Origin of the sequence: Acidiferrimicrobium sp. IK, from assembly GCF_025499425.1 — a bacterium.
Lineage (GTDB): Bacteria > Actinomycetota > Acidimicrobiia > Acidimicrobiales > Palsa-688 > Acidiferrimicrobium.
Window position 1 is genome coordinate 1 of record NZ_JAIMCB010000016.1, and the last position, 94925, is coordinate 94925.

Consider the following 94925-nt stretch of genomic DNA (forward strand, 5'->3'; position numbering starts at 1 on the left):
CCGCTGCCGGGAGGAGCTCCGAGGAGCACCCACCATCAGACTCCCTCCTGCCGGCGCCTGACCCGAACGCACCATCCGGGCCCATCACGCAAGAGCAGCGCTGCGCTCCTTCATCACATCAAGCGCATGGGTCCCCGTCTCCCCGTCTCCCCCTCATCGGACTTTCGTTGAAAACAAAGGCAGATGAGACCACGACCGGCGAGCCGGCAAAAACGTGAGGAACGGCGGGTACAGTATGTGACTAAGCGCACAGTCACAATCGATGCCGCCAGCGGCGGTCGTGGCGGCGCGGCACCGGCTCGAGGAGGGGTTTGCAGATGGCGAAGCGATCCGTACGAACCCCGCTGGGCGGCGGGCGCGACGATCGCCAGCTAGACGATCACTCGTCCGACTTGTGGGACCCGAGGCTCGGCGAGGTGGCCCGCCGCCTCCTGACCTCGGCGGTCCGCTGCTTCGCAACCAACGGGTACCACGGGACGACGACACGGGACATCTCCTCGGGCGTGGGGCTGAGCCCAGCGGCCATGTACGTGCACTTCCCGTCCAAGGAGCTGGTGCTCTACGAGATCGTTCGCGCCGGCCACGAGCGGGCCCTCGCTCACGTCGAGGGACCCGGCACCCAGCCCGGCGACGATCCCACAGCTCGGCTCCACCGCATGATGGCCCGCTACACCGCCTGGCACGCCCGCCACCATGTCGCTGCCCGGGTCTGCCAGTACGAGTACACCGCGCTGACAGCGGCGCACTTCGGGGAGGTCGCCGCCCTGCGCCACCGGACCAACCAGGCGTTTCGCGCCGCTGTCGCCGACGGCGTCGCCGAAGGCTGCTTCGTCGCCCTGGACGTCAACCGGGTGGTCCGGGCGATGCTCTCCCTCAGCATCGACCTGGTCCGCTGGTACCGGCTCGATGGATCCGACTCTCCCGAGCGCCTCGGGCAGTTCTACGCGGACCTCGCGTTGACCATGGTGGCCCGCCCCGACGCCGCGGAGAGGCTGGCCGCCGGCGCTCCGTGACGTGGCGATCCACGGCCAGGTGCGCTGTGGTGGAGTTGTAGCTGAGTGCCGCGCCGAGGGGACCACGCGGGCCGGCGGGCCCTACCCCAGCTCCTACGTGGCGTTCTTCCAGCTGCGAGACGGCCAGGTCACGTCGTGGCGTGAATACTCGCGAATGGGTGCGATCGCCATGTCGCCGACCCGCAGATCGGAGACGGCGCTCCCGACCTCGGTCACCGTCCCGACGAACTCGTGGCCGGCTCGCTTGGGTTAGGCCGCCTTGCGCGGTCCGTCATGGCCGGCTGATCTGTCCGCCGTCGACGTTGATCGTCTGCCCGGTGATGAAGTCCGAGTCGCTCGAGGCGAGGAACACAGCCAGTGGGCCGATGTCACGGGCCGGATCCCCCATCCTCCGGAGCGGGATTTGGGCGACGAGCTTCTCCTCGATCCCGGGCCGGCTTTCGAAGAACGCGGTTGCGGCGTCGGTGGCCATGGTCGGGACGATGGTGTTGACGCAGATGTTGTACTTGCCCCACTCGCCCGCCGCGGTCCGGCTCAGGGTCCGGATGGCCTCCTTGGTGGAGTTGTACGCCGCCGATCCCTTGAGCGCGGCGATCCCGTTGCCGGACCCGAAGTTCAGGATTTTGCCACCGCGGCCCCGCATGTGGGGGAACGCTGCCTGCATGCCGTAGAGCGTGCCCTTGAGCCCGGTCTGGACGGTATGGTCCCACACGTCCTCCGGGAACGACTCGAGCGGGATGTAACCCGGCGAGCCTTCCGGCCGCTCTGCCGTGCCGAAGCCCTGTGCGTTGTTGACCAGGATGTGCAGGGCCCCGAACGCTGCGACAGTCTCCTCCACCATGGCGTCGACCCGTGAACGCTCGCCGACGTCCACCGTGACGCCAAGCGACACTCCGCCCCGCTCGGCGATCTCGCCTGCGACCTTCTCGACGGTGATGCGCGATCTCGATGCCACGACCACCGACGCGCCTTCCTCCCCGTACGCCAAGGCGATCGCCCTGCCGATGCCGCGTCCTGCGCCGGTGACAATGGCCACCTTGCCTGTCAGCTTGCCCACGACTGGGCCCTCCTTCGATGCGGCGCAGCCGGTCACGACGGGCGTCGCACCTCGGCCCAGAACCGGTCCCACGAGGGGTAGTCGGTGGGGATAGTGGCCTCGGCACCGGGCGTGGCCCACCGGGTCTTGTCCGGGCCGACAGGCCGATCGAGCATGTCGGCCGCGTACCAGTGCTTCACCTTTCGGCCGGTGAAGTACCAGGTCCCATCGCGGCGTTCATAGCGATCCCAGTACTGAATGGCCATGACGATCCACTGGGCGCCGACCTCGTGCTCAGCGCGGCAGTAGACCACGCCCTCGGCGTGGTCGGGATCGGTGAAGTCCACCGTCTGGTTGCCGACGAAGTGGATACTCGTCGTGAATTGCCTACAGAGTCCCTCCAGCAGTGCTCGCAGCGCCGACCTTCCGCGCTCTGTGCGGGTGACGCGAGCGTCCTCCACAAACAGGCTGGTGAGCGCGTCGAGGTCACGAGCGTCGATCAGAACGCCGTAGCGGCTCACGAGCTGCCGGATTGACTCGCGGGACTCCAGCCGGTCGATGCGAGCTAGCAAGTCGTCGGTCATCGGAGCGTCACCTGCGTCCCGTGCTAGCGACCATCACGGGCGGCGGTAGACAGCGACCGCAGTCGCTATGACTCGGTCGCCGTTGCCCTCGTCATGCAAAGTCAAGCGGGTCGGGATCCGCGCCGATCGGGCGGTGATGACCTCGGCCTCGGCCCGGAAAGGTCCTACTACTCCGGGGCGCACCATCATGACCGTCCACGACTCGATCTGGAGGGCATCGGTCCCGGCCTGCCGCGTCGTCTCGTCGTTTGCTGCCTTCTCGAGCAAGATGTTGATTGGCCCTAGGTGGAGCGCGGCATGCGGGGAGGACAGCTCGGGCGCCAGCACCGGCAGGCGCCACCTGCCGTCATCGCCGAGCGTGGCGCCGAAAGCACGCCACAGCGGTGGCATGTCGGGGGAGTCGACCACGGGAATTGGAGGATTCTCCACCTCGCGGTAGTCCTCAGGCACCGCGCCGAGGCTCACGCCCGTACCGGATGAGACGGCGATCACGCGCTCGTGGTGAGCGGAGTCGACGATCAGCGAACGGCTGAATCCCATCGTGCGGCCCAGGCGAATGACGTCGCGCAGTACGTCCACCTGCCGAACGTCGCGCGCCGAGTCAAGAATTTCGTAGGACATCACCACCGGGGCGGGGATGCACTCGTCGTCGCGCCAGTACGGCTCAGGTGCTGCGATACACAGCGGAGCGGCCATAATCCCGCCACTGCTATTGCGCATATCCCAGCGCAGCGGCATCGTCTCTTGCTCCACGCCGACGTCCAGCACCGGCGTCAGCTTGCCGAGGTACCGATAGCTCAACAGCGCAGTCCACGACTGCTCGAACTGCGTCCAGTGGTCCTCGGGTGAAACCTGCCGGATGTCCACCGCCATCCCCTCCTCGGCTGCGACGGGTACATTAAACCAAGTTGACGATATCGTCAATCACTTCACAGTAGCGAAGGTGACGCCGAACCGCGATCCGGAGAAGTGGCCGCCGTTCGCAAGGGACGTCGGAGTCGAGCGCGGGGCTGGCGGTCCGGTGGTGCCGACCCGACGGCTCCGCCTCCGCCGAGTCGCCGGATCCATCAAGAGACCAGCGCGATCACCTCCCGCGCGAGGAAGTCTCGTCGGGACGGTCCGCTCGGGTAGCCCCGGTAGGTCGGTCGTCCAAGGAGGTAGCCGTGCCGCTCGTCGCGGAGTTCATGCTGGAGCGTCTGAAGGATTGGGGGGTTCACCGGGTGTACGGCTATCCCGGCGACGGCGTCAACGGGTTCCTGGGGGCCTTCGAGCAGGTGTCGGAACCGGTGTTCACCCAGACCCGCCACGAGGAGATGGCCGCGTTCATGGCCTGCGCCCACGCCAAGTTCACCGGCGAGCTCGGCGCGTGCATGGCGACGTCGGGGCCCGGGGCGGTCCATTTGATCAACGGGCTCTACGACGCCAAGCTGGATCACCAGCCGGTGATCGCAGTGGTGGGCCAGCAAAAGCGGATGTCGGTCGGCGCCCACTACCAGCAGGAGGTGGACCTCCAGACGCTGTTCAAAGACGTGGGGGGCTTCGTGAGCACGGTGATGGACGAGCACTCGCCCAGGCACGTCCTAGACCGCGCCATCAAGTCAGCGCTGACGGAGCGCCGTCCGGCGGTGGTCATCGTCCCCGAGGACGTGCAGGAGTCGGAGTACGCCGACCCGCCCCGGATGCACGGAGCCACTTTCACCAGCGTCGGTTGGAGCCAGCCGCACATGGTGCCCGACGAGCCGCTCCTGCGGCACGCCGCCCAGATCCTCAACGAGGGGCAAAAAGTCGCCATCCTCATCGGGCAAGGCGCCAAGAAGGCCGCCTCGGAAGTGGTCGAGGTGGCCGAACTGCTCGGCGCCGGGGTGGCCAAGGCACTGCTCGGCAAGGACGTGCTCCCTGACACCCTGCCGTTCGTCACCGGTTCGATAGGACTGCTCGGGACCGAGCCGTCCAACAAGATGATGAACGGCTGCGACACCCTGTTAATGATCGGCACGTCGTTCCCCTACTCCGAGTGGCTGCCCCAGCCCGGACAAGCCCGCTGCGTGGAGATCGACATCGACGGTTCCCTGATCGGCGTTCGCTACCCCAACGACGTTTCGCTGGTCGGCGACTCGCGCGACACCCTCCAGGCGCTCCTGCCGATGCTCGAGCGCAAGGAGGACCGCGGTTGGAGGGAGCTCATCGAGGGGGAGGTCGCCACCTGGCGGCGGGTTCTCGACGACCGGGCTCACCAGCCGGGTGACCCGCTCAACCCGCAGTACGTGTTCTGGGAGCTCAACCAGCGCATCCCGGACCGCTGCATCTTCACGTCGGACTCGGGATCGGCAACCAACTGGTACGCCCGCTACATCGACCTCCGGGAAGGTATGCAAGGCTCCCTGTCGGGGACGCTAGCCACCATGGTGCCGGGCGTCCCCTACGCCATCGGAGCCAAGTTCGCCTTTCCCGAACGTCCGGTCATCGGGTTCACCGGCGACGGCGCTTTCTCCATGCTCGGCATGAACGAGCTGCTCACCGTCAAGCACTACCTCCCGGAGCTGACCGCCAAGAACCCGACGCTGGTGTTCGTGGTGCTGGTCAACGAGGACCTCAACCAGGTGTCCTACGAGCAGCGGGTCCTCTCCGCGGACCCGAAGAACCCTGCCACCCAGACGGTGCCCTACGTGCCCGCCGCCGAGCTGGCCAAGCTGCTCGGCTTCGAGGGCATCAAGGTCACCTCCCCCGACCAGGTCGGCCCGGCGTGGGACCGAGCGCTCAGCGCCAGCGGTCCGGTCCTCCTCGAGTTCGTCACCGACCCGCAGATCCCCCCGCTGCCGCCCCACGTGCGGCCGCAGATGCTGAAGAAGACCCTGACCGGGCTGGTCCACGGCGACGAGGACGCGGTCGGCATCGCCAAGAAAGGCTTCAAGGGCAAGTGGTCGGAGATGGCAGAGCACGCCAAGAACGTGCTGCCGGGTGACCACGAGTGAGCGCCGCAGCCGCCAGCCCCGCCGCCGCCAAGAAGCGACGGATTCCCGTCAAGCCAGCGCCGGAGATGGCGGTCGGGATGGTCGGGGTCGAGACCATCGACGTCGACGGGCTCCGACGGGCCCTCACCGAGACGGTGGAGGGAGAGGTCCGCTTCGATGCCGGGTCGATCGCCATGTACGCCAACGACGCCTCCAACTTCCGCCAGGTCCCCCTCGGCGTCGTGGTCCCGAAGACCCTCGACGACGTGGTCGCCGCCCACCGGGCCTGCGCCCGCTTCGGGGCGCCGGTGCTCAACCGAGGCGGCGGAACCAGCCTTTCAGGCGAGACGGTCAACTACGCCGTGGTCATCGACAACTCGAAGTACCTGACCCGGATCGGGGAGACCGACGTCCGCCGCCGCACCGTGACCGTCGAGCCCGGCGCCATCAACGAGCAGGTCAACGTGCACACCGGCCGGCAGGGCCTGGTCTTCGGGCCTGCCCCCTCCAGCCACTCGCGCTGCACCATCGGCGGCAACATCGGCAACAACTCCTGCGGCATCCACTCGGTCCAGGCTCAGCTGTACGGTCCCGGACCCCGCACCTCCGACAACGTGGCCGGGTTGGAGGTGTGCACCTACGACGGGGAGCGGTTCTGGGTCGGCGTCGACGAAGAGGCCGAGCTCGATCAGATCATCGCCGCGGGCGGCCGCAAGGGCGAGATCTACGCCAAGCTGCGCGACCTGCGGGACCGCTACGCCGACGCCATCCGGGCCGGCTACCCCGACGTGTCCCAGCTCCCCCGGCGGGTGTCGGGGTACAACCTCGACGAGCTGCTGCCCGAGAAGGGGTTCAACGTGGCCCGGGCGCTGGTCGGGACCGAAGGGACCTGCGCCACTGCGCTGCAGGCGACGCTCATGCTCACCCCGGCCATGCTGGAGCGCACGCTGGTCGTGGTCGGTTACCCCGACATCTGCGAGGCGGCCACCCACGTCGAGGAGATCATCGGGCGGTTCCGTCCGATCGGGCTCGAGGCGGTCGACGACATGCTCATCAACGACCAGCAGGAGCTGGGCATGAACGTCGAGGACCTCGAGGAGCTGCCCCAGCCGGCGAAGGCGTGGCTGCTCGTGCAGTTCGGAGCCGACGACGCCGAGGAGTCCCAGTCCAGCGCCCAGGCGTTCGTCGACTGGTTGCACAGCCACGGCTACAAGCCCGACCGCGTGACGGTCATGGCCAGCAAGCAGGAGGGCGGCCGCAGCGAGGACATCTGGACCATCCGCGAGAGCGGCCTCGGATCGACCGCGTTCCCGCCCGACGGCCGGGACCACTGGCCGGGCTGGGAGGACTCCGCGGTGCCCCCCTCCCGGGCCGGGGCCTACCTGCGCGACCTGAAAGCCCTTTACGACCGCCACGGCTTGCGAGGTGCCTTCTACGGCCACCTGGGCCAGGGCTGCATCCACTCCCGGATCAGCTTCGATCTGCGCAGCCCCGAAGGCGTCCGGGACTACCGGGCGTTCATGGAGGAGGCCGCCGACCTGGTGGTGTCCTACGGGGGGACCCTCTCCGGCGAGCACGGTGACGGCCAACAGCGCGCCGAGCTGCTCGAGAAGCAGTACGGCCCGGAGCTGATGGCCGCGATGCGGGAGTTCAAGTTGATCTGGGACCCCCGGTGGCGGATGAACCCGGGGAAGGTCGTCGACGCGTTCCGCCTCGACGAGGACCTCAAGCTGGGCACCGGCTACAACCCGCATCGGTCGCCGACCAAGTTCGCCTACAAGCAGGACGGAGGCGACTTCGCCCACGCCGCGCTGCGCTGTGTCGGGGTCGGCAAGTGCCGGGTGCCGCAGGCCAAGGAGACGATGTGCCCCAGCTACCAGGTGACCCGGGAGGAGAAGCACTCGACCCGAGGCCGGGCCCGTCTCCTCTTCGAGATGCTGCGCGGCGAGGTAATCACTGACGGCTGGCAGTCGGAAGAAGTGTTCGACGCCCTCGATCTGTGCCTGGCTTGCAAGGGCTGCACCAACGACTGCCCGGTCAACGTCGACATGCCGACCTACAAGGCTGAGTTCCTCTACCACCACTACCAGTCGTGGCGCCGGCGGCGACCCCGATACGCCTACGCGTTCGGCTTCATCGACCAGGCGTCGCGCCTGGCGTCGCGGGTGCCGGAGCTGGTCAACTTCGCCACTCAGACCCCGGTCCTGGCCGCCGCGGCGCGTCTGGCGGCGGGCATCGACCGCCGCCGCCCGCTGCCCACCTTCGCGCCGATGACCCTCCAGGAGTGGTTCGCCCGCCGCGGCGGGACCGCCAACCCTCACGGTCGGCCGGTGGTGGTTTTCCCCGACACGTTCAACAACCACCTCCACACCCAAGTGGGGGTGGCCTGCGTCGAGGCGATCGAGGCCGCCGGCTGGCAGGTGATCGTGCCCGAGGGCCACCTGTGCTGCGGTCGGCCGCTCTACGACTACGGCTTCCTCGATACCGCCGAGCGCTACCTCCACAACGTGCTCGACCGGCTGCGACCCTACGTGCGCGACGGCATACCGGTGGTGGGGATGGAGCCCAGCTGCCTGGCGGTGTTCCGCGACGAGCTGACCAAGATCCTCCCCCACGACAACGACGCCGCCCGCCTGGCGGAGCACGCGTTGCACTTCGGCGAGTTCTTCGAGCGCTACGAGCTCGACGTCCCCCACCTGGAAGGCAAGGCGCTGCTGTGGGGCCACTGCCACCACCGGGCGACCGGCGGCGTCGACCCGGAGCAGAAGACGCTGGAGCGGATGGGCCTCGAGGTGCAGTCGCTCTCCGGCGGCTGCTGCGGCCTGGCCGGGTCGTGGGGTTTCGAGGAGGGCAAGTACGACATGTCGCTCGAGTGCGGCGAGCAGGCCCTGCTGCCGGCGGTGCGCGACGCGAAGCACCAGACCGTCGTGGTTGCCAACGGCTTCTCGTGCAAGACCCAGATCGAGGACGCCGGGACCGGCAGGCGGGCGCTGCACCTGGCGGAGGTCATGCGCCTGGCTGCGTCGCCTGGCCCGGGCGGCGGAGCCCGGGCCGATGGGGACCGGGCGGTGGAAGACTCCCTCGACTCCACCCGGCCGGCGCCGGGCGTGGCTCGGCGCGCTGGGCGCACCGCCAGTGCCCTTGTAGGCGGCCTGGCGGCGGTCGCCTGGACATCCCTCCTCCTGCGCCGTCTCGTACGCGGACAGTGAGAGCGTCGCTCAGATCCGACAGTCCAGCGGTTCCTCCAGGCACGCGCTCTCCGCCACCCACAGATCCGAGGATCCAGGGTCGCTAGACGGGGGCGACCGGAATGCTCAGTGTCGAGGCCGCTAGCTGCGGTGGGCGCTCTTCGTGGCGAGGCCGCGATCACCGGATCTTCGCCACGGCGACGACCGCCTCCGGTCGCGACAGGTGGTCAGGCTTGTGCTGGGTTAGGCAGCGAGGCGGGCAGGTCGACGAAAGCCCGTCACCGAACAGCTCGGTGTCGGGCGTGTACCCCGGGAGGACGACGTTGGCGGTGACGCCATGCGGAGCCAGGTCGTTGCTCAAGGCCAATACCCACCCGTTGAGGGCGGACTTGGCGGCCACATAATGGGCCCCCTCCCCCGGACCGGGTGGCCATGGAGCTGACCAGCACCACCCGGCCGCCGGGACGGCGCAGCAGCGGGGCGAGGGCGGTGGTGAGGAGCACCGCGGTCATCACGTTCTCCTCGAAGGTCTGGCGCCACGCGGCCGCGACCCCGGACAGGTCCCCTCGGGGAGCGGTCGAGCCGCCGGCGTTGTTGATGACACCGTCGATGACCTCGTGCTCGTCGCCCAGGGCGTCGGCGAAGGCAGCAACCGCCTCGGGGTCAGTCCCGTCGAGGGCGTAGGGCCGGACGCGACCGGGCACGGTCGCGTCGTCGATCTCGCGTGCTGTGGCGTCTAGGACCGCAGCTCGGCGCCCCACGATCACGACCTGGTCACCCTGCACGGCAAGCGAGCGGGCGATGGCCCTCCCGATCCCGGTGCCCCCTCCCGACACAACGTAGATCCTCTGCAACGTGACTCCTTCCGCCAGCGGTGCGGCCGACCCTCGCAATTGGCTACCGTGCACGGCGGTGGACGGCCGGCCCGGCTACCAGGCGTCCAAGGGGGCGGTCAACGCCCTGACCCGTCAGGTGGCGGTGGACTACGGCCTCGAGGGCATCAGCTCCAACGCCATCATCGTCGGGTTCACGCCGACCGGCGGGGAGGTCATCACCAAGATGGTGCAGAACGAGGCATTCATCGCGGCCGTGCGCCGAGCCATCCCCTCGCCGCGCCTCGGCCGACCGCTCGACATCGCCAACGGCGTGGTGTTCCTGGCCTCCGACGAGGCCGAGTACATCCACGGTGTGCTGTTACCGACCGACGGAGGGCTGTCGTGCCGGCTAGGCATCCCCGACACATCCGCGCTCAGTGCGATCCTGCCCGGATGACCGTTGTTCTCCGTCATTGACGGCGCACCTCCCGCTCACCGAACCGAGAAGCCGGCGTCGACCGGCAACGAGACGCCTGTGATGTACTTCGCCTGATCGGAGACCAAGAAGGCGACGGCGTCGGATATGTCGCTCGGCTGGAGGATGTCCACCGGGAGGGCATTGCGCATGGCGGAGATGGTGTTGTCGCCGCCGGCGATCGCTTCGGCCTGAAGGGCGGCCATCGCGTCGTTCATGGTCATTCCCGAAGCCACGCCTGTCGGGTGGACGGCGTTCACTCGAATCGAATGCTCGGCCAACGCTTCGGCCATCTGCTTGCAGATCCCCACCAGCCCGAACTTCGACGCGGTGTAGGCCAGCGCTCCGGCCCTGAATCCACCGATCGGGCGCACGCCGGCGGTGGAGCCGGTCAGCACGACAACCCCGCCCCGCCCGCCTGCGATCATCCTGGGGACAACCGCTCGGACCACGTGAAACGCCCCGGTGAGGTTCGTCTCGATGATGTCCTGCCACAGGGCCACTTCCGTGTCTTCGTCAACCGCCCCCAACCGGACGATCCCTGCGTTGGACAAGGCGATGTCGAGCCGGCCGAAGACCTCGAAACCCTCATCACTCACTGCCTTCACCGCGGCGGCGTCTCGGACGTCGGCCTGACGGGCGATGATCCGGCGCCCAGCCGCCTCAACCAACTTTACCGTCTGGTCGAGATCCTCCGCCGAAGCGTTGGGGTAGTCCATGGTCGCTATGTCGTGGCATATGTCCAGGGCGATGATGTCCGCTCCCTCCTCTGCCAGACGCACGGCATGCGATCTACCCTGCCCCCGAGCGGCACCGGTGATCAGCGCAACCCTGCCCTCGAGTGATCCCATCATGTCCCCGATCTGCCGCCAGCCGGCCCGGCGCCACGAGGAGCCTAGCGGCCTGGGCCGGTATTGAAAACAACCTTTGCAATACTAGGTCGGCGTCCGCTTCGCCGATCCGACGCCGGCCAGGGCACTAGCCAGGTCCTTCGGTCGTCGTGCCCCTGCGACCCCGAAGTTCGCATTATCCGCGATTATATCCACGTATCCCGCGATGATATTCGGACTCCTGGCTGCACAGGCGAAGAAGCTCCAGGATGGCTCGGTGACCGACGTCATCGCACCCGACAAATCTCACCCGACGTTGCATGACCGCTGGACCGGAGAGAGCGTCGAGGTGCATCTCTCAGGGGTGCAGGCGGCGGTCCGTGTGATCGTCGATCAGCTCCGCGCCGACCGGATGGCCGGGCACCGGACCGCGGCGTTCGTTTCCGGTTACCAGGGTTCCCCGTTGGCCGGCTTTGACAAGGAGCTGGGCCACGCACTCCGCTCGATCCATGGCTTGGAGGTGGTCCACCGGCCGGCGGTCAACGAGGAGCTTGCGGTCACGGCGGTGATGGGCAGCCAGCTGTCGACTCTCCAGCGGCGGTCGCGCGTCGATGGGGTGCTGGGCGTCTGGTACGGGAAAGCCCCGGGCCTGGACCGCAGCATGGATGCCATGCGCCACGCCAACTATGCCGGCGCCTCGGCACTCGGCGGGGCGGTGGCACTGGTCGGGGACGACCCGTCTGCCAAATCCTCCACCCTGCCGAGCGCTTCGGAGGCGGCGCTGGCCGACCTAGCCGTACCGGTCCTCTTCCCCCGCACGCTGGCACAGGTCTTGGAGCTCGGACATCATGCCATCGCCCTCTCCCGGTGGTCCGGGTCCTGGACTGCGCTCAAGATGGTCACCAGCGTCGCCGACGGGGAGGGCAGCATCGCTCTCGCGCCGCCCCCTGCCCTTGTCCTCCCGGAGGGCTGGGACCGGCCGCCGGTGTCGGGGGACCTGCTCACCCCGGCGACCATCGAGCGGGAGGAAGTGGTCCGCACCAGCCGCATCGACGCTGCGGGTCGCTACGGCGACGCCAACGGGCTCAACCGGATCGTGGTCGCTCCCCGCAATCCCCGAGTCTGGCTGGTCGCAGCAGGGACCGTGTTCTCCGAGCTGCTCGAAGCGGTGCGGCTCTTGGGACTCGACCCCGGCAGCCTCGACGGCGTCGGGATCGGGCTGGCCGAGGTGCGGATGCCGTTCCCGCTCGGAGCCGGCTTCGCTCGTTCACTGGCCGCGTCGGAGGAAATTGTCGTGATCGAGGAGCGTCGCGAGCTGATCGAGCACCAACTGCTCGACCTCTTGGCCCGCAGCGGCACCTGGGCGCGTGTCATCGGGCGACGCGACCAGACCGGCCGCCCGCTCATTCCTCGCCACGGAAACCTCGACGCCCACCGCATCGCCCGCCTGCTGGCGCCCGGTCTCCGGGCTCGCTTCGGGCCGGCCGTACAGATGCCGGCGCCGCCCCGCATGCACATCCCGCTCGCCGCCGAGACCGAGCGGGTGCCTTGGTTCTGCTCGGGCTGCCCGCACTCGGTCAGCACCGTCGTCCCGGAAGGCACGCTGGTGGGCGAGGGGATCGGGTGCCATTCGATCGTCCATTTCATGCCGGACTCCCGTGTCGGGCAGAGCATCGGCATCACTCAGATGGGCGGCGAGGGCGCCCAGTGGATCGGCATGGCGCCGTTCGTGACCGACCGGCACGTCGTGCAGAACCTGGGGGACGGGACGTTCTTCCACTCCGGGCATCTCGCGGTGCGAGCCGCGGTAGCCGCCGGCGTGGCGATCACGTTCAAGGTGCTGTGGAACGGGGCGACCGCCATGACCGGCGGCCAGGACATCGCGGGGGGTGCCGCTTCTCCTGTCGCGCTAGGACGGCTGCTCCTTCTCGAAGGGGTGCGGCGGGTGACGATCACCACCGACGACATGTCCCGCTACCGGAGGATGCGCATGCCCGAGGGTGTGACGGTTCGCCCCCGCGAGGACGTGGTGGCGGTCCAGGAGGAGTTGGCCGGGCTCGACGGGGTGACCGCCATGATCCACGATCAGGCGTGCGCCACCGAGCTGCGCCGGGCCCGCAAACGGGGCCTTGTCCCCTCTCCCCGATTCCGGGTGGTGATCAATGAACGGGTCTGCGAGGGCTGCGGGGATTGCCAGGCCAAATCCAACTGCCTGTCGCTGCAGACCGTGGAGACAGCTTTCGGGCCGAAGACCCGGATCGACCCGGAGTCGTGCAACACCGACCTGTCCTGCCTGCAGGGTGACTGCCCAGCCTTCACCCTCGTCGAGGACGATGGGCGGGGGATATCCGCCGCCCCGTCCGGAGCCGAACTGGCAATCCCACCCGCTCCAGTCGCGGCTGGTCCCCTCACGGTCCGAATCGCAGGCGTCGGGGGCACCGGGGTCGTGACCGTCGCCCACCTCCTGGCGTGGGCGGCGATGCTCGAAGGCGTCGAGGTATGGGGCCTGGACCAGACCGGCTTGTCGCAGAAGGCCGGCCCGGTGATCTCCGACCTGCGGATGGGCCGGGGGGCGCTCGATCGCTCGAACGTCCTAGGCGAGGCCGAGGTCGACCTGCTCCTCGCCGCCGACCTGCCTGCCGCGGCCCGCTCCTCCGTGCTCGCCGGGCTAGACAGCGGGCGGACGGCGATCGTCGCCTCGACGACCTCCAACATCAACGGGCCTGCGCTGCTGCGCAGGGACGCCCGGCCGGCACCGACAACCGAGCTGTCCGAACGGCTCCGCGACGCGGCGCGCCCCGGTGCCAGCTGCTTCTTCGACGCCGCCGCCGTCGCCGCAGCCGCGGGGGTCCCGGCCACGACCGCCAACGTCGTGCTGCTCGGCGCGGCCTGCCAACTCGGTCTGCTGCCGGTCTCCGCCGGCGCTCTGCGCTCCGCCGTCGAGGCCAACGACGTGGCCGCTGAGGCCAACCTGTCAGGCTTCGAGGCCGGCCGCGCGTGGGCCCACGACCCGCACCGGCCCATCGGTGCGGACACCACGGCGGGGCCCGGCGGCGACGCAGCCATCACATCGAGATTCGATCTCCCCGAAAGCCACCGGCCCCGTATCGCCGCCCTCGCCCAGGACCTCGTCGAGTACCAGGACCCAGACCTGGCCGAGCGCCACCTCCGCCTGGTCGAGGAGACGTGGCGGGCGGAGCGGGCGGTCGGCGGTGAGGGCCACCTTGCTGCAGCCGCCGCCTCGGGCTACCACAAGCTCCTCGCCTACAAAGACGAGTACGAAGTCGCCCGGCTGCTCCTCGAGCACCCGGCCGCTGCCGGCCGCACCACCTGGCTGCTGCACCCGCCCGCCCTCCGCGGTGTGGGTCTTCGGCAGAAGATACACCTCCGGCCCCCCGCCAAACCGCTGCTGCAGGCGCTCCGAGCGCTGCGCTCGCTGCGAGGCCGAGCCCTGGATCCCTTCGGTCGCTCGCCCTTGCGCCGCACGGAGCGAGCACTCCCCGTCGAGTACGCCGCGAGCATTAGGACGCAGCTTGCCCGGCTCCGATCCGTCGACCTTGAACCGGTCACCGCCCTGGCGTCCCTGCCGATGAAGATCCGCGGCTACGAGGACGTCAAGCTCCGTGCCATCGAGGAATACCGCACCGAGATGACCCGCCTCGTGGACCTTCTTCAAGCCGGGCAGCAGCCGGTCGCCTGAGTCCCGTCCCCCAGCGGCGATCTACTGTCGACCCCGTGGGCCCTCCCCGTCTCTCGGCCACCGACCGGCTCCTCATTCGGCTTCTCCAGCAAGATGCCCGGCGCAGCAACAAGGAGCTGGCGCGCCTCGCCGGCATCGCCGAGTCGACCTGCCTCGAACGCGTCCGGAACCTCCGGGAGCGGGGGGTCATCACCGGGTGGCACGCCCACACCGACCTCGACGCGCTAGGCCGCCCAATTCGCGCCCTCATCAGCGTCCGGCTCCAACCGAAGACCACGGCCTCGGTCAACGACTTTGTCGAGTCCGTGCTCGCAGCAGCCGAGACCGTGGCGATCGACACGGTCTCAGGAGAGGACGACTTCCTCGTGCGCGTCGCCGTCCCCGGCGTCGAGTGGCTGCGCACTTTCGTCCTTGAGCACATCACCAGCCGCAGCGACGTCGCAGACACCCGCACATCCCTCGTCTACGACCACCAAGCCAAGGACGTCATCGAGGAGATGGAGACCCTGCCCCGGCCGCACCCACCTTTACAGGGCTAGCGGGCAGAGAGGCAGCAAGCCGCGGCGCGCCGTCCGGCCGACCTCTGGCACGCCCAGCACGCAGGGACAACGCCCGTCATGGGTCGTCACCTTTACATTGCTGCGCACAGCCGTGGGTTAGGCCGTCCGCTGGAAGTTGAAGACACGCCGAGCGTTGGTCTCGGCGATCTTGCGGGCATCCTCATCGGGCACGTCGGCAAGAGCCTCGACCAGCTTCTTGCGTGACGCCGGGAAGTTGCTGTCGCTGTGCGGATAATCACCCTCGAACATGATGTTGTCAATCCCGATCAAATCCCGCACCTCGATCCCCGCGTTGTCTGCGATGAAGCAGCCAAAGATATGGTCCCGAAACAGATCCGACGGGCGCACGTCTTGGTTGACACCGGTATAAAACCGATGTCGCTCCCACGTATAATCCAGCCGCTCCACAACGTAGGGCATCCACCCGATCCCGCCCTCCGACAGCGCGACCCGCAAGGCAGGGAACTTGTGGAACACACTGGAGAGAAGTAGATCCACGGTCGTGAACATCGAGTTCATCCCGAACAAAGCGATCGACACAGCGAAGTTCGCATCAGGCGCCACTTCCGGCGCGCCGCCGGATCCGAAATGCAAACAGAGCGGCATATCGGCCGACTGCGCCGCCGCGAGGAACGGATCCCAGTGGTCGCTGTGGTACGACGGCAGCCCGATCCGATGCGGCGCCTCAGAGAACGTGATCGCCTTCGCGCCCTTGGCTGCGGTCCGCTCCACCTCCGCTACCGATGCCGCCACATCCCACAGCGGCACCATAACCATCGGGATGAACCGGTCAGGCGCCGCCGCGCACCACTCGTCGAGGATGAAATCGTTCCATGCCGCCACACACGCCGTCGCCAAGTCCTTGTCCTTGGCAGCCAAGAACTTCGAACCGGCGAAACCAGGAAACGACGGGAAGCACATCTGCGCGTGCACCCCGTCAAGGTCCATGTCAGCCAAGCGAGCCTTGACGTCATAACAACCGGGCAGCATGTCTTCGTAGCGGACCGGCTCCAACCCGAAGTCCTTCGGTTCCTTCCCCGCCACCGCGTTCAAACCCACCGTAGGATGGATCTCTCCCTCGAACGACCACGCTTGCGCCCCGCCGTCCAACTCAACGATCCGTGGCCCCGCCTCCTGGTATTTTGCCGGCAACCGATCCGACCACACCGTCGGATGCTCGATCACATGGTCATCCACAGAGATCAGTTGTACGTCATCGGACAGCACGAGCGTCCCCCCTCGGGTTTTGAGCAAACGCCGCAGATCCGGCGGTACTTCGTCAGCCTCTGACAAATTATCACACCCTCCTGGCTAGGCCAAGGGCCTTCTCAGGGTTCGACCTCGCTGACGGACTCGCCCAGGCAGTTCATGATTGCCTTGGCCGCCATGAACAACTCTTGTTGGGACAAGCGGGAGCGGGTGAGGCTCTCAGCTACCGCCATCTCGCCGCCGGCCAGGACCCCAGCCAGCAGCCGAGGTCGAACGTCCGACTGTGGGTCCACGTCGAGGGCTCGGGTGAAATAGGCAGTCAGGGCCACGATCAACGCCTCTATGCGCTCCCCCCGCACCCTGGCCACGACCTCGGGGACGTCTCGCGCCGCTGTCCGCCACAATGTCATCTGGACCAGCGCGCTGCTGCGCTCGTCCGAGGCATCCAGTAGGCAGGCCCACGCGGCCTCGAACGGTCGGTCACCTGGCTGCAGGCAGGCGATCCTGCTGATCTTCACCTCCAGGCGGCGCCTGGGCAGCCCGAGCAGGACGTCCTCCTTCGTAGCGAAGTAACGAAACAGTGTCCTCCCGGACACGCCGATGGCGTCGGCGACCTCGTCCATCGTCACCTCCCGGAACCCCCGCTTTGCGAACAGCTCCAGGGCCACCTGCTCGTAGCGTCCGAGGAGCGCCTCACGGCGGCGGTCCCACCCGGACCTCGTCTCATCGGCACTCACGCCGCCATCATCTCACCGACAATCCCGCCTCAGTGGCTTGACATTAGCGTCAAGCCACTGGCAGGGCGTGGGTAGCATGGGGCGTGGATCTTCGTTACCCGCCGGAAGCCGAGGAGTTTCGTGTCGAGGTCCGGCGCTTCCTCAGCGACCATCTCCCTGTCGGTTTCTGCTTCGGCGACCTCGATCGGCACGAGGCGCTCGCATGGACCGATCGGTGGCGAGCAACGATGGCCGCCAATGGGATGGTCGGTGTTAGCTGGCCTGTCGAGTACGGCGGCCGGGGGCTGCCGAAGATCGCACAGGTCGTCTTGGCCGAGGAGTTCGCCAAATCCGGCGTTCCGTGGGGCCGCAACATCGATGCCACCACCCTGAAGATGATGGGGAACACGCTCCTGCGCTGGGGGTCGGAAGACCAGAAGCGAAGGTTCCTTCCCGGCATCTTGTCCGGGGACGAGAACTGGGTGCAGGGTTACTCGGAGCCCGACGCGGGGTCCGACTTGGCGGGCCTAACCCTCCAAGCTCGGCGCCAAGGCGACGAATGGGTGTTGAACGGGCAGAAGATCTGGACCTCGCGGGGTCAGTTGGGTGACTGGATCTTCGTGTTGGCCCGCACCGACCCCGCCGCGCCCAAGCACCGGGGCATCACCTTCTTTCTGGTCCCCATGCGCCAGCAGGGAGTAGAGGTGCGCCCGATCGTGACCAGCACCGGTGAGGCCGAGTTCTGCGAGGTGTTCTTCACCGATGCTCGTACCGACGCGGGCAATCTGCTCGGCGAGATAAACGGCGGGTGGGCCGTCGCCAACAGCCTGCTGGGGCTGGAGCGGGGCGAGGAAGCGGCGACCAACCCGATCCTCTTCCAAGGAGAGTTCGAGCGGCTCGTGGATCTCGCTCGGGTGAACGGGCGAGACCGCGACGCCGTGGTACGCCAACGCCTGTCCTGGTGCTACAGCAAGGTGCAGATCATGCGCTTCCTCGGATACCGCATCCTCACCACCTGGTTGAGAGACGGCGAGCTGGGACCTGAGTCCTCCATCGCGAAGCTGTACTGGAGTGAGTATCACCAGGTCGCAACGGACCTGGCTCTCGAGCTCATGGGCACCGGCGGCCTGGTGCGTGAGGGTCGCCGCCTCTCGCGCCAGATGCGCACCGACGAGGTACGAGCGCCTAACAGCAACAACTCCTGGATCGACATCTTCCTCCTGAACGCCCGCTCGGGGACTGTGTACGCCGGCACCTCCGAGATCCAGCGGAACATCCTCGGCGAACGCGTCCTCGGACTTCCGAAAGGACCGGGAGACAGTTGACCGCGGAGCCTCGAGCTGTGGACGCCGACGACCGGTACGGGACGATCCCTCGCATGGCGGTCGCCAGCGCAGCGCGCTTCGGTGACGCCGAGGCCATCGTCGACGGCGACGAACGGCTGACCTTCGCCGGTGTCGCCGACGGCATGCGAAAGGTCGCCGTCGCCCTGGTGGCCAGCGGGATCGGCGTCGGTGACCGGGTCGCGCTTTGGGCACCCAACAGCGCCAACTGGGTTCGCATCGCGCTCGGGGTGCAGGCGGCCGGTGCCGTGCTGGTGCCGCTCAACACCCGCCTCACCGCCGACGAGGCCGCCTACATCCTGACCAAGTCGGGTAGCCGCGCCCTCTTCGCGGTCGAGGAGTTCCTCGGCCGGCGGTTCCTCGACGCCCTCCGGCGCGAGCGGCCAGACCTTGCTGTCCTACGCCGAGCCGTGGAGACACCCGGACCGGGGAGGCCGGCGCCCCAGGGGTGGCTCGAGTTCCTGGACTCGGGCGGCCCAGGTGACGCCGCCGTGGTCGACCGGCGGATGTCGGCGGCCACTGCCGCGGACGCATCAGACATCATTTTCACCTCCGGGACCACCGGGTTCCCCAAGGGCGCCATCCTGCGCCACGGAGCCAGCCTCAAAGGCTACGAGCGGTACAACACCGGCCCGCAGATCGACGACCGGGACCGGCCCCTGATCGTGCTCCCGTTTTTCCACACCTTCGGCTACAAGGCCGGGTGGATGCTAAACCTCATGGTCGGCGCCACCACGGTGTCCCTGCCCACGTTCGATCCCGAGCAGGCGATGCAGACCATCGAGCGGGAGCAGGTCACGTACCTCCCCGGGTCGCCGACCATGTTCGTGGCCATGCTCGACCATCCGGCTCGAGCCGGCCGCGACCTACGGTCGCTGCGGGGCGCCGTCGTCTCTGCCAGCACCGTCCCCGTCGAGCTGGTCCGCCGCCTCACCGACGAGATGGGCCTCACCTGCATCACCGGGTACGGGCTCACCGAGTGCCACGGTCTGGTATCGGTCAGCCAACCCGGCGACGATCCCGACGTCATCGCCAGCACCGTCGGACGGCCGCTCCCCGGGCTCGAAGTGCGCGTCGTCGACGGGTCCGGCGCGGACGTCGCTCCCGGGCAGCCGGGGGAGCTGCTCGTGCACGGCTACACGGTCATGAGCGGGTACTTCGACGACCCAGACCTGACCGCTGACGCCGTTCGCGACGGGTGGCTCCACACGGGCGACGTCGTCGTCGCCGACACCGAGGGGTACCTGAGGATCACCGACCGGAAGAAAGACATCTACATCGTCGGAGGGTTCAACGTCGCGCCCGCCGAGGTAGAGCGGGCCCTTGCCGGGCTCGAACAGATCAGCCAGGTCGCCGTGATCGGCGTACCCGACCCGACCATGGGCGAGGTCGGAGTGGCGTTCGTCGTGCCCCGACCAGGCGCTGCGCTGTCCCCCGAGGAGGTCCTCCATTACGCCGTGCGCCACATGGCCAACTACAAGGTCCCCCGGCGGGTGGAGATCGTAAGAGAGCTACCGCTCAACGCCACCGGCAAGGTGCTGAAGACCCGACTCCGGGAGCTGGCCGAAAGTCGGCATCGCTCACAATCTTCCGGCCCGGGAACATGAACGAGCATCGGCGCAGGGTGATAGCCGGGAGCGGCGCTGACCAGGCCGCCCTGCGGCTCGTGCGCCGGACTTCGCTACGCTCCGACCGTTGGTCCGGGCCGTATTTGGGGGAGTCTCATGGCTGAACTGAGCGGGCGCAGCGCGCTGATCACCGGCGCAGGCCAGAACGTCGGAGCGGAGACGGCGCGCCGTCTCGCCACCTCCGGCGCCTACGTCGGCGTCAACGACATCGTCGCGGAACGAGCCGAGGCGGTGGTCGAAGAGATCCGCGGCGCGGGCGGGAAGGCCGATACCGTCGTCGCCGACGTCACCGACCTCGCCGCGGTCACCGAAGCGTTCGGCCGGTTCGGCCCGGTCGACATCTTGGTCAACAACGCCGGGATCCCGCTCAGCGGGTTCGGTATGAAGGTGTTCTGGCAGGAAGACCCCTCGGCGTGGAAGCCGTTCATCGACTTGAACGTGTACGGCCCGATGAACTGCACCTACGCCGTGCTCGGCGGGATGGTCGAGCGGGGCTGGGGTCGGGTCATCACGATCGGCTCGGAGTCGGCGCGAGGCGGTGACCGCAAGCTGGCCGCCTACGCCGCGTCGAAAGGCGCGGGGCCCGCCCTGATGCGCTCTCTGGCCAAGGAGGTCGGCAACAAGGGCGTCACCTGCAACACCCTCTCGCTGGCGACCCAGGCCAGGGACGGCATGGACAACGACGACGGGCTGCGCCTCAAAGCGCTGTCGTCGTACGTCGTGCCCCGATTCGGTCGGTCGGCGGACGTAGCGGCTGCGGTGGTCTGGCTGGCCAGCGACGACGCCGCCTGGGTGACCGGCCAGACCATCCCGATCAACGGCGGGTACATCACAACCTGAACCGGCCCTCGCTGGTCTACGGCACGGCTGACACCGGCTGCCGATCCCTGCGGACGCCGGCCTACTGTCGAAGCCATGCACGCCGGCACCCCCTCGCCGGACCCGCCGGGACTGCTCGAGACGCACGTTTCGACCGTCGTCCTCTTGGGCGACGCCGCCTACAAGATCAAGAAGGCCGTCACCACGCCCTACTTGGACTGGTCCGAGCTGGATCAGCGCAGGCGTGCCTGCCACCGGGAGGTCGAGCTCAACCAACGGTTCGCGCCCGACGTCTACCGGGGGGTGGCCGAGGTGGTCGGCCCGGACGGCCAGGTGTGCGAGTACATGGTCGTCATGCGGCGCCTCCCCGAACACGCCCGCCTGTCGCGGCTGGTCCGGGCCGGGAGCGACACCAGCGGCCCGCTGCGGGAGGTCGCTGGCTTGGTGGCTGGGGTGCACGCCGGGGCGCAGGAGGACCGTCGCGAGGACGGCCCCGGCGGCCTCGACGCGATCCGGTCCCGCTGGAGGGAGAATCTCGATGCCCTGGCCGCTCACGGCGCGTCGGGGACGGTGTCGGCGGGGACCCTGGAGCGGGTGAGGGCGCAAGCCGAGGCGTACCTCGACGGCTGCGCCGAGGCCTTCGCCGACCGACGTCGCCGGGGACGGGTGCGCGACGGCCACGGCGACCTCCTGGCCGACGACATCTTCGTGCTCGACGACGGGGTGCGGGTACTCGACTGCCTGGAGTTCGATGATTCCCTCCGTGTCGGCGATGTCCTCGGCGACGTGGCTTTTTTGGCCATGGACCTGGAACGCATCGGCGCCCCGGCCGCCGGGGCCCGGTTCCTGGCCGACTACCGAAAGATCACCGGCGACGACTGGCCGGCGGGACTGGCCCATCACTGGATCGCGTACCGGGCGTCGGTGCGCAGCAAGGTGGCGGCCTTGCGCCACGACCAGGGGGACCGCGACGCCGGCCGGCAGGCCGACGCCCTCCTGGCGTTGAGCCACGCCCACTTGGAGCTGGCCCGCCCTCGCCTGGTCCTCGTCGGCGGGCTCCCGGGCACCGGGAAGACCACCACCGCCGCTGGCCTGGCCCGGGCGCTCGGCTGGGAGCGGCTGAGCAGCGACGAGGTCCGCCACTCCCCTGCCTTCTCCGGCGGGTCCCAAAAGCGAGGCAGCGACTACCGCAGCGACCTCTACCGCCCGGAGGTGACCGACCGGGTCTACCAGGAACTCATCGCTCGGGCCGCCGCTCATCTCAGCCACGGTCGCAGCGTCGTGGTGGACGCGTCGTGGACCGCCGAGCCCCAGCGCGTGGCCGCAGCGGAAGCGGCGCGAGCAGCCCACGGCGAGCTGGTGCAGATCAACTGCTGGCTCGACCCCCGAGTGGCCGACGAACGGATCGAGGGCCGCCGCCGCTCCGGCGCCGGCGACTCCGACGCCACCCCTCAGATCGCCGCGGCCATGCGGGCCGACGCCGACGATTGGCCTGGGGCGCATGTCCTTGACACCGCCGGGCCCGTCGACGCCGTGGTCGACGCCGCCCGTTCTGTTGCGTACCCGCGTTGGAGCGAGGACCTCCTCGCTCGCCCCTGACCGCAGCGGCGAGCGCCGCCGCGCCGGGGCTTACACTCCTGCGATGCCGGTATCCCTCGACGAGTTCCAGGTGGCGCCGTTCACCGCCGCTGGTTTCACCCACGACGTCTACCGCAGCGGCGACGGTCCCGCGGTCGTCGTCATCGCCGAGATCCCCGGCATCACCCCGAAGGTGCTCGACTTCGCCGGCCGGGTCCGGGCCCTCGGCGCGTCGATCGTCATGCCCCACCTTTTCGGCGAGCCGGGCAAGCCCCCGTCGGCCGGGTACGCGCTCAAGAGCCTGGCGCAGGTGTGCGTGTCCCGGGAGTTCTCGTGCCTGGCGACGGGCTCCGTCGGGCCGGTCACCGGGTGGTTGCGGGCCCTCGGCGCGGCCGAGCACCGGCGCTGCGGCGGCCCGGGGATCGGCGTCGTTGGCATGTGCTTCACCGGCAACTACGCGCTGGCGATGGCCGTCGACGACATCGTCGTGGCCCCAGTGCTGAGCCAGCCTTCGCTGCCGTTCCCGTTGGGCAAGGCCCGTCAGGGCGCGGTCGCGGTCTCGGAGGGTGACGTCGCGACGCTCAAGGCCAGAGCCGAGCGCGACGGCACCACCGTCCTCGGGCTGCGCTTCACCGGTGACATGGCCTGCCGGGAGCCCCGCTTCGACACCCTGCGCCGGACCCTCGGCGACCGCTTCGTGGCCGTCGAGATCGACTCGTCGCCCGGCAACCGGTACGGCCACCCCCGAAACGCCCACTCGGTGCTGACCGAGCACCTGGTCGACGAGGACGGCTCCCCCACCAAGGCCGCCCTCCACCAGGTGCTCGCCCTGCTGGAGGAGCGCCTCGGGCTCAACGCCAGCAAACAGCCCTAGGCGGCGGCCCGGTCGGCTCACGCCAAGAGATCGACCGCATCCATCTCGATGGCGTGGCGCCCGTGGCGGTGGGCCATGGTCATGAACATGTCGTCGCCCCGCTCCGTGCGCTGCACCAGCATCGACGCGGCGATGGCCATGACCAGACCACCGAAGGAGTAGCGACGGTACTGGGCCCAAAGGTCCTCCCACCCCAGGTCGACGCCGGCCGCCCGCATGGCCTGGTGGTAGCTGCGGACCAGGTCGGCCTCGTGAGCCGCCCGCTCGCCTGGGAGCAGGCCGCTGCCGAGGAAGTAGCTGAGGTCGCTGACACCGGGGCCGTACACCGCGGTCTGCCAGTCGACGACCACCGGGCGCCCCCCTCCGGGCCGGTCGGTGGCATCGGTGAAAAGCAGATTGTCGAGCCGGTAGTCACCGTGGGTGACCGTCCACGGCCCGGGCCGGTTGCCGTCGTAGACGTGGAGCTGGTCGATGAGCCGCTCGGCGACGGCGAGGATCTCGGGGTCCATCCGCTCGGCGTAACGCTCGACGAACCCCGGCCACAGGCTGCGCACCAGCTCGGGGATGGTCCCCTTGGCCTCGACGGTGTTGCGGTGCAGCCAGTCCAGCTTGGCCAGGCGGTCGTCTCCCCAGCGGGGCGCGTGCAGACCGGGGAGCTCCGCCACCGCGGCGGCCGCCTCGTCGGGGGTGCAGCCGGCGAGCTGGTCGCCTTGCCGGGCCGGGGCCACGTCCTCGAGCAGCAGCGTGAAGTCGGAGGTCTCCACGTCGATCGCCGCGTGGTAACAGCGCGGCGCCCGCACCTGCAGGCCGGCGTGCAGCTCCCGGTAGAAATTGACTTCGATCTCATAGGCTCGCAGCGCCGCCGCGGTGGCCCGGCTTGTCGCATCGGTCGACGGCAGCTTGGCCACGAGCGTCGCCGGGCCGGCGCCGGGACGGTCGTAGTCGGGCGTCACCCGGACGCAGTCGCCCATCTGGCCGGCGCCGACCACCTCGGTGGTGACCGCTACCACCGAGGCCCCTCGCAGGTGGTCGCGCAGAGCAGCGGTGAGGTATTCGGGTGTCAGGTCAGCAGCGGTAGTGGTCATTCTTCCCCCCTGGAAGCAAGCAACCGACCGGCAGCGCCGGTCAGGACGGCAGGATCCCCTCGACGACCGTGTCGGGGAAGTAGCGGTGGTGGCGGGCGCCGGTGATCTCGTAGATGGCGCTGCCCTCCCGGCCGTCGTCGGCCCGGACCCGCATCTGCGACAGCCCACCCCGGTGGAACGGCTCGTAGGGCCGGTCGAAGCGTCCGGCCGCCTCGACGGTGATGGACTGCCCGCCCCGCAGGGTGAAGGTGCACGACCCGCCGAGGCCGGCCACCGCCTCCCCGCCGGTGCCGTACCCGACCGCTGCGCCGTCCGCGCCCCGCCAGGCCAGGTCGTGGCGGAAGTCGACCACCGGGATCGGCTCGGAGCGGTCCGCCGGCGCCCAGCACCCGTCGGTGTACACCCGGGCGCCGTCGGGCAGCTCCCAGTGCCACACCCCGAGGAACCCGTCGTCGAACTGGAGTTGCAGCCACATCCAGAGGGGGCAGCGCCCGTGGTCTCTGATCCCCCACGAGTGGTCCCGCTGGCCGACCCAGCCGTCGATGTCGTAGGTGACGCCCGCAGCGGTGTAGGTCCCGGTGTAGGTCCCGGATTGGAGGATGTGGCTCTGGTCCCAGACGATCTCGTCGCCGGCGCGCATCGTGCCCCGCCTGAGGGCGTAGGGCTCGGTGCGGGCCCGGAACGTCACGTCCAAGCCGATCGCCGCGACGGCCGGGTCGGCCCACAACCGCAGCTCCTCGAAGGGCGTGACGACCTCGACGCGCGCCGCGCCGACATCGGTGGTGTGAGCGTCCCCGCCGTAGGGGCGCTCGAGCAGCCCGAGGACCGACTCGCCAGCGACGCGGCCCATCTGCAGCGAGTCCATTTTCTGCGCGGCCGGGTAGCGGGCCAGGGTGAAGAACACCACGTCGCCCGCGGCGTCCGGCCGGTGCAGGTCGAAGAAGTAGCTCTCCCGCCAGTACGGGTGGTGCGGCTCGACCTGGCCCAGCAGCTGGGGGGTCTGGTGGACGAACAGCTCGTCGAGCGGTCCTGGGCGGGTCATCGGGCGAAGCGGTAGCGGACGGGGAGGTGCTTCACTCCGGACACGAAGTTGGAGGCCGCCCACTCGGCGGGGCCGTCGGGCTCGATGCTCTCCAGCTCCGCTGACAGCCGGGCGAGCATGGTGCGGATCTCCCGGCGGGCGAACTGGGCGCCCAGGCAGAAGTGCGAACCGCCACCGAAGCTGATCAGCCGGTCGGCGTTGGACCGGCGGATGTCGAAGCGGTCCGGGTCGTCGAAGACCGCCTCGTCGCGGTTGGCGCTCGGGTAGGAGAGCATGATCCGCTCCCCCTCCCCGACCGGGACGCCGGCGACCTCAGTCGGGCGGGTGGCGTAGCGCATGAAGTGGCGGACCGGGCTGGTCCAGCGGATGGCTTCCTCCGCGGCGTTGGCAGCGAGGGACGGGTCGGCGCGGATGGCCCACAGCTGGTCAGGGTCTCGCAGCAACGCCTCCATCCCCCCCGACAGCCCGAAGGAGGTGGTGTCGTGGCCGGCGGTAGCGACGATGATGTAGTACCAGAGCCGTTCGGCCTCGCCCATCGGGCACCCGCCGGGCTGCCCGTTGGCGATCACCGTCGCCAGGTCCTCGGTGGGGCATTGCTGGCGGTCGGCGGTGATGGCATTGAAGTATTCGATGAACTTCATGATGGAGTTGATGACCGCGGCTCCGGGGTCGGCGGCGTCTCCCAGGAACTCGGGGTCGCCGGCACCGAACAACCCCTGCGTCAGTTCGAGCATCATCGCTTCGTCGCTTTCGGGGACCCCGAAGATGTCCATGATCACCCGAAGGGTGAAGGGCTGGGCGATGTCTTTGGCGAAATCGCAGCGACCGCCGAGGTCGCGCATCCGGTTGATGAAGAGGTCGGCGATGGCGTCGATGCGCGGCTGGCGGTGGCGGACCGACGCCGGCTTGAACCAGTCGTTGGCCACCTGGCGGTGGTCGCGGTGGTCGACGCCGTCGAGGTGCACCAACGTGCGGGGCATGGGGAGGCCGGCGTCCACCATCCGGCGGATCTCCTCCTCGGGCTGGAGCACGGACCGCTCCGTGTTGTGCCACAGGTCGCTGTCGCGCTCGACCGCGTACACATCCGCGTAGCGCAACACGGCCAAAAACGGTGCGAACCCGTCGGCTTGGACCGCGACGACGGGGGTGTCCCGGCGGATCTCCCGCATCCGCTCGTGCCAGCGGTCCATGTCGGCCCACGGCTCGGGCGCGCTCAGCAGCTCGGCGGCTTCGGTGGAATGGTCGGTGATGGTCATGCGGTCGCTCCCCGTGCGCGTCGGACCTGCCCGAACTATAAGCGACCATCGTTCGCGTGTAGGGGCGAGGGCCGGGAGGTCAGGCCGTCGAGGAACGCGGCCAGCCCGAACGCGAAGACCTCGTCTTCCGACACGGCCGCCATCTCGTGGCGGCGGGCCCACAACGTCGGGTAGCCCTCGGCGACGGCGACGTCGATCAGCCCCGGGTTGTGCCGCCCGCCGGTCGGGCCCGGCCCGGTGTCGAAGTAGACGGTGCCGAACACGTAGTCGACCAGCGCCAGGTACGCCGACACCGTGCGCCGGCCGTCGAGTCCCATGGCCAAGAAACCCTCGAGGCCCCGGTCGGCGCCCCGCATGGCGTTGGGCCCTACCACCGGCGACGCGGTCACGGCGGGGAGCAGCGACGCGTGCGACAGCAGGACCGCCCTCAGCTCGTGGGCCAACCACTCGACCTGCCGTCGCCCGCTCAGCCCGTCGGGCGGCAGGCGGACCTCGCCGAGGAGCCGGTCCACCATCAACACGAGCAGCGCCTCGCGGCTCGCGACGTGACGGTAAAGCGACGCGGTGGCGGTGCCGAGGGCCTCCGCCAAGCGGCGCATGGTGAGCGACTCGAGGCCTTCGGTGTCCACCACGCGGAGGGCCGCGTCGAGGACCCGTTCGACGGTGAGCCCGTCGGGACGGGGTTTGCGCCGGGCCAGCCGGGCCTGATGATCGACCCACCACGGGGCGCTGCCGACCGCCGCCGCGCCGGCGGCCGCCTCAGGCATCGGCTTCGACCGCACGGCCCGGCTGGTACACGCCGGTCTCCTGGCTGCGGCCTCGGAGGACGACGTCGCTGACGTGGCGCCACCGGCCGCGCTCGTCGGGGTCGGCGTCGGCGACGGCCCGGCCGCTGGCCACCAGACCCCCGGTGGTCTTGGCCAGCTCGCTCAGCCGGGCCGCCTCGTTGACCGGGTCCCCGATGACGGTGTACTCGAAGCGTTCCTGGGCCCCGATGTTGCCGGCCACCGCGATCCCCGCGGACACCGCCGCGCCGACCGCCACGTCGGGGACCTCCCGCTGCAGGCGGGCGACGACGGCGCGGGCGGCGGCCAGCGCCGCGGACGCCGGGTCGGCGGCCGGCACGGGCGCCCCGAACACCGCCATCGCGGCGTCGCCGATGAACTTGTTGATGATCCCGCTGCGCGCCTCCACCTCGTCCACGATCACCGCGAAGAACCGGTTGAGGAGCCCGACCACTTCGCTCGGGGGGCGGGCGTCGGCCATCTGGGTGGAGCCGACGACGTCGATGAACAGCACGGCGACGTAGCGTTCCTCTCCGCCCAGCTCGGGCACGGTCTCGAGGGCGGCGGCTGCCACCGCGGCGCCGACGTGGCGGCCGAAGAGGTCCCTGACCCGGTTGCGTTCCCTAAGGCCGGCGGCCATCCGGTTGAACCCGGCTTGCAGCTCGCCCAGCTCCGTGCCGTCGTCGACGGTCACCGCCGCCGCGAAGTCCCCGGCCCCGATCGCCGCCATCCCCTCGCGAACGGCTCGGATCGGGGCGATGGTGGCTTCGCTGACAAGGAGCATGAGGAGGAAACCGAACACCAAGGTCACCGCGCCGAGGCATACGACCGTCACCGCCAGCCGGGTGACGGTGATGTCGCGGCGGGTCAGGGCGTAGAGGGCGACGGTGATCACGCCCACCACCGGGAGCCCGGAGCCGAGGGCCCAGTTGAGCAGCGTCCGGCCCCGCACCCCGGCCCGGCGGTCCGGGGCGCGCACCGCCAGCGCCTCTGCGGCCACCGGCCGCAGGGCCATCTCGGTCAGCAACAGGGCGTTGGCGCACACGATCAGGCCACCGAACGCGACCGGGAACGCCACCCGTGGCAGGTTGCGGCTGTCGATCGAGCCGTAGAGCCCGCTGAAGAGGGCGGCGGCACCGGCCCACAGCCCGGCTTGGACCAGCACCAGCCGGGCCGGGACCGCGAACATCGCGCTGGCTTCGGGGAAGGTCGGCGGTCGCCCCTCGCGGACCCACTCCAAGGACCGCACGGCGGCGCGGGTGCCGACGATCGCACCGCCGAGGAGAGCCAGGATCACGTAGAGGGGGAGGATCCCGAACGTGACCGGCGCCGCCGGCCCAGAGAACACCGTCGGCCCGGGGATCACGAAAAGCGCCAAGCCGGCGACGACCAGCGCTCCGACGGCGTTGGCCGCGAGCAGCGACCCCGTGAGCACCACCTGGACCCGCCGGCCCCGCGTCCCGTCGGTGACGTCGCCGAGCCGGCCTGCACGCTCGAGCACCCGGCCCAGGACGACCACCGCAGCAGTATTGCGCCTGGGAGCAGCAGGCGCCGCCAGGGGGCCCGACGCCGGACGCCTACGCCAGGTGGGCCTGGACCAGCTCGGCCAGCTTGCGGCCGTCGGCGCGTCCGGCGGCCTCGGCCTTGGCGTCGCGCATCGCCGCGCCCATGTCGGCCTTGCCGTGGTAGCCGCCGGCCTCGACGACCCTGGCGACGAGGGCGTCGAGCTGGTCGTCGCTCAGGGCCTGGGGGAGGTAGGAGGATATGATCTCGGCCTCCGCCCGCTCCGACGCGGCCCGCTCCGGACGCTGCCCCAGGTCGAACGCCTCCGCCGCCTCGGCCCGCTTCTTCAGCTCCGACTGCAGCAGGGCGGTCACCTCCTCGTCGGTGAGCGTGCGCTTTTGGGCGCCGGCGACCTGGGCGTTGATGATCGCGGCCCGCAGCGAGCGCAGGGTCGACATGCGCAGCTTGTCCTGCGCCTTCATCGCTGCGGTCAGGTCGTCGCGAAGTTGATGCTCGAGCATGTCCAGCTCCTTGGGCCGAGTGGGTGCCGGTGGATGGCGCGCCGGGCGCCGGGGCTCCCTGGTCCAGAGTACGGAGCAGCGCCCCGGCGGCCCGGGCGCTTTACACGCGCGTAAAGTCTGGCTGTGACCGCCACCACCCCCGCCGGGCTGCCGCCTGTGGAGCAGCGCACGTTCAGCGCGGCCTACGAGCGAGCCCTCTCCGAGCGTCCCGACGACGTCGCCCAGCTCGAGGAGGGCGGCGGGTCGTGGACCTGGGCGAGCAGCTTCGAGCGGGCCCGCCGGCTGGGAGGGGGGTTGCGGGGCCTGGGCGTCGACCGGGGCCAGCCGGCGGCGCTGATGCTCGACAACTCGCTGGACTTCGTGCACGCCTTCTCCGGGTTGAGCCTGGGCGGCATGGTCGAGGTGCCGGTCAACACCGCGTACAAGGGCCGGTTCTTGTCCCACATCCTCAACGACTCCGGCGTCGAGGTGCTCGTCGCCGACGACCGCTACTTGGACCGGCTGGCGGCGGTGGCCCCCGATCTCGAAGGGCTGCGCACGGTGGCGGTGAGGGGCGACGCCGGCGCCGCGGACCGGGCGCTCACCGGGCGGTTCCGGGTGGTGCCCTTCGCCGAGCTGGAGTCCGGCCCGGCGCTGGATCCCGTGGCGCTGGCCCCGTCGGACCTCATGGCCTACATGTACACATCGGGGACCACAGGGCCTTCGAAGGGGGTGCTCGTCCCCCACGCCCACGCCTACACCTACGCCTCGAGGGAGGACGAGTCCCGCCCTGTACCCGGCGACCGGATCCTGGTCACCCTGCCGATCTTCCACCTCGCCGGCCAGTGGTACGGCGTGTACCAGGCGCTCATCCACCGGGCCCGCTGCGTCGTGGAGCCGGCGTTCTCGGTGACCCGCTTCTGGGACGTCGTGCGCCGGCAGGGCATTACCGTCACCGTCATGCTGGGAGCGATGGCCGAGCTGTTGCAGCAGGCACCTCGCCGCCCCGACGACGCTGACAACCCGCTGCAGCTGGCAGTCATGGCCCCCCTGGCCAGCGACGTCGACGGCTTCCGGCGTCGCTTCGACGTCCAGCTGGCCGCGGTGTACGGGATGAGCGAGATCGGCGCGGTGCTGTCGGGTCCGCCAGACACCCTCGTCGGCGGCGAGGCCGGGTTTCCCCGCACCGGCTTCGAGCTGCGTCTCGTCGACCGCGACGGCACCGACGTGGCCCCGGGCGACATCGGCGAGCTGTGGGTGCGCCCCTCGGTGCCGCACACCGTCATGGCCGGCTATCACCGCCTGCCCGACACGACCGCGGCGACGATCGTCGACGGCTGGGTCCACACCGGCGACGCGTTCCGGACCGACGCCGCTGGCCGCTTCTACTTCACCGACCGGATGAAAGACGCTTTGCGCCGGCGGGGGGAGAACGTGTCGTCGTTCGAGGTCGAGCGGGTCATCAACGAGCACCCTGACGTGTACGAGAGCGCGGTGGTGGCGGTGCCCGCCGAGCTCGGGGAGGACGAGATCAAAGCCGTCGTGGTGGCCCGGCCCGGCGCGACGCTCGACCCCGAGGCGCTGACCCGGTTCCTCATCGACCGGCTGCCGTACTTCATGGTCCCCCGCTACGTGGAGGTGGCCGACGACCTGCCGAAGACCCCGACCCAGAAGGTGGTTAAGCGCACGCTGCGAGAACGCGGCGTTGGCCCCGGGGTGTGGGACCGCGAAGCGGCCGGGATCGTCCTGCGGAGGGGGTCGTGAGCGGGCCGATCTCCCGCCTCCTCGTCGCCAACCGGGCCGAGATCGCGGTGCGGATCATGCGCTCCGCCGCGCTGGCGGGCATCCGGACCGTGGCGGTGGCCCCCGAGGACGACGCGGCGTGCGCTCACGTTGCGAGGGCCGACACGGCGGTGCGCCTCCCGGGGTCGGGGCCGGCGGCCTACCTCGACGTCGAGGCGGTCGTCGGCGCGGCGCTGGAGACAGGCTGCGACGCGCTGCACCCCGGCTACGGGTTCCTCGCCGAGCAGCCGGCGCTCGCCGCGGCCTGCGCCGACGCCGGCGTCACCTTCGTCGGGCCCAGCCCGGAAGCGCTGGCCCTCTTCGGTGACAAGACCCGGGCCCGGGCCCACGCCGCGTCGCTCGGGTTGCCGCTCGCCGCCGCGACGAGCGGCCCGACCGACCTCGACGCCGCCACCGCGTTCTTCGACGGCCTCGGCCCGGGGGCGACGGTGATGGTCAAAGCGGTTGCTGGCGGCGGCGGGCGGGGGATGCGCCCGGTCACCCGTCGCGAGCACCTGCCCGACGCCTTCGCCCGCTGCCGCTCCGAAGCCCAAGCCGCCTTCGGTGACGGCGCCGTTTTCGTCGAGCAGCTGCTCGGGCACGCCCGCCACGTCGAGGTGCAAGTCATCGGGGACGGCACCGGCGCGGTGGTGGCCCTCGGCGACCGCGACTGCAGCCTCCAGCGCCGGCGCCAGAAGCTGGTCGAGGTGGCACCGGCGCCGCGGCTGGCGCCCTCGACGCGCCGGCGGCTCCACGACGCCGCGGTGGCGGTCACCGCCGCGGTGTCGTACCGGGGTCTGGCGACCGTCGAGTTCCTCGTGGTCGGAGAGCAGGTCGCCTTCCTCGAGGTCAACCCGCGCATCCAAGTCGAACACACCGTCACCGAAGAGGTCACCGGCCTCGACCTGGTGGACCTGGGCCTTCGCGTCGCCGGCGGGGCCGGGCTGGGTGAGCTGGGCCTGGCGGCCGGCTCGCCCACCCGGGGCGGCGCGCTGCAGCTGCGGGTCAACACCGAGACCGTTCACCCCGACGGGACGCTCGCTCCCTCCGCCGGTGTGCTGCTCGCCTTCTCACCGCCCGGCGGCCCCGGCGTCCGGGTGGACACCCACGCCTACCCCGGCTACCCGGTCAGCCCCCGTTACGACTCGCTGCTGGCCAAGCTCGTCGTCTCCGACCCGTCGGGGGACGCCGACCGCCTGGCTCAGCGCGCCGCGGGGGCGCTGGCGGAGCTGGTGGTCGAGGGCGTCGACACCAACGCCGGTTTCCTCCGGGCGGTCATCGCGGCCGGCGGGCTGTCGGATCCTCAGGTCGACACCACCTGGGTCGACGACCGCCTGCCGGCGTTGGTCGCGGCGGCCGACGGGTTCGGGTCCCGCCCGGCGCCGGAACCGGACGCGCCGGCGCGGCCCGGCTCGCCTGACCGGCGCGGCCCCGATGGGACCGTGGCGGTCCCGGCGCCGACGAGCGGGACCGTCGTCGAGGTCCTCGTCGGGCACGGCGACGCGGTGGCCGAGGGCGCGACGGTCGCGGTGCTCGAGGCGATGAAGATGGAGCACCTCGTGCGGGCCCCGCAGTCGGGCATAGTCCGGTTGGTGGCCGCCGACGCGGGCCAGACCCTCAGCGCCGGCGACGCGATCGCCCACCTGGAGCCATCGGAGCTCGACGGGGCCGCCACCGCGGCGGCCGCGGTCGACCTCGGGCACGTGCGGGCCGACCTGGCCGAGACCATCGAGCGCCACCGCGTCGGCCTCGACGAGGGACGGCCGGCCGCGGTCACCAGGCGGCACGACAAGGGGCGGCGCACCGCCCGGGAGAACATCGACGACCTGTGCGACGCGGGCAGCTTCTTGGAGATCGGTGCCCTGGCCCTAGCCGCGCAGCGCCGGCGCCGTTCGCTCGCGGACCTCATCGCCAACACGCCGGCCGACGGGCTGGTCGCCGGCACCGCGACCGTCGGCGGGCGGCCCTGCGCGGTGATGTCCTACGACTACACGGTCCTGGCCGGCACCCAGGGCCTGCAAAACCACCGCAAGACCGACCGGCTCCTCGACCTGGCCGCCCGGCGAGGCCTGCCTCTGGTGATCTTCGCGGAGGGAGGCGGGGGGCGCCCCGGTGACACCGACACCGCGTCGATCGCGTCGCTGGACGTGCCGACGTTCCGCATGGCGTCCCGGTTGGCCGGCACGGTGCCGACCGTCGCGGTGGTGTCCGGCTACTGCTTCGCCGGCAACGCGGCCCTGGCCGGCGTGTGCGACGTGATCATCGCGACCGAGGGCAGCAGCCTCGGGATGGGCGGCCCGGCGATGATCGAGGGCGGAGGTCTCGGGGTGGTGGCCCCAGGCGAGGTCGGCCCGATGGACGTGCAGGTGGCCAACGGGGTGGTCGACGTCTTGGTCCGCGACGACGCGGCCGCCGTCGACGCGGCCCGGCGGTACCTGGAGTACTTCTCCGGGCAGACCGTCGCCTCCCGCTGCCGCGACCAGCGGCTGCTGCGCCACCTGGTCCCGGAGAACCGGGTCCGGGCCTACGCCATCCGCCAGGTCGTCGAGACGCTGGTCGACGAGGACAGCATGCTCGAGCTGCGGTCCGGGTGGGCGGCCGGGATCGTCACCGCGCTGGCCCGCATCGAAGGCCGAGCGGTCGGCGTGATCGCCAACAACCCCGAACACCTGGGGGGCGCCATCGACGCCGAGGCCGCCGACAAGGCCACCCGGTTCTTCCAGCTCTGCGACGCCCACGGCCTGCCCGTCGTGTCTCTGTGCGACACGCCCGGGTTCATGGTCGGCCCCGACGCGGAGCGCACCGCGACGGTCCGCCGCTTCGGGGCGATGTTCGTCGCCGGGAGCCGGACCCGCTCCCCGATGGTGACGGTGGTCCTGCGCAAGGGGTACGGGCTGGGGGCCATGGCCATGGCCGGCGGCGATTTGAAGGCGCCGCTGCTCACCGTCAGCTGGCCGACCGGCGAGTTCGGCGGGATGGGCCTCGAGGGCGGCGTCCGCCTCGGTTACCGCAAGGAGCTGGAGGCCATCGACGACCCCGCCGAGCGCCAGGCCCGTTACGAGCAGCTGGTCGCCGACGCCTACGACCGGGGTAAGGGGCTGTCGGCGGCCGCCGCGTTCGAGATCGACGACGTGATCGACCCGGCCGCCACCCGGTCGGTCATCGCCCGGGCCCTCGCCGCCGGCCGATGACCGCCGCGCCCGGCGCGCGGCGCCCGCCGCACCCCACCGCGGCGCTGATCCTCCGGGCCGCGGAGGGGGTCTTCCCGAAGCTCGGCTACAGCCAGACGACTATGGCCGACCTGGCCGCCGCTGCAGGCGTGACCCGCCCGACGGTGTACGCCTACTTCGCGTCGAAGGCCGACGTGTTTCGGGCCGTGGCCGAGTCGGTGCGCGACGACATCCTCGCGGTGCAAGAGCAGGCGTCGGGCGAGACGCCAGCGGAGACCGCCCGCCTGGGCGTCGTCGGCTACCTCGACGCGTACGTCCGCCACCTGGGCGTGCTGACCGTCTTGTCCCACCAGGCGCTCAGCGACCCGGCGATGGGCCGGCTGCGCGACGAGATTCACGACCGGGCCAACCGGCGCCACACCCGGTTCATCGAGCGGCTGGCCGCCGCTGGCCAGGCCCGCCCGGTCGTACCCGCTCCGGTCCTGTCCGAGGCGGTCACCGGTGTGGTGATGCGCCTGGCGGAGCAGATCGCGGCCCGCCCGGACCGCCGAGGGGAGCTGGCCGGCCATCTGGCCGCGCTGCACCGGACCCTGCTCGGCCTGTGAGCGGCGGCCGGTCCGACAGCTCCAGCTTCGAGGTTGTCAGGGGGCGGTGAAGGCCATCCCCGGCGTGGCGTAGTGGCGGAGGTCGTCGGTGATGAGATAGCCCTCGTAGCCGGGGAGACGATCGATGGCTTCGAGCAGGGGCCGCCCGGCGACCGCGAGGCCCGTCGCCAGCGCGTCGGCCAGGTCGAGGTCGGGGCCGGTCACCGTCGCGGACGCCGCGGCGCGGGCGGTGCGCCCGGTGGCGGGGTCGATGAGCTGGCCGGGGCGCTCGTAGTCGCCTGAGGTGGCGACGGCGTCGGTGACCTCGACGACCGCGCAGAGGGCTTGGGGCTGGGCTGGGTGGCGGATCCCGGCCCGCCACGGCCCGGTCCCGCCGTGCCCGGCGACTGCGATGTCGCCGCCGGCGTTGACCATCACGTTGGTGGCGCCGGCCGCGGTGAGGGCGCCGACCGCCCGCGCCGCCGCCCACCCTTTGACCAGCCCGGTGGGGTCGACTCCCCCGGGGAGCGACCACGGGTCGAACGCGCCGCCGGTGAGCTGCTTGGCCAGGGCGCAGCGTTCGAGGACCACCGATACGTGGGCGGCGTCGGGCGCCGCGAGGTCGTCCATGGTCGCCCGGCCGGAGCGCAGCTTGGACATCGGGCTGTCCGGGTTCCAGGTGGAAAAGACCCGGTCGGCCTCGTGCAAGACGCTGACCGCGGCGGCGATCGCGGCGTCGGGCAGCGGGTCGGGGCTGGTGATGGCGACGATCGTGCCCATCACCGCCTCGAGGTGGGCGGCGGTGCCGGACCCGGTGATCACGATATGCCGAGCTTTTTCAGCGCGGAGGTGAGGGAGTCGTAGAACGCTTGGGAGGTGTAGGTCGCCCCCGACACGCCGTTGATGTTGGCCGATCCGGCGTTGATGACCTGCTGCTCGAGTTGGGGCACCGCGTAGCTGTCGATGCTCTGGGAGCGGCCGTCGGTCTCGCTGATCGTGGCGATGCCGACGTTGGTGATCTTGGTGCCCTGCACCGTCACCTTGACCGCGATGTCCCCGTAGCGGAACTGCTCGTCGGTGCCGGTGGCGCCGCGGGTGGCGCTCGACGGTGCAGCAGTAGACGGTGCGGCAGCAGACGGTGTGGTGGTCGGTGTGGCAGAGCCGGCCGCCGACCCGCCGGCGGTCGAGGTGGTGGCCGACGCGGAGGAGATCGTCAGGGCCGGTTTGTGGACGGGGAACGCGAGGACCGCGGCGGTCCCCGCGACGGTACCGGCGATCACTAGGGGGTAACGGCGCATGGTGGTCCTCGAGGATGTAGGGGGCGGTCAGGACGCGAATGATTCGCAGTGGATGGCGCGGCGGGGGACGCCGAGGGCGGTGGCGGCGGCGACCACCCCGGCGCTGAAGTCGTCGGGTCCGCACACAAACAGGTCGCGCCCGCTCAGGTCGGGGACCGCCCGGCGCAGGTGGGCCGGGTCGTCCAGACGGTGCCGGCGGCGGGAGCCCGCCAAGGTGACCATCCGGCCCCGGCGGGCGGCCACCATCGCCTCGATCTCGCTGTGGTGGATCAGCTCCCGCTCGTCGGATGCCCGCTGGACGACGACCACGTCGACGTCGGGGGGAAGGTCCTCGAGCAGCGCTCGCAGCGGGGTGATGCCGACGCCGGCACCGACCAGCGCCACCTTCGCCCGGGTGCGGGCATGGTCGGTGAACGCCCCGTAGGGGCCTTCGATGGCGATCCTGGTCCCTGGCCGCAGCCGGCTGATCTGGGCGGTCGCGTCGCCGGTGACTTTGATCGTGACCCGCAGGTATGGCGGCGACGGCATCGCCGACAGCGAGAAGGGGTGGGCGTGCCACCACAGGCCGGTGGTCAAGAACCGCCAGGCGAAGTACTGACCCCCGGCGACCGCTAGGCGCTCGAGGTGGCGGCCGCGCACGACCAGCGACCACACGTCGGCACCCTCCGGGCGGATGTCGACGACGTGCAGCTGGTGGCGGAGGGTCCTCACGACCGGCATGCCGATCCGGAAGGCGACCACCACCCCGGCGGTGGACAGCCAGAGGACGATCCACGCGCCCTTGGCCAGGGGATGCCCGACGAGGGTCGTACCGTCGAAGATCTGGTGGGGAACCGAGAACGCCAGAGCCAGGTAGGTGTAGAGGTGGATGACCCACCAGGTGTCGTAGTCGACCCGGCGGCGCACCGCCCGGATCGAGATCCCGGCGATCCCGACGATCATGGCGTAGGCGACCACCGAGGCGAAGATCCATCCCATCGTGGTGATCAGCGACCCGGCTTCGTTCCAAAACCCGAGCCGGCCGGCTTGGGCGTAGCCGAGCGTGGTCAGCACGCCGTGGGCGCCGAGCAGCAGCAGCGGCGCCGAGGACGTCCGGCGATGCCACCGGATCAACCGGTCCTGGCCGAGCGCGGCCTCCAACGCCGGCAGGCGGGCCGCCAGCAGGACCATGATCAGCAGCAGGTAGGTCCCGGCCATCGCGGTGGCGTCGCCGAGCACGGTCGCCACGCCGCCTGGCGAGCGCAACGCGGCCCCGGTGGTCTGGCTGATCGGCCACGCGACCGACGCCCCGAGCCCGAGGCCGGTCGCGACCGCCGCGACGTCAGGCACCCACCGCCGGGGTCGGTGCCGGCGCCGGGTGGGGGCGCCGGAGGCCGGGGCGCCGGCGGCGGGAGCGGCCACATCACCGGCGGCCGCGTCGAGGGTGTGCAACGACATGCCGGCCACGATGGAGGACGCAGGTGAGCGGACCCTGAAACCAGGCTCCGAGTTCCCTTGGAATGTCAGCCGCTCCCGGCGGGGGCGGCGGGGTGGTCGCTACAGTGCGCCATGGTCGCCGTCGAGCTCGACATCCTCGAAGAGGGCATCGCCCAGGTCACGCTCAACCGTCCCGCCCAGCTCAACGCCATCGACGGTTCCCTCATCGACGGGATGGACTCCGCCCTCGATGCCCTGAGCGAGCCCGGCGCGTTCCGGGCCGCGATCCTCACCGGGGCGGGGCGGGGCTTCTGCTCCGGCGCCGACCTGAGCGCCAAGGGGGAGCCCTGGACCCCGCCGGCGGCGTCCCCGTTCAAGACCATGTACGACGCGCAGGTCCGGCTCGCCGACCAGTACACCCGGCTGTACGAGCTTCCGATCCCCGTCGTAGCCGCGGTCAACGGGGTGGCGGTCGGGGGCGGGCTGGCGTTCGCGTTGCACTGCGATGTCCGTATCGCCTCCGAGCACGCTCGGTTTGGGTCGGTGTTCATCAAGGCCGGGTTGTCGTCGATGGACATGGGGACCAGCTACCTGCTTCCCCGCATCGTCGGCGCCGGCGTGGCCCGGGAGCTGATGCTCACCGGGCGGATCATCGACGCTGCGGAGGCCTACCGGATCTCGCTGGTCCACGAGGTCGTGGCACCCGACGACCTCCTGGCGGCGGCGCTGCGCATGGCCCGGACGATCGCGGCCAACAACGCCTTCGGGGTGTGGCAGACCAAGATCGGGCTCAACACCGCGCTCGACGCACCGAGCCTCCGTCACGCCAAGGAAATCGAGAACCGGACGCAGATCCTCACCGGCTTTACCAACAACCCGACCGAGGCCGCCCGGGCCCACCGCGAAAAGCGCGATCCGGTCTGGGATCAGCTCTAGCAAAAGGAAGGACAACGTGGGACGCCTCGATGGAGAAGTCGCAATAGTGACCGGCGCTAGCCGGGGTCTCGGTCGGGCCATCGCCCGTGCCTTCGCAGCAGAGGGCGCAGCGGTCGCCGTCGTCGCTCGCACAGAGCAGGTATGGGACCAGCGCCTGCCGGGCACGATCGGCGAGACGGTCGCGCAGATCGAGGCCGACGGAGGCCGGGCGGTCGCCGTTCGTGCAGACCTGCTCGATCCGGCCGACCCCGCTCGCCTGGTACAGGCTGCCCGTGACGCGCTGGGTCCGGTCACCCTGCTGGTCAACAACGCTGCGTTCACCGCGCCGGGCCGCCCACCAAGGGACGGCGCCGGGACCGCGCCACCACCCGCCCCAGCAGTGGCCGCGGACATCGCCAAGGCCGACTGGCCGGCCTTCCTCGGCACCCGCCGCAGCGCCTTCGAACGGCACTTTCGCATCGCCGTGTTCGCTGCCTACGAGCTCATGCAGCTGGCCGCCGCCGAGATGATCCGGACCGGGCACGGCTCGATCGTCAACATCACATCCGGCGCGTCGCGCATGCCCGGCGATGGCCCCTATGCCGACCGAAGCGAAGGGATTCTCCCGGGCTATGGCGGGTCAAAGGCCGCCCTCGAGCACCTGACCCAGTGCGCAGCATTCGAACTGCAGGAGCACGGGATCGCCGTCAACGCTCTTTCACCGTCCAAGGCGATCATCACACCCGGCGTTCAGTACTACTCCCGTCGGTTCGACGATGTCGGATCGAGTGACGACTTCGCCGAGGCGGCTGTTCGGCTGAGCCTCGTGGACGCCGGTACGGTCACAGGGAGGACGATCGGCCACCTCGAGGTGCTCGACGGCAGCTTTCGGCCGTGGGCCACTTGAGCAGCGGCGGTTCCCGGCGGCGGGAGGCGCTTGACGGGAGGTCGGCCTAGGGCGCCATCTGTTGCCTAACCCCGTCGCAGCAGGCACCGGCGTTTGCCGGGCCCGATCAATGGGGATCCTCCTCAGCATGGGGCACGGTGTGGGGTGGATGCCATGAAGGCCGTGGTCTCGCATGCCGTCCCCGGCCGCGTCGGCGACCGCGTCGCCCGCTTCGGACTGGCGGCCCGGGCCGTGATCTATCTCTTGGTCGGGTGGCTGGCGATCCAGATCGCGCTCGGGCAGGGGCAGCGCCAGGCCAACCAGCGCGGCGCCCTGGCCGACGTCGCCGGGCGCCCCTTCGGGGTCGCGCTGCTGGCGGTGCTCGGCGCCGGCCTCGGGGCGTACTCGCTGTGGCGCTTGAGCGAGGCGCTGCTCGGCGTGGGGCCCGGCGACGGCGCCGCCGACCGGGTACGGGCTTTGGTCAGTGGCGTCGTCTACGCCGCGCTGTGCGCCAGCGCGTTCGAGTTCGTCGCCGGGCGGTCTCAGCAGGGCCAGTCGCAGCAGCAGGCGACCCTGACGGCCCGGGTGATGCGCCACGGCGGCGGGCGGTGGCTGGTCGGGGTGATCGGGGCGGTCGTGGTGGTGGTCGGCGTGGGGATGATCGTGGAGGCGGCGAGGGGCCGCTTCCAAGAGCGGCTCCGGACCGGGGAGATGCCGGTTCGGAGCCGTCAACTGGTGCGGTGGTTGGGTACCGCCGGCGGCGTGGCCAGGGGACTGGCGCTGGTGCTCGCCGGCGCGCTGGTCCTCGACGCCGCCGCCACCTTCGACCCGGCCAAGTCCACCGGGCTGGACGGAGCCCTGCGCACCCTCGCCGACCGGGCTTACGGTCCCGAGCTGCTCGGAGCGGTCGCGGCCGGCCTAGTGGCGTTCGGTCTGTATTGCTGCGCCGAGGCTCGGTGGGTCAGGACCTAGCCTGCGGTCACGCCATCACCGCAGCGGTAGCGTCTGGCAGCTCGTCGCGACCGGCCCGCACCAGCGCCACGGTGGCCAGGAAGGCAACGGCCAAGACCGCCGCCGACAACACGAACGCCACCGTGTAGCCATGCACGGTGGCGGCCATCACCTTGGCTTGGTGGACCGCCAGGTAGCTGGTGGTGGCCGACGCGGCCACGGTGTTGAGCAGGGCGGTGCCCAGGGACCCGCCGACTTGCTGGGTGGTGTTGACCAGCGCACTGGCCACGCCGGCGTCGTGGTCGGCGACTCCGATCAGGGCGGTGCTGGACAGCGGCACGAACACCAGGCCCATCCCGAGGCTCATGAGCAGCTCGGCCGGCAGGACGTGACTCGGGTAACCAGTCGCGGGGCCGATCTGGGTCAGCCACACCATGCCGGCCGTAGCGGCGAGCAGTCCGACGGCCATCAAGTTGCGCGGACCGGTGCGGGGAAGGATCTGGCTGGCGGCGCCGGCGCTGACGATGATCCCTGCGGAGAACGGCAGGAACGCCAGGCCGGACTTCAAGGCGCTGTAGTGCAGGGTGCCCTGGAAGTAGTAGGTCAGGAACAGGAACATCCCGAACAGCGCCGTTCCGACCAGCAGCGACGCCAGGAACGACCCGCCCCGGTTGCGGTCGAGCACGACACGCAGCGGCAGGAGGGGGTGGGCGCTTCGCATCTCGAGGGTCACGAACGCTGCGAGCAGAACCGCGGCGCCGGCGAGCAGGGCGACGGTGGTGACCGACGCCCATCCGTCGGTCTCCGCCTTGGTGAAGCCGTACACCAGCGCGACCAGTCCCAAGGTGACCGTGATCGCCCCGGGCAGGTCGTAGTGTGCATCGCCTTCAACCTGGCTTTCGTGCACCACCACCGTGGCCGCCACGGCCGCCACGATGGCGACGGGAACGTTGACGAGCAGGCACCAACGCCATGACACGTACTCGGTGAGCAGGCCGCCGAGGATCAGACCGAGCGCGGCGCCGCCGCCGGAGATCGCTCCGTAGACGCCGAAGGCCCGGGCCCGTTCCCTCGGCTCGGTGAAGGTGACGGTCAGAAGCGACAGGGCGGCGGGCGCCATGATCGCGGCGAAGGCTCCTTGGAGGGCCCGGGCGCCGAAGAGCAGCGCAGCGTCGGGGGCCAGGCCGCCGAGGGCCGACGCCGCGGCGAAGCCCAGCAGACCGACGGTGAACACCCGCTTGCGGCCCATGTAGTCGGAGATCCGGCCGCCGAGGAGCAGCAGGCCGCCGAAGGCGAGGGTATAGGCGGTGACGACCCACTGGCGGTCGGCGTTGGAGATGTGCAGGGCCCGTTGGGCAGAGGGGAGGGCGATGGTGACGATCGATGCGTCCAGCACGATCATCAGCTGCGATACGGCGATGACCACGAGGGCCAGCCATCGCCGGGAGTCTTTGGAGGTCGCGTCGGGGCGCGCCGAAACAGAGAGTGTGGACATGTGTGCTCCTGAAGCTCGGGTGGGGGGAGGGGCGGGAGGGGCGGGCTGGCGCTCAGGCGCCCTGGCGGGCGGGAGCGGTGAGGAGGGGGATGAGGATGTCGTCGACCAGGCGCCGAACGAAGGGTTCGTCCGGGGGCTGACCCAGGACGAACAGGCGCATGAACAGCGCGCCGGGGAGGACGTCGAGGACCAGGTCGGGGGTGACCGAGTCGCCGAGCTCGCCGCGGTGACGGGCCCGGCGCAGGACCGCCTCCACTGCGCGCTGCTTGTCGTCGTGGGTCTGGCTGCGCATCAACGCGCCCAGCTCCGGGTCCTTGGCCGATGCTGCGAGCAACCCGACCATGAGCGGGCCGTCGGTACCGGACATGGCGAGGAGGAACTGGCGGACCATTCCCTCGAGGTCACCGGCCAGGGTGCCGGTGTCTGGGAGGTCCGCGTCGATGCAGGACCGTCGGCGCATGGCGTCCACGATCAGCGACGCTTTGTCGGGCCAGTGCCGGTAGATAGTTGCCTTGGACGCCTTGGCCCGCTGGGCCACCGCGTCCATGGTCAGACGGTCGTAACCGACTTCTGCGACCACTTCGATGGCGGCGTCCAATATGGCGTTGCTGCGCGCCTCACCTCGGCGGGTACCGGGGCAACTCAGCTTGTCGGCGAAGGACATGGGCGGCTCTGCGTTGTGAACGAAACTGTTTCGTTCACAACGTAGGCCATCCTCCGCCATTTGACAAGGGGGATGTTCCGAGCTCTCAGCTCAGTCGTCGTGCAGCACTCGCCCGTCGGCGAGGCCGACCATCGCCACCTGGCCTATCCGCCCCTGGGCGTCGTATACGTCGGCCGTGCCGACCGAGATGCCAGTGGCAGCGGAGCGGGAGGTGGCATCCAGCCCGATCCACTCCCCTACTGGCAGCCGGGCCAGCACCAGGGTCAGGTCCGCGTTGATGTGTCCGATCCCACGGGTGCCGGTGTTGATCTGCCCGTTGGCATGATCAGCAGCGAGCGCCACGCGCACCAGCGGACTGGCTGCGACATCAGGCAGGAACGGGTGGGTCTCGCGCAACCACACCCGGCGGGGTCCAGCGGACGCGGAACCCGTGACCGTGCGCTGGTCCCAGGGCATCAAGAAACCCCGGTGGAGGGACTCACGCTCGATCGCCTGCGGAGCGGGCACGTCCCACCGGGGCGGGTCCCACACCTGGTTGATCGGATCGCTACTGCGGCGCGCCAGGAGCACGGTCCCCCTGCAAGTGAGGGTCCCGGCCGCGTGGACTGACACGTCCACGACCCGAAGGCGCCGTCCGTCGCGTACCACGGCACTGCTGACATCGAGTGGCGCCATGGGGGTGGGACGGAACATGTCTACGGTCAAGCGGGCCGGCTGCAGGTCGGGTCCTCCATGGCGTTCGGCTCCCCATGCCACCATTGCCGCCAGGTACCGACCCATGATCGTGTCAGCGGCCCATCCGCTCGCGGTGAGGTCGGTCGGGATGAGGTGGTCGCCGTCGAAGGTGAACGCAGCCGGTCGGGGATCCTCCATGTTGGTTGACACTACCGTCGAGTTGGTGCGCTAGGTTCGAGCCGTGGACCTCGAGCTGCGGGACAAGCGGGTGTTCGTCAGCGGAAGCAGCTCGGGGATCGGGGCCGGGATCGCCCGCTACCTAGCCGCCGAGGGGACGCAGGTGGTCGTCCACGGGCGCAACACCGAGCGGCTGGAGCTAGTTCGCTCCGAGCTTGCCGAGACAGGTGCGGACGTCGTGGCAGCACCCGGGGACCTGGCGACCGACGAGGGCGCCGAGCACGCTGCGAGCATCGCCCTCGAGGCGTTCGGCGGCATCGACATCCTGGTAAACAACGCTGGAGGCTCCTCGCCCGACCATCGCAAGTCGTGGTTCGACCTGCCCCTCGGTGAGTGGAGCGCCACCTACGAGATGAACGTAGTGGCGGCCGGACGCCTCATCCACCGTTTCGTGCCCGGAATGCGGGAGCGACAATGGGGGCGGGTCATCCAGATCTCGAGCGCCGCGGGCATCATCCCCACGTCCGGGCAGCCCGACTATGGCCCGGCCAAGGCGGCCATGATCAACCTCTCGATGGGGCTGTCCAAGGCATTGGCGGCAACGGGAATCACCGTCAACACCGTGACCCCGGGCATGATCATGACCGAGGGCCTCATGAACTTCCTGCGGGCGTTTGCAGCCAAGCGGGGCTGGGGTGAGGACACCGACCGGGCCGCGGAGTACGTCCTGAAGGGCTGCGGGCAGACGGTCGACCGGATCGGGCAGGTCGAGGACATCGCCTACGCGGTGGCGTTCCTGGCCAGCCCCAAAGGTAGCTTTCTCAATGGCGTCAATCTCCATGTGGACGGCGGGGGGACGCAGTCGATCTACTGACCGGGAGGGCCAAATGACCGATGGGACCAACCAGGCCGGCGAGGGCATCCTCGACGGTGTTCGCGTCCTCGACCTGTCGACGGGCATCGCTGGCCCGGTCGCAACGATGCTGCTGGCCGAGGTCGGCGCCGACGTGGTCAAGGTCGAGCCGTCCCTACGGGATCCCGGACGGGACCACCCGGGGTACCGGACATGGAACCGCAGCAAGCGCAGCGTGGCGCTGGACATCTCGGCCGAGGAAGGCAGGCGGCAGCTCGAGCAGCTGCTCGGCGCCGCCGACGTGTTGGTTCACGAGATGGGCCCGGCGGCCGCAGCGGCTGCCGGCCTCGACGACGACGCCCTCGCCGCCCGTCACCCCCGACTCATCGTGTCGTCGGTCCTGTCATGGCCAGCCAACCATCCCGACGCGGACCGCCCAGTCGACGAGACGCTGGCCATGGCTCGCCTCGGAGTTTTCGACGAGCAGCTTCCTTGGATGCGGAGCGGGCCGACGTTCCTGCGCTTCCCGATCGGGAGCTGGGGTGCGGTTTACACCGCCGCCACGGGTATCATCGCCCGCCTGATCCACCGGCGGCGCACCGGCATCGCCGGTCCGGCCCACACCAGCCTGGTGCAAGGAGCCATGGTCCCCATCGGCATGCACTGGTCGAGGGCGGAGAGGCCGTCGGCGGCGCTGGCCGCCGGCTTCCCCAAGGAGGGGCGGGGGTCGCAAGCGACCATCTACGAGTGCCGCGACGGCGGCTGGATCCACGTGATGGGCAACCCGCTGCAGGTACCCCGCATCGCCGATTTCGTAGCCGGCTACGAGGGGGAGGGCCCGGTCCCTTTCGCCCTTCGCCACCCCGGGATCGACTGGGTCAACCCGGCCACCGCACTGGTCGCCAACTTCCGCACAGCACCCCGAAGCGTTTGGCTCGAGGAGCTGTGGACCAACGACGTACCGGTCCAGCCATGCGAGCCTTTCGGTGCCGTCTTCGATGACGAGCAGGCTCGAACCAATGGCTACGTCATCGACATCGACGACCCGGAGGAGGGCTCAATCACCGTCGGCGGCATGCCACTGACGGTCACGCCGCCCCAGACAATCAAGGGCCCCGCTCCGGCGCAGGGGGCCCACACCGCCGAGGTGCTGGCCGAGTGGACGGCTGCTGACGCCGCCGAGCCTGAAGCCCCCTCGACAGGTGAGCGCTCCGCCCTTCGCTACCCGCTCGAGGGCGTAAAGGTGCTGGACCTGGGCAACTACCTGGCCGGGCCATACGCCGCCCAGATGCTCGCCGACCTCGGAGCCGACGTGGTCAAGCTGGAGTCCACCACCGGTGACCCCATGCGGGCCGCTGCATGGCCTTTCGCAGGCTGCCAACGTGGCAAGCGGGGACTCGCCCTCGACCTCAAGTCCCCAGAGGCCCGTCCAGCGCTCGAAGCGGCCCTCGCCTGGGCCGACGTCGTTCACCACAACCTGCGTATGCCGGCGGCCCGCCGCCTCGGCCTGGACTACGACTCGGTCAGGCTCGTCAACCCCGACGTGGTGTTCTGCCATGCCAGCTCTTACGGTCCGCTCGGTGCGCGCGCGGACTGGCCCGGCTACGACCAACTCTTCCAGGCCCAGTGCGGATGGGAGGTAGAAGGCGCGGGCGAGGGCAACCCCCCGATGTGGCTGCGGTTCGGGTTCATGGATCACCAGTGCGCGATGTCCTCGGCCGTCGCCACCCTCTTGGCTCTCTACTACCGCGACCGAACAGGCAAGGGCCAGGCGGTCGCCGGCTCGCTCCTCGGCGCGGGCGCACTGACCGCGAGTGAGACGTTCCGCCGCCGCGACGGGACGCTGGCTCCTCACGCTCGCCTCGATGCCCTGCAGATCGGCGTGTCCGAGGGCCGGCGCATCGTGGAGGTCATGGACGGGTGGCTAGCCGTCGCGGCCGATCGCCCCGACCAGATCAACGCCTTGCGCGACGTCAACCTCCGAGGCCAGGGGCTCGACGATGCCCTGGGCGAACTGGCCGCGGCAGGCGTGCCGGCGGAGGAGGTCCGCCTCGAGCAGCGCTACCCATTTTTCGACGATCCCGCCAACCAGGCGGCCGGCCTGGTCGCCGCCTACGACCATGCCGAGTGGGGGAAGCTCGAGCAGCCAGGGGGCCTGTGGTGGTTCGCCAACCTGAACGTGCGGCTGGAACTGGCGCCGCCGGCCCTGGGTGAGCACACCGTCGAGGTCCTCGGGGACATGGGACTGGACCGGGGCACCATCGACGCGCTCATCGCCGGGAGGATCGCCGTCCAGCACGGCCATTCGCCGCAGGACACCCCGCCCACCGGCACCTAGCGACGCGGGCGGGCGGTCCGCACTCTAGTAGCGACCCTCTTCTTCGACGTAGGTGCCGCTGCCGTCGCGCACCACCCGGCGGCTGCGCCGGTAGTTGCTGCCGCCGAAGCCGCCCCACGATCCCCAGAAGATCAGGGACAGGACCAGACCCAAAGCCCCGACGATCATGAGGATGAGGCCGATGGTATTGAGGTTGAAGCCCTTCGTCTGCACCTTCACTGCGAAATCCAGGATCGCGCCAACGGCGATCAAGACGATGCTGGTTCCGACTCCCATGCTGCCTCCTCGGTAGTTTCCGGTGCGATTACAGCTGAGCGATCTGGGCCATTCGCGCCGGTACGAATGGCTCCGGCAAAGATCGCGACGATGAGCACCAGGGCGCTCACCACGAAGATCGTCACTGGCTGACCTCCGCTGTGGATACGAGCTCCGGCCGCCGCCGGAACGAGGGCCGGCGCCTCGGGGGCACCGGCTTCTCGTCGGCGACGGCCACGCGGCTGAGGCGTTCGAGGGCCGAAAGTGCCTCGGCTAGTGGGCTCAACTCGCTGGGCACGACACGACCAGCCTTAGTAGTAGTGCCTGCGGCCGCCCACGGCGCGGCCTGTCGATCCGAGCAGCAGCAGGACCAGACCCACCACCAGGGCGATCAGCCCCAGGGTCCACAAGATGGGGACTCCAAGAATGAAGCCGAGCAACAAAAGGACCACTCCGACTGCGATCATCTACTTATCTCCTCCCGACTGCCGCCCCTAGGTAGAGCAGCATGTGCTGTGCCACATATGTTCCCGGGATTCACTCGATCGAACCCCAGAAATTCGAGAAATAGCAGCGGGAGGATCGGGTCTTACGCTGGAAAAGACTGTCTAACTGACGCGCCGAATACCACCCCAAAGCACGTGGGGTGATTCCGTTTCGCCGGACTGTATGGACGGCGGCTGGCTGGCCTCGACGGCGGACGCTGGTCCGGCTAGGGCCGCTCGCTAAGCTCTGGCGGGGCAGGCTGCGAGCCCGAGCGGGCGTGGGATCGGCTCTCCGGGGCGCTCGGTGCGCCGCCCGGCGCCGCGCCGCTCGGCGTTGCCGCGTCGCTGCTCGCCGGTTCGCCCCGATGCGCTGGGGTGGCAGGAACTGCGGGCGTCGCCGGGGCGGCCCGGATAGCCGGATCAGCTCCCCCAGCCGAGCCCGCTGGCTTGGCTGGGTCTGCGGGGTTCGCCCGCTCCGCCGGTTTGGCAGAATCTGCCGGTTTGGCGGGATCTGCCGGTTTGGTGGCGGCTGCAGGGAGCGCCGGCTCTGCGGGGCTGGCCGGGTCGGTCGCGTCGGCGGGGTCCGCGGGGTGTGCCGGGGTGGCCCGGTCCGGGTTGTCCCGACCGGAACGGTCGGCCGGCGTCGCCGGGATGGCCGGCGTCGCCCGAGTGGCCGGCGTCGCCCGAGTGGCCGGCGTCGCCCGAGTGGCCGGCGTCGCCCGAGTGGCCGGCGTCGCCCGAGTGGCCGGCGTCGCCCGAGTGGCCGGCGTCGCCGGAGTGGCGGGTGGGGTAGGGCGCGCCGTGTGGGCGGGGGGCGAGGGGTGACTCCCGACGGGGGAGGGCAGGAATGACGGCAGCGTGCCGGTCGCCGCCGCCGCCGCAGAGCCGGCTCCGACGACGGCCACCGCGGCGACCGCCGCCAGCTTTACCGGCAGGGCCTTGGCCAGGATGGCGCGCCGCCTGCTCGCGGCCCTCCCTCGCTTGGCGCCGGGCGCAGCGACGCCCACAGCCGCAGCAGCAGCTGCTGCTGCGGCGGGGACGACGAAGGCCTCGGATCGGATCTCGTCGGCGGCGGGCGGAGCCAGGGACCGCTGCACCATCGCCGCCACCTGGGCGTAGCCCGGGGGGGCGTCCTCCGGAGGGACCGCGCCAGCGAGCAGGCGGTCCGCGGTGGTGAGATCGACGGCAGGACGAGGCATTTCACCGTATAGATCGCGCTCGATGCTCAAAGCGTTAACGCCCCGTCGGGAAATTTCTCGGCCAGCCGGCGCAGAGCCTTGTGCTGCAGGACCCGCACTGTGCCTGGACGCTTGTGAAGGATCGCCGCGACCTGCTCGACGTCGAGCCCTCCGAGGACCCGGAGCAAGACGACATCGGCCTGGTCCGGGGAGAGGACCTCGCAGAGGAGCCGGACCGTGCCGTGGGCGGCGTCGGCATCCACGACCGACTGCTCGACGTCGGCCCGCCCGGGCAGAGCGTCCAGCCCGTCCGCGCCGGCGCCTCGAGCTGGCCGGCGTCCGCAGTCTCGCCAGTGCTGCACCAGGCGGCGCCGGGCGATCGTGAACAGCCAGGCACGAAACGACGTTTCGTCGCCGGCGAAGCCTCGTAGCTGGCGGGCGGCCAGCAGCCACGTCTCGGAGGCGAGGTCCTCGGCCTCGGCTGGCGCCTGGGCCGCGAAGTACCGGAGGAGCCGGTGGTTGAGTTCTCGGTACAGCACGGCGAACGCCCACTCGGCCCCCGATTGCGCGGCGGCCAGCACCGACTCGAACGGATCACCGATCACCCCGCGCTCCCCGTCGGTTCCGCCATCTCGGATAGCTCAGCACATCCCCGCTCCCCCCGACCGAGCCGAGCCGCGCAATACAGGCACGGATTTCCGCTCGCGGAGTTACCATACGACCGGAAAGGGGCCATTGGCCACGAGGGTTGGCTGCCCGCTTGCGCAGCGCAGCCCTCAACGCTCCCGGCCGATCGACGAGGTGAAGAGACATGGGCGTCCCGACAACACAGGGTCCCGTCGTTCGGGCAGAACGACCGGCCGCCTTGCAGAGTCAGGCCGCGGTCACCAAGGAGCGGCTGGTCGTCGCGTTCGCGGTGGCGTTCGCGGAGCGGGGATACCTCGCCGTCAACTTGAACGAGGTGTTGGGCGAATTGGGGCTGACCAAAGGCGCCTTTTACTTCCATTTTCGGTCGAAAGACGACGTCGCCCGGGAAATCGTGCAACGCCAGTACGACCTGTGGGAGTCGACCCAGCAGGCGGCCCTGGCGTCGCAGGCCGCCACCCTTGACACCCTGGTCGACACCGTGCGCAGCGTGTGCCGGGTGTACCAGACCGATCCCATCGCCAGGGGCGGTGGGCGCCTGTCCTCGGAGCGCTCGATCATCCAGGCCGAGCTGCCGCGGCCGTTCGTCGGCTGGATCGACGCCTTCAGTGAGCTGCTCGCCAACGGCCAGGCCCGGGGTGACGTGGCCGCCGGGATCGACCCGCGCCAACACGCCAACCTGCTGGTGGCGTTCCTCTACGGCGCGCTGATGGTGTCGGGCGAGCTGTCCCGCCGCCAGGACCTGATGGCCCGCATCGACGCGCTCTGGGAAGTCCTCCTCCCGGCGTTGACACCCCCGGCTTCGGTCCCGCGTCCCGCGGCGCCGACCGCGAGCTCCTAGTCGCCGGGCCGGCGAGCGCACGCTGAGGTCCCGGCGGCTCGTTAGGGTTTCGTCGGTGGGTCACAGCGGAGACGGACAGGCGGGTTCAAGTGAGCGCATCGGCCAGCAGGAACGGGCCGGGGGGCCGGTCGCGGGCGACCCGGCGCTGCTGCGGGCGGTGTTCGACGTCGTCGCCGCCGGCCTGTACGTGGTCGACGCCCAGGGGTACATCCAGCTGGCCAACCCCGGCGCGCAGTCGCTGCTCGGCTACCCGGAGGACCGGATGCTCGGCGTGCGTTCCCACGACCTTTTCCATTACATCGACGCCACCGGCAAGCACCGCCGAGCCGAGAACTGCCCGCTCATCCACGCGGCGCGCGTCGGGCGGTCGGCGGCGTCGGACAGCGACGTGTTCGTCCGCAGCAACGGGGCGCTGTTGCCGGTGGCTTGGAGCTCGGCGCCGATCCTCGACGATGGGCGCCCCTTCGGGGCGGTGGTCGTCTTCTACGACATCACCCGCCGGGTCGCGGCCGACCTCCGCCACGACGTGGAGCTGGCAGAGGCCCGCCAGGCCAGCGAGGCGGCGGCCGCAGAAGCCGCCCGGACGGCCTTCCTGGCCGACACCACCTCCGCTCTAATAAGCACCCTCGACGTGGACGAGGCCCTGGCCCGCTTGGCCCGCCTGCTCGTGCCCCGCTTCGCCGACTGGTGCGTCATCGACCTGCTCGAGGAGGAGGGGGAGGTGCGGCGGGTCACGGTGGCCCACACCGAGCCGGCGATGGTGCCCCGCCTCGGCATCGATGCCGCCATCCGCTTCACGATCCCAGACAGCGGAGACGCTCCGCTCCGGCGGGTCCTGCGGGGCGCGCCGTCGGTGGTGCTCGACGACTTCGCGCCCGAGCACTGGCAGGGCAGCGAGATGGAGCGCAACCAGCTCGGGCTGTTCACCCGCCTGGGGGCAGCCGACGCGTTGATCGTCGGCCTCCGGGCCCGCCAGGCGGTCATCGGGGCGGTCACCTTGACCCGCACCCAACCGCATCCCTTCGACGCCGACGACCGGGCGCTGGCGGAGGACATCGCGCTGCGGGCCGGCATCGCCATCGACAACGCCCGGCTGTTCACCAACACCCGCAGCACGGCCGAGGCCCTGCAGCGCAGCCTGCTGCCGATCCTGCCCGCCGGCGGCGACCTCGAGCTGTGCGCCTCATACATCCCCGCCGGCCACGACGCCGAGGTCGGCGGTGACTGGTACGACGCCTACGTCCTGCGGGACGGCTCGACCGCGGTGGTGCTGGGCGACGTCGTGGGCCACGACCTCGAGGCCGCGACCCGGATGGGTGACATCCGCAACCATCTGCGGGCCGCCAGCCTGACCACCACCGACCCGGCGGAGGTGATGCGCCTGCTCGACCAGGCGATGGACCAGTTCGTGCCCGGCGCCACCGCCACGGCAGTGTTCGCCCGGGTGGAGCGGAGCCTGGATGACGAGGGGGCCCCCGAGCTTCGCTTCCGGTGGAGCAACGCCGGCCACCCCCCGCCGCTGCTGGTCCTGCCGGACGGGACCAGCCGCTATCTCGAGGCGGAGCCGGACCCGCTGCTCGGCGTCGACCCGTCACTGCCCCGCACCCGGCAGTCCGAGCCGCTGCCGCCGGGAGCGACCGTCCTGCTCTACAGCGACGGCCTGGTCGAGGACCGAGGCACCGGCCTCGAGCCCGGCTTGTCGCGACTGCGGCGCGCGGCGTCCCGGCTCGCTCCGCAAGGGGCCCGTCAGCTCTGCGACCACCTCGTCGAGGAGCTAGGCCGGGAGGCCGCCGACGACATCGCGTTCATCATCGTCTCCGCCCCCTCCGAAGGCCTGGACGGGGCAGCACCCGAAATCCACGAAAGGCCCCGGTAGAAGCCCATGAGCCTCGACGATCCGCCTGCCGCCGCGCCGCCTTTTGCCGGAGCGGTCCGCTCCGTCCCGTTCTGGCTGGTCGACGCCTTCAGCGGCGAGGCGTGGCGGGGCAACCCGGCCGGGGTGTGCGTCCTGGACGGGCCCGCCCCCGACGCCTGGATGGCCGCCGTCGCGGCCGAGGTCAACGCGGCCGAGACGGCGTTCCTCTCCCCCGGCGCCGGTCCCGGCGAGTGGGCGCTGCGTTGGTTTACCCCGGCGACGGAGGTGGACCTCTGCGGGCACGCCACCCTGGCCGGCGCCCACACCCTGTGGAGCTACGGCCTGGCCGACGGCCCGCTGGCCTTCTCGACCCGAAGCGGGGTGCTGCGCGCCGAGGGGCGAGCCGGCCGGGTCGGCTTGGACTTCCCCGCGCTGGCCGCCGCCCCCGCCGACCTGCCCGCCGGCGTGTCCGCGGCGCTCGGCGCGCCGGTGCGCTGGGCCGGGCGCAATCAGACCAACTGGCTGGTCGAGCTGGCGGACGCGGCGGCGGTGCGCGCCTTGGCGCCCGACATGGCCGGGCTGGTGGACATGGGCGCCCAGGGCCTCATCGTTACCGCGCAAGGCGAGGAGGGCAGCGACTTCGTCTCCCGGTACTTCGCTCCGGCGGTGGGGGTGCCCGAAGACCCGGTGACGGGGTCCGCGCATTGCACCCTGGCGCCGTTTTGGGCGGCTCGCCTGGGGCGGGACCGCCTTCGGGGCCACCAGGTGTCGAGGCGCGGGGGGTGGGTCGAGGTGGCCGTCGCCGGCGACCGGGTGGTGCTCACCGGCGAGGCGGTGACCGTCATCGCCGGCGCGGTCCGCGGCTGGTAGCAGCCGGCGACGGGTAGGTCACACGAAGATCGGCTCCTCGGGTTCCTCCCCGGCGAGCAGGTCGCAGGTCGGGCAGTACCAGCGGACCTCCATCGGGGTGCCGCACAGCCGGTGGCGGGCGGTGGCACCGCCGCCGCCCTGCGCCCCCCACTCGGCGAGCAGCCGCAACGCGCCGGCCAGGCTGCGCCCCGTCGCGGTCAGATCGTAGGAGTAGCGGGCAGGACGGCGCGAGTAGGGCTCGGCCACCACCACCCGCTGCGCCTCGAGGTGACGGAGCCGCTGAGCGAGCATGTTGGTCGCTATACCGCTGACCGCCTGCTGCAGCTCGCCGTAGCGGAGCGGGCCGTCGAGCAGGGCGTCGACGATCAGCAGCGACCAGCGGTCGCCGACCCGGCCGAGCGCGGAGGCCAGGGGCGAGGAGGGGGCGTCGTCGGCTGGCACCGGCCCATTGTCCTGGATTGCGGGTGGCTCCGGGCGGCCCGGCGCCGGGCCGACCGCGGTCAGTGGGCGCACCAGCATCCTGGGCGGGGCGCTCCGGCGGCCGCCTAGCCCTGCAGTACCGTCGCGGGCGGAAGCGGCGACCGCCGCTGACGTCTTTCGACGGATCCCCCCGTCCGTTCGTGCAGAAGGGCAGCCACCAATGGTCGACGACGAAACCGTTATCGCCGAGCGCCACATCGATCTGGGCACCGATCCCCTCCACGTCCTCATCAGCACCGACACCGCCGAAGGCTTCTGGCGGGTCCAGGTCCAGGACCCGGCGTCGACCCGGGAGGTGTCGACGACGACGATGGACGGCGAGGACTCGTTCCTCTGGCCGCTCATCCGCGACGCGCTGGCCGGTGACGCCCCGTCGTGGCAGCACCTGGCCCACTGGGGCCAGGGCGCGTTGAGCGGCCGGGGCCCCGGGCTGCGCAGCGCATAGACCCCGGCCGCGGTCGGGCCGTGCGGCGGCGGCCGGTAGCATCACGGTCGTGAAGGCTTTCCGCCGGGCCGTGGTGTCGCTCATCGTGGCTGCGGGCGCCATGGTCGTGGTCCGCCTGCGCGGCAGCGGCGGGACACCCCCCCGCCGCGGCGGCTGGCGGGAGCTTCCGCCCGACGAGCTGGGCTGAGGCGCCCGTGCGCGTCGCGGTGGTCGGCCTCGGTGCTGTCGGGGTCCGGGCTGCCCGCCACCTCCTCGCCGCCGGCGCCGCCGGCCGAGACCCCGCCGGCCGAGACCCGGGCGGCCACGACCCGGACCGGGCCGGGCTCGACTGGGGGGAGGAGCGGCCCTCGTCGGTGGAGGTGACCCTCGTCCACCGGTCCCTGGCCCGCCTCACCTTCGTCCAGCAGGACCTGGGCTTGCCGGTCCGGGTTGTCTGCGGGGGACCCGACGACCTGCCCGACGACCTCGACGTCGTGGTCCTGACCGTCCCCCGCGACGTCCGGGCCGGCGCCGAAGCGGCCCTGCTTCGCGGCGCGCACGCCGTCGCGACCTGCGACGACCCGAGCGAGGTTCGGGCCCTTCTCGCCCTCGACAGCGAAGCCAGAGAACGGGGATTGAGCGTGGTGGCGGGCGCCGCGTTCGCGCCCGGCGTGTCCTGCGTCCTGGCCCGGTGGGCCGCCGGACGCCTGGACCGGGTCACCGAGATCCACGTGGCGTCCATGGGCACGGGCGGCCCGGCGTGCGCCCGGCGCCACCACCGGGCGCTGTCGTCGCCGGCCATCGACTACCACGACGGGGCGTGGGTCCGCCGTCCCGGCGGGTCAGGCCGGGAGCTGGTGTGGTTCCCCGAACCGGTCGGCGGCGCCGACTGCTACCGGGCGGGGGTCTGCGACCCGGTGCTGCTGGTCCCGGCGTTCCCGGGCGTGCGGAAGGTGACCGCCCGCCTCGAGGCCACCCGCCGGGATCGCCTGACGTCTTGGATGCCGATGCTGCGCCCCCCTCACCCCGAGGGCCTGCTCGGCGCGGTACGCGTCGAGGTCCGCGGCTTCGCCGCCGGCGAGGCCGGGACCGTGGCGGTCGGCGCGTCCGTCCCGCCGGCGCTCGGCGCCGGCGCGGCGGCGGCGACCACCGCGCTGTGGGCCGGGCGCGGCCGCCTGGCCGGCCCCGGCGCCGGCGGTTTGGCTGAGATGGTCGACCGCCCAGCCGAGTGGCTGCGCGACATCGGCCGGCGAGGCATCAGGACCTGTGTCTTCGAGGGCGCCGACGCCCTCGCCCCCCTCCCCGCCTGACCGGCAGCGGCACCTTCCCGTCGCAGCCCGTCGGTACTGTGCTCAGGCATGGCGGCTGCGAGGCAACGGCGGGGGTGGGCGACGCTCGGGGCGGGATGCGCCGCGGTGGGTCTGGCCGCGACCGGGATGGCCGGCTGCGGGTCCTCGTCGCCGGGGCCGGGCGTGACGGTCAGCGGGTTCGTCGCTGCGCTGTCACACAAGGACTACGCGGCGGCGGCGTCCCTGGTCGACGCGCCCCCCGCCGACCTGGCCGCCACCTACCAGGCGGCGGCCACCGACCTCGGCGTGACCGCCGCCTCCTACCAGGCAGGGGCGCCGGTCACCAAGGGCTCCACCGCCACCGCCCCCCTGACCTGGCACGTGACCATCGGCGCCTACGGCCCACTCGACATCCACTCGACGGTCAACTTGCACAAGCTCGGGGGGCGCTGGAAGGTGGTGTGGGGCCCGGCCACCGTCGCCGACCAGCTCGGCGCCGGTGACCACTTCTCGGTCACCCGGACGTGGCCGGCCCGAGCCCCGGTGCTCGGCGCGAACGGCGCGTCCCTGACCCCGGCAGGGGTGACGGTCGGGCTGGTCGGCCAGCGGATCAAGGACCCGGCGCAGCTCACCTCGATCATGGTGGCAGCCGGCTTCCCGGCCGGCGCGGTCGCCTCGGCCGTCCACGACGCTCAGGCCAACCCGACGCAGCTGGTCCCGGTGGGGACCATCCCGGAGTCGACCTACCAGAGCCTCAAAACCGCGGCCGCGCCTAACCTCTACAGCGTCGGCGGCACCAGCTTCACCGGTGGTGCGCAGACCCCGCTGACCCCCGACCTCGGCACCCACCTACTCGGCGTGGTCGGGCCGATAACCGCCGCGCAGCTGAAGACCCTCGGGGCGCCGTACTCGGCCACCTCGCGCGTCGGGCAGAACGGGATCGAGGCGGTCTACGAGCGGACCCTCGCCGGGACGCCGGCGGTGACCGTCGCGGTTCGCGACGCCAAGGGGACCACCGTCGCCACCCTGGCCCGCAAGGCCGCCACCCCCGGGACGCCGGTCACCACCTCCGTCGACCCCGCCGTGCAGCAGGCGGCCGAAGCGGCCATGGACGGGGTGGCGCCGACCGTCCAGGCCGCGATGGTGGTCCTCAGGGCGTCCACCGGCCAGATCCTCGCCTCGGTCAGCCGCCCGACCGCCACCCCCTTCGATGTCGCCCTCGACGCCCGGGTGCCGCCCGGCTCGACGTTCAAGGTGGTCACCAGCACCGCCCTGCTCCAGCACGGCGACACCCCCTCGACGCCGGCCACCTGCCCCCAGACGATCACCGTCAACGGCCAGTCGTTCCACAACTTCGAGGGCGAAGCCGCCCCCAACCTCGACCTGGCCACCGCGTTCGCGGTGTCGTGCAACACCGCGTTCATCGGGCTGACCCGCTCCCTGCCCCCCGCCGCGCTGCCCCAGGCCGGGGCGCTGTTCGGGCTGGGCACCACGCCCAAGCCGGGGCTCGGCGTTGCCGGGACGTCGGTGCCGACCCCGACCGACGCCAACCAGCTGGCCAGCACGACCATCGGTCAAGCCGGGGTGGTCGTCTCCCCCCTGGCCATGGCGTCGATGGCGGCCACGGTCGACGCCGGCTCTTACCACCCGCCGCGTCTGGTGGCGGGCGCCCCAGACGACACCGCCGCCGCCACCCCGCTCCCGGCGGGCGTCGCCGCGGCCCTTCGCAGCCTCATGGCCGGCGTCGTCACCGGCAACGGCACTGCGGCGGGCGCCGGCCTGCCGGCGGGAACCTACGGCAAGACCGGCACGGCCGAGTTCGGCGCCGGGCCCAACCCCCCTACGCACGCGTGGTTCGTCGGGTTCAAGGGTGACATCGCGTTCGCGGTGTTCGTATACGGCGGCGGTGTGGGCGGCGTGGTCGCCGCGCCCCTGGCCGCCAAGCTCCTCTCGGCGCTCCCGGCCGGGGCGTGAGCGCAGTGCCGCCTGGCGAGCCGGCACGGCTCCGGCCGGCCGGGGCCAGACGAGCCGGGCGGGTGAGGCTGGCTACGGTTTGCGCCCCTTTGCCCACCGGGTTTTCCAGTCCAGCGGTTCGTGGCGAGCGACGGTCGCCAGCGACCGGTTGAGCAGCGTGAGGGCGGCGGTCGCCTGGTAGTCGTCGGAGTGGCCGTGGAGCCGGGCCGCGAAACGGTTGCGGACCTCCCCTAGCTCGGCCCGGTTGTCGCTGACCAGCTCCGAGAGGCGGGCCACCGCGGCGGCCTGGTCGATGGTCGTCAGCTCCTGCACCGTGGCGTAGAGGTCGTCTGTCGTCATCGTGCTGGCCATCGGCCACCCTTCGTCCCGCCCGCGGGCCGTGCCCGGGGCGCTCCATGCTCGAACCCGGAGATGCTACAGGGACGCCGGGCGCGCCCCGCCATCCGGCTGCTCTTAGGTTTCCGCCACCACCTACACTTTCAAGATGCCCGGCGAGGGGACCACCGACGGTGCACTCGGGCTGGAGGAAACCGAGGCCGCGGCCCGGCGCGACGCCGAAGCGCTCGCGGGACCGGCCACCGCCCTCGTCGCCGAAGGGGCCTTGGACCGCGGTCAGGCCCGGGCCGTGCTACCCCACGTGCTCTCCGACGTCCCCGTCGCCGTCCTCCTCGTCGACCAGCACAGCGACGAGGTGGTCTTCGCCAACCGGTCGGCGGTGGAGATGGCCGGCGACGTCCACCTGCCCGTCGGGCTCGCCGACTGGGCCCGGGCCTCGTCGCTGACCGACCGCGCCGGCCGTTCTCTAGGCGAGGCGCCGAGCGTGCTGGAACGGGTCCTCGGGGCCAGCCCGACCGCCGGCGAGGCGGTCCGCACCGCCGCCGGAGCCACCGAGCGGCTGCTGTGGGCGACGGGCATCCCGCTCGGCGTCGAGGGCCGAGAGCGGCCCATGGCCCTGGTGGTGTTCTTGGAGATGGCGTCCCCGCCGGGGGGACACCGGGGCCACGAGCAGGAGATGGCCGCGCTGCGCGACCGGGCCATCATCGCCACCGACCTGGCGTTCACCATCTCCGACCCCCGCCGCGACGACAACCCGCTGATCTGGGTGAACCCGGCCTTCAGCCGGGTGACCGGATACAGCGGCGACGAGGCGGTCGGGCGCAACTGCCGCTACCTGCAGGGACCGGGCACCGACCCCGACACCCTCGAGGTGCTGCGCCAGGCCATCGCCGCGGCCGAGCCGATCGCGGTCACCCTCCTCAACTACCGCAAGGACGGGACCGCGTTTTGGAACCAGCTGGCGATCAGCCCGGTGTTCGACGGCGACGACCGCCTGGTCAGCTTCGTCGGGGTGCAGTCGGACGTGTCGGAGCGGGTCCGCGTCGACGCCGAGCGGGAAGCGGCGCTGCAAGCGGAGCGAGCGGCGCGCCGGGAGATGGAACGCACCAGAGGCCACCTGGCCCTCCTCGCCGAGGCCACCACTCAGCTGTCGGCGACCTTGGACACCGCCGAGAGCCTCGAGCGGCTCGCCGACCTGGTCGTGCCGTCGCTGGCCGACTGGGTGGTCATCAACCTGGCCGAGGACGGTCAGGGCTCCACCGACCGGCTGCTGGTCCGCCACCGTCAGGCCCCCGACCGGCTGATCGACCGTTACGTGGAGCTGCAGCCGGAATCGCTGCGGCATCCGTCTTCGTTCATCCCCCGCCTGCTGGCGGGCGGCGAGTCGGTCCTCGTCTCCGAGTACCACGAAGACGACATCGGCATGATCAACCCGCCGGAGATGCGAGAGGTCGTGCAGGAGCTCGGGATCGTGTCGGCGATGTACGTGCCGCTGGTGGCCCGCCAGCGCAAGATCCTCGGGACGGTGGTGCTGGTGGCGGGCCCGTCCGGGCGCCACTTCACCCAGGAGGACCTGAGCGTCGCCGCCGACCTGGCCCGGCGGGCGGGGATGAGCATGGACAACGCTCGGCTCTACGAGCAGGAGCACCGGGTGGCCGAGATCCTGCAGCGCAGCCTGCTGCCGACCATCCCGAAGGTCCCAGGAATAGCCGTGTCGGCGCAGTACCTGCCGGCCAACACCGTCGCCGACGTCGGCGGTGACTTCTACGAGATCCTCGGCCTGCCCGACCGGTCGGTTGGGGTCGCGGTCGGCGACGTCGTCGGTCACGACCTGAGCGCGGCCGCCGCCATGGGCCACCTTCGGGGTCTGCTTCGGGCGTGCGCCTGGGACGACGCGTCCCACGAGGCGTACGCCGATCCCGAACGGGTGCTCGACCGGGTCGACCGCCTGGTCCAGGGCCTCGATGTGGTGCCCCTGGCCACCTTGCTCTACGCCAGGCTGGTGCCCGCGGCGGGCGGATGGCGTCTGACATACGCCAATGCCGGTCACCCGGCGCCGCTGCTGCGCCTCCCGGACGGCACCGTGGCCCTCCTCGACGACGCCCGGGGGTTGCTCCTCGGGGTGGCGTCGGGCGCCGAGCGGCGGACCCGGGCCCGGGACGTGCCCGTCGGCTCGATCCTCGTCGGCTACACCGACGGGCTCGTCGAGCGCCGCGGCGGGGACATGGCGGACAGCGTCGAGCGCCTGGTCCGCCTGGTCGGCCGGTCCGATCCCGGTGACCTCGACGGGATGGTCGGCGGGATCGTCGCTACGCTCGGCCGCGACCGCGACGACGACGTGGCGGTCATCGCGGTGCGCGTCGACGGGTAAGCCCGGCGTTCAGGGCGAACCGAGGTGGGCCGGCAGCGCGCAACCCCCGAAGCTCGGGTTGTCCCACGACGCCTGGTAGCTGATCGGCCCTCTCGTCACCGTGTCCACGCCGACCTCCGCCGACGAGCCGCTGAAGTGGGCGACCTGACCGGGGTAGAGGTCGTCGTTGTCGAGCCTGAGGTAGACGGGGTAGGTCGTCGACCCCTGCGCCGGCGTGGCCGACACCGAGTTCTGCACCAGCTGCAAGGAGATGTTGCCGGCGGCGTCGTCGCGGACGGTCCCGGCCTCGACGACGGACACGTTCCTCGGGTTGAGCGGGTCGACCCGGGTCTCGAACTGGGTCACCGCCCAGTTCAGGCCGCCCTGCGGGCACACCTCGTGGGCCGGCGCCTGCGGACCGGCCGCGGCGCGACGCCCGGCCGGCGCGGAGCCGACGACGACCAGCCCGACAAGGCCGCCGGCGACCACCGCCGCGGCACCGGCGAGGACCAGCAGCGACGCGCCGGCCGGCAGTTGCTCGCTGGACCTCCGCATGCCCGCCCGACCCTATGCGGGGCGGGCCGGTTCGCGCCGTGCGGCCCGCGCCGTGCGGTTCGCGACCCGCGATGTTCACCGGCGGTGTCGGCCGCGTGGAATGTGCGCCCCTCCGCCCGGGGTTGTAGGCAACGATGACCGAGACCCCGCTGCCGTACGGCACCGACAGGCCCGATCCCGCCGGCTCTCCCAGCCCTGCCGAGCGGCCCGGTCCCGCCGGCGGCACCGGGCCGGCCGAGCGCCGCGGACCGACCGGCGACGCCCGGCGGGCGGAGGACGGCTCCGGGGACGGCGAAACGCCGGCGGTAGACGTCTACTGGCGCCCGGGGTGCGGCTACTGCGGACGGCTGTTCAGGGCCCTGGAGCGAGCCGGGGTCCCGGCCCGGCGGATCAACATCTGGGAGGACGACGACGCCCGCCGGTTCGTGCGGGACCACAACCGGGGCAACGAGACGGTCCCCACCGTCGACTTCGGCGGCCGGGTCCGCACCAACCCGCATCCCGACGACCTCATCGAGGAGATCCGAGCCGCGCACCCGGCGATGCCCGCCGCGCCGGCGCGCTCGGGCTGGTGGAACCGCCGGCACTGACCGAACCGGCGACGGCGGTCGGGGCTGGCCATTCCAGGCGTCCCGCCGAACGGCCCGGGGATATTGTGGCGGCGGTGAGCGCCACCTCGACCGGCCTCGGGATCGACGACTTGGAACGTCACCGCCGTGAGCTGACCGGCTACTGCTACCGGATGCTCGGCTCTGGTTTCGAGGCCGAAGACGCGGTGCAAGAGACGATGGTGCGGGCGTGGCGGGGCGCCGCCAGCTTCGAGGGTCGCTCCAGCGTCCGGTCGTGGATGTACCGGATCGCCACCAACGTGTGCCTGGACATGCTCCGCGGTCGTAAACGGCGGAGCCGGCCGATGGAGATGGGACCGTCGATGCGCCCGGAGCCCGAGAGCCTGGCGGCGGTGCTGCCCGAGCAGTCGTGGGTGTCGCCGATCGCCGACGACCGGATCCTGCCTGCCGGAGGCGATCCGGCCGAGGTGGCGGCCGCCCGGGAGAGCATCAAGCTGGCGTTCGTCGCCGCGCTGCAGCACCTCCCGCCCCGCCAGCGGGCGGCGCTGATCCTCTGCGAGGTCCTGCGCTGGCAGGCCAGCGAAGCAGCCGACCTGCTCGACACGACGGTCCCGGCGATCAACAGCGCGCTGCAGCGGGCCCGTTCCGCCCTGGCCCCGCTGCGCAGGGACGACGGGACCGACGACGAGACCGACGACGGCGCCACCCCGAGCGCAGCGCCGGCCCTCGACGCGCAGCACAGCGACCTCCTGGCCCGCTACGTCGACGCCTTCGAGCGCTACGACATGGAGGCGTTGGTCGCCCTCTTGCGGGAGGACGCCGTCCAGTCCATGCCGCCGTACGCCCTTTGGCTCGACGGCGCGGACGACATCGTCGCTTGGATGCTCGGAGTCGGGCGCGAGTGCGAAGGCTCCCGGCTGCTGGTCACCCGGGCCAACGGGACCCTCGCCTGCGGGCAGTACCGAAGCGACGGTCACGGCGGCCACCGCCCGTGGGCGCTGCAGGTCCTCGAGGTCGACGGTGGGCGCATCTCGGAGATCCACGCGTTCCTCGACCCTGCGCTGTTCCCGGCCTTCGGGCTGCCCGCCGAGCTGCCAGCGCAGTGACGGTCAGCCGCCGGGGAGGGACACCACCAACCCGGCGATGGCGTCGAGTACCTCGTCGGGGTGACTCAGGTGAGGGGCGTGCCCGCCGGCGGGCAGGACGCAGCGCGACACCGGGCCGCTGACCTCGTCGGCGATCCGCTCGACTTGGTCGAGGGTGCCGTAGGGGTCGTCCTCGCATTGGACGACCAGCACCGGGCAGACGATCCCGGGCAGGTACCCCTCGATGTTCCACGCCGCGAAGGCCGGGTCCAGCCAGATGTCGTTCCATCCCCGAAACGTGGCGTCGGGGTCGTTGTGGTGGCGGGCCAGCCGCTCCCGCAGGTCGGTGTCGCGGTACGCGTCCCGGGCCTCGCGGATCGCCGCGAGGGTGCGTTCTTCGACGACGACGTGGGGGGCGATGGCCACCACGGCGGCGATCGGCCCTGACCCCCCGACGCCTGACCCGCCGACACCTAGCCCCCCGACGGCCGACCCGCCGGCGTAGATGAGGGCGATAGACGCCCCGTCGCTGTGACCGACCAGCACCGGCCGCTCGACGCCGAGCGCGTCGAGGAATTCGGGCAGCACCGACAGCGCCTCGTCGTGCATGTAGCCGACCCGGCGCGGGCCGCGCACCACCGCGGAGCGGCCGTAGCCGTGCCGGGACCACACCACCACCTCGCGGCCGGTCCGCTCGGCCAGCGCCGCTGGGAACCCCCGCCACAACCCGAGCGAGCCCAGCCCCTCGTGGAGCAGCACCAGCGGCGGCCCGACGCCCGGGATGCGTTGCACCTCGACGGGGCCGCCGGCCAGCTCCAGGCGTTCGATGGACCCGGGCCGCCCGGTCACGCCGGCGCGGCGCGCACGGCCGGCGCTGGGGGCGCGGCGGGCACGGACCCGGGGGCCGGGGCTGCCAGCATGTCGCGCAGCGCGAACCGCTGGATCTTGCCGGTCGCGGTCTTCGGGAGGGTGTCGACCACGTGGATCTGGCGGGGACGCTTGAAGCCGGGCAGGGTGGAGCGGCAGAACCGGGCCAGCTCGTCGGGGTCGATGCTGTGGCCGCGGCGGGGCACGACGAAGGCCACCGTCACCTCCAGGCCGTCGGCGTTGCGACTCCCGACCACCGCGGCCTCGAGGACCGCGTTGTGCTCGAGCAGTGCGCTTTCGACCTCGGCCGGCGACACCCAGATCCCGCCCGCCTTGATCATGTCGCTGTTGCGCCCGACGAAGCGGTAGTAGCCGTCCGGGCTGCGGGTGTAGACGTCGCCGGTCCGCAGCCACCCGTCGACGAACGTCGCCGCGGTCAGCTCCGGCCGCTGCCAGTACCCGTCGGCCACCGACGGGCCCTTGACCCACAAGGCGCCGGGGGTGTCGGCCCCGGTGATCACCTGGCCGTCGTCGTCGAGGAGCCGCAGCTCGTAGCCGGCGACGGGCTCACCGGAGGTGCCGGGCCGGGTCCGGCCGGGATGGTTGGAGCAGAAGATGTGCAGCGCCTCGGTGGACCCGATGCCGTCGAGCATCTCGGTGCCGAAGTGGTCGCTGAACCGGCGGGCGACCTCGGCGGGCAGGACCTCGCCGGCGGTGACGGTGGCCCGGGCGGAGGCCAGGATCGCCGGGTCCAAGCCGACGTCGGCCATCGCCGCGCAGAACCCGGGAGGGGCGAAGAACAGCGTGGGGTGGTGGCGCGCCAGCAGCTGCGCGGCCCGGGCCGGTGTGGCCGGCTCGGGGTCGATGACCGCGGTGGCGCCCGCGCCGAGGGGGAACACCATGGCGTTGCCCAGCCCGAACGCGAAGAACAGCTTGGGCACCGAGTAGCAGACGTCTCCGGGACCGACGCCTAGCACGCTGGCCCCGTACGTCTGGCAGATGGCCCGCAGGTCGCCGTGGCGGTGGATGGCCCCCTTGGGGCGCCCGGTGGTCCCCGACGTGTACAGCCAGAAGCCGGGCGACGCGGTGGTGGTCGCCGCCGGGGCGACGGGGCGGTCGGACGCCGCGAACGCCGCCCATTCGTGGACCCGGACCCGGCCTGCGAAGGAGGCGGGGGAAGGGGGGCCGGTGACGACCGCATCGGTCAGCGCCGGGGCGCCGTCCAGTTCCAGGAGGTGGCCTCCGTAGCGGCCCGAGAGGATCACCGTCTGGGCCCCCGAGTCGACGGCGAGGGCGGCGACGTCACCGGCGCGCAGCATGGTCGACACCGGGATGGGGACTGCGCCGATCCGCAGCCCGGCCAGCAGGCAGACCGGGAACGCCAGCTCGTCGTCGACGACCATCAGCACCCGGTCGCCGACCCCGACGCCGAGGGCCAGCAGGCCGTTGGCGGCCCGGACGGTGGCGGCCAGCAGCCCGTCGTAGGTCAGCTCCTCGTCGCCGCAGCGGAACGCCACCGCCGAGCCCCGGCCGGCCTCGACGTGCCGGTCCACCAGCCACACCGAGGCGTTGAACGCCTCGACGTCGGCCTCTCCGCCCGGCTCCTGGTCTGGCGCGCTCGCTCCGCTCATCGCCTCAGGCCCGGACGTACTCGAACTCGACCGGCTTGGTGGCGATGCCCGTCGCCGGCGGGGCCACCCAGCTGGCCATCTTCCCCGGCTCGGTGACGGGCACCATCAGGGACGTGACGTGGGCCCGGTCGCCGTCGGAGGGCAGCCACCGGTCGCGGCTGGCCTGCCATTCGTCGGCGCTGACCAGGCGCCCGTCGGGGGTGATGGAGGATCCGCCGAAGGCGCCGACGGCGCGGTGGAAGCCGACGTGGGGCAGGGTCAGCTCCAGGCCGACGGGGGCCAGGATCCGGTTCCAGCGGTCGACCCCCTTCTGGCAGTCGTCGGTGTAGTCGCTGCGCAGCCCCAAGTTGAGCGCCGAGAGGGCCGCCACGGTGCGGGTGGCGATCCGCCCGTCGGCCACCTCGGGGGTCTCTACTTCGGCGTCGCGCAGCTGGTGGTCGTCGTCTCGCCTGGACTCCTGGAAGCGCCCCTTGAGCCCGGCCGCGAAGTAGTTGGCCGCGTTGGTCGACGTCTCGGCGCCGAAGAGGTCGAGCGAGACGCTGTAGTGCAAGTTGAGGTACCGCTGCAGGGTGTCGATGTTGATCCCGCCGTAGGGCGCCACGTCGGTGGTGTCGTGGGCCTGCATCAGCTCGACGGTGCGCTGCACCACCCGGCCGATGCCGCCGGCGCCCACGAACATGTGGTGGGCTTCCTCCTTGAGCATGAACTGGCAGGTGCGGGCCAGCGGATCGAACCCGCTCTCGGCCAGCGACGCCAGCTGGAACTTGCCGTCGCGGTCGGTGAAGTAGGTGAACATGAAAAACGACAGCCAGTCCGGCGTCGGCTCGTTGAACGCCCCGAGGATGCGGGGGTTGTCGGCGTCACCGGAGTGGCGCTCGAGGAGCATGTCGGCCTCGTCGCGCCCGTCACGACCGAAGTAGGCGTGCAGCAGGTAGACCATCGCCCACAGGTGCCGGCCCTCTTCCACGTTGATCTGGAACAGGTTGCGCATGTCGTAGAGGCTGGGGGCGGTGGAGCACAGGTGCCGCTGCTGCTCGACCGACGCCGGCTCGGTGTCGCCTTGGACCACGATCAGCCGGCGCAGGTCGGAGCGGAACTCGCCGGGCACGTCGGACCACACCGGCTCGCCCTTGCGGTCACCGAAACCGACGCGGCGGTCCGGCTCGGGGTCGGCGAGGAAGATCCCCCACCGGTAGTCGGGCATCTTCACGTAGTCGAAGTTGGCCCAGCCGTCCTTGCCGACCGAGACCGCGGTGCGCAGGTAGACGTCGTCGTCTTGGTGGGCTACTGGCCCCATCTGCTTCCACCACTCGATGAACTGCGGCTGCCACCGCTCGAGCGCCCGCTGCAGCTTGCGGTCGCCGGCCAGGCCGACGTTGTTGGGGATCTTGTCGTTGAGGTCGATCGCAGACATGACGGGTTCAGACTCGCTTCCGGTCGTAGGACGGGCGCGAACCGGTGCCGTAGCGGCGCAGCGCGCCGTCGGGCCCGGACGCGTTGGGGCGCACGAAGATCCAGTTCTGCCAGGCCGACAGGCGGGCGAAGATCTTGGTCTCGGCCGTCTCGGGCCCGACGAAGCGCAGGTTGGCCTCCAAGCCGGTGAGGGCGTCGGGGGAGAACGCGGCCCGCTCCTCGAGCGTCACGCGGATCTCGTCGTCCCAGTCGATGTCGTCGGGAGCGAAGGTCACCAACCCCAGCTCGAGGCACTCCGAGGCGAGCAGCTCCTTGCCGAACGCGGCCCGGCACGCCGCCAGGGCGTCGTCGTGGCCCCAGAACCGGCTCTCCAGGCGCGACAGCCCGTTGCCCATCGGGTACCGGCCGTCGTTGGCCGCGGTGAGGGTCAGCGCCGGCGCCGGCAGGTCGCGACCCTCGAACGTGCCGTCGAGCATGAAACTGCGGTCCGCGGCCAGGGCCAGCTCGCCCAGCGTGCCGGCGAAGCAGCTGCCCGGCTCGATCAGCGCGATCAGGGTGCGGGCCGACACGTCGAGGCGCTTGAGGGTCCGGGCCCAGTAGGCCCGGATCTCCCGGACCAGCCAGTGCCCGGAGTGCTCGTCGAGCACGTCGTCGACCGCCGCCAGCGCATCCCGGTCGCCCTCGGTGTGCAGCACCCAGGTGCCGATCTCGGGCTCGTTGAACCGCATCCGCAAGATCGCGTCGTCGAGCTCCCGGCAGGAGGCCAGCGCCCACCCGTCGGCGCCGGCCGCCACCAGCTCCTCGGGGGTCGAGGGCTGCGGGCCGGCGGGGCCCCGGACCACGATGTGAGCGGCGCCCAGCTCCCGGTCGATGTCGACCGACACGTGCCGGTAGGCCAGGCCGCCGGCGGTGACCTTCCGGTCGAGGGGGGTGAGGGTCACCCCGGGGCCGCCGGGCCGGTCGGACGCCGCGGCCCGGGCCGCGGCGCGCTCGCGGACGTGCTCGGCGAACGCGGAGCGGGGGGCCACCGAGTCGACCAGCCCCCACTCGACGGCCTGGGCCCCCCGCACGCCTTCGCTGCGGGTGGCGAACACGTCGGCCAGATCGCGGCGCACCTTGCGCTTGTCGACCACCCGGGTCAGGCCGCCGGTGCCGGGCAGGACGCCGAGGAGCGGCACCTCGGGGAGGGAGACCGTCGAGCTTCGGTCGTCGATCAGGATGATCTCGTCGCAGGCCAACGCCAGCTCGTAGCCACCGCCGGCCGCGGTGCCGTTGATGGCCGCCAGCCACACCTGACGAGACGTCGACGTCGCGTCCTCGATGCCGTTGCGGGTCTCGTTGGTGAACTTGCAGAAGTTGACCTTGTGGTTGTGGGTCGCCCCGGCCAGCATCTGGATGTTGGCGCCGGCGCAGAACACCTTGTCCAAGCCGCCGGTGACCACCACCACCCGGACCTCGGGATGCTCGAAGCGCAACCGCTGGACGATGTCGTACAGCTCGATGTCAACCGACAGGTCATAGGAGTTGAGCTTCAGCTCGTAGTCGTCGCGCAACCCGCCCTCAGGGTCGACGGCCATGGTCACCGTCGCCGTCGGACCGTCCAGGTCGAGCCGCCAGTGGCGCCAGCGCCCCGCCTCGGTGTCGAAGGAGATCTCCCCGTCGTCCGCCATATCGCCCATCGGTGTCCTCCCCGGAGTAACGTAGGTCACATTCTACAACCTGATGACGACATTCGGCAAGACGTAGCACAATTCGGGTCGAGGCCCCGGGCCGGGAGCAGCGGCAAGGCTCTGCTGCTCACGGTGCTCGGCGAGTTCGTGCTGCCCGCCGGCGGCGCGGCGTGGACCGCCACGCTGGTGCAGTCCATGGCGGCGATCGGCATCGCCGAGAAGAACGCCCGTCAGGCGATCGCCCGCCTGGCCGACCAGGGCCTGATCGTCAGCCACCGCGCCGGGCGGCGGGTCCGCTGGCAGCTGAGCGACGACGGGCGGGCGCTGCTCACCCAGGGCGCCGCCCGGATCTACGGGTTCTTGACCGAGCGGGCCACGTGGGACGGCCGGTGGCTGGTCGTCACCTTCTCCGTGCCCGAGGAGCAGCGAGCCCGGCGCCACCTCCTGCGCCAGCAGCTGGGCTTCGCCGGGTTCGGTTTCCCCGGCGCCGGCGTGGCGGTGTCCACTCACCTCGACCGGGAGGCGGTGGCGGTCGCCGCGCTGCGCAACCTCGGGATCGACGACGGGGCCATGGTGTTCCGGGGTGAGGCCGGCGCGCTGGCCGGTGACGCCGAGCTGGTCCGGCGGGCGTGGGACCTCGACGACCTGGGCCGGTCCTACGAGCAGTTCCTGCAGCGCTTCGGCGGGCTGCGCCCCGACGGGGAGCGCGAGGCGCTAGCCGCCCTCACCCACCTGGTCCACGAATGGCGGCGTTTCCCCTTCGTCGACCCGGAGCTGCCGGCCGACCTGCTGCCGGCCGGCTGGCCCGGCCAGCGGGCCCGGCAGCTCTTCGACGGGTGCCACTCGGAGTGGGTCGCTCCGGCGCGCGCCTGGTTCGCCGCCGCCGACCGCGTGGACTGACCGGTGGGGCCGGGCGCCCGGGTGGCCGGTACCGTGGTGGGAGCACCATGAACGATCCGACCCCCACTGCGCAGGCCGCCCGCCGGCGGACCTTCGCCATCATCAGCCACCCCGACGCCGGCAAGACCACGCTCACCGAGAAGTTCTTGCTCTACGCGGGGGCCATCCAGGAGGCCGGCGCGGTCAAGGCCCAAGCCGGCCGGCGCCGGGCCACGTCGGACTGGATGGCCCTCGAGCAGCAGCGGGGCATCTCGATCAGCTCCACGGTGCTGCAGTTCGACTACCGGGACCACGTGGTCAACCTGCTCGACACGCCAGGCCACCGCGACTTCTCGGAGGACACCTACCGGGTCCTGGCCGCGGCCGACGCGGCGATCATGGTCCTCGACTCGGCGCGCGGCGTCGAGCCTCAGACCCTCAAGCTGTTCGAGGTGTGCCGCAGCCGGCGCCTGCCGGTGCTCACGTTCCTCAACAAGATGGACCGCCCCGGCCTGGAGCCGCTGGCGCTGCTCGACGAGATCGAGGAGCAGATCGGGCTGCGCCCGACCCCGGTCACCTGGCCCGTCGGCGACCCGGGCAGCTTCCGGGGGGTCATCGACCGGCGCAGCGGCGGCTTCGTGCGCTTCACCCGCACCGAGCGGGGCAGCACCGCGGCCGGCGAGGAGGAGCTCGACGCCGAGCAGGCCGCGTCCGAGCTGGGAACGGCGTGGGAGCGGGCCCTCGACGAGTGCGCTCTGCTCGACGAGGTCGGCGCGGTCGTCGACCAGAAGTCGTTCCTGGCCGGCGAGTCCACCCCGGTGTTCGTCGGTTCGGCGATCACCAACTTCGGGGTCCGTCACCTCCTCGACGCCATCATCGACCTGGCCCCCTCCCCCGCCCCCCAGCTCGACGCCGACGAGAACCCCCGCCCGCTCGACTCTCCCTGCTCCGGCTTCGTGTTCAAGGTCCAGGCCAACATGAACCCGGCCCACCGCGACCACGTCGCGTTCGTGCGGATCTGCTCGGGGCACTTCGAGCGGGGGATGACCCTGATCCACCAGCCGACCAGCAAGCCCTTCGCCACCAAGTACGCCTCGTCGGTGTTCGGCGCGGAGCGTATGACCGTCGAGGACGCCTGGCCCGGCGACGTCATCGGGCTGGTCAACGCCAGCGGCCTTCGCATCGGCGACTCCCTGTACCTGGACACGCCGGTGGTGTTCCCGAGGATCCCAGCGTTCCCGCCGGAGCTGATCGCGTCCGCTCACAGCAAGGACGTGTCACGTCACAAGCAGTTCCGGAGAGGCCTGGAGCAGCTGGAGCAGGAGGGCGTGGTGCAGGTCCTCCACCGAGTCAACGACCCCCAACCGGTCCTCGCCGCGGTCGGCCAGATGCAGTTCGAGGTGTTCGCCCACCGGATGGCCCACGAGTTCAACGCTCCCGTCGAGATGGGGTCCTACTCGCAGCGCACCGTGCGCCTCACCGACGGGCCGACCGCCGAGCATCTGAAGGGGTACACGGTGGTGCAGGTCCTCGAGCGCAGCGACGGCGCGTTGCTGGCCATGTTCGAGTCCCCGTACTTCCTGGCCCGCATGGAGTCGGACCACCCCGACTGGGTGCTGACCCCCATCCTGACCACCTAGCGGCCCGGCCCTTTTCCCGGCCGGACGGCTTACCGGTATATTAGTGAGCGATTTTTTGGACCACCCAGGGGAGCCGAGTTGACGACCACCACGTTCGAGACCATCGAGTTCGAGGTCTCCGACCACATCGCGACGATCACCCTCAACCGCCCCGACAAGCTCAACTCGTTCAACGAAACCATGGCCGGGGAGATGACTGAGGTTTGGGAGGCGGTGAGAGACGAGGACGACGTCCACGTCGCGGTGCTCCAGGCCAACGGCGACCGGGCGTTCTGCACCGGCATCGATATCAAGGCCGGTGCGTGGTGGATCGGGCAGAACATCTGGAACCAGGTGGACCCGGGGGCGTTCCTCGGCCCCAAGCACCACAAGGTCTGGAAGCCGGTCATCGCTGCGGTCAACGGCATGTGCGCCGGCGGTGGCCAGTACTTCGTCAACGAATCGGACATCGTGATCTGCTCCGAGGATGCCCAGTTCTTCGATCCCCATGCCAACGGAGGGATCGTCTCCGCGCTGGAACCGATCGGCCTTCTACACCGGGGGGTTCCGCTCGGGGACGTGCTCCGCTGGGCGCTCACCGGCAACGAGGAGCGCATCGGCGCCGAGACCGCCCTGCGGCTGGGCTTGGTCAGCGAGGTCGTCCCGACCGCTTCACTGCGTACCCGGGCCCGGGAGCTGGCCGACGGCATCGCCCGCCGCCGCCCCGAGGCGGTGCAGGGCACGGTCCGGGCCATCTGGGAGGCCCTGGAGATGACCCGGACGATGGCCCTGCAAAACGGCTTGGCCTACACCCATATCGGCAACCCCCGGCCGGGGGAGGCCCGCTCGACCTTCCCTTTGGAGCGTCCGACCGAGATCCGCTAGTGCTCCGGGGTCGGTGGTCCTTGTTCCAGGGCGATAGGTTCAATCATTCAGTCGCAACACGTGGAGGACAGAAGTGGACTTGAAGCCTGGATCGCGCTGGCGTAGCGCAGTGTGTGACACCGAGGTCATCACGGTGCGCGCCCCGAGCGGCCCGGTCAGCTTGGCCTGTGGCGGAGTCGAGATGATCGCGTACGGCACGGAACCGCCGGCAGGAGCAGTGATCGATCCCGACAAGGCCGGCGGCACCCAACTGGGCAAACGCTACGCAGACGACGCAGGGACCCTGGAGCTGCTCTGCACCAAGGGCGGCGCGGGCACCCTCACCGTCGACGGGGTAGTGATACCGATTAAGGACGCCAAACCCCTCCCCTCGTCCGACTGACGACCGCTCCCGAGGGGTGGGTCGGCTACGAGCTGACCAAGTGACGGGCCGGCGACATCGCGCGCATCACCGGTGCCGCCCGAGGGCAGGGGGCCAGCCGAGGCGGTGACCTGTTAGCTGTTCGTCCCCGGTGTGACTAAAATAGGTGGCGACTTAGTTTCCACAGGGGGGATCAGTGACCACGGTTGACACCGACACATCCGGCGGGGCGGAACGCGGCGCCTGCCCCGTCGTGCATTACGACTTCACGGGGAAGGGGGCAGCACTCTCTCACCTGGAGGCCCTCGACCGCCTACGGGAGATGCACCCGGTCGTGCGCTCGACCTTCGGCGAGGGGTTCTGGGTGCTGACCGACTCGGCCGGTGTCCGCGAGGCCCTGCAGAAACCCGGGACCTTCTCGTCGAGCATCGTCGTGCCCTACGAGCCGGACCCGCCCTACAAGTGGATCCCGGAGATGCTCGACCCGCCGGAGCACACCCGGTGGCGGCAGTTGCTGTCCCCCCACTTCACTCCGAAGGCCATGGAGGCCCTCGACCAGAAGGTGCGGACCCGCTGCGTCGAGCTGATCGAACCCCTGGTAGAGCGAGGCCACTGTGACTTCCTCGAGGACTTCGCGTGGCGATTCCCGACCTCGATTTTCCTCGACCTCATGGGCCTGCCGGTCGAGGACCTCGACCGGTTCATGGCGTGGGAGCATGCCATCCTCCACAACGCCGACCAGGACGCGGACCTCGCCGTGACGGCCATGTTCGAGGTCATGGGCTACTTCCAGGAGTTGATCGCCGACCGGCGCCAGTCACCGCGCGACGACCTGCTCTCCACGTCGCTGACGTGGCAGATCGACGGCGCCCCGATCCCCGAGGACGACCTGCTGTCTTGGTGCCTGCTCATGTTCATGGCCGGCCTCGACACCGTGTCGATCCAGCTGGCGTACTCGTTCTGGCATCTCGGATCCACGCCGGCCGACCGGGAGCGCATCGTCGCCGACCCGGCCATCATCCCGTCGGCGATCGAGGAGCTGCTGCGGGTGTTCTCGTTCGTCGCTCCGGGGCGCAAGGTCACCGAAGCCACCGAGATCTCGGGCTGCCCGATGGCCGACGGCGACCGGGTGATGGTGGCGCTGGGCTCCGCCAACCGGGATCCCAAAGAGTTCGACCGCCCGACCGAGGTGGTCATCGACCGCTCACCCAACAACCACGTGGCGTTCGGCCTCGGCCCTCACCGCTGCCTCGGCTCCCACCTGGCCCGGCGTGAACTGCGTATCGCGCTCGAGGAGTGGCATGCCCGCATCCCCGACTACCGCATCGACGGCTCGGTCGAGGTGGTGGAGCATGGCGGCATGTTCGGATTGGACTCGCTGGCGCTGCGCTGGGACTGAGCGCTCACAGCCTCGAGGCCCAGGTGCCCGTGCCGGCCGGTGGACAACTGGATATCGGGGCGGGGTCTCCTTGGCGTGGCCAGCGGCTGCCGCTAGGGCGTCCGCAGCAGGAAGCACCCGGTTGGTACGCCGCCGCCGGCGGCGACCATGGCCACGCGTGGCTCGCCCGCGACCTGGCGGTCGCCGCCGGCTCCCCGCAGCTGGGTGACCGCCTCGTGGACAAAGCCGTACCCGTGGAGTCTCCCGGCCGACAGCTGACCGCCGGCGGTGTTGAGCGGAAGTTCGCCGTCGAGGGCGATGCGCTTGCCGCCGTCGAGGAACTCGGCGCTCTCGCCGATGCCGCAGAAGCCAAGTGCCTCGAGCCACGACAGGCAGTTGAATGTGAACCCGTCGTAGATCTGGGCTACGTCGACGTCGGCCGGGCGAAGGTCCGTGCGGGTCCAGATGTGGGCCGCCGGACCGAAGATTTGAGGAAGGTGAGTCAGGGTGCCCTGGTCCCACGTCAGGCGCTCCGTGATGCGCGTCCCGACCGCTTCCACCTTGAGAGGCGTCACCCGCAGGTCGCCGGCGGTCTCCGCAGCCGAGACGATGACCGCCACCGCCCCATCACAGGGAACGTCGCAGTCGTACAAGCCTAGGGGGCTGCTCACCATGCGGGCGTCCATGTACTCGTCCATGGTCAGCGGATCGCGGTAGATGGCCGCCGGGTTGCGGGCCGCGTTGGCCCGGGCGTTGAGGGCGATCCACCCGAGGGTCTCGCGTCCACCGCCGAAGCGGTGGAAGTACTGCGAGGCGGTGATGGCAATCCAGTTGGCAGCCGATGTCGCCCCGAAGGGGAAGCGAAACTCCTGGCTGGTCCCGCTCACCCGGCCCGGCTCGGGAGGCAGGCGACCCTCCCGGCCCAGCTGCGCGTAGGTAGCCTCCCAGACCGTGCGGAAGCACAGCACATGGCGGCAGAGTCCCGACGCCACCGCCAGCATCCCGGAGATGATCGAGCCGATCTGGCCCGGTGTCTCGGGGCCGCCGTTGACCCACGTCGGCTGCAACCGGAGAGCCTCGACCAGCGCGCTGACACCCCCCTCGGACATACCGTGGCCCATCGGCCCGGGGTAGCTGGCCACGCCGTCGATGTCCGCGACGGTGAGGCCGGCGTCCGTGATGGCCTCCAGACACGCGTCGACGGTCAGCCCGAGCGGATCGACCATGAGCCGTCGCCCGACACGCGACATCCCGATGCCGCTCACCACCACCCGATCCTCGAACTTAGGACGGGTGCCGATGGGCGTCGGCGCGTCGACGACGGGCAGGTCGACCAGACCGGGCCGGTCTGGCCCCTCGACGGGATGGAAGACCGGGACCCAGACGTCCTCTTGGTGATCGAACCCCACCGCTACCCGCTGCCCGATGCGCACCTCCTCGGGCGGACACCCGACCACGTTGGTGGTGATCCGCAGCGTCGGGTCCTCGTCCAGCTCAACCACTGCGATCACGTAGGGCGGCGGGAACTCAGGCAGCCACTGCTGCACGTTGACCGTGAAGCCGACGACGGTCCCGGTGCCGGCCACCGGTTCGGGCGCCGGCAGCCCGTCGTGGCAGAAGGGGCAGCGGGCTTGGGCCGGGTTGACCCACTTCGCGCAGAGCGGGCAGCGGGCGAAGCGCAGCGCGCCATCGGCCCCCGACGTCCACCACCACTCGTTCCACGGGGTCAACTGCGGCAGCGGGCGTACCGGGGCGTCGGTCATCGGAATCAACTCTATCGGTGCACTGTTTGCGGCGTCCTGCTCACATCGGCCGCCGCCTCAAATAGGGTGCTATTTTGCCGATCAGAGGGCCGCTGCAGCCGGGCGCCCTCCCCACCGAGAGGAGTCTTCCCGTGCCCACGCTCACCGACGCCGGACCGCAGGCCCTGCGCGAGGCCGCCGAGGCACTGGTCGCCGAGCACTGGAAGCCCACGGCCACAGTGCGCGAATGGTGGGCGGCGATGGCGACCGCCGGCCTGTCGCAGCCCACTTGGCCTTTGGGCCTCGGCGGGCGCGGGGCGCTTGGGCGCGACGCTCGGGCCGTCACCGAGGTGTTCAGCCGGGTAGGCGTGGTCGCCCCGCCGACGGGCGGCGTTGCCGTTTCGCTGTGCGCTCCGACCATCCTCGACCACGGCTCCGACGCCCAGAAGGAGAAGTACGTCACCGCCATCGCCGCCGGCGAGGAGTCATGGTGCCAGCTCTTCAGCGAGCCAGGCTTCGGATCCGACCTGGCCGGGGTGACGTCCAGCGCGGTCCGCCGGAACGGCGGATGGGTCGTCACCGGCCAGAAAGTGTGGAACTCCGCGGCCGACGTCGCCCGCCGCGGCCTGCTCCTGGCCCGTACCGATCCGGCCGCTCCCAAGCACCTGGGGCTGACCATGTTCGCCTTCGACATGGACCAGCCGGGCGTCGAAGTCCGGCCGCTGGTGCAGATGAACGGCGACGCCAGCTTCTGCGAGGTGTTCCTGACCGACTGCTTGATCCGCGATGACGACGTCATCGGCGAGGTAAACGACGGCTGGAGCGTAGCCCGCACGACGCTGCGCCACGAGCGCGCTGCCGCTGGCGACCACACCCCCGCCGGCCTGGTGGCTGTCCCGTCCGGAGCCATAGCGGGGCAGCTGGACCGCCCCGTCGGCGAGGTGGTCGCCGAGGGCGGGGTCAAGACCTCCGCCCGGGTCGAGTACGCGGTGGGATCCAAGGTCCTCGTATCGCTGGCGCAGGAGCGCCGCCGGATCGACGACCCGGTCCTGCGGGACCGCCTGGCGCACTATTACATACGGACTCGCATCAACCGGATGCTCGGACAGAAGCTGCGCGAGGTCGGCGCCTCCTACCCGGGGGCTGAGGGCAACCTGGCCAAGCTGGCGTTGGTGGCCGCCTGCCTGGAGTCGCGGGACTTGGTGTTCGACGTGCTCGGTGCCGATGGCATGCTGGCCGGCGATGATGCGCCCCTCGGCGGCAAGCCGGTGCGCTCTGCCCTCGGCGCAGCCGGGTCACGGATCGGCGGTGGCACCGACGAGATCCAGCGCAACGTGATCGGCGAACGGGCCCTCGGCCTGCCGCGAGAGCCCGCCGCGGGCTAGCTCGGCGGCCCCATGGGCGCCGGTGGCTACTCGATGCCGAGCGCCCCGCGCACGTAGCGCAGGCAGTGGTCCACCGCGTCGGCGAGGCGTTTCGGCCGCTGCATTCCAGGCATCCGAGCGACGGAGAAGGCCATGTCCCGGATGGTGCGGGCGTCCAGCTCGGGGTCGACGGAGTGGGCCACCCCCTCCTCGACTGCGGCCCGGATGGCGGCGGCCAGGGGCACCACCGCCAAGTCGATGGCCTGCAGCCGGTCGGCGTCGTGACCATCGTCGCGCTCGAACTGGGCGAACTGCAGTGCCGATGCCCGCTCCGCCCACCGGCGGCGGTAGAAGACGGACAGGTACTCCTCGACACACGCACCGATGGCGTCCAGGGCCGATGAGCTCGCAGCTGCCGCGGCGGCGACCCGGCGGGCAAAGGACTCCGCTTCTCGCCGGTAGACCGCCCACAGCAGGTCGTCCTTGCTCTGGAAGTGGCGGTAAAACGACCGGGTTCCGAGCCCGGCCTCCGCCAGGATGTCGCGCACGCTCGAGGACGCGTACTGGTGGCGGCGCAGCACCTCGATGGTCGCGTCCAGGATGCGTCGCCTCTCGATGTCGGGGCTCAGGTTGCGGGGGCGCCCCGGGCCGGGCTTAGGATCGACCGGAGCCTCACCAACAGTAGGAATCCCACCGATGGCAGGAGCCCCACCCGGCTGCGCCTCGTTCACGGGAGAAGCTTCAGAACCGACCGCCGGAGCGACGCCCACGGAGGGATCGGCGCTCACGACGCCTGCCGGGACATCATCGGGTGGGCACGGACGGTCATGGGAAGCCCACAGTAAAGCCGCTGCGGGGCACAACCTGCGGACGCCTCAACCCCGAAGAGAGAGCAGCGCCCCCAGATCGGCGAGAGAGCGCAGGGTGTCGTTGAGGTGGGTGCACGTGGAGGTGCCCGTCATCTCCCTGCGGACCCACTGGCGCAGGTCGGCGAAGTCCCGGTCCACCACCCGAGAGGCGCTGGCCAGCGCCCCAGGGCATTCCATCCACGGCAGTACGTCGGCGCTGGCGTCGATGCTGGTGATGCGCCCGGTGGGCGGGTCGACCTCGGCTGAGAGGGAGTACTCGTGGATCACGGTCTCCTCGCCGTCCTCGTCCCAGTGCGAGTCCCGGAACAGCACGTCGAGGGTGCAGCGCCCGTCGTCCCGGTCGGGACCGACATCGATACGACGGAGCCGCCGGGTCCCGTGCGGCCCGGGCCCCGCTCCCATGTCGTGCCAGCCGGCCGGGTCGTCGGGGTTCACCAGAGCCGGAGCCGTCGGCCCGATGGGGGTGGCCGCCTTGCCCGTGGTCCGGATGGCGTCGACCATGGTCGACCCGTCGGCCCAGCCGGCGCAGATGTCGACCTTGATGCCGGCCTTGCGGCCCGAATCCACCAGGGCGTCACCCCGCAGGAACGAGTAGCCCCCGACCAGCGCGGCGCCGGGCAGATCGTCGAGGAGCAGGTACAGCGGAGCTCCAGTAGACCCCATGCCGGGCAGCGTGGCGTCGAGCGTGGCCCGGAACCGCGACATCACCGAGGCCCCCGCCAGCCCGTCTACACCCGCAGGCGCCGGGTTGGTGTGCAAGGTAACGATCTGCCCGGTCCGCGGGTCGATGACCGCCTCGATCAGTGCGGTGGCTGCGACCGAGGCCGAGCCGTCCGCCATGGTCAGCACGTCGCGGGCCGCTCCCCGCATGATCGCCTGCCCGAAGAGGCCGTCGGGGCGGCTCGTGTCGATCGTCGTCGTCCGGCGGACTGAGCCCGGGACCCGGGCAGGGGTACCGGCCACCGGGTCGTGGGGACCGGCCTGCTCGAGCCTCAGGATCACCGCGCCCACCGCATGCCTCGTATCCTACCGGTCATTTTGGGTGCGTCGTTTCCGTTCAGGAGCGGGTGCTCGTTCAGGGGACGTAGACGCTGTCGTGGCCCGTGACCAGGCGCAGCAGCACCAGCGGGATGCAAAGGATCACGAAGAAGCTGACCTGGAAGGTGACCATCCACGCCCCGAAGCGGGCCACCTCGAAGCGCCAGCGGGGCCCGACAACCTCGTAGCCCGGGTCGGTCGCGGGGTCGGCCGGGGCCCAGCGGTGGACCAAGGTCCCGGTGCCGGCGTCCCCCGGCGCGACACTGCCACCCGGCTCACCGACCCCGACCTCCTCGCTGCGGGGGGAGCGGATCATGCGCCCCAGCCCGAAGCTGCGCTCGATGACATTTAGGCCCCGGGCCTGGGGTTTGCCGGCGACATAGGCGATGAGGTTGGGCCAGATGCACATGAGGATCATCGGCCAGAGCAGCGGCTGGTTGCCGCGGGCAAAATGGATCTCCGGTCCGAACCCGGGGTTGTAGGTCCACCACCCGAAGTACGCGGAGGTAGTCTCGACGGTCAAGTCCCAGACCACTCCGACCGGGACCGACAGCACGACTACCGCTCTGAGCAGGGTCCACCCCCTCGAACGGGCGAGGCGAGCAGCCAGCGCCAGCACCACGACTGCGTGCACCGTCCAGTACACCGCGTAGGTAAAGGGCATGAAGTAAGGGTCGTTGGGCGTGGTGTAGGGCAACCAGCTGGTGTGGTAGTGGGATAGACGTGGGCTGTAGACCAGCTCCTGACCCCAGTCCCCGATCGTCTCCATCCACCACACCAACGCGGAGCAGACAACGAACAACCACGCCCAAGTGAGCTGCCGCTTCCTGAATGCGTCGACGCTGACTGCCAGGATGATCAGGCTCCCGAAGATCGGAATCGCCACGTTGTAGATCCACACCGCCGGTGGGTGCATCAAGCCCAGCGGCGTGGGTGCGGTCGAAGAAAGCAGCGCAGGAGCACTGCACCGAAGCGGCATTGTCAGTCCCCAGGTCGTCGAGCCGAATCGAAGTGTGACAGTGCGGGAGCAAACAGGCAACCGCCCGGCGCGCCGTCGACGGCGGGCCGGGCAGTTGCTACGGGTTGCCTCTCAAGAACCGGGCAGGCCGGACGTTACTTCTTGGCGGCTTGGGCTGACAGCTCGTTGTGGCGGGCGAACATGTGGGCCGCCTCGGTACGCAGATCGTCGGGGCATGCCGGCGCAACCGGCAGGCCGTGGGTCTTGGACGGAAGGGCCACCGTCGCGGATGCGTACGCCGTCTCGGTGCCCCGCTGGTTGACCATCTTGAGCGACAGGTCGACCAGGCGGCGGCCGGCCTGCTCGTACTTGGCGGTCACCTCACCAGTCAGGAACTGCGTATCACCCTGATAGTTGAACTTTCGGATCGAGTCCTGCAGGTTCTGGATGAACGCGTCGTCGCCTGCCCAGTCCGACACCTGGTGGTAGAACCACGCCTGGCGAAGCACCCCGTAGTCGTAGGCCATGGGGTTCCCGATCGCCTTGGCCCACTGCGAATCCCAGTGCAGCCGCTGCGCTACGTCCCACACACCCTGCTCGTTGCGGATATAGAAGGGCGCGATTCGCTTCCGGTTCTTGTAACCCACCCGCTGGGCCCGCAAGCCGTAGGGGACGAACCCATAGCCGCCAGCGTGGAAGGCGATGATGTCGGTGACGGTCAGCGGTCCCTTGACCATTTCGCCGACGCTGTCGCCGACCTCGACGTCCTCCCAGTAGCGCTTCTCCGCACCGCGGGGGCCCTCTTGCGCATAGATGGCGTCGATGCGCTCGTAGTCCTCGTCGGTGTAATGCGCCGGCTCGATCTCTGCGTACTTGCCCTTGTCTCTGGCGGTCTTTCGTTCGGTCAGCACCCGCAGGATCCGGTAAACCCCGACGACCTCGCCGTGTTGGTTGATGGCCACGTCCTTGCGGGTCTGGATGACCGACCGCCCGGCGAACTCGGACTTCTTGACCTCGATCGACTCCTCGCCGTCGTAGGAGAAGATGCGGTCGCCCGGGTAGATGTGCCGGAACCACTCCCAGGTCCCTCCGGAGACGAACACGTGGATGCCCCGGAACAGGCTCTTGGTGGCCTTCTTCAGCTCGTCGGGGATCGGGTCGCCGAGCATCGGCGTCTTGACGTGGCCAACCATCGTCCCGTGGCCGATCTGGGATCCCCACCGCGTCGTCGGCCCGTAGGCCTCCTCGGTGTACAGCGGGTTGTCGTCACCGACGCCGAGGGACCAGTTGCGCATGGCGTCGGGGGTAGCCACGGAGTACAGCTCGCGGTACCTCGACGCCCGGAAGACGCCGAGCAGCAGCTTGGCCCGCTCGATGTCGTCGTCAGTCAGCTCGTACGCAGTGGCCTTCTCGAACTCGGCTTCCAGTGAAGGGTCCACGTCCAGTGACTTGGCGTGGCCCTTCGACGGCGTTCCGGACTCGACTGTGCTCATAGAGGCCCTCCCCTTGGTCAGGACAAAAATAGACTGCTATTTTATCCAGGCGCAAGGCACTCGTGCCGGGAGACCGCCCGGAGGGGGAGTTGGTGATGATCAGCGTCGAGGAGCTACGGGCCGAGGCCCGATCCTGGCTCGAGGACCACTGGCCGCGACGCGACCCCGCGTCCGACGACGAACGAGAGGACACCATCGCCCGTGTCGGCGGCGACCACGAGGGGTTCGTGGCCCGGGCCCGGGCGTTCCAGCAGCAGTTGGCGGCCGCCGGCCTGGTCGGCATTGCCATCCCCGAGGAGTACGGCGGGCGCGGCCTGACCCCCTCCCATGCGCAGGCGCTGGCCGCCGAGCTGTCCGACTTCGACTGCCCCTCGCTGCGCCCCCTCGGCATCGGTCTCGGACTGGTCGCGCCGACGGTGCTGCGCTTCGGCTCCGAGGAGCAGAAGGCCCGTTACCTCCCTCCCCTGCTCGCAGGCAAGGAGCAGTGGTGCCAGCTGTTCTCCGAGCCCGGCGCCGGGTCCGACCTGGCGGCGCTGCGCACCAAAGCGGTGCGCGACGGCGACTCGTGGGTCCTCGAGGGACAAAAGGTTTGGTCCTCCTACGCCGCCGACGCCGACTTCGGCATCGTCCTCGCGCGCACCGACCTCGAGGCGACCAAGCCGCAGGCGGGTCTGAGCATGTTCATCCTCGACATGCACTCCCGAGGTGTGGAGGTCCGGCCGCTCACCGACATCGCCGGCGGACGGCACTTCAACGAGGTATGGCTGGACCAAGCCACCGTCGCGCACCACGAGGTCTTGGGCCGCTTGCACGGCGGGTGGGACGTCGCCAATGGAACGCTCGGCGGCGAGCGCGGCGGCTACCTGGGCGGCTCGGGCGGCGGGCGGCGGCGCCGTCAGGCCGTGGCAGCACTCTCCACCAGGCGGGATGATCCAGTGGCCCGCCAAGAGGCGGTGCGCCTGATCGCGGCGGAGCGGATCCTCGAGTGGTTGGGGGACCGCATCAAGGTGGGCGCGGTGGCGGGCGGCCACCCGGCGGCCGGCTCGCTGATGAAGGTCGCCGCCGGCAACCTCGAGCAGGCATCCGCCGAGGCCATCGTCGGCTTCACGGGCCCGGCGGCGCAGGCATGGGAGGCGGGCGGCGAGGGCGAGCGGCCCGCGTTCGCGCTCGCTGCCAGTCGGCAGGCCACCATCGCCGGCGGCACCCACCAGATCCAACGCAACCTCCTCGCCGAGAGGGTGCTCGGCTTGCCACGCGAGCCCAGGCCTGCGTAGGACCGATCGAGCCGGCAGAAAGCGCCAGGGAGCACAAATGGGAGATCACTTGGAGAAATGGGTGGCCGAGGTCACAGGAGCACGCACCGCGACGCTCCTTCGGCGCCCGGGGGGCGGCCGCCACCAGGCGTTCGACGTGATCGTCGAGGACGGGGACGGCCGCACCCGGGAGCTGTTCCTACGGGCGGACGCCGGTGACCCGCCGCCGTGGGAGCACTACACGCTGCGCCGGGAGTCGGCGATCTACACCGCCCTCGGGCCCACGCCGGTGCCGGTCCCCCAAGTCGTCGCTCTGCATCCGGAGCTGCCCGCCGCTGTGATGGAGAAGGTCGACGGTGTGGCCCGCTTCGCCGGTCTCGACCGGGCGGTGCAGCAGGAGATCCTGGACCACTTCGTGACGGTGCTTGCAGCGCTCCACGAGTTGGACGCCACCCGGTTGGAGCTGCCCGGGGTTCTCCCCGCCGCGTCCGTGCGCGATGCAGTCGCCAACGAGATCGACGTGTGGGAACGGCGGCTGGAGGACAGCGCCGGTCCCGAGCCGTTCCTCCTGGCGTGTATGCGCTGGCTCCGCGACCACAACCCCGACGTGGCAGACCCGCCGGCGCTCGTGCAGGGCGACACCGGTCCGGGCAACTTCCTCCATGACGGGCACCGGGTGACCGCCGTGCTGGACTGGGAGCTGGCACACCTTGGCGACCCGGTCGAGGACCTGGCGTGGCTTGCCACCCGCAACAGCCAGGAGCCGGTCCCCGACTTCGAGCGCTTCGTCGCCGACTACGAACGCCTTGCCGGTCCCGTCGACCGCGCCAGGCTCGCTTACCACATGGTGTTCGCCGAGGTCCGCATCGCCATCCTCGCCGCGGCGCGCGAGGCCGGCGCCCGGGATCTGCTGGGCGAGGTCGGCAACGGTCTGATCTACGGCGCCCTCCACAAGCGGCTCACCGTCGAGGCGCTGGCGGCGGCGACCGGGGTGACGCTGCCGCCTCTCGCCGCTCCTGCCGCGGCCGACGCCGAGACGCCCCAGACGATCCTCTACGACGCCGCCCTCGAGCAGTTGCGCCAGATCATCGTCCCCCACATCACCGACCCGTTCGCGGCCAGCCGGGCCAAGAGCCTGGCCCGGGTCCTCAAGTTCCTGCGGGGCATGGACTCGCACGGCGCGGCGTTCGCCGCCGAGGAGCTACGCGACATCGAGGCCCTCCTCGGCCATCCGGTGACCGACGCCGCCACCGGCCGCCTGGCACTGGTCGACGCAGTGCACGCCGGCACCTTGGACGCGTCGGCCCTCCTCCCGTCGGCCTGGGCCGCGGTCCGGCGGGAACACCTCGCCATGGGCGGGGCCATGGGCGTCCTGGCCAGCCGCCACCTGCCCGACCCCCGCGTCCCCGCCCCGCCGGCTACGCCCGGGAATGAGGCCTGAGTTGCCCCTCGGACCAGTGACGAGGCGGGAGCGCTGATGGCACCCGCCGGCGGCGGCTACCTGAGCGATGCCCACGTCGTCGCCGAAGGCTTGGCCTTCCCGGAAGGTCCGGTGGCCCTGCTCGACGGGTCCGTGCTGGTCGTCGAGATGCAGCGCGGCACCCTGACGAAGGTGCGACCCGACGGACGCACGGAGGTGGTGGCGGAACCCGGCGGAGGACCCAACGGTGCGGCGATCGGCCCCGACGGGGCGGCGTGGTTGTGCAACAACGGAGGATTTCCCTCCACCGGGAAGGGTCGCATCGAGCGGGTAGACCTCGCCCGCGGCTCGGTCGAGGTCGTGCTCACCGACGCGGGCGGCGAACCGCTGCGGGCCCCCAACGACATCGTTTTCGACCGCACCGGGGGCTTCTGGTTCACCGACTACGGGGCCCACGGGCGGCGCCGGTCGGTGCCCGGCGGCATCTACTACGTGCCGGCCGGCGCCGATCAGGCGGAGGCGGTAGTCGAGTGCGGCCAGGCGGAGCCAGTGGCACGAGGGAGCGCGGTACGGGCTTTCGAGATGTGCTTCCCGGTCGCCGCCCCCAACGGCATCGGCCTCTCCCCTGACGGCACCCGCCTGTACTGGAGCGAGACCGAAACCCGCAGCGTCCAGCAGCGACGCCTGTCGGGTCCCGGGGTCTTGGCCCCGAGTGCCGGCAACACCGTAGCGACGGTGCTCCGGGGACAGCCGCTCGACACCGAGCAGCTGCTCGTCGGCCTGCCGGGCAACCGGTTGCTCGACTCCCTTGCGCTCGACGCAGAGGGCTACGTGGCGGTTGGAACCCTGCTCGACAGCGGCATCACCGTGGTGGCCCCCGACGGCACCTGGGAGCTGGCCCGACTCCCGGCCGCCTGTGCGGATCGCATGGTCACCAACATCTGCTTCGGCGGTCCCGACCGACGTACGGCCTGGGTCACCCTGTCAGAGACCGGCCGCCTGGTGAGCGCGACGTGGCCCCGTCCGGGCCTGGCGCTGGCCTTCGACGCCTGATCCGCCCCCTACACCAGCCGCTCGGCCTGCGCCCAGTACTCGTCGCGGATCTTACGCTTGTAGAGCTTGCCGGCGTCGGTGCGCGGCAGGCTGGTCCGGAAGTCGACGCTTCGCGGGCACTTGTAGTGGGACAGGCGCTCCCGGACATAGGCAATGAGCTCGGCGGCCAGTCCTTCGGACGCGCTGTACCCGGGCGCCGGCTCGACCACGGCCTTGATCTCCTCACCCCACTCGTCGCTCGGGACGCCGATGACCGCGACGTCGCCGACGGCCGGGTGGGAGAGGAGCGCGGCCTCGACTTCGGTCGGGTAGATGTTGACGCCACCCGAGATGATCATGTCCTTGGCCCGGTCGCGGATGAACAAGTAGCCGTCCTCGTCGAGCAGCCCAAGGTCACCGATGGTGAACATCCGGCCCCTGAACACCGACTGGGTGGCCTCGACCCCACCCTCCCCGTGATATTCGAAGGGATCCCCGCCGGTCTCGATGAACACGTGCCCTACCTCGCCGGCGGGCAGCGGGTTGCCGTCGTCATCAAGGATGGCGATCTTCACGCCCCGCACGGCACGGCCCACCGTGCCCGGCTTCTCGAGCCACCGGTAGGGCTTGGCGATCGTGGCGGCGCCCTCGGTACCGCCGTAGGTCTCCCAGATGACCGGCCCCCACCAGTCCATCATCTTCTGCTTGAGCGCCATCGGGCACGGGGCAGCCGAGTGGACCACAGCTTGGAGGTGGGAGTGGTCGTACTTGTCCCTCACCTCTTGGGGGAGCTGGATCAGCCGGTGGAACATGGTTGGCACCATGTAGGCGGTAGTCACCTTGTCGCGGTCGATGGCGGCGAGCGTCGCCTCGGGATCGAAGCGGGGGAGGATCGACAAAGCCTGCCCGACGTTGAGCGCACCAATGTAGAAGGAGTGGGTCCCCACGTGGTGCATCGCCGCAGAAGCCAGATGGATCCCGCCCAATTGCTGGAAGTGGAACGCCCGTCCGAACAGGCTGGCGTTCGACGCCTCGGCCGAGGGGTCGCCCGGAGGGCGGGGCCGCCGGATGCCCTTAGGCAGCCCGGTCGTGCCGGAGGTGAAGGAGAACACTGCACCCGAACGTCGATCCGACGGGAGGGTGCGGGGTTGGGCAGCAAGCGCAGACGCCAGGGGGGTGAATCCCTCCACATCGGGACCCGACGTGAAAGAACGGCTCGGGATAGCTCCGCTGGCCCGCAGCTTGGCGGCCAACGTGGCCAGCTCAGGCGTCGTGGTGTCGACCAGGAGCGCCGCGGCCCCCGCAGTGGAGAGGATTCCGACCACCTCGTCGGCGGACAGGTGATAGTTGAGGGGCAGGAAGTACCACCCCGCCTCCTGGGTGGCCAGTGAAGCCCGGACGATGCCAATGTCATTGGCGGCGAGGACCGCTACGACGTCCCCGTCGACGAGACCGGCAGCCCGCAGGGCGTGGACCAGCTGGTGGGCATCGCCGGCGAGCTCCCCGTAGGTGCGGGTGCCACTCGGCGACGAGACCACTGCGGGTAGGTCCGGGTGGTCCTCGGCGATCCACCAGAACCCCAAGCGTTGCGTATCGTCGGTCATCGGTGGTGCTCCCTCCGAACGTTAATTCGCTAGCTATTATAGCCAGGTCGCGCCGGGACGACGGCGGACGGGGAGGACCCACATGACCGAGGCAGATACCGGCACCTCCGGCGCGGTGGATACGCCGATCACAACGATCAAGTCGATTGACACCGGCACCGACTTTCTCACCGCCGAGATCGGTGCCGACGGCGTCGGTGTCATCACGTTCAACCGGCCAGAGCGTCGCAACGCCCTCAACCCGGCGATGTACCCGGGGATCCACGCCGCCCTCGACGCCTTTGCCGCCGACTCGGATGTCGGCTGCGTGATGCTCACCGGCGCCGGTAGCGCGTTCTGCGCCGGCGGGGACGTGCGCGACGGCTCCGCCCAGCGAAGCGCGCGGCGGCCGTCATACGAGGAGCGCGTCGACCAGCTGTCGGCCTGGACGTCGGTCGTCCCGCGCCTGGCAGCCCATCCTCAGATCGTGCTCGCCGCCCTTCCGGGGCCGGCTGTAGGCGCCGGCATGGCACTGGCCCTGGCCTGCGATCTTCGCATCGCTGCCCGCTCCGCCACCCTGGTCCCAGGGTGGGGGAAACTCGCCCTCGCCGGCGACTTCGGCGGCCCTTGGTTCCTCACCCGCCTGCTCGGCCCGGCCCGGGCCCTCGAGTGGCTCGTGGACGGCCGGTCGATGCCGGCCGAGGAGGCCCTCGGCGCCGGCCTGCTCAACCGGATCAGCGGCGACGCCGACCTGGCGGCCGACGCCCGGTCGTGGGCGGCGGACATCGCAGCGGGGCCGACGCTGACCTGGCGGTACGTGAAGGCCAACGTGAGCAACGCGACGAGGCTGGATCTCGCCGACGCGCTACCGCTGGAGATCGCCAACATGGTGCGCAGCTCCTCCACCCACCAGCACGGAGAGGCTGTCCGGGCGTGGGCGGAGAAACGCACCCCGAAGTACCGCTGAGCGGCCGCGGCTACCCGAGCGCCTTGGCGGCATGCAGCTCCGCGATCTGCTCCCAGTCGTAGCCGGCCTCGAGCAGGATCTCCTCGGTGTGCTGACCGGCCTCCGGCGCAGCCGCCCGCGGCGCCGACGGGACCTCGTCGAACTGGATCGGGGCGGCCGGCAGCCTGAAGGTGGTGCCGTCGGCAGCGGAGACCTCGGGCAGATAGCCGTTGGCCGCCGCCTGGGGGTGGTCGTGGACCTCCAGCGCGTTGATGACCGGGGCCCACACTCCGCTAAACCCCTCGAAGCGCTGTATCCACTCGCTGAGCGGGCGACTGGCAAAAGCCTTGTCCATCTCCCCCACGCACTCCTTGATGTGCTGGCGCCGGACGGTGGCATCAGCGAAGCGAGGGTCGTCGATCATGTCCGGGCGCTCGATGACCCGGCACACCTCAGCCCAGAACCGGTCGGCCTGGAGGCACACCAGGTACAGCCAGCGGCCGTCGCCGGCGCGATACGAGTTGGTCAGCGGGTTGCCCGGTTGGGTTCGGTCGGCGTGGGACCCCGACAACGGCGTGTACGGAGCGGAGGTGATGTCAGGTGCCATCGTCCACCACCCGGTCGCGAGGAGCGAGACGTCGACAACGGCCGCCTCGCCGTGGCGCTCACGATGGAACAGGGCGGTGGAGATCGCGCCGGCGATGGTGTTGGCCCCTTGGAGGTCGAAGAAGGCAGCCGGTTGGGCCGGCGGCGGTCCGTCGGTCTCCGGGTCGTTCAACTTGTCGGCCAGGCCGCTACTGGCCCAGCCGGCGGCGAGGTCGTAGCCGCCAACGTTGCGCATCGGGCCCTTCGGGCCCCACCCGCTGCCACGGACGTATATGAGGTTGGGGTTGGCAGCCCTCAGGTCGTCGACGTCGACGCCGAGGCGCTCCCGGACCGCCGGCAGGTAGCTCGTGAGGAAGACATCCGCGCTAGCCACGACCTTCTTGAGGACCTCCCGCCCGGCCTCGGTCTGCAAGTCGATGGTCATGGACCGCTTACCCCGGTTGGGGATCTCGAGGAAAGGGTTGGGTCCCGACGTTCCGAAGTTGAGCAGGTTTTGGAGAGCCCGCTGCGGGTCCCCGCCCGGGGGCTCCACCTTGATGACGTCCGCGCCCAGGTCGGCTAGGAACGCCCCTGCAGCCGGGACGAAGGTCCACCCGGCCAGCTCGACGATGCGCACTCCAGACAACGGTGCGGTCACAACAGCCTCCCCATGTTCGACCCCGTCCGCATGCCACCACGCACAGGGTTTCCGAAAATTCGACAGCTACTTTAGCGCGAGGCGTGCGCCCCGGGGCCTGGCGGACGCCGGCCTCGCCGCTTCAGATGAACCTGATCGGCCTGTCGACATCCGCCCTGGAGTACTTGGAGATGTAGGCCAGCTGCGCCCGCCAGTGGGCCTCCGCGGCGACTCCGTCGCCCTGCTCGACGAGGCGGACCAACTTCCGGTAAGAGCGCACTGCCCGGTCGAAACGGGCCTGGTCGCTCGCCAGGCTGGCCCACGAGTAGTACTCGGCACGCAGCTCGTGGAGCAGGCGGGAGATCGTCGCCAGGGTGGTGTTGCCGGCCCTGGCCACAACCGCTTCGTGCAGCTCGGTGGCCGCGGCACCGAAGGCCTGACGGTCGAAGTTGCGGGCCGCGGCAGCCGCCCGGTCCACCACTGCGCTGAGCGCGGCGACGTCCTCGTCGGTGTGGTGGTCGGCCAGGCGGCCGGCCAGCGCCGGCTCGATGAGCTGGCTGGCCGCGTCCAAGTCGGCGTAGGTGACACGCTGCAGCTGGAGGGTCAGGGCTAGGGCCTGGGCCAGGTGGTCCACCTTCGGGTGGGTCACCCGACCTCCGCCCTGCCGGCCCCGCCGCACCTCGATGAGCCCCTGGGACTCGAGGATCCGCAGGCCCTCACGCACGGTTGTGCGGGCCAGGCCCAATCGGGTCATCAGCTCGTCCTCGGGCGGCAGCCGGTCACCCGGCTGTAGTTCGCCGCGAGCGATCCTGCTCCGCAGGTCCCGCGCGACCTGCTCTCCCGATTTGAGGCTCTCCCCGTTGGTGTCGCGCAGCTCGCTCACGGGGCCGTCGGCCACCCTCGACTGCGCTGGGCTCTCGGCATCCCGACATCCTTCCCGAAGTGTCCCCGGGCCAACGGTGCCCGTCACGGACGCATGGTAGACCAGCCTTCCAGATACTCAACGGTGACTTCGACAGGCGGTGAACGAGCGGATGGCCCCCGCTCCGTAACCCCAAACTCGCTGCCGGATAACCTCCGGGCATGGAGATCAACGGGAAAGTCGCGGTCGTCGTCGGCGGAGGGTCGGGCATGGCTCGGGCGTCGGCAGAGCTCCTGGCGTCGAAAGGCGCGACGGTTGCCATCGTCGATCTACCTTCCTCTGCCGGCAAGGAGGTGGCCGAGGCCATCGGCGGCACGACGAGCTTCCACCCTCTCGACATCACCGACGCCGACGCCACCGAGGCGACCCTCCAAGAGGTCGTCGACACCCACGGAGCCCTGCACGTCGCGGTCAACACAGCGGGCGGCGGGATCGGCAAACGGACTCTTTCCAAGGACGGCCCGCACGACCTCGAGAGCTTCCGCATGGTGGTTGAGCTCAACTTGGTCAGCACATTCAACCTCAACCGGCTCGAAGCCTGGCACATGAGCAAAAACGAGCCAGAGGATGGCGAACGGGGCGTGATCATCGACACGGCGTCGATCGCTGCCTTCGAGGGCCAGATCGGCCAGGTCGCCTACAGCGCCTCCAAGGCCGGCATCGCTGGCATGATGCTGGTGATGGCCCGGGACCTCGGCTCTGTCGGCATCCGGGTCAACGCCATCGCCCCCAGCCTGTTTGAGACCGGCGCGGTCAAGGGCGTGCCCGACGAGATGAAGGCCAAGCTGACCGAGGGGGCCGCCTTCCCCCACCGAATGGGCCGTCCCGGCGAGTACGCCAAGCTGGTGGCCGCCATAGTCGACAACCCGATGCTCAACGGGGGCACCATCCGCCTCGATGCCGGCCAGCGCTTCAGTCCCCGCTGACCCCCACCGGCTCGGCCTGGCCCCCGCCAGGGGAGGCAGGCGCGGGGCCCGAGTCTTCGCTGTCGCCCTCGGCCATCTCGTCCATCGAGATCGGACCTCTGGCCCGGCCCGCGAAGAACTGGCGGACCACCGGGTTGTCCATGGCGTTCATCTCCTCCTTGGGTCCGAACGCCACCAGCTTGGAACGGAAAAGCAGCCCCATGTAGTGAGCGGTGCGGTTCACCGACTCGATGTTGTGGGTGATGATGAAGAAGGTGGCTCCGGTCTCCGCCTGGGCGGTGTTGACCAGCTCGTCGAGGTAGGCGACGCGCACCGGGTCCAGCCCGGAGTCGGGCTCGTCGAAGAGGATGATCTCCGGGTCGAGGACCAGCGCCCGGGCCAGCCCGGCCCGCTTCTTCATCCCGCCGGACACCTCGCCGGGGAGCTTCTTCAGGTGGGCGACCAGCCCGACCAGCTCCGCCTTCTCCATCACCTTCACCCGGATCTCGCGCTCGGAAGCCTTGGTGTGCTCCCGCAGCGGGAAGGCGATGTTGTCGTAGAGGCTCATCGAGCCGAACAGCGCCCCGTCTTGGAACAGGACCCCGAACTTCCGCCGGATCCGCAGCAGCTCCTTCTCCGACACGCCGACGACGGGGTCGCCGTCGACGTAGATCTGCCCGGCCTCGGGCCGCAGCAGGCCGATGATCACCTTCAACATGACGGACTTGCCGGTCCCGGACGGGCCGAGGATGGCGGTGGTCTTGCCCCGGGGAACGTCGTAGGTGACGTCTTCGAGCACCCGGTGGGAGCCGAACTGCTTGGTCACCCCCCGGATTGAGATGATCGCGTCGTCGGGGACGACGACGGGGTCGGATCGGGTCTTGGCGAACATCAGAGGCTCTCCACCATGGTGTCGAGGGTCCGGATACGGCGGGCGAGGGTGCCGAGGATGGCGAAGGCCAGGCGGGGGACCTCCGCGAGCAAGGCGTTGAAGTCGGTGGCGTCGACCACCAGCACCTGGAGGTCGGTCGTGGCGGTGACCGTCGCGGTGCGCGGCTCGCCGTCGAGCAGCGACATCTCCCCGACCACCTCGCCCGGCCCGACCACCGCGAGCGAACGGCCGCCTCGGGTGACCTCAGCGGTTCCCGACACAATGACGTAGGCCACCCCGCCTTGCTGTCCCTCACGGGTCAGTACGCCGCCGGCGGACACCTCCTCTTCGACGACGACCTCTGCGATGGCGGCCAGGTCGGACCGGGAGAGGCCCTCGAGGATGCTCAGGCGTTTGATCCGCTCGATCTTGTCGTTGCGTTGCAGCCGGAAGACCATCACGATTCCCCTTAATGCACCGAGGCGGCGACGTCGAGCAGCCAGCGGCCGCCCTGGTGGACCATTGTGTACTCGAACGCCTCGGTCTGGGCCGAGGGCGTCTTGGACGCCGAGTTGGCGACGGTCTGGTCGACGACGACGAGGACCGTGACCCGGTTACCGCTGGCGCTCTTCACGCCGTAAGACGCCAGCTTGGCGCTGGAGGTCGCCTTGTACTGGGTGAGGACCTTGACCAGGCTCTGCGCCCCTTTGTTGAACGTGGTGCCGAAACCGGGCGTCGAGAAGGACTTCACCTCGGCGAAGAACTGGTTGAGGTGGTTGTAGTCGTAGGTGGCCAGCGCCAGCGCGTCGGACTTCGCGGCGTTGACCGCGGCGGCGCGGTCCGCGGCCGCCGCGCTGTTGGTGTGGTTCTGGTAGGCGAACCATCCGGCCGCGCCGAGCGCGGCGATCAGCACCACGCTCACCATCGTCCGTGCCACCGTCAGGTGGGAAAAGAGCCGCCGGGCGCGTCCCGCCCGCCGCGGGGCGTCATCGCCGAATGCCTCTTCCCCCTCGCCGGGCGCCTCCTCCTCGCCGGCGCCCGGCCCGCTCGTTGTCAACCCGGAACTCTCGTCCGTGTCCTGGGCAGCCAGCATGGGAGCCTCGGGCTCTACGAGGCCTACCTCACCGCTGTGGCGCCACCGGGAGAGCAGGTCCTCACCGGACTGGGCCATGGCTGGTTGGGGCAAAGTGGAGGATGGGGCGGCGTTGTCGGTCATGGTTGGACTCCCGGTGCGTTGGCGGATCCCCGCTGTTGGAGCGTGGGACCGCTGGACGTGCAGGTTCGACTGAGGTCAAGCGGTGCCGACGCCGCGGTGGGCTCACCCATCGGGGCGTTGGCGTAGGTACAGGTTGGTTCGCTGTCGTTTAGGAAGAACTTGGCGTTGATGGTGCCTGGTCCGATCGTCCCCTGAAGGTTGCTCGTGACTACCGGCAATACCTGCAAGAGAGCCTGAACTGCCGGCTGATTGTTGTCGGCCACGTCGGCGACGGTGGCCGAGTGACCGGTGAGCGAAATGACCGACGAGGTGTCGGCGGCTAGCAGGGCCTGCAACTGGGTCGCCGCCGCGGTGCCATTGGACAGCAAGCTCGTGACATCAGCGGAAGAGCTGTCGAGCTGAGCGGTTAGTGAAGCCAGACTGGCGGAGAAGCTCCGCACGTCTGGGTTGGTGGCCTGCGCCGTCGCCAGGAGAGTTCTCCCCTGATCGATCAAGTCGTTGGCCTGGGGCGCCACCGTCCCGAGGGTAGAGAAGAGGCGCTCGGTCGAGTCGAGAAGGATGTGCAGCTGGGGGCCGCTGCCCTGCAGGGTGGTGGTAAGCGTGTCGAGCAGCCTGGAGAAGGCCACGGTGTTGACGCTGTTGGTGAAGCCGCCAGCGTGGATCAGTACGTCTTCGACGGTGACGGGCACCGTAGTGCTGCTCGAGCGCACGACGCTCCCGTCGTGCAGCCACGGCCCCGATGCCGCGAGAGCGGCCCGAACGGAGTTCGGCGGTGTGAAGTCGAGGTACTGCTCGCCGACCGCCGAGAGGTCGTGGACCGCCGCCTGGCTGTCCGCAGGGATCTTGGTGCCGGGGTTGACGCGAAGGTGCGCCGTCACCCCTTCCGGACGCAGCGACAGGCTCGAGACTCGGCCAACGTCGACGCCCCGGTAGGCGACGTATGCTCCGCTGTAGAGGCCCCCGGCACGGGACAGCTGTACCGACACCGCGTAGGGCTGGGCGCCCACCCTGAGCTGGAGGACGCTGAAGAGGATGTAGGACACCCCGGCGAGGACGATGGCAGTCAGCAGACCGAGGCGAATCACGATCTTTCCGGTCACGGGACCGACGCCCCCAACTGGTCGAGGGCTCCAGAGGACTGAGACGAGCCGGCGGGCTGGGACGAGCTGTCGGTGCTCAGCCCGTCAGGCGGCACGTAGTTGGACTGTGGGTTCAAAGGGTTGCAGTGCGCTGGATTGGCGGCGGGAATCAAGTGAGGGGTGCATGACACGCCGGGGAATATCCCGACGAAGTCGACCTGTGCCTGTGCATAACCGGCTGGGGCCACGTGCTTGGCAGCGTCGAGGAAGCGGTTGACGTCGGTGAGGTCCCGCCCGATCTGATCCTGGATCCCGGCCAGCTGCAGGGAGACCGGCGCGAGCTGCTTGCTGTCCGCGATCAGATTGGCGCCGCTCGTCTGCAACAGAGAGGTGACCGCCGGCGTCAGCTTGTTGACGCCCGCGAGCAACTGGTGGAGGGCCGCCGTATTGTCCTCCAGCGTCTGTGCCGCGACCGGCAGCGTGTTGAGAGCGGCGACGATGGACGAGCTCCCGGCGTCGAGCTGGCCCGCCACGTTGCCGACCGACCTCAGGGCATGGTCGATGCTGGCGTCATTGGAGGCGAGCGATGTAACGGTGCTGTTGAGCTGCGAGAGGAGGGTCCCGATCTCGGGCCCGCGGCCTCCGAGGACCTGGTTGAGTTCGGAGACGACACTCTCGGCCTGCTGGAGGCCTCCCCCGTAGAGCACTGCAGCGAGGGCAGCGAAGGTGTCGGCCACGCTCGGGGCGGCCCGGGTCTGGGCAGCGGAGAGGGTCGCGCCCGGCCTCAAGCGGGGGTGCCCCGGATTGATAGGTGGGACGGTCAAGGCAATGAACTCGTCACCGAGCGGGGTCGAGAACCGGGCCTCGGCCGTGGTGCCCGCCGGCAGGTCGACGCCGTGCTGGATGGTCATACCGACCAACGCCTGGTAGTCGCGAGCCTTGATCGAGGTGACCCGCCCGATAACGGCATCGCCTTCACGCACCTCTGCGTTGGGCGCCAAGTTTTGCACGTTGGCGAACACCGCGTTGAGCCGGTAGCCGCTTGCCGTTCCCCCGATCTGGGGTAGCGACTGAAGGCTGACGCCGCAGCCGCTGACTAGCGCTGCGACTGCGCTGGCAGCCGCGGCGAAACCGGCCCAGCGAAAGCGCGACTGCCTGCTCATCGGCGCTGCGCCGCCAGGAGAGCGGGGAGGGACATATCGGGGCCGGCGGGACCGCCGGGAGCCAGCTGGAGCTCGGCGGCGGCGGCACCGAATGCGCAGATCGGGTCAAGGGTCGTGGTCTTGTTGCCCTCGACGAATTGCCGGACCGCGCGGGCCGTGTCAGAACCGCAGATGGTCTGGAGCGCTCCGAGGGAATCACCGGCGCCATCAACGCGAGCCATGATCACCTTCTTCGGTTGGCCGGGAACGGTGTAATCGATGCCCACGGTGTTGGAGAGGTTCTGGCCGGCCAGGGGCGTCAGCTCCAGCGCCTGGGCCAGGCTGCGCTGCTGGGCGGCCACCGCCGACACCGCCGTATCCAGGTTGCGGACGGTGCCACCGATCGCTGATCCGTTGGCCTTTACGAACGTGGCGACGTCAGCCAGCGTCTGCTGCAGGGTCGACAGAGCCGCCGCCAACTGACCCCTCTCATCGTTGAGCTGACCAGCGGCGCCGGAGAGTGAGGAAGTGAACTGTTCGTAGTTCTGACTGTCGGCAGCCAGCACCGAGACGAACGAGTCCAGTTGGCTGAGCGTGCCAGCCAGCTGTGGAGCGTCGGCGGCCAGCCCCGTGGCGGCGGCGGAGGCCGCCGCAATGGTGTCGTGCAGCGGCTGGCCCTGCCCGTCAAGCTGACGGTTGAGCTGAGTGATCAGGTTGGAGAGCACACCGGACTTGTCCGCTGCGGTGGGTCCGAGTGCGACGAACAGCGAGTTGAGAGTGCCGAGGATCTGGTCCACTGTGAGCGGCTCGGAGGTCCGGGTGACGGGGAGGGTCGCGCCGTCGGCCAGCGTGGGTCCTCCGCCGTAGGCCGGGGAGAGCTCGACGTTGCGATCATTGACCACCTGTGGCGCATCCAGGATCGCCGACACGCCAGCCGGGATCTTCCACCGCTTCTGCACGGACATGGTGACCAGCACTCCGCCCGGCTGGGGGGACACCGACGTGACGGATCCGACCGGCATCCCCAGGACGTCGACGTGATTGCCTGCGTACAGTCCGGGCGCCTGCGCGAAGACGGCGCGTATTGTCCGCATCGACGTCTGTCCGGAGCGGGCCACGACAACTCCGACAACGCCGGCGAGGATGATTACGCCGACTAAGAGGCCGCGCGGATAGGCGAAGGAGCCCCTGACCAGCATCTCCGCGCCGTTTGAGGGGCATCCACCGGTCGTCGTGTTGGCCCGAGTTTGATCTCGGGTGCGACCAACAACCGACGACCGAG

The 94925-nt window shown here is 70.7% G+C and carries 86 protein-coding genes and 1 pseudogene; 42 read left to right on the forward strand and 45 right to left on the reverse strand.

The annotated features are described in order from the left end of the window. Window positions 1–317 precede the first annotated feature (317 nt). Window positions 318–1013, forward strand: a complete 696-nt coding sequence (locus K6U06_RS20635; protein WP_262323867.1) for a TetR/AcrR family transcriptional regulator — start codon at window positions 318–320, stop codon at window positions 1011–1013. Window positions 1014–1106: 93 nt separating this feature from the next. On the opposite strand, the pseudogene K6U06_RS20640 reads toward K6U06_RS20635, so the two are convergent. From K6U06_RS20640 to K6U06_RS20655, 4 genes and pseudogenes are all read right to left on the reverse strand, one after another. Next, a pseudogene (locus K6U06_RS20640) lies at window positions 1107–1247 on the reverse strand (hypothetical protein); the annotation flags it as partial. A 37-nt stretch (window positions 1248–1284) separates the two neighbouring features. Beyond that, a complete protein-coding gene (locus tag K6U06_RS20645; protein ID WP_262323868.1) occupies window positions 1285–2070 on the reverse strand; it encodes an SDR family NAD(P)-dependent oxidoreductase in 786 nt (261 codons plus the stop codon). A gap of 32 nt (window positions 2071–2102) precedes the next feature. Further along, window positions 2103–2633: a nuclear transport factor 2 family protein gene (locus K6U06_RS20650; protein ID WP_262323869.1), complete on the reverse strand. Its 531-nt coding sequence runs from the start codon at window positions 2631–2633 to the stop codon at window positions 2103–2105. 33 nt (window positions 2634–2666) lie between these two features. Continuing rightward, window positions 2667–3506: a hypothetical protein gene (locus K6U06_RS20655; protein WP_262323870.1), complete on the reverse strand. Its 840-nt coding sequence runs from the start codon at window positions 3504–3506 to the stop codon at window positions 2667–2669. Between the two features lie 290 nt (window positions 3507–3796). Here K6U06_RS20655 and K6U06_RS20660 point away from each other — a divergent pair, with 290 nt between their 5' ends. Both K6U06_RS20660 and K6U06_RS20665 read left to right on the forward strand, forming a co-directional pair. Then, complete coding sequence (locus K6U06_RS20660; protein ID WP_262323871.1) at window positions 3797–5605, forward strand: thiamine pyrophosphate-requiring protein; 1809 nt, start codon at window positions 3797–3799, stop codon at window positions 5603–5605. A gap of 65 nt (window positions 5606–5670) precedes the next feature. Then, the gene (locus K6U06_RS20665; protein WP_410051116.1) at window positions 5671–8793 is read left to right on the forward strand and encodes an FAD-binding and (Fe-S)-binding domain-containing protein; all 3123 of its coding nucleotides are present in this window, start codon (window positions 5671–5673) and stop codon (window positions 8791–8793) included. Window positions 8794–8950: 157 nt separating this feature from the next. Here K6U06_RS20665 and K6U06_RS24850 read toward each other — a convergent pair whose 3' ends face one another. Together K6U06_RS24850 and K6U06_RS20670 are read right to left on the reverse strand one after the other, a co-directional pair. Beyond that, window positions 8951–9139 carry a hypothetical protein gene (locus tag K6U06_RS24850; protein ID WP_410051114.1) on the reverse strand — a complete coding sequence of 63 codons (189 nt, stop codon included), beginning with the start codon at window positions 9137–9139 and terminating at the stop codon, window positions 8951–8953. Then, complete coding sequence (locus K6U06_RS20670; RefSeq protein ID WP_262323873.1) at window positions 9051–9626, reverse strand: SDR family NAD(P)-dependent oxidoreductase; 576 nt, start codon at window positions 9624–9626, stop codon at window positions 9051–9053. Before K6U06_RS20670 ends, K6U06_RS24850 begins: the two co-directional genes overlap by 89 nt. 58 nt (window positions 9627–9684) lie before the next feature. On the opposite strand from K6U06_RS20670, the gene K6U06_RS20675 reads away from it, so the two are divergent. After that, entirely contained in the window at window positions 9685–10044 is a 360-nt protein-coding gene (locus K6U06_RS20675) for an SDR family NAD(P)-dependent oxidoreductase (RefSeq protein ID WP_262323874.1), read from the forward strand. Between the two features lie 35 nt (window positions 10045–10079). On the opposite strand, the gene K6U06_RS20680 is transcribed toward K6U06_RS20675, so the two are convergent. Continuing rightward, complete coding sequence (locus K6U06_RS20680; protein ID WP_262323948.1) at window positions 10080–10913, reverse strand: mycofactocin-coupled SDR family oxidoreductase; 834 nt, start codon at window positions 10911–10913, stop codon at window positions 10080–10082. Between the two features lie 256 nt (window positions 10914–11169). On the opposite strand from K6U06_RS20680, the gene K6U06_RS20685 reads away from it, so the two are divergent. Together K6U06_RS20685 and K6U06_RS20690 are read left to right on the forward strand one after the other, a co-directional pair. Then, a complete protein-coding gene (locus K6U06_RS20685; protein ID WP_262323875.1) occupies window positions 11170–14592 on the forward strand; it encodes an indolepyruvate ferredoxin oxidoreductase family protein in 3423 nt (1140 codons plus the stop codon). A gap of 35 nt (window positions 14593–14627) precedes the next feature. Then, a complete protein-coding gene (locus K6U06_RS20690; protein WP_262323876.1) occupies window positions 14628–15131 on the forward strand; it encodes an Lrp/AsnC family transcriptional regulator in 504 nt (167 codons plus the stop codon). Between the two features lie 117 nt (window positions 15132–15248). Here K6U06_RS20690 and K6U06_RS20695 read toward each other — a convergent pair whose 3' ends face one another. Then, window positions 15249–16379, reverse strand: a complete 1131-nt coding sequence (locus tag K6U06_RS20695) for an amidohydrolase family protein (RefSeq protein ID WP_262323877.1) — start codon at window positions 16377–16379, stop codon at window positions 15249–15251. 101 nt (window positions 16380–16480) lie between these two features. Continuing rightward, the gene (locus K6U06_RS20700) at window positions 16481–17098 is read right to left on the reverse strand and encodes a TetR/AcrR family transcriptional regulator (RefSeq protein WP_262323878.1); all 618 of its coding nucleotides are present in this window, start codon (window positions 17096–17098) and stop codon (window positions 16481–16483) included. An 83-nt stretch (window positions 17099–17181) separates the two neighbouring features. Between K6U06_RS20700 and K6U06_RS20705 the strand changes: the two genes are divergently transcribed. The 5 genes from K6U06_RS20705 to K6U06_RS20725 all read left to right on the forward strand — a co-directional run bounded on the left by K6U06_RS20705 (window position 17182) and on the right by K6U06_RS20725 (window position 23319). Continuing rightward, a complete protein-coding gene (locus K6U06_RS20705) occupies window positions 17182–18402 on the forward strand; it encodes an acyl-CoA dehydrogenase family protein (RefSeq protein WP_262323879.1) in 1221 nt (406 codons plus the stop codon). A 17-nt stretch (window positions 18403–18419) separates the two neighbouring features. Further along, window positions 18420–20027, forward strand: coding sequence for an AMP-binding protein (locus K6U06_RS20710; protein WP_262323880.1), 1608 nt, complete (start codon window positions 18420–18422; stop codon window positions 20025–20027). Between the two features lie 117 nt (window positions 20028–20144). Continuing rightward, window positions 20145–20888, forward strand: a complete 744-nt coding sequence (locus K6U06_RS20715; protein WP_262323881.1) for an SDR family NAD(P)-dependent oxidoreductase — start codon at window positions 20145–20147, stop codon at window positions 20886–20888. 75 nt (window positions 20889–20963) lie between these two features. Next, window positions 20964–22466, forward strand: a complete 1503-nt coding sequence (locus K6U06_RS20720) for an AAA family ATPase (RefSeq protein WP_262323882.1) — start codon at window positions 20964–20966, stop codon at window positions 22464–22466. Window positions 22467–22509: 43 nt separating this feature from the next. Further along, window positions 22510–23319 (forward strand): dienelactone hydrolase family protein, encoded by an 810-nt coding sequence (locus tag K6U06_RS20725; RefSeq protein WP_262323883.1) that lies wholly within the window; start codon window positions 22510–22512, stop codon window positions 23317–23319. A 17-nt stretch (window positions 23320–23336) separates the two neighbouring features. Here K6U06_RS20725 and K6U06_RS20730 read toward each other — a convergent pair whose 3' ends face one another. Genes K6U06_RS20730 through K6U06_RS20755 form a run of 6 tightly spaced genes read right to left on the reverse strand, consistent with a single transcriptional unit; the run spans window position 23337 to window position 29511 of the window. Continuing rightward, complete coding sequence (locus tag K6U06_RS20730; RefSeq protein ID WP_262323884.1) at window positions 23337–24404, reverse strand: ecdysteroid 22-kinase family protein; 1068 nt, start codon at window positions 24402–24404, stop codon at window positions 23337–23339. Between the two features lie 40 nt (window positions 24405–24444). Beyond that, a complete protein-coding gene (locus K6U06_RS20735) occupies window positions 24445–25446 on the reverse strand; it encodes a hypothetical protein (RefSeq protein ID WP_262323885.1) in 1002 nt (333 codons plus the stop codon). Further along, window positions 25443–26702 carry a cytochrome P450 gene (locus K6U06_RS20740; RefSeq protein ID WP_262323886.1) on the reverse strand — a complete coding sequence of 420 codons (1260 nt, stop codon included), beginning with the start codon at window positions 26700–26702 and terminating at the stop codon, window positions 25443–25445. Before K6U06_RS20740 ends, K6U06_RS20735 begins: the two co-directional genes overlap by 4 nt. 35 nt (window positions 26703–26737) lie before the next feature. Continuing rightward, window positions 26738–27469 carry a TetR/AcrR family transcriptional regulator gene (locus K6U06_RS20745; RefSeq protein ID WP_262323887.1) on the reverse strand — a complete coding sequence of 244 codons (732 nt, stop codon included), beginning with the start codon at window positions 27467–27469 and terminating at the stop codon, window positions 26738–26740. Beyond that, window positions 27462–29006, reverse strand: a complete 1545-nt coding sequence (locus K6U06_RS20750; RefSeq protein ID WP_262323888.1) for an adenylate/guanylate cyclase domain-containing protein — start codon at window positions 29004–29006, stop codon at window positions 27462–27464. Before K6U06_RS20750 ends, K6U06_RS20745 begins: the two co-directional genes overlap by 8 nt. A gap of 58 nt (window positions 29007–29064) precedes the next feature. Next, window positions 29065–29511: a GatB/YqeY domain-containing protein gene (locus tag K6U06_RS20755; RefSeq protein ID WP_262323889.1), complete on the reverse strand. Its 447-nt coding sequence runs from the start codon at window positions 29509–29511 to the stop codon at window positions 29065–29067. A 123-nt stretch (window positions 29512–29634) separates the two neighbouring features. Here K6U06_RS20755 and K6U06_RS20760 point away from each other — a divergent pair, with 123 nt between their 5' ends. Genes K6U06_RS20760 through K6U06_RS20780 form a run of 3 tightly spaced genes read left to right on the forward strand, consistent with a single transcriptional unit; the run spans window position 29635 to window position 35047 of the window. Then, on the forward strand, window positions 29635–31254 hold the full coding sequence (locus K6U06_RS20760) for an AMP-binding protein (protein WP_262323890.1): 1620 nt from the start codon (window positions 29635–29637) through the stop codon (window positions 31252–31254). Beyond that, window positions 31251–34463, forward strand: a complete 3213-nt coding sequence (locus K6U06_RS24545) for an acetyl-CoA carboxylase family protein (protein ID WP_316044739.1) — start codon at window positions 31251–31253, stop codon at window positions 34461–34463. Before K6U06_RS20760 ends, K6U06_RS24545 begins: the two co-directional genes overlap by 4 nt. Continuing rightward, window positions 34460–35047 (forward strand): TetR/AcrR family transcriptional regulator, encoded by a 588-nt coding sequence (locus tag K6U06_RS20780; protein ID WP_262323891.1) that lies wholly within the window; start codon window positions 34460–34462, stop codon window positions 35045–35047. The genes K6U06_RS24545 and K6U06_RS20780 overlap by 4 nt, the downstream gene beginning before the upstream one ends. 36 nt (window positions 35048–35083) lie before the next feature. On the opposite strand, the gene K6U06_RS20785 is transcribed toward K6U06_RS20780, so the two are convergent. Genes K6U06_RS20785 through K6U06_RS20795 form a run of 3 tightly spaced genes read right to left on the reverse strand, consistent with a single transcriptional unit; the run spans window position 35084 to window position 37761 of the window. Continuing rightward, complete coding sequence (locus K6U06_RS20785; protein ID WP_262323892.1) at window positions 35084–35848, reverse strand: FAD:protein FMN transferase; 765 nt, start codon at window positions 35846–35848, stop codon at window positions 35084–35086. Next, complete coding sequence (locus tag K6U06_RS20790; protein WP_262323893.1) at window positions 35845–36324, reverse strand: FMN-binding protein; 480 nt, start codon at window positions 36322–36324, stop codon at window positions 35845–35847. The genes K6U06_RS20785 and K6U06_RS20790 overlap by 4 nt, the downstream gene beginning before the upstream one ends. A gap of 27 nt (window positions 36325–36351) precedes the next feature. Beyond that, the gene (locus tag K6U06_RS20795; protein ID WP_262323894.1) at window positions 36352–37761 is read right to left on the reverse strand and encodes a ferredoxin reductase family protein; all 1410 of its coding nucleotides are present in this window, start codon (window positions 37759–37761) and stop codon (window positions 36352–36354) included. A 111-nt stretch (window positions 37762–37872) separates the two neighbouring features. Between K6U06_RS20795 and K6U06_RS20800 the strand changes: the two genes are divergently transcribed. The 3 genes from K6U06_RS20800 (at window position 37873) to K6U06_RS20810 (ending at window position 40513) form a co-directional block, all read left to right on the forward strand. Beyond that, complete coding sequence (locus tag K6U06_RS20800; protein ID WP_262323895.1) at window positions 37873–38676, forward strand: enoyl-CoA hydratase/isomerase family protein; 804 nt, start codon at window positions 37873–37875, stop codon at window positions 38674–38676. Window positions 38677–38692: 16 nt separating this feature from the next. After that, on the forward strand, window positions 38693–39562 hold the full coding sequence (locus K6U06_RS20805; protein ID WP_410051115.1) for an SDR family NAD(P)-dependent oxidoreductase: 870 nt from the start codon (window positions 38693–38695) through the stop codon (window positions 39560–39562). 153 nt (window positions 39563–39715) lie between these two features. Then, window positions 39716–40513: a DUF1206 domain-containing protein gene (locus K6U06_RS20810; RefSeq protein ID WP_262323897.1), complete on the forward strand. Its 798-nt coding sequence runs from the start codon at window positions 39716–39718 to the stop codon at window positions 40511–40513. Between the two features lie 7 nt (window positions 40514–40520). Here the strand turns inward: K6U06_RS20810 and K6U06_RS20815 are convergent, their stop codons facing one another. From K6U06_RS20815 to K6U06_RS20825, 3 genes are all read right to left on the reverse strand, one after another. After that, window positions 40521–41987, reverse strand: coding sequence for an MFS transporter (locus K6U06_RS20815; RefSeq protein ID WP_262323898.1), 1467 nt, complete (start codon window positions 41985–41987; stop codon window positions 40521–40523). Between the two features lie 52 nt (window positions 41988–42039). Then, entirely contained in the window at window positions 42040–42651 is a 612-nt protein-coding gene (locus K6U06_RS20820; protein WP_262323899.1) for a TetR/AcrR family transcriptional regulator, read from the reverse strand. 90 nt (window positions 42652–42741) lie between these two features. Next, complete coding sequence (locus K6U06_RS20825; RefSeq protein WP_262323900.1) at window positions 42742–43524, reverse strand: thioesterase family protein; 783 nt, start codon at window positions 43522–43524, stop codon at window positions 42742–42744. 43 nt (window positions 43525–43567) lie between these two features. Between K6U06_RS20825 and K6U06_RS20830 the strand changes: the two genes are divergently transcribed. Next, window positions 43568–44377, forward strand: a complete 810-nt coding sequence (locus K6U06_RS20830) for an SDR family NAD(P)-dependent oxidoreductase (protein WP_262323901.1) — start codon at window positions 43568–43570, stop codon at window positions 44375–44377. Window positions 44378–44390: 13 nt separating this feature from the next. Then, window positions 44391–46694: a CoA transferase gene (locus tag K6U06_RS20835; protein WP_262323902.1), complete on the forward strand. Its 2304-nt coding sequence runs from the start codon at window positions 44391–44393 to the stop codon at window positions 46692–46694. Between the two features lie 24 nt (window positions 46695–46718). On the opposite strand, the gene K6U06_RS20840 is transcribed toward K6U06_RS20835, so the two are convergent. After that, window positions 46719–46970, reverse strand: coding sequence for a hypothetical protein (locus tag K6U06_RS20840; RefSeq protein WP_262323903.1), 252 nt, complete (start codon window positions 46968–46970; stop codon window positions 46719–46721). A gap of 290 nt (window positions 46971–47260) precedes the next feature. After that, the gene (locus K6U06_RS20845) at window positions 47261–47416 is read right to left on the reverse strand and encodes a DUF6131 family protein (RefSeq protein ID WP_262323904.1); all 156 of its coding nucleotides are present in this window, start codon (window positions 47414–47416) and stop codon (window positions 47261–47263) included. 519 nt (window positions 47417–47935) lie between these two features. On the opposite strand from K6U06_RS20845, the gene K6U06_RS20850 reads away from it, so the two are divergent. Beyond that, window positions 47936–48259, forward strand: a complete 324-nt coding sequence (locus K6U06_RS20850; RefSeq protein WP_262323905.1) for a hypothetical protein — start codon at window positions 47936–47938, stop codon at window positions 48257–48259. A 33-nt stretch (window positions 48260–48292) separates the two neighbouring features. Further along, window positions 48293–48553: a hypothetical protein gene (locus K6U06_RS20855; RefSeq protein ID WP_262323906.1), complete on the forward strand. Its 261-nt coding sequence runs from the start codon at window positions 48293–48295 to the stop codon at window positions 48551–48553. Between the two features lie 106 nt (window positions 48554–48659). On the opposite strand, the gene K6U06_RS20860 is transcribed toward K6U06_RS20855, so the two are convergent. Further along, the gene (locus K6U06_RS20860) at window positions 48660–49217 is read right to left on the reverse strand and encodes an RNA polymerase sigma factor (RefSeq protein WP_262323907.1); all 558 of its coding nucleotides are present in this window, start codon (window positions 49215–49217) and stop codon (window positions 48660–48662) included. Between the two features lie 260 nt (window positions 49218–49477). On the opposite strand from K6U06_RS20860, the gene K6U06_RS20865 reads away from it, so the two are divergent. Genes K6U06_RS20865 through K6U06_RS20875 form a run of 3 tightly spaced genes read left to right on the forward strand, consistent with a single transcriptional unit; the run spans window position 49478 to window position 52823 of the window. Then, window positions 49478–50098, forward strand: a complete 621-nt coding sequence (locus K6U06_RS20865) for a ScbR family autoregulator-binding transcription factor (protein ID WP_262323908.1) — start codon at window positions 49478–49480, stop codon at window positions 50096–50098. 55 nt (window positions 50099–50153) lie between these two features. Beyond that, entirely contained in the window at window positions 50154–51974 is a 1821-nt protein-coding gene (locus K6U06_RS20870) for a SpoIIE family protein phosphatase (protein WP_262323909.1), read from the forward strand. Window positions 51975–51980: 6 nt separating this feature from the next. After that, entirely contained in the window at window positions 51981–52823 is an 843-nt protein-coding gene (locus K6U06_RS20875) for a PhzF family phenazine biosynthesis protein (RefSeq protein WP_262323910.1), read from the forward strand. Between the two features lie 18 nt (window positions 52824–52841). Here the strand turns inward: K6U06_RS20875 and K6U06_RS20880 are convergent, their stop codons facing one another. Then, window positions 52842–53264, reverse strand: a complete 423-nt coding sequence (locus tag K6U06_RS20880) for a winged helix-turn-helix transcriptional regulator (protein ID WP_262323911.1) — start codon at window positions 53262–53264, stop codon at window positions 52842–52844. 199 nt (window positions 53265–53463) lie between these two features. Here K6U06_RS20880 and K6U06_RS20885 point away from each other — a divergent pair, with 199 nt between their 5' ends. Genes K6U06_RS20885 through K6U06_RS20900 form a run of 4 tightly spaced genes read left to right on the forward strand, consistent with a single transcriptional unit; the run spans window position 53464 to window position 56990 of the window. Next, window positions 53464–53748 carry a hypothetical protein gene (locus tag K6U06_RS20885; protein WP_262323912.1) on the forward strand — a complete coding sequence of 95 codons (285 nt, stop codon included), beginning with the start codon at window positions 53464–53466 and terminating at the stop codon, window positions 53746–53748. Window positions 53749–53797: 49 nt separating this feature from the next. Next, the gene (locus tag K6U06_RS20890; RefSeq protein ID WP_262323913.1) at window positions 53798–53935 is read left to right on the forward strand and encodes a hypothetical protein; all 138 of its coding nucleotides are present in this window, start codon (window positions 53798–53800) and stop codon (window positions 53933–53935) included. Between the two features lie 7 nt (window positions 53936–53942). Further along, a complete protein-coding gene (locus tag K6U06_RS20895; RefSeq protein ID WP_262323914.1) occupies window positions 53943–55037 on the forward strand; it encodes a hypothetical protein in 1095 nt (364 codons plus the stop codon). A gap of 48 nt (window positions 55038–55085) precedes the next feature. Beyond that, window positions 55086–56990 (forward strand): penicillin-binding transpeptidase domain-containing protein, encoded by a 1905-nt coding sequence (locus K6U06_RS20900; protein WP_262323915.1) that lies wholly within the window; start codon window positions 55086–55088, stop codon window positions 56988–56990. Between the two features lie 72 nt (window positions 56991–57062). Here K6U06_RS20900 and K6U06_RS20905 read toward each other — a convergent pair whose 3' ends face one another. Then, the gene (locus K6U06_RS20905) at window positions 57063–57341 is read right to left on the reverse strand and encodes a hypothetical protein (RefSeq protein ID WP_262323916.1); all 279 of its coding nucleotides are present in this window, start codon (window positions 57339–57341) and stop codon (window positions 57063–57065) included. 133 nt (window positions 57342–57474) lie between these two features. On the opposite strand from K6U06_RS20905, the gene K6U06_RS20910 reads away from it, so the two are divergent. Then, window positions 57475–59697, forward strand: a complete 2223-nt coding sequence (locus tag K6U06_RS20910) for a SpoIIE family protein phosphatase (protein ID WP_262323917.1) — start codon at window positions 57475–57477, stop codon at window positions 59695–59697. 9 nt (window positions 59698–59706) lie between these two features. On the opposite strand, the gene K6U06_RS20915 is transcribed toward K6U06_RS20910, so the two are convergent. Then, a complete protein-coding gene (locus K6U06_RS20915) occupies window positions 59707–60231 on the reverse strand; it encodes a hypothetical protein (RefSeq protein ID WP_262323918.1) in 525 nt (174 codons plus the stop codon). A 134-nt stretch (window positions 60232–60365) separates the two neighbouring features. Between K6U06_RS20915 and K6U06_RS20920 the strand changes: the two genes are divergently transcribed. Next, window positions 60366–60821 (forward strand): glutaredoxin family protein, encoded by a 456-nt coding sequence (locus K6U06_RS20920; protein ID WP_262323919.1) that lies wholly within the window; start codon window positions 60366–60368, stop codon window positions 60819–60821. A gap of 74 nt (window positions 60822–60895) precedes the next feature. Beyond that, window positions 60896–61906 (forward strand): sigma-70 family RNA polymerase sigma factor, encoded by a 1011-nt coding sequence (locus tag K6U06_RS20925; protein ID WP_262323920.1) that lies wholly within the window; start codon window positions 60896–60898, stop codon window positions 61904–61906. A gap of 3 nt (window positions 61907–61909) precedes the next feature. Here K6U06_RS20925 and K6U06_RS20930 read toward each other — a convergent pair whose 3' ends face one another. Genes K6U06_RS20930 through boxC form a run of 4 tightly spaced genes read right to left on the reverse strand, consistent with a single transcriptional unit; the run spans window position 61910 to window position 67475 of the window. Continuing rightward, a complete protein-coding gene (locus K6U06_RS20930) occupies window positions 61910–62734 on the reverse strand; it encodes an alpha/beta fold hydrolase (RefSeq protein ID WP_262323921.1) in 825 nt (274 codons plus the stop codon). Continuing rightward, window positions 62731–64383: a benzoate-CoA ligase family protein gene (locus tag K6U06_RS20935; protein WP_262323922.1), complete on the reverse strand. Its 1653-nt coding sequence runs from the start codon at window positions 64381–64383 to the stop codon at window positions 62731–62733. Before K6U06_RS20935 ends, K6U06_RS20930 begins: the two co-directional genes overlap by 4 nt. A gap of 4 nt (window positions 64384–64387) precedes the next feature. Continuing rightward, on the reverse strand, window positions 64388–65797 hold the full coding sequence (boxB, locus tag K6U06_RS20940) for a benzoyl-CoA 2,3-epoxidase subunit BoxB (protein WP_262323923.1): 1410 nt from the start codon (window positions 65795–65797) through the stop codon (window positions 64388–64390). 7 nt (window positions 65798–65804) lie between these two features. Beyond that, a complete protein-coding gene (gene boxC / locus K6U06_RS20945; RefSeq protein WP_262323924.1) occupies window positions 65805–67475 on the reverse strand; it encodes a 2,3-epoxybenzoyl-CoA dihydrolase in 1671 nt (556 codons plus the stop codon). Between the two features lie 111 nt (window positions 67476–67586). On the opposite strand from boxC, the gene K6U06_RS20950 reads away from it, so the two are divergent. The 5 genes from K6U06_RS20950 (at window position 67587) to K6U06_RS20970 (ending at window position 72609) form a co-directional block, all read left to right on the forward strand. Next, entirely contained in the window at window positions 67587–68366 is a 780-nt protein-coding gene (locus K6U06_RS20950; protein WP_410051117.1) for a PaaX family transcriptional regulator C-terminal domain-containing protein, read from the forward strand. A gap of 47 nt (window positions 68367–68413) precedes the next feature. After that, the gene (locus tag K6U06_RS20955) at window positions 68414–69985 is read left to right on the forward strand and encodes a peptide chain release factor 3 (RefSeq protein ID WP_262323926.1); all 1572 of its coding nucleotides are present in this window, start codon (window positions 68414–68416) and stop codon (window positions 69983–69985) included. A gap of 78 nt (window positions 69986–70063) precedes the next feature. Continuing rightward, a complete protein-coding gene (locus tag K6U06_RS20960; RefSeq protein WP_262323927.1) occupies window positions 70064–70849 on the forward strand; it encodes an enoyl-CoA hydratase/isomerase family protein in 786 nt (261 codons plus the stop codon). Window positions 70850–70958: 109 nt separating this feature from the next. Continuing rightward, window positions 70959–71231: a hypothetical protein gene (locus tag K6U06_RS20965; RefSeq protein WP_262323928.1), complete on the forward strand. Its 273-nt coding sequence runs from the start codon at window positions 70959–70961 to the stop codon at window positions 71229–71231. Window positions 71232–71406: 175 nt separating this feature from the next. Further along, window positions 71407–72609: a cytochrome P450 gene (locus tag K6U06_RS20970; protein ID WP_262323929.1), complete on the forward strand. Its 1203-nt coding sequence runs from the start codon at window positions 71407–71409 to the stop codon at window positions 72607–72609. Between the two features lie 92 nt (window positions 72610–72701). On the opposite strand, the gene K6U06_RS20975 is transcribed toward K6U06_RS20970, so the two are convergent. Beyond that, window positions 72702–74351 carry a thiolase C-terminal domain-containing protein gene (locus tag K6U06_RS20975; RefSeq protein ID WP_262323930.1) on the reverse strand — a complete coding sequence of 550 codons (1650 nt, stop codon included), beginning with the start codon at window positions 74349–74351 and terminating at the stop codon, window positions 72702–72704. Between the two features lie 131 nt (window positions 74352–74482). Between K6U06_RS20975 and K6U06_RS20980 the strand changes: the two genes are divergently transcribed. Then, complete coding sequence (locus K6U06_RS20980) at window positions 74483–75715, forward strand: acyl-CoA dehydrogenase family protein (protein ID WP_262323931.1); 1233 nt, start codon at window positions 74483–74485, stop codon at window positions 75713–75715. 26 nt (window positions 75716–75741) lie between these two features. Here K6U06_RS20980 and K6U06_RS20985 read toward each other — a convergent pair whose 3' ends face one another. The 4 genes from K6U06_RS20985 to K6U06_RS21000 all read right to left on the reverse strand — a co-directional run bounded on the left by K6U06_RS20985 (window position 75742) and on the right by K6U06_RS21000 (window position 80052). After that, window positions 75742–76425: a TetR/AcrR family transcriptional regulator gene (locus K6U06_RS20985; RefSeq protein WP_262323932.1), complete on the reverse strand. Its 684-nt coding sequence runs from the start codon at window positions 76423–76425 to the stop codon at window positions 75742–75744. A gap of 144 nt (window positions 76426–76569) precedes the next feature. After that, window positions 76570–77574 carry a DUF2889 domain-containing protein gene (locus tag K6U06_RS20990; protein ID WP_262323933.1) on the reverse strand — a complete coding sequence of 335 codons (1005 nt, stop codon included), beginning with the start codon at window positions 77572–77574 and terminating at the stop codon, window positions 76570–76572. Between the two features lie 64 nt (window positions 77575–77638). After that, entirely contained in the window at window positions 77639–78517 is an 879-nt protein-coding gene (locus tag K6U06_RS20995) for a spirocyclase AveC family protein (RefSeq protein ID WP_262323934.1), read from the reverse strand. A gap of 197 nt (window positions 78518–78714) precedes the next feature. Continuing rightward, window positions 78715–80052: a MaoC family dehydratase N-terminal domain-containing protein gene (locus tag K6U06_RS21000; protein ID WP_262323935.1), complete on the reverse strand. Its 1338-nt coding sequence runs from the start codon at window positions 80050–80052 to the stop codon at window positions 78715–78717. Between the two features lie 95 nt (window positions 80053–80147). Between K6U06_RS21000 and K6U06_RS21005 the strand changes: the two genes are divergently transcribed. The 3 genes from K6U06_RS21005 to K6U06_RS21015 are packed head-to-tail and all read left to right on the forward strand — an operon-like array spanning window position 80148 to window position 83778. Beyond that, entirely contained in the window at window positions 80148–81326 is a 1179-nt protein-coding gene (locus tag K6U06_RS21005; RefSeq protein WP_262323950.1) for an acyl-CoA dehydrogenase family protein, read from the forward strand. A gap of 37 nt (window positions 81327–81363) precedes the next feature. Further along, on the forward strand, window positions 81364–82746 hold the full coding sequence (locus K6U06_RS21010; protein WP_262323936.1) for a phosphotransferase family protein: 1383 nt from the start codon (window positions 81364–81366) through the stop codon (window positions 82744–82746). A gap of 36 nt (window positions 82747–82782) precedes the next feature. Beyond that, window positions 82783–83778, forward strand: coding sequence for an SMP-30/gluconolactonase/LRE family protein (locus tag K6U06_RS21015; protein ID WP_262323937.1), 996 nt, complete (start codon window positions 82783–82785; stop codon window positions 83776–83778). A gap of 8 nt (window positions 83779–83786) precedes the next feature. Here the strand turns inward: K6U06_RS21015 and K6U06_RS21020 are convergent, their stop codons facing one another. Further along, window positions 83787–85361: an AMP-binding protein gene (locus tag K6U06_RS21020; RefSeq protein WP_262323938.1), complete on the reverse strand. Its 1575-nt coding sequence runs from the start codon at window positions 85359–85361 to the stop codon at window positions 83787–83789. An 82-nt stretch (window positions 85362–85443) separates the two neighbouring features. On the opposite strand from K6U06_RS21020, the gene K6U06_RS21025 reads away from it, so the two are divergent. Then, window positions 85444–86307, forward strand: coding sequence for an enoyl-CoA hydratase/isomerase family protein (locus tag K6U06_RS21025; protein WP_262323939.1), 864 nt, complete (start codon window positions 85444–85446; stop codon window positions 86305–86307). A 10-nt stretch (window positions 86308–86317) separates the two neighbouring features. Here the strand turns inward: K6U06_RS21025 and K6U06_RS21030 are convergent, their stop codons facing one another. Next, window positions 86318–87529, reverse strand: coding sequence for a CaiB/BaiF CoA transferase family protein (locus K6U06_RS21030; RefSeq protein WP_262323940.1), 1212 nt, complete (start codon window positions 87527–87529; stop codon window positions 86318–86320). Between the two features lie 121 nt (window positions 87530–87650). Then, on the reverse strand, window positions 87651–88406 hold the full coding sequence (locus K6U06_RS21035) for a FadR/GntR family transcriptional regulator (RefSeq protein ID WP_262323941.1): 756 nt from the start codon (window positions 88404–88406) through the stop codon (window positions 87651–87653). 185 nt (window positions 88407–88591) lie between these two features. Here K6U06_RS21035 and K6U06_RS21040 point away from each other — a divergent pair, with 185 nt between their 5' ends. Beyond that, entirely contained in the window at window positions 88592–89356 is a 765-nt protein-coding gene (locus K6U06_RS21040; RefSeq protein WP_262323942.1) for an SDR family NAD(P)-dependent oxidoreductase, read from the forward strand. Here the strand turns inward: K6U06_RS21040 and K6U06_RS21045 are convergent. From K6U06_RS21045 to K6U06_RS21070, 6 genes are read right to left on the reverse strand one after another with little or no spacing between them, the layout of a single operon-like run. Next, window positions 89343–90227: an ABC transporter ATP-binding protein gene (locus tag K6U06_RS21045; RefSeq protein WP_316044740.1), complete on the reverse strand. Its 885-nt coding sequence runs from the start codon at window positions 90225–90227 to the stop codon at window positions 89343–89345. The genes K6U06_RS21040 and K6U06_RS21045 overlap by 14 nt on opposite strands. Then, on the reverse strand, window positions 90227–90664 hold the full coding sequence (locus tag K6U06_RS21050; RefSeq protein WP_262323943.1) for a Crp/Fnr family transcriptional regulator: 438 nt from the start codon (window positions 90662–90664) through the stop codon (window positions 90227–90229). The genes K6U06_RS21045 and K6U06_RS21050 overlap by 1 nt, the downstream gene beginning before the upstream one ends. Window positions 90665–90675: 11 nt before the next feature. Continuing rightward, window positions 90676–91422, reverse strand: coding sequence for a hypothetical protein (locus K6U06_RS21055; protein WP_262323944.1), 747 nt, complete (start codon window positions 91420–91422; stop codon window positions 90676–90678). Next, entirely contained in the window at window positions 91419–92522 is a 1104-nt protein-coding gene (locus tag K6U06_RS21060; RefSeq protein ID WP_262323945.1) for an MCE family protein, read from the reverse strand. Before K6U06_RS21060 ends, K6U06_RS21055 begins: the two co-directional genes overlap by 4 nt. Then, window positions 92519–93664 (reverse strand): MCE family protein, encoded by a 1146-nt coding sequence (locus K6U06_RS21065; protein WP_262323946.1) that lies wholly within the window; start codon window positions 93662–93664, stop codon window positions 92519–92521. Before K6U06_RS21065 ends, K6U06_RS21060 begins: the two co-directional genes overlap by 4 nt. Then, window positions 93661–94842, reverse strand: a complete 1182-nt coding sequence (locus K6U06_RS21070; RefSeq protein WP_262323947.1) for an MCE family protein — start codon at window positions 94840–94842, stop codon at window positions 93661–93663. Before K6U06_RS21070 ends, K6U06_RS21065 begins: the two co-directional genes overlap by 4 nt. Window positions 94843–94925 lie beyond the last annotated feature (83 nt).

Bases quoted from the DNA above. Each gene is read 5' to 3' on its own strand.
- K6U06_RS20635 (WP_262323867.1), top strand. From the start codon at position 318: ATGGCGAAGCGATCCGTACGAACCCCGCTGGGCGGCGGGCGCGACGAT.
- K6U06_RS20650 (WP_262323869.1), bottom strand. From the start codon at position 2,633: ATGACCGACGACTTGCTAGCTCGCATCGACCGGCTGGAGTCCCGCGAG.
- K6U06_RS20655 (WP_262323870.1), bottom strand. From the start codon at position 3,506: ATGGCGGTGGACATCCGGCAGGTTTCACCCGAGGACCACTGGACGCAG.
- K6U06_RS20665 (WP_410051116.1), top strand. From the start codon at position 5,671: ATGGCGGTCGGGATGGTCGGGGTCGAGACCATCGACGTCGACGGGCTC.
- K6U06_RS20680 (WP_262323948.1), bottom strand. From the start codon at position 10,913: ATGGGATCACTCGAGGGCAGGGTTGCGCTGATCACCGGTGCCGCTCGG.
- K6U06_RS20715 (WP_262323881.1), top strand. From the start codon at position 20,145: ATGGCTGAACTGAGCGGGCGCAGCGCGCTGATCACCGGCGCAGGCCAG.
- K6U06_RS20720 (WP_262323882.1), top strand. From the start codon at position 20,964: ATGCACGCCGGCACCCCCTCGCCGGACCCGCCGGGACTGCTCGAGACG.
- K6U06_RS20725 (WP_262323883.1), top strand. From the start codon at position 22,510: ATGCCGGTATCCCTCGACGAGTTCCAGGTGGCGCCGTTCACCGCCGCT.
- K6U06_RS20730 (WP_262323884.1), bottom strand. From the start codon at position 24,404: ATGACCACTACCGCTGCTGACCTGACACCCGAATACCTCACCGCTGCT.
- K6U06_RS20735 (WP_262323885.1), bottom strand. From the start codon at position 25,446: ATGACCCGCCCAGGACCGCTCGACGAGCTGTTCGTCCACCAGACCCCC.
- K6U06_RS20740 (WP_262323886.1), bottom strand. From the start codon at position 26,702: ATGACCATCACCGACCATTCCACCGAAGCCGCCGAGCTGCTGAGCGCG.
- K6U06_RS20745 (WP_262323887.1), bottom strand. From the start codon at position 27,469: ATGCCTGAGGCGGCCGCCGGCGCGGCGGCGGTCGGCAGCGCCCCGTGG.
- K6U06_RS20755 (WP_262323889.1), bottom strand. From the start codon at position 29,511: ATGCTCGAGCATCAACTTCGCGACGACCTGACCGCAGCGATGAAGGCG.
- K6U06_RS20780 (WP_262323891.1), top strand. From the start codon at position 34,460: ATGACCGCCGCGCCCGGCGCGCGGCGCCCGCCGCACCCCACCGCGGCG.
- K6U06_RS20790 (WP_262323893.1), bottom strand. From the start codon at position 36,324: ATGCGCCGTTACCCCCTAGTGATCGCCGGTACCGTCGCGGGGACCGCC.
- K6U06_RS20795 (WP_262323894.1), bottom strand. From the start codon at position 37,761: ATGTCGTTGCACACCCTCGACGCGGCCGCCGGTGATGTGGCCGCTCCC.
- K6U06_RS20800 (WP_262323895.1), top strand. From the start codon at position 37,873: ATGGTCGCCGTCGAGCTCGACATCCTCGAAGAGGGCATCGCCCAGGTC.
- K6U06_RS20810 (WP_262323897.1), top strand. From the start codon at position 39,716: ATGAAGGCCGTGGTCTCGCATGCCGTCCCCGGCCGCGTCGGCGACCGC.
- K6U06_RS20815 (WP_262323898.1), bottom strand. From the start codon at position 41,987: ATGTCCACACTCTCTGTTTCGGCGCGCCCCGACGCGACCTCCAAAGAC.
- K6U06_RS20820 (WP_262323899.1), bottom strand. From the start codon at position 42,651: ATGTCCTTCGCCGACAAGCTGAGTTGCCCCGGTACCCGCCGAGGTGAG.
- K6U06_RS20825 (WP_262323900.1), bottom strand. From the start codon at position 43,524: ATGGAGGATCCCCGACCGGCTGCGTTCACCTTCGACGGCGACCACCTC.
- K6U06_RS20835 (WP_262323902.1), top strand. From the start codon at position 44,391: ATGACCGATGGGACCAACCAGGCCGGCGAGGGCATCCTCGACGGTGTT.
- K6U06_RS20840 (WP_262323903.1), bottom strand. From the start codon at position 46,970: ATGGGAGTCGGAACCAGCATCGTCTTGATCGCCGTTGGCGCGATCCTG.
- K6U06_RS20845 (WP_262323904.1), bottom strand. From the start codon at position 47,416: ATGATCGCAGTCGGAGTGGTCCTTTTGTTGCTCGGCTTCATTCTTGGA.
- K6U06_RS20875 (WP_262323910.1), top strand. From the start codon at position 51,981: ATGAGCCTCGACGATCCGCCTGCCGCCGCGCCGCCTTTTGCCGGAGCG.
- K6U06_RS20885 (WP_262323912.1), top strand. From the start codon at position 53,464: ATGGTCGACGACGAAACCGTTATCGCCGAGCGCCACATCGATCTGGGC.
- K6U06_RS20900 (WP_262323915.1), top strand. From the start codon at position 55,086: ATGGCGGCTGCGAGGCAACGGCGGGGGTGGGCGACGCTCGGGGCGGGA.
- K6U06_RS20905 (WP_262323916.1), bottom strand. From the start codon at position 57,341: ATGGCCAGCACGATGACGACAGACGACCTCTACGCCACGGTGCAGGAG.
- K6U06_RS20910 (WP_262323917.1), top strand. From the start codon at position 57,475: ATGCCCGGCGAGGGGACCACCGACGGTGCACTCGGGCTGGAGGAAACC.
- K6U06_RS20915 (WP_262323918.1), bottom strand. From the start codon at position 60,231: ATGCGGAGGTCCAGCGAGCAACTGCCGGCCGGCGCGTCGCTGCTGGTC.
- K6U06_RS20920 (WP_262323919.1), top strand. From the start codon at position 60,366: ATGACCGAGACCCCGCTGCCGTACGGCACCGACAGGCCCGATCCCGCC.
- K6U06_RS20935 (WP_262323922.1), bottom strand. From the start codon at position 64,383: ATGAGCGGAGCGAGCGCGCCAGACCAGGAGCCGGGCGGAGAGGCCGAC.
- boxB (WP_262323923.1), bottom strand. From the start codon at position 65,797: ATGTCTGCGATCGACCTCAACGACAAGATCCCCAACAACGTCGGCCTG.
- boxC (WP_262323924.1), bottom strand. From the start codon at position 67,475: ATGGGCGATATGGCGGACGACGGGGAGATCTCCTTCGACACCGAGGCG.
- K6U06_RS20955 (WP_262323926.1), top strand. From the start codon at position 68,414: ATGAACGATCCGACCCCCACTGCGCAGGCCGCCCGCCGGCGGACCTTC.
- K6U06_RS20975 (WP_262323930.1), bottom strand. From the start codon at position 74,351: ATGACCGACGCCCCGGTACGCCCGCTGCCGCAGTTGACCCCGTGGAAC.
- K6U06_RS20995 (WP_262323934.1), bottom strand. From the start codon at position 78,517: ATGCACCCACCGGCGGTGTGGATCTACAACGTGGCGATTCCGATCTTC.
- K6U06_RS21000 (WP_262323935.1), bottom strand. From the start codon at position 80,052: ATGAGCACAGTCGAGTCCGGAACGCCGTCGAAGGGCCACGCCAAGTCA.
- K6U06_RS21005 (WP_262323950.1), top strand. From the start codon at position 80,148: ATGATCAGCGTCGAGGAGCTACGGGCCGAGGCCCGATCCTGGCTCGAG.
- K6U06_RS21010 (WP_262323936.1), top strand. From the start codon at position 81,364: ATGGGAGATCACTTGGAGAAATGGGTGGCCGAGGTCACAGGAGCACGC.
- K6U06_RS21015 (WP_262323937.1), top strand. From the start codon at position 82,783: ATGGCACCCGCCGGCGGCGGCTACCTGAGCGATGCCCACGTCGTCGCC.
- K6U06_RS21020 (WP_262323938.1), bottom strand. From the start codon at position 85,361: ATGACCGACGATACGCAACGCTTGGGGTTCTGGTGGATCGCCGAGGAC.
- K6U06_RS21025 (WP_262323939.1), top strand. From the start codon at position 85,444: ATGACCGAGGCAGATACCGGCACCTCCGGCGCGGTGGATACGCCGATC.
- K6U06_RS21040 (WP_262323942.1), top strand. From the start codon at position 88,592: ATGGAGATCAACGGGAAAGTCGCGGTCGTCGTCGGCGGAGGGTCGGGC.
- K6U06_RS21045 (WP_316044740.1), bottom strand. From the start codon at position 90,227: ATGTTCGCCAAGACCCGATCCGACCCCGTCGTCGTCCCCGACGACGCG.
- K6U06_RS21050 (WP_262323943.1), bottom strand. From the start codon at position 90,664: ATGGTCTTCCGGCTGCAACGCAACGACAAGATCGAGCGGATCAAACGC.
- K6U06_RS21055 (WP_262323944.1), bottom strand. From the start codon at position 91,422: ATGACCGACAACGCCGCCCCATCCTCCACTTTGCCCCAACCAGCCATG.
- K6U06_RS21065 (WP_262323946.1), bottom strand. From the start codon at position 93,664: ATGAGCAGGCAGTCGCGCTTTCGCTGGGCCGGTTTCGCCGCGGCTGCC.
- K6U06_RS21070 (WP_262323947.1), bottom strand. From the start codon at position 94,842: ATGCTGGTCAGGGGCTCCTTCGCCTATCCGCGCGGCCTCTTAGTCGGC.